Annotated in this window: 100 protein-coding genes and 1 pseudogene (2 of these 101 cut by a window edge); 48 read left to right on the top strand and 53 right to left on the bottom strand. The window is 70.0% G+C overall.

All coding sequences use genetic code 11. From position 1 onward, the window contains the following. From OMP39_RS12210 to OMP39_RS12185, 6 genes are all read right to left on the bottom strand, one after another. Window positions 1-454, bottom strand: the 5' portion of a protein-coding gene (locus OMP39_RS12210) for a hypothetical protein (RefSeq protein WP_264891989.1). 152 nt of this gene lie to the left of the window's left edge; 454 of the gene's 606 nt are visible here — the first part of the coding sequence; it begins with the start codon at window positions 452-454; its stop codon lies off the left edge, out of view. A gap of 206 nt (window positions 455-660) precedes the next feature. Continuing rightward, window positions 661-1419: a transglycosylase domain-containing protein gene (locus OMP39_RS12205; RefSeq protein ID WP_264891988.1), complete on the bottom strand. Its 759-nt coding sequence runs from the start codon at window positions 1417-1419 to the stop codon at window positions 661-663. Beyond that, on the bottom strand, window positions 1416-2243 hold the full coding sequence (aroE, locus tag OMP39_RS12200) for a shikimate dehydrogenase (RefSeq protein ID WP_264891987.1): 828 nt from the start codon (window positions 2241-2243) through the stop codon (window positions 1416-1418). Before aroE ends, OMP39_RS12205 begins: the two co-directional genes overlap by 4 nt. A 2-nt stretch (window positions 2244-2245) precedes the next feature. Continuing rightward, complete coding sequence (locus tag OMP39_RS12195) at window positions 2246-3097, bottom strand: energy transducer TonB (RefSeq protein WP_264891986.1); 852 nt, start codon at window positions 3095-3097, stop codon at window positions 2246-2248. A 12-nt stretch (window positions 3098-3109) separates the two neighbouring features. After that, window positions 3110-5164: a ribonuclease catalytic domain-containing protein gene (locus OMP39_RS12190; RefSeq protein ID WP_264891985.1), complete on the bottom strand. Its 2055-nt coding sequence runs from the start codon at window positions 5162-5164 to the stop codon at window positions 3110-3112. Between the two features lie 32 nt (window positions 5165-5196). Then, window positions 5197-5790: a YqiA/YcfP family alpha/beta fold hydrolase gene (locus OMP39_RS12185; RefSeq protein WP_264891984.1), complete on the bottom strand. Its 594-nt coding sequence runs from the start codon at window positions 5788-5790 to the stop codon at window positions 5197-5199. Between the two features lie 245 nt (window positions 5791-6035). On the opposite strand from OMP39_RS12185, the gene OMP39_RS12180 reads away from it, so the two are divergent. Next, window positions 6036-8777: a zinc-dependent metalloprotease gene (locus tag OMP39_RS12180; protein WP_264891983.1), complete on the top strand. Its 2742-nt coding sequence runs from the start codon at window positions 6036-6038 to the stop codon at window positions 8775-8777. A gap of 53 nt (window positions 8778-8830) precedes the next feature. Here OMP39_RS12180 and mpl read toward each other — a convergent pair whose 3' ends face one another. Then, window positions 8831-10177 carry a UDP-N-acetylmuramate:L-alanyl-gamma-D-glutamyl-meso-diaminopimelate ligase gene (gene mpl / locus OMP39_RS12175; RefSeq protein ID WP_264891982.1) on the bottom strand — a complete coding sequence of 449 codons (1347 nt, stop codon included), beginning with the start codon at window positions 10175-10177 and terminating at the stop codon, window positions 8831-8833. An 87-nt stretch (window positions 10178-10264) separates the two neighbouring features. On the opposite strand from mpl, the gene OMP39_RS12170 reads away from it, so the two are divergent. Further along, window positions 10265-11326, top strand: a complete 1062-nt coding sequence (locus tag OMP39_RS12170; protein ID WP_264891981.1) for a 6-phosphofructokinase — start codon at window positions 10265-10267, stop codon at window positions 11324-11326. Window positions 11327-11338: 12 nt separating this feature from the next. Here the strand turns inward: OMP39_RS12170 and hemL are convergent, their stop codons facing one another. Continuing rightward, the gene (hemL, locus tag OMP39_RS12165) at window positions 11339-12631 is read right to left on the bottom strand and encodes a glutamate-1-semialdehyde 2,1-aminomutase (protein ID WP_264891980.1); all 1293 of its coding nucleotides are present in this window, start codon (window positions 12629-12631) and stop codon (window positions 11339-11341) included. Next, window positions 12621-13550 (bottom strand): bifunctional hydroxymethylpyrimidine kinase/phosphomethylpyrimidine kinase, encoded by a 930-nt coding sequence (gene thiD, locus OMP39_RS12160; RefSeq protein ID WP_425340635.1) that lies wholly within the window; start codon window positions 13548-13550, stop codon window positions 12621-12623. Before thiD ends, hemL begins: the two co-directional genes overlap by 11 nt. Window positions 13551-13709: 159 nt before the next feature. Between thiD and OMP39_RS12155 the strand changes: the two genes are divergently transcribed. The 7 genes from OMP39_RS12155 to OMP39_RS12125 all read left to right on the top strand — a co-directional run bounded on the left by OMP39_RS12155 (window position 13710) and on the right by OMP39_RS12125 (window position 25709). Beyond that, window positions 13710-13862, top strand: coding sequence for a rubredoxin (locus OMP39_RS12155; protein WP_264894563.1), 153 nt, complete (start codon window positions 13710-13712; stop codon window positions 13860-13862). A 235-nt stretch (window positions 13863-14097) separates the two neighbouring features. Continuing rightward, window positions 14098-14499 carry a response regulator gene (locus tag OMP39_RS12150; RefSeq protein ID WP_264891979.1) on the top strand — a complete coding sequence of 134 codons (402 nt, stop codon included), beginning with the start codon at window positions 14098-14100 and terminating at the stop codon, window positions 14497-14499. Between the two features lie 83 nt (window positions 14500-14582). Next, window positions 14583-14948 (top strand): response regulator transcription factor, encoded by a 366-nt coding sequence (locus OMP39_RS12145; RefSeq protein ID WP_264891978.1) that lies wholly within the window; start codon window positions 14583-14585, stop codon window positions 14946-14948. 55 nt (window positions 14949-15003) lie between these two features. After that, window positions 15004-15531, top strand: a complete 528-nt coding sequence (locus tag OMP39_RS12140; protein ID WP_264891977.1) for a chemotaxis protein CheW — start codon at window positions 15004-15006, stop codon at window positions 15529-15531. Window positions 15532-15628: 97 nt separating this feature from the next. Next, the gene (locus OMP39_RS12135; protein WP_264891976.1) at window positions 15629-17941 is read left to right on the top strand and encodes a methyl-accepting chemotaxis protein; all 2313 of its coding nucleotides are present in this window, start codon (window positions 15629-15631) and stop codon (window positions 17939-17941) included. A gap of 209 nt (window positions 17942-18150) precedes the next feature. Then, window positions 18151-24543 carry a FimL-related protein gene (locus OMP39_RS12130; RefSeq protein ID WP_264891975.1) on the top strand — a complete coding sequence of 2131 codons (6393 nt, stop codon included), beginning with the start codon at window positions 18151-18153 and terminating at the stop codon, window positions 24541-24543. A gap of 98 nt (window positions 24544-24641) precedes the next feature. Further along, the gene (locus tag OMP39_RS12125) at window positions 24642-25709 is read left to right on the top strand and encodes a GGDEF domain-containing protein (protein ID WP_264891974.1); all 1068 of its coding nucleotides are present in this window, start codon (window positions 24642-24644) and stop codon (window positions 25707-25709) included. Window positions 25710-25721: 12 nt separating this feature from the next. Here OMP39_RS12125 and OMP39_RS12120 read toward each other — a convergent pair whose 3' ends face one another. Next, on the bottom strand, window positions 25722-27254 hold the full coding sequence (locus tag OMP39_RS12120) for a cryptochrome/photolyase family protein (protein WP_264891973.1): 1533 nt from the start codon (window positions 27252-27254) through the stop codon (window positions 25722-25724). Between the two features lie 118 nt (window positions 27255-27372). Here OMP39_RS12120 and OMP39_RS12115 point away from each other — a divergent pair, with 118 nt between their 5' ends. From OMP39_RS12115 to OMP39_RS12090, 6 genes are all read left to right on the top strand, one after another. Next, window positions 27373-28302 carry a LysR substrate-binding domain-containing protein gene (locus OMP39_RS12115; RefSeq protein WP_264891972.1) on the top strand — a complete coding sequence of 310 codons (930 nt, stop codon included), beginning with the start codon at window positions 27373-27375 and terminating at the stop codon, window positions 28300-28302. Window positions 28303-28594: 292 nt separating this feature from the next. Beyond that, window positions 28595-29497 (top strand): amino acid ABC transporter substrate-binding protein, encoded by a 903-nt coding sequence (locus OMP39_RS12110; protein WP_395138739.1) that lies wholly within the window; start codon window positions 28595-28597, stop codon window positions 29495-29497. A gap of 132 nt (window positions 29498-29629) precedes the next feature. Further along, window positions 29630-30523, top strand: coding sequence for an amino acid ABC transporter substrate-binding protein (locus OMP39_RS12105; RefSeq protein WP_264891971.1), 894 nt, complete (start codon window positions 29630-29632; stop codon window positions 30521-30523). A gap of 89 nt (window positions 30524-30612) precedes the next feature. Continuing rightward, window positions 30613-31323 (top strand): amino acid ABC transporter permease, encoded by a 711-nt coding sequence (locus OMP39_RS12100; RefSeq protein WP_264891970.1) that lies wholly within the window; start codon window positions 30613-30615, stop codon window positions 31321-31323. After that, entirely contained in the window at window positions 31324-31992 is a 669-nt protein-coding gene (locus OMP39_RS12095) for an amino acid ABC transporter permease (protein WP_264891969.1), read from the top strand. It abuts the gene before it with no gap. A gap of 43 nt (window positions 31993-32035) precedes the next feature. Beyond that, window positions 32036-32770 (top strand): amino acid ABC transporter ATP-binding protein, encoded by a 735-nt coding sequence (locus tag OMP39_RS12090; protein WP_264894560.1) that lies wholly within the window; start codon window positions 32036-32038, stop codon window positions 32768-32770. Between the two features lie 82 nt (window positions 32771-32852). Here OMP39_RS12090 and OMP39_RS12085 read toward each other — a convergent pair whose 3' ends face one another. From OMP39_RS12085 to OMP39_RS12060, 6 genes are read right to left on the bottom strand one after another with little or no spacing between them, the layout of a single operon-like run. After that, the gene (locus OMP39_RS12085; protein ID WP_264891968.1) at window positions 32853-34304 is read right to left on the bottom strand and encodes an aldehyde dehydrogenase; all 1452 of its coding nucleotides are present in this window, start codon (window positions 34302-34304) and stop codon (window positions 32853-32855) included. A gap of 45 nt (window positions 34305-34349) precedes the next feature. After that, the gene (locus OMP39_RS12080; protein WP_264891967.1) at window positions 34350-35063 is read right to left on the bottom strand and encodes an ABC transporter ATP-binding protein; all 714 of its coding nucleotides are present in this window, start codon (window positions 35061-35063) and stop codon (window positions 34350-34352) included. Continuing rightward, window positions 35056-35811: an ABC transporter ATP-binding protein gene (locus OMP39_RS12075; protein ID WP_264891966.1), complete on the bottom strand. Its 756-nt coding sequence runs from the start codon at window positions 35809-35811 to the stop codon at window positions 35056-35058. Before OMP39_RS12075 ends, OMP39_RS12080 begins: the two co-directional genes overlap by 8 nt. Beyond that, a complete protein-coding gene (locus OMP39_RS12070; RefSeq protein WP_264891965.1) occupies window positions 35808-36806 on the bottom strand; it encodes a branched-chain amino acid ABC transporter permease in 999 nt (332 codons plus the stop codon). Before OMP39_RS12070 ends, OMP39_RS12075 begins: the two co-directional genes overlap by 4 nt. Then, window positions 36803-37678, bottom strand: coding sequence for a branched-chain amino acid ABC transporter permease (locus tag OMP39_RS12065; RefSeq protein WP_264891964.1), 876 nt, complete (start codon window positions 37676-37678; stop codon window positions 36803-36805). The genes OMP39_RS12070 and OMP39_RS12065 overlap by 4 nt, the downstream gene beginning before the upstream one ends. Before the next feature lie 27 nt (window positions 37679-37705). Further along, window positions 37706-38911 carry an amino acid ABC transporter substrate-binding protein gene (locus OMP39_RS12060; protein ID WP_264891963.1) on the bottom strand — a complete coding sequence of 402 codons (1206 nt, stop codon included), beginning with the start codon at window positions 38909-38911 and terminating at the stop codon, window positions 37706-37708. Window positions 38912-38932: 21 nt separating this feature from the next. Here OMP39_RS12060 and OMP39_RS12055 point away from each other — a divergent pair. Then, window positions 38933-39904: pseudogene (locus OMP39_RS12055) on the top strand (AraC-like ligand-binding domain-containing protein); the annotation flags it as partial. Between the two features lie 158 nt (window positions 39905-40062). Here OMP39_RS12055 and OMP39_RS12050 read toward each other — a convergent pair. Then, window positions 40063-40845, bottom strand: a complete 783-nt coding sequence (locus tag OMP39_RS12050; RefSeq protein WP_264891962.1) for an IclR family transcriptional regulator domain-containing protein — start codon at window positions 40843-40845, stop codon at window positions 40063-40065. Window positions 40846-41016: 171 nt separating this feature from the next. Here OMP39_RS12050 and pcaB point away from each other — a divergent pair, with 171 nt between their 5' ends. The 3 genes from pcaB to ftsH all read left to right on the top strand — a co-directional run bounded on the left by pcaB (window position 41017) and on the right by ftsH (window position 45662). Next, window positions 41017-42384 (top strand): 3-carboxy-cis,cis-muconate cycloisomerase, encoded by a 1368-nt coding sequence (gene pcaB, locus OMP39_RS12045; RefSeq protein WP_264891961.1) that lies wholly within the window; start codon window positions 41017-41019, stop codon window positions 42382-42384. A gap of 19 nt (window positions 42385-42403) precedes the next feature. Beyond that, entirely contained in the window at window positions 42404-43621 is a 1218-nt protein-coding gene (gene pcaCD, locus OMP39_RS12040) for a bifunctional 4-carboxymuconolactone decarboxylase/3-oxoadipate enol-lactonase PcaCD (protein WP_264891960.1), read from the top strand. A 142-nt stretch (window positions 43622-43763) separates the two neighbouring features. After that, window positions 43764-45662, top strand: coding sequence for an ATP-dependent zinc metalloprotease FtsH (ftsH, locus tag OMP39_RS12035; protein ID WP_264891959.1), 1899 nt, complete (start codon window positions 43764-43766; stop codon window positions 45660-45662). A gap of 133 nt (window positions 45663-45795) precedes the next feature. Here ftsH and pcaF read toward each other — a convergent pair whose 3' ends face one another. From pcaF to OMP39_RS12020, 3 genes are read right to left on the bottom strand one after another with little or no spacing between them, the layout of a single operon-like run. Continuing rightward, window positions 45796-47001, bottom strand: coding sequence for a 3-oxoadipyl-CoA thiolase (pcaF, locus tag OMP39_RS12030; protein ID WP_264891958.1), 1206 nt, complete (start codon window positions 46999-47001; stop codon window positions 45796-45798). A gap of 54 nt (window positions 47002-47055) precedes the next feature. Beyond that, window positions 47056-47700, bottom strand: coding sequence for a 3-oxoacid CoA-transferase subunit B (locus tag OMP39_RS12025; RefSeq protein WP_264891957.1), 645 nt, complete (start codon window positions 47698-47700; stop codon window positions 47056-47058). Then, window positions 47700-48404: a 3-oxoacid CoA-transferase subunit A gene (locus OMP39_RS12020; RefSeq protein WP_264891956.1), complete on the bottom strand. Its 705-nt coding sequence runs from the start codon at window positions 48402-48404 to the stop codon at window positions 47700-47702. Before OMP39_RS12020 ends, OMP39_RS12025 begins: the two co-directional genes overlap by 1 nt. 97 nt (window positions 48405-48501) lie before the next feature. Between OMP39_RS12020 and OMP39_RS12015 the strand changes: the two genes are divergently transcribed. Next, window positions 48502-49398 carry an IclR family transcriptional regulator gene (locus OMP39_RS12015; protein WP_425340634.1) on the top strand — a complete coding sequence of 299 codons (897 nt, stop codon included), beginning with the start codon at window positions 48502-48504 and terminating at the stop codon, window positions 49396-49398. 156 nt (window positions 49399-49554) lie between these two features. On the opposite strand, the gene OMP39_RS12010 is transcribed toward OMP39_RS12015, so the two are convergent. After that, window positions 49555-50388 (bottom strand): IclR family transcriptional regulator, encoded by an 834-nt coding sequence (locus OMP39_RS12010; RefSeq protein ID WP_264891954.1) that lies wholly within the window; start codon window positions 50386-50388, stop codon window positions 49555-49557. Between the two features lie 225 nt (window positions 50389-50613). Here OMP39_RS12010 and OMP39_RS12005 point away from each other — a divergent pair, with 225 nt between their 5' ends. The 9 genes from OMP39_RS12005 (at window position 50614) to OMP39_RS11965 (ending at window position 60640) form a co-directional block, all read left to right on the top strand. After that, window positions 50614-51567, top strand: coding sequence for an MBL fold metallo-hydrolase (locus tag OMP39_RS12005; protein WP_264891953.1), 954 nt, complete (start codon window positions 50614-50616; stop codon window positions 51565-51567). Window positions 51568-51595: 28 nt separating this feature from the next. Then, window positions 51596-52138 carry a VOC family protein gene (locus tag OMP39_RS12000; RefSeq protein WP_143968369.1) on the top strand — a complete coding sequence of 181 codons (543 nt, stop codon included), beginning with the start codon at window positions 51596-51598 and terminating at the stop codon, window positions 52136-52138. 82 nt (window positions 52139-52220) lie between these two features. Continuing rightward, on the top strand, window positions 52221-53831 hold the full coding sequence (locus OMP39_RS11995; RefSeq protein WP_264894558.1) for an FAD-dependent oxidoreductase: 1611 nt from the start codon (window positions 52221-52223) through the stop codon (window positions 53829-53831). 40 nt (window positions 53832-53871) lie between these two features. Then, window positions 53872-54078, top strand: coding sequence for a DUF2783 domain-containing protein (locus OMP39_RS11990; protein WP_264891952.1), 207 nt, complete (start codon window positions 53872-53874; stop codon window positions 54076-54078). A gap of 43 nt (window positions 54079-54121) precedes the next feature. Continuing rightward, a complete protein-coding gene (fahA, locus tag OMP39_RS11985; RefSeq protein ID WP_264891951.1) occupies window positions 54122-55447 on the top strand; it encodes a fumarylacetoacetase in 1326 nt (441 codons plus the stop codon). 99 nt (window positions 55448-55546) lie between these two features. Continuing rightward, window positions 55547-56581, top strand: coding sequence for a TRAP transporter substrate-binding protein (locus tag OMP39_RS11980; RefSeq protein ID WP_264891950.1), 1035 nt, complete (start codon window positions 55547-55549; stop codon window positions 56579-56581). Window positions 56582-56781: 200 nt separating this feature from the next. After that, on the top strand, window positions 56782-57270 hold the full coding sequence (locus OMP39_RS11975; protein WP_264891949.1) for a TRAP transporter small permease: 489 nt from the start codon (window positions 56782-56784) through the stop codon (window positions 57268-57270). Beyond that, the gene (locus OMP39_RS11970; RefSeq protein WP_264891948.1) at window positions 57267-58592 is read left to right on the top strand and encodes a TRAP transporter large permease; all 1326 of its coding nucleotides are present in this window, start codon (window positions 57267-57269) and stop codon (window positions 58590-58592) included. Before OMP39_RS11975 ends, OMP39_RS11970 begins: the two co-directional genes overlap by 4 nt. 308 nt (window positions 58593-58900) lie before the next feature. Continuing rightward, window positions 58901-60640, top strand: coding sequence for a putative bifunctional diguanylate cyclase/phosphodiesterase (locus tag OMP39_RS11965; RefSeq protein WP_264891947.1), 1740 nt, complete (start codon window positions 58901-58903; stop codon window positions 60638-60640). A 1-nt stretch (window position 60641) separates the two neighbouring features. Here OMP39_RS11965 and OMP39_RS11960 read toward each other — a convergent pair whose 3' ends face one another. The 4 genes from OMP39_RS11960 to OMP39_RS11945 all read right to left on the bottom strand — a co-directional run bounded on the left by OMP39_RS11960 (window position 60642) and on the right by OMP39_RS11945 (window position 65692). Next, complete coding sequence (locus OMP39_RS11960) at window positions 60642-60851, bottom strand: heavy-metal-associated domain-containing protein (RefSeq protein WP_264891946.1); 210 nt, start codon at window positions 60849-60851, stop codon at window positions 60642-60644. Then, window positions 60835-62799 (bottom strand): SulP family inorganic anion transporter, encoded by a 1965-nt coding sequence (locus tag OMP39_RS11955; protein WP_264891945.1) that lies wholly within the window; start codon window positions 62797-62799, stop codon window positions 60835-60837. The genes OMP39_RS11960 and OMP39_RS11955 overlap by 17 nt, the downstream gene beginning before the upstream one ends. A 111-nt stretch (window positions 62800-62910) precedes the next feature. Beyond that, window positions 62911-63897 (bottom strand): zinc-dependent alcohol dehydrogenase family protein, encoded by a 987-nt coding sequence (locus OMP39_RS11950; protein ID WP_264891944.1) that lies wholly within the window; start codon window positions 63895-63897, stop codon window positions 62911-62913. A gap of 109 nt (window positions 63898-64006) precedes the next feature. Further along, on the bottom strand, window positions 64007-65692 hold the full coding sequence (locus OMP39_RS11945) for a phosphoethanolamine transferase (RefSeq protein ID WP_264891943.1): 1686 nt from the start codon (window positions 65690-65692) through the stop codon (window positions 64007-64009). 191 nt (window positions 65693-65883) lie between these two features. Between OMP39_RS11945 and OMP39_RS11940 the strand changes: the two genes are divergently transcribed. The 7 genes from OMP39_RS11940 (at window position 65884) to OMP39_RS11910 (ending at window position 73029) form a co-directional block, all read left to right on the top strand. Next, window positions 65884-66543: a response regulator transcription factor gene (locus OMP39_RS11940; RefSeq protein WP_264891942.1), complete on the top strand. Its 660-nt coding sequence runs from the start codon at window positions 65884-65886 to the stop codon at window positions 66541-66543. Window positions 66544-66662: 119 nt separating this feature from the next. Next, window positions 66663-67970, top strand: coding sequence for a sensor histidine kinase (locus OMP39_RS11935; RefSeq protein WP_264891941.1), 1308 nt, complete (start codon window positions 66663-66665; stop codon window positions 67968-67970). 218 nt (window positions 67971-68188) lie between these two features. After that, a complete protein-coding gene (locus OMP39_RS11930; protein ID WP_264891940.1) occupies window positions 68189-69859 on the top strand; it encodes an MFS transporter in 1671 nt (556 codons plus the stop codon). Window positions 69860-69940: 81 nt separating this feature from the next. Then, window positions 69941-70087: a hypothetical protein gene (locus OMP39_RS11925; RefSeq protein WP_264891939.1), complete on the top strand. Its 147-nt coding sequence runs from the start codon at window positions 69941-69943 to the stop codon at window positions 70085-70087. Between the two features lie 224 nt (window positions 70088-70311). Further along, window positions 70312-71892, top strand: coding sequence for an OpgD/OpgG family glucan biosynthesis protein (locus OMP39_RS11920; RefSeq protein WP_425340633.1), 1581 nt, complete (start codon window positions 70312-70314; stop codon window positions 71890-71892). A gap of 174 nt (window positions 71893-72066) precedes the next feature. Continuing rightward, window positions 72067-72306 (top strand): hypothetical protein, encoded by a 240-nt coding sequence (locus OMP39_RS11915; RefSeq protein WP_264891937.1) that lies wholly within the window; start codon window positions 72067-72069, stop codon window positions 72304-72306. Between the two features lie 126 nt (window positions 72307-72432). Beyond that, window positions 72433-73029: an OmpW/AlkL family protein gene (locus OMP39_RS11910; protein WP_264891936.1), complete on the top strand. Its 597-nt coding sequence runs from the start codon at window positions 72433-72435 to the stop codon at window positions 73027-73029. A 54-nt stretch (window positions 73030-73083) separates the two neighbouring features. Here OMP39_RS11910 and OMP39_RS11905 read toward each other — a convergent pair whose 3' ends face one another. Then, a complete protein-coding gene (locus OMP39_RS11905) occupies window positions 73084-73905 on the bottom strand; it encodes a GNAT family N-acetyltransferase (RefSeq protein WP_264891935.1) in 822 nt (273 codons plus the stop codon). Between the two features lie 233 nt (window positions 73906-74138). On the opposite strand from OMP39_RS11905, the gene OMP39_RS11900 reads away from it, so the two are divergent. Beyond that, window positions 74139-78323, top strand: coding sequence for a PAS domain-containing protein (locus tag OMP39_RS11900; RefSeq protein WP_264891934.1), 4185 nt, complete (start codon window positions 74139-74141; stop codon window positions 78321-78323). 19 nt (window positions 78324-78342) lie between these two features. Here OMP39_RS11900 and OMP39_RS11895 read toward each other — a convergent pair whose 3' ends face one another. The 3 genes from OMP39_RS11895 to OMP39_RS11885 are packed head-to-tail and all read right to left on the bottom strand — an operon-like array spanning window position 78343 to window position 79613. Continuing rightward, window positions 78343-78612, bottom strand: coding sequence for an HPr family phosphocarrier protein (locus OMP39_RS11895; RefSeq protein ID WP_264891933.1), 270 nt, complete (start codon window positions 78610-78612; stop codon window positions 78343-78345). Further along, window positions 78609-79031 (bottom strand): PTS sugar transporter subunit IIA, encoded by a 423-nt coding sequence (locus tag OMP39_RS11890; protein ID WP_342454858.1) that lies wholly within the window; start codon window positions 79029-79031, stop codon window positions 78609-78611. Before OMP39_RS11890 ends, OMP39_RS11895 begins: the two co-directional genes overlap by 4 nt. 21 nt (window positions 79032-79052) lie before the next feature. Beyond that, window positions 79053-79613: a hypothetical protein gene (locus OMP39_RS11885; RefSeq protein WP_264891932.1), complete on the bottom strand. Its 561-nt coding sequence runs from the start codon at window positions 79611-79613 to the stop codon at window positions 79053-79055. 46 nt (window positions 79614-79659) lie between these two features. On the opposite strand from OMP39_RS11885, the gene OMP39_RS11880 reads away from it, so the two are divergent. The 4 genes from OMP39_RS11880 to OMP39_RS11865 all read left to right on the top strand — a co-directional run bounded on the left by OMP39_RS11880 (window position 79660) and on the right by OMP39_RS11865 (window position 82843). Continuing rightward, on the top strand, window positions 79660-80361 hold the full coding sequence (locus OMP39_RS11880) for an alpha/beta fold hydrolase (RefSeq protein WP_264891931.1): 702 nt from the start codon (window positions 79660-79662) through the stop codon (window positions 80359-80361). Continuing rightward, complete coding sequence (locus OMP39_RS11875) at window positions 80358-80930, top strand: thioredoxin fold domain-containing protein (protein WP_264891930.1); 573 nt, start codon at window positions 80358-80360, stop codon at window positions 80928-80930. Before OMP39_RS11880 ends, OMP39_RS11875 begins: the two co-directional genes overlap by 4 nt. A 191-nt stretch (window positions 80931-81121) precedes the next feature. Continuing rightward, window positions 81122-82228 carry a hypothetical protein gene (locus OMP39_RS11870; RefSeq protein WP_264891929.1) on the top strand — a complete coding sequence of 369 codons (1107 nt, stop codon included), beginning with the start codon at window positions 81122-81124 and terminating at the stop codon, window positions 82226-82228. A 117-nt stretch (window positions 82229-82345) separates the two neighbouring features. Further along, entirely contained in the window at window positions 82346-82843 is a 498-nt protein-coding gene (locus OMP39_RS11865; protein ID WP_264891928.1) for a TlpA family protein disulfide reductase, read from the top strand. 33 nt (window positions 82844-82876) lie between these two features. Here the strand turns inward: OMP39_RS11865 and OMP39_RS11860 are convergent, their stop codons facing one another. The 3 genes from OMP39_RS11860 to OMP39_RS11850 form a co-directional block, all read right to left on the bottom strand. After that, window positions 82877-83716: a DMT family transporter gene (locus tag OMP39_RS11860; protein WP_264891927.1), complete on the bottom strand. Its 840-nt coding sequence runs from the start codon at window positions 83714-83716 to the stop codon at window positions 82877-82879. 152 nt (window positions 83717-83868) lie between these two features. After that, a complete protein-coding gene (locus OMP39_RS11855; protein WP_264891926.1) occupies window positions 83869-84906 on the bottom strand; it encodes an AI-2E family transporter in 1038 nt (345 codons plus the stop codon). A 55-nt stretch (window positions 84907-84961) separates the two neighbouring features. Then, window positions 84962-86014: a hypothetical protein gene (locus OMP39_RS11850; protein ID WP_264891925.1), complete on the bottom strand. Its 1053-nt coding sequence runs from the start codon at window positions 86012-86014 to the stop codon at window positions 84962-84964. Window positions 86015-86225: 211 nt separating this feature from the next. Between OMP39_RS11850 and OMP39_RS11845 the strand changes: the two genes are divergently transcribed. Continuing rightward, window positions 86226-86882: a response regulator gene (locus OMP39_RS11845; protein ID WP_264891924.1), complete on the top strand. Its 657-nt coding sequence runs from the start codon at window positions 86226-86228 to the stop codon at window positions 86880-86882. Here OMP39_RS11845 and OMP39_RS11840 read toward each other — a convergent pair. The 3 genes from OMP39_RS11840 to lipB form a co-directional block, all read right to left on the bottom strand. Next, window positions 86841-88715, bottom strand: a complete 1875-nt coding sequence (locus OMP39_RS11840) for an ATP-binding response regulator (RefSeq protein WP_264891923.1) — start codon at window positions 88713-88715, stop codon at window positions 86841-86843. The two genes, OMP39_RS11845 and OMP39_RS11840, sit on opposite strands and share 42 nt — an antisense overlap. A gap of 85 nt (window positions 88716-88800) precedes the next feature. Then, window positions 88801-89790, bottom strand: coding sequence for a lipoyl synthase (gene lipA, locus OMP39_RS11835; protein WP_264891922.1), 990 nt, complete (start codon window positions 89788-89790; stop codon window positions 88801-88803). Window positions 89791-89824: 34 nt separating this feature from the next. Then, window positions 89825-90487 carry a lipoyl(octanoyl) transferase LipB gene (gene lipB, locus OMP39_RS11830; protein WP_264891921.1) on the bottom strand — a complete coding sequence of 221 codons (663 nt, stop codon included), beginning with the start codon at window positions 90485-90487 and terminating at the stop codon, window positions 89825-89827. 335 nt (window positions 90488-90822) lie between these two features. Between lipB and OMP39_RS11825 the strand changes: the two genes are divergently transcribed. Then, the gene (locus OMP39_RS11825; RefSeq protein WP_264891920.1) at window positions 90823-91512 is read left to right on the top strand and encodes a tetratricopeptide repeat protein; all 690 of its coding nucleotides are present in this window, start codon (window positions 90823-90825) and stop codon (window positions 91510-91512) included. A gap of 103 nt (window positions 91513-91615) precedes the next feature. Here the strand turns inward: OMP39_RS11825 and OMP39_RS11820 are convergent, their stop codons facing one another. Genes OMP39_RS11820 through OMP39_RS11790 form a run of 7 tightly spaced genes read right to left on the bottom strand, consistent with a single transcriptional unit; the run spans window position 91616 to window position 96516 of the window. Then, the gene (locus tag OMP39_RS11820; RefSeq protein WP_264891919.1) at window positions 91616-91891 is read right to left on the bottom strand and encodes a DUF493 family protein; all 276 of its coding nucleotides are present in this window, start codon (window positions 91889-91891) and stop codon (window positions 91616-91618) included. Further along, window positions 91888-92775, bottom strand: coding sequence for a D-amino acid aminotransferase (locus OMP39_RS11815; protein ID WP_264891918.1), 888 nt, complete (start codon window positions 92773-92775; stop codon window positions 91888-91890). Before OMP39_RS11815 ends, OMP39_RS11820 begins: the two co-directional genes overlap by 4 nt. A gap of 55 nt (window positions 92776-92830) precedes the next feature. Beyond that, window positions 92831-93985 carry a D-alanyl-D-alanine carboxypeptidase family protein gene (locus OMP39_RS11810; RefSeq protein ID WP_264891917.1) on the bottom strand — a complete coding sequence of 385 codons (1155 nt, stop codon included), beginning with the start codon at window positions 93983-93985 and terminating at the stop codon, window positions 92831-92833. 30 nt (window positions 93986-94015) lie between these two features. Then, window positions 94016-94624, bottom strand: coding sequence for an alpha/beta hydrolase (locus OMP39_RS11805; protein WP_264891916.1), 609 nt, complete (start codon window positions 94622-94624; stop codon window positions 94016-94018). 4 nt (window positions 94625-94628) lie between these two features. Further along, window positions 94629-94955: a (2Fe-2S) ferredoxin domain-containing protein gene (locus OMP39_RS11800; RefSeq protein WP_264891915.1), complete on the bottom strand. Its 327-nt coding sequence runs from the start codon at window positions 94953-94955 to the stop codon at window positions 94629-94631. After that, window positions 94952-96073, bottom strand: a complete 1122-nt coding sequence (locus OMP39_RS11795; RefSeq protein ID WP_264891914.1) for a VanZ family protein — start codon at window positions 96071-96073, stop codon at window positions 94952-94954. The genes OMP39_RS11800 and OMP39_RS11795 overlap by 4 nt, the downstream gene beginning before the upstream one ends. A 14-nt stretch (window positions 96074-96087) precedes the next feature. Then, window positions 96088-96516 carry a CopD family protein gene (locus tag OMP39_RS11790; protein ID WP_264891913.1) on the bottom strand — a complete coding sequence of 143 codons (429 nt, stop codon included), beginning with the start codon at window positions 96514-96516 and terminating at the stop codon, window positions 96088-96090. A gap of 275 nt (window positions 96517-96791) precedes the next feature. On the opposite strand from OMP39_RS11790, the gene hemB reads away from it, so the two are divergent. Continuing rightward, window positions 96792-97799 (top strand): porphobilinogen synthase, encoded by a 1008-nt coding sequence (gene hemB / locus OMP39_RS11785; RefSeq protein WP_264891912.1) that lies wholly within the window; start codon window positions 96792-96794, stop codon window positions 97797-97799. Further along, complete coding sequence (locus tag OMP39_RS11780; protein ID WP_264891911.1) at window positions 97799-98911, top strand: magnesium transporter CorA family protein; 1113 nt, start codon at window positions 97799-97801, stop codon at window positions 98909-98911. Before hemB ends, OMP39_RS11780 begins: the two co-directional genes overlap by 1 nt. A gap of 49 nt (window positions 98912-98960) precedes the next feature. Here OMP39_RS11780 and OMP39_RS11775 read toward each other — a convergent pair whose 3' ends face one another. The 3 genes from OMP39_RS11775 to tsaB are packed head-to-tail and all read right to left on the bottom strand — an operon-like array spanning window position 98961 to window position 100983. Then, on the bottom strand, window positions 98961-99773 hold the full coding sequence (locus tag OMP39_RS11775; RefSeq protein WP_264891910.1) for a uracil-DNA glycosylase: 813 nt from the start codon (window positions 99771-99773) through the stop codon (window positions 98961-98963). Beyond that, window positions 99770-100279: a ribosomal protein S18-alanine N-acetyltransferase gene (gene rimI / locus OMP39_RS11770; RefSeq protein WP_425340632.1), complete on the bottom strand. Its 510-nt coding sequence runs from the start codon at window positions 100277-100279 to the stop codon at window positions 99770-99772. Before rimI ends, OMP39_RS11775 begins: the two co-directional genes overlap by 4 nt. Continuing rightward, window positions 100276-100983, bottom strand: a complete 708-nt coding sequence (gene tsaB, locus OMP39_RS11765; RefSeq protein WP_264891909.1) for a tRNA (adenosine(37)-N6)-threonylcarbamoyltransferase complex dimerization subunit type 1 TsaB — start codon at window positions 100981-100983, stop codon at window positions 100276-100278. Before tsaB ends, rimI begins: the two co-directional genes overlap by 4 nt. Window positions 100984-101070: 87 nt before the next feature. Between tsaB and dacB the strand changes: the two genes are divergently transcribed. Continuing rightward, window positions 101071-102501: a D-alanyl-D-alanine carboxypeptidase/D-alanyl-D-alanine endopeptidase gene (gene dacB, locus OMP39_RS11760; RefSeq protein WP_264891908.1), complete on the top strand. Its 1431-nt coding sequence runs from the start codon at window positions 101071-101073 to the stop codon at window positions 102499-102501. Further along, the gene (locus OMP39_RS11755) at window positions 102498-102782 is read left to right on the top strand and encodes a SemiSWEET transporter (RefSeq protein ID WP_264891907.1); all 285 of its coding nucleotides are present in this window, start codon (window positions 102498-102500) and stop codon (window positions 102780-102782) included. Before dacB ends, OMP39_RS11755 begins: the two co-directional genes overlap by 4 nt. 39 nt (window positions 102783-102821) lie before the next feature. Here the strand turns inward: OMP39_RS11755 and OMP39_RS11750 are convergent, their stop codons facing one another. Genes OMP39_RS11750 through purE form a run of 4 tightly spaced genes read right to left on the bottom strand, consistent with a single transcriptional unit; the run spans window position 102822 to window position 106484 of the window. Beyond that, on the bottom strand, window positions 102822-103826 hold the full coding sequence (locus OMP39_RS11750; RefSeq protein ID WP_264891906.1) for a hypothetical protein: 1005 nt from the start codon (window positions 103824-103826) through the stop codon (window positions 102822-102824). A gap of 35 nt (window positions 103827-103861) precedes the next feature. Beyond that, complete coding sequence (locus tag OMP39_RS11745; RefSeq protein WP_264891905.1) at window positions 103862-104842, bottom strand: L-threonylcarbamoyladenylate synthase; 981 nt, start codon at window positions 104840-104842, stop codon at window positions 103862-103864. 5 nt (window positions 104843-104847) lie between these two features. Then, window positions 104848-106014: a 5-(carboxyamino)imidazole ribonucleotide synthase gene (locus OMP39_RS11740; RefSeq protein ID WP_264891904.1), complete on the bottom strand. Its 1167-nt coding sequence runs from the start codon at window positions 106012-106014 to the stop codon at window positions 104848-104850. Continuing rightward, the gene (gene purE, locus OMP39_RS11735; protein ID WP_264894554.1) at window positions 106011-106484 is read right to left on the bottom strand and encodes a 5-(carboxyamino)imidazole ribonucleotide mutase; all 474 of its coding nucleotides are present in this window, start codon (window positions 106482-106484) and stop codon (window positions 106011-106013) included. Before purE ends, OMP39_RS11740 begins: the two co-directional genes overlap by 4 nt. Window positions 106485-106609: 125 nt before the next feature. Between purE and OMP39_RS11730 the strand changes: the two genes are divergently transcribed. Next, window positions 106610-107554: a thioredoxin family protein gene (locus tag OMP39_RS11730; RefSeq protein ID WP_264891903.1), complete on the top strand. Its 945-nt coding sequence runs from the start codon at window positions 106610-106612 to the stop codon at window positions 107552-107554. A gap of 94 nt (window positions 107555-107648) precedes the next feature. Here OMP39_RS11730 and OMP39_RS11725 read toward each other — a convergent pair whose 3' ends face one another. The 4 genes from OMP39_RS11725 to OMP39_RS11710 all read right to left on the bottom strand — a co-directional run. Next, window positions 107649-108548 (bottom strand): phosphoribosylaminoimidazolesuccinocarboxamide synthase, encoded by a 900-nt coding sequence (locus tag OMP39_RS11725; protein ID WP_264891902.1) that lies wholly within the window; start codon window positions 108546-108548, stop codon window positions 107649-107651. Between the two features lie 104 nt (window positions 108549-108652). Next, entirely contained in the window at window positions 108653-109717 is a 1065-nt protein-coding gene (gene fba, locus OMP39_RS11720) for a class II fructose-bisphosphate aldolase (protein WP_264891901.1), read from the bottom strand. Window positions 109718-109884: 167 nt separating this feature from the next. Next, window positions 109885-111315, bottom strand: a complete 1431-nt coding sequence (gene pyk, locus OMP39_RS11715; protein WP_264891900.1) for a pyruvate kinase — start codon at window positions 111313-111315, stop codon at window positions 109885-109887. Window positions 111316-111410: 95 nt separating this feature from the next. Beyond that, window positions 111411-112356, bottom strand: the 3' portion of a protein-coding gene (locus OMP39_RS11710; protein ID WP_264894552.1) for a phosphoglycerate kinase. The gene runs 248 nt beyond the window's last position; the window shows 946 of its 1194 coding nt (coding positions 249-1194); the start codon falls outside the window, past its right edge — the gene reads right to left on this strand; its stop codon occupies window positions 111411-111413.

The raw sequence follows: 112356 nt of genomic DNA, 5'->3' as shown, positions 1-112356 counted from the left end.
CGGTCAATGTCAGGACGTCGACCGGCTCGCCTCGAAAGCCGATGACGCTGCGGACGTCGTAGTCCACGCCCTTGTCGATCAGCAGGATCTCGGCCGACTTGGGGTCGTCGCAGAAGAGATTGATCCACACGTCGTTGAGCCGTGTGGCGGTTCCGTTCCAGACGGCGCCGGTCAGGTGCGGGTCGAACTCGGCGAGCCGCTCCATCCAGCGCAGAGCGACGGCACGCAATGCGGCCAGTTCGCCGGGCTGGGTCTCGGCGCAGAAGATACTGATATAGGCGCGTACTTCATCTTCGATGAGATCGTTGCCCGGCAATTCGGAGGCGGCCAGGCCCTTCTTGGCCACGAGCTTGGCGGCTTTGCGCTTGGCGGGGCCGTACTCCATGCCCTCCTCGACGATGAGGCGGGCCGCGGCGGACGCGATCTCGACGGTGAGCTGGGTGGGGGCGGCCATGTCGGTCGGATTCTAGGAGCACGGCGTCACCGGCATCCGGACGTGCGGCATCTTGCATGCCCGCAACAGGGGCACCTCGCGCCAGGAGTGCGGGCGGGGGGCGGGGGGGCGCGCAGGCGCAGGACATCAAGGAGGAGGCGGCGGCCACCGGCCGGCGCCGGGGGACAGTCCGGGGCCTGCGCGCCCCCCGCCCCCCGCCCGCACTCCTAGGGGAGCTGCACCGCTCCCATGCGGGCCACGATGGTCGACGCACGGCCGGCCAGGTAGCTCGAGCCGAGCCGCTTCTCGTAGCGCTTGGGGGCCGGCAGCATCACGGCCAGCCGGGCCGCCTGGTGGGGCGACAGCCGCGCGGCGCTGGTGCGGAAGTAGTGCTGGGCGGCGGCTTCGGCGCCGAACACGCCCTCGCCCCATTCGACGCTGTTGAGGTAGATCTCCAGGATGCGCCGCTTGGACAGGAGGGCCTCCAGCATCATCGTGATGACGAACTCCTGCGCCTTGCGCGCGAGCTGCCGTTCGCCCGAGAGGAAGAGGTTCTTCGCGAGCTGCTGGGTGATGGTGGAGCCGCCGACGATGCGCAGGGGGACGCTGGGCGGCGCGGCGCGCTTGCGCTCGGCGAGCTGCTGCAGGCGCTCCAGTCGCTCCTGCGCGCGCTGGTTGCGCTCCCACGCCTTCTCGATGGCGTCCCAATCGACGCCTTCGTGCTCGGTGAATGCCGCATCCTCCGCGGCGATCACGGCCCGCTTGAGGTGGTCTGAGATCTCCCGGGCGTCGCGCCATTCCTGTCGCCACGGCAACCGGTGCTGCTCGCGCAGCAAGCGCACGGCCTCGGAGCGCTGGAAGCTCGTCGATTGCGGATCGACGACGTTCATGAGGGCCACCCGCGCGAGGAAGTAGAGCTGCAGACTCAGGCCCGCGATCAGGAGCAAGCCGGCCAGCCGGCCCAGCGCGGCGAGCGCGGGCTTCATGCCGTCTGGGCCCGCAGGGCCGCGAGCACCGGAGCGGTCGAAGGCCTGACGCCGCGCCACAGCCAGAACGACTCGGCAGCCTGCTCCACGAGCATGCCGAGTCCGTCGAGGCCGAGCGCCCCGCGATCTGCGGCCCATTGCAGGAAGGGCTGTGCGGCCGGCCCGTACATGAGGTCGTAGGCGAGCGCCCCGGGCCCGAGCACGGTGCCCGGCACTGGCACGGTGGCGCCTTGCAGGCTGCTGGCCGTGGCGTTGATCACGACATCGAAGCCGCTGCCGGGCGCTTCCAGCGGCACGACATGCAGCTCGGCGCCGTGCTGGGCGCCCCAGGCTTGATGGCGCGCGACGAGCTCCTGCGCCCGTGCCGGCGTGCGGTTGGCCACCGCGACGACCGCCGGCTTCGCCTCGAGCAACGGGCCCAGCACGCCGGCCGCGGCGCCGCCCGCGCCCAGCAGCAGGACGCGTCTGCCGGCCAGGTCGATGCCGGCGCGCGCTTGGATGTCGCGCACCAGGCCGATGCCGTCGGTGTTGTCGGCGAACCAGCCCTGCGGGTCGAAGCGCAAGGTGTTGGCTGCCTGCGCCAGCCGCGCGCGCTGCGTGCGGAGGTGGGCCAGCCGGAAGGCCTCGAACTTGAACGGCACCGTCACATTGCAGCCCTTGGCTCCCGAGGCGGCGAACGCCTGCAGCGTGATCTCGAAAGCATCCAGAGGCACGAGCAGGCGCCCGTACTCCATGGCCTGCCCGCACTCGGCGGCGAACATCGCGTGGATCTGGGGCGACTTGCTGTGGGCGACCGGGTTGCCGGCCACGGCGTAACGGTCCATCGTCAGTTGGAGGTGAGGGTGGTTTCCAGCGCTTCCTCGCGTGTGAAGCGGAAGCGCGAGACGACGACGATCTGGTCGGCCTTGGCCCGCATTTCGGGCGTGAACGGTCCGAAGGGCGCGGCGGCCTTCACGATCGCCACTGCGCGCCGGTCGAGGACGGGCGAATCGGACGGTTGCACCACTTCGGTCTCGACCACGCGGCCCAAGGCGTCGACGGTCACGATCATCGTGAGTTCGCCGTAGAGCTTCTTGCCCTGGTGCTCGGGGAAGTTGCGCGTGCCGCGGTCCTCGATCTTGCGGCGCAGCTGGTCGTAGTAGAGCGCATAGACCTCCTCGCGGGTGCTCGGGCTGATGTAGCGCCGCTTGGGCCGCGAGTTCTCCTCGTTGATGCGCTTTTCGATCTCGGCGAGCATGCGCAGCAGCTGGCGCCGCCGCTCCTCCTGCGCGCGCGCCTCGGGCGAGCCCTGGTCGCGCCGGGGGTCGGGCGCGGGCAGCGCCGCGAGCTCGCGCCGCACGGTGGCGAGCAGCCGCGCCTGCTGCTCCTGCATCTGCTCGATCTGCTTGTGCAGGTCTTCCGGGGCGTCGCCCGTGGCGATCAGCGCCGAGGGGGGCAGCGGCGAGGTCGCCCGTCCGCGCTCGGCTTCGCCGCCGCCGGCGAGGTTGGCCTGGGCGATGGCTTGCGCCTTGACCGGGGCCTCGTTCGACCGCGCATTGACGAGCACGACTTCCAGCGGGGTGTCCTCGAAGATGCGGTTGAAGCCCTCCGGGTCGACGAAGCGCACCGTGAACAGCGCGGCGTGCGCTGCCACGGAGATGGCGAGGGCGATCTGCAGGGTCGAGAACTGCTTCAGCATGGCAGCGGCGTCTCAGCCCGCCGGCGCGGCGGGCGGCGCGCTATTGTCGCCTTCCGAGGCGCCTTCCTCGCCCACGTCGATCGCGAGTTCGAGCGGCCCGGCCTGCAATTCTTCACTGTCTTCTTCCAGTTCTTCCGGCGCCTGGGCCGCGGCGGTCTCGTCCGGCAGGCGCTCGACGACGCTGGCGTGCACGTCCAGCGTGAGTTCGTCCATCCCCGTGAGGCGCACCCGCACCCGCACTCCGCGCGGCAGGGCCTCGGCCCCCAACGCGCGGAAGACGAGCGGCAGGGACTCGGCGCGCACCAGGCCGTCCTTCATCACCGTGGCCGCCAGTTCGCTCCAACCCTCCTGCGCGAGGTAGCGCAGCGTCCAGTACCGCTCGATGGTGTGCTGGAAGTCGTTGTAGGCGGTATAGGCTGCATCGAAGGCCGAGATGATCGAGAACAGATCGGCGTCCTTGGGCTTGAACGGCGCTGCGAGGGCGGCCGTGCGGCCGTGGCGGGCGCAGGCGATGATCTGCCATTGGTTGACCAGGTCGACATAGCGACGCAAGGGCGAGGTGGCCCAGGTGTACTGCTTCACGCCCATACCGGCATGCGGCAGCGGCTTGGTGCTCATGCGCACCTTGATGCCGGGGGCGAGGCTCGGCTGGCTGCGGTAGATGCCGGGCACGCTCAGTTCGGCCAGCCAGCCGCCCCAGGTGCTGTTCGCCAGGATCATCGCCTCGGCCACGATGAGGTCCAGCGGCTCGCCGCGGCGGCGCACGTCGATCTGCACCCGTTCGCTGCCGTCGGGTTCGCGACCGTCGTTGCCGAGGAGCTTGAAGCTGTAATCGGGGCGCGTGAAGGTCTCGGGCTTGCCGCGCACGATCTCACGCTGGGCCTTGAGGTGCTGCGCCAGCCGGAAGGCGAAGGCGAGCTCCGCGGCGAAGGGGTAGTCGGCGACGGCTCGCCCGGCGAGGCTGTCTTGCGTGATGACCTCGCCCAACTGGTCGTGCCTCAGGTTGGACGCGATGCGCACCCGCTCCAGCCGGGTCTCGCTGCCGCGGATCTCGAGCGTCGACTCGTCGACCGTGAAGTAGATCGACACCGCCGGGCAGTCTCGGCCTTCCAGCAGGGTGTAGGCCTGCACCACCTCGTCGGGCAGCATCGTGATCTTGTAGCCCGGCATGTAGACGGTCGAGTAGCGCGTGCGGGCGATGGCATCGAGCGCCGAACCGGGGGAGATGGCGAGGCCAGGGGCCGCGATGTGCACGCCGAAGACGACCGTGCCGCTGCCCAGGCCCTGCACGGAGAGCGCGTCGTCGATCTCGGTGGTGCTGGAGTCGTCGATGCTGAAGGCGCTCTGCGGGGCGAGCGGCAACTCGTCCTTCACCGGCGGAGTCTCGACCGGCGCGAAGGCATACCCCTTGGGGAAGTGCTCGAACAGGAAGCGCCGCCAGTGGAACTGGTAGGCGTTCTCGATCGCTCCGGCGCGCTTGAGCAGCTCCAGCGGTGCCTGGTGCGAGCGCCGCGCGGCCTCCACGACCGCCTTGTACTCCAGCGCGTTCTTGTCCGGCTTGAACAGGATGCGATAGAGCTGCTCCTTGATGGGCGTGGGGCAGCGGCCCTCGATGAGCTCCTGCGCCCACTGCTCGATCTGGGCCTGCTGCTGGCGTTTGCGTTCGATCGCGGCGAGAGCCGCCTTGACGGTCTCGGCAGGGGCCTTGCGAAAGCGTCCCTTGCCGGTGCGCCGGAAGTAGTGCGGCGCTTCGAACAGGCGCAGCAGGGCGGCCGTCTGCTCCACGGGCCCGGCCTTCGCGTCGAAGTACTCGCGGGCCAGATCGGCGAAGCCGAACTCGTCGTCCGGGGCGAACTCCCAGGCCAGGTCGAGGTCGATCTCCGTGGCCAGCGGCTGGGCCGCGGCGAACAGCTGCGAGGGCTGGGGCTGCTCGAACCGGAGCAGCACGTGGGCTTGCTTGACTTTGACGCGCTTGCCCGAGTCCAGCTCGATCTGCACGGAGCTGTCGGCCTCGGACATCACGCGACCGGCGAGGAATTTGCCGGCATCTTCGAACAGGGCGAACATCCCCTCATTGTCGCCGCAGCGGGGACCGGCGCTCAGACCAGCCCGAGGAAGGCGAACACCGCATCGAGGTGGGCGTGGAAGTCCGACAGCGCGTGATCGCCGCCTTCGAGCAGGCGGATGTGGGCGCCCTGGTAGCGCGCGTGCATCTCGCGCCAGTCCAGCAACTCGTCGCCTTTGGCGATGACCGCCATGTAGCGCGAGGGCTCGGCGATGGCCTGCGGAGCGAGCGCGCGCAGTTCTTCGACGTACTCGGCGCGAAAGTAGAAGCGGTCCTCGGTGTGCCAGAAGCGCTGCTCGCCGATGTAGGCCGCCAGATCGCGGGCCGGATTCACCGCGGGGTTGAGCACCACCGCCCGGCAGGCGCGGCGCTCGGCGAGCACGGTGGCGTAGAAGCCGCCGAGCGAACTGCCGATCACCGCCATCGCGTCGGCCGGCCACGACGACGTGCCGGCCTCGATCAGCGCCAGCGCTTCGCGCGGCGAGGGCGGCAGCTGGGGGCACCACCACTGCAGCGGCATGCCCTGCCGCCGCAGCGATTCGACGCGCTCGGCCACCTGGCGTGCCTTGGCGGACAGGGGAGACGAGCGAAAACCGTGAAGATAGAGCAGGTGGGTGGTTCGAGCCATGGGGAGCGGCGTGACGAGTCGGGCTGCACGTGCGCCCGGCGCCCGGACCGCCGGGCGCGGCTGCCAGTCTAGCGGCCGGGGCCCGGCCGTGTGGAAGCGCACGGCAACGGCTCCTGCGTGCAAGCCCGGTGCCCCTGCACCTGCCGCACGGCGGCCCGTCTTCCTATACTGGCTGCGGCCGGCGCGAAGGAAGCCGCCGCCGCGGCGGGCAGCCGCAGCCGAATTGCGCGCCCAAAGGAAGTCGAGTGAAGTTGCATCTTTCTGGCCGACGCCCCCGCAACCGGCGGCCGACGGCTTTGTCCTCGCCCGCGGGTCGCCGCTGGGGGTCGGGGGCGGCCGCCCTGCTGCTGGCCGGCTGCGCCACGCTGTCCCCTCAGTCGCCCCCCCAGCCCGAGTCCCGGCCCGTCCATCCGGTCTCGCCGGGCGAGACTCCGGCGTCCAAGGCGTCGGCAGACGCGCCGTCCCCTTCGCGCGTGGAGCCGGGCGGGCTCAAGCCTTTCGCCGAGGTCGTGCGAGGGGCCACGCAGACGCCCGGGTACTTCCCCCTGTGGCGCAAGGACGAGAAGCTGTGGATCGAGGTGCCCGTCGCACGGCTCGAACAGCCCTTCTTGCTGACGGTGAACATCGACAGTTCCGTGGGCGAGCGCGGCCTCTATGCCAGCCAGATGGGCAACAGCTGGGTGGCCAGCTTCCGGCGCGTCGGAACCCAGATGCAACTGGTGGCGCGCAACCTCGGCTGGCGCGCCGAGGGGCAGCTCGCCCTGCAGCGCGCCATCGCCCAAGGGTTCTCCGAGAGCCTGCTCGGGGCCGGACCCGTCGCGAGTCAGGAGCACCCGGAGCGCAAGTCCGTGCTCCTCGACGCAGGCTTCCTGCTCGGCGACGTGGCCGGCTACTCGGGTGCGATCGAGGCGGCGTTCCGCATCCCTTACGGTTTCGATCGCACCAACTCCTTCTTCGAGCAGGTGTGGGCTCAGCCTTCGGCCAGCTCGGTGAAGGTGCGCACCCATTTCGCGGTGCCCCGCCTGCCGCAGGCTTCCTCGGGCGCGCGAGTACCGCAGTCGCCTCCCGACGCCCGCAGCTTCTTCGTCGGCTTCGTCTACAACTTCGTGCGGCTGCCCGAGCAGCCGATGCGCCCGCGCAAGGCCGATCCGCGCCTGGGGCACTTCACCGACGCCTTCGTCGACCTCGCCAACGAGGCCCGCACCCCGGGGCGTGTGCACTTCGTCAATCGGTGGCGCCTGGAGAAGGCCGATCCGCAGGCGCCGCTGTCCCCCCCGAAAGAGCCGATCGTCTTCTGGCTGGACAAGAACATCCCGCCCCGCTATCGCGACGCGGTGCGGGCCGGCGTGCTCGAGTGGAACAAGGCGTTCGAGCGCATCGGGTTCCGCGACGCGCTGGTCGTGAAGCAGCAAAGCGACGATGCCGACTGGAACACGCTGGACGCGCGGCACGCGTCGATTCGTTGGTACGTGGGCGCCGACGCCGGTACGGCGCGCGGGCCTCATCACTCCGATCCGCGTACCGGCGAGATCCTGGACGCCGACATCGCCATGGCGGACGTCTTCACGCGCAGCGCGCGCCGCTTCTTCGTGGAGCAGGGAACCCGATCGGCCGCCGCGGCCGAGACCGGCCGCCCGGGCGCCGCGGACGAGCATGCGCACGAGCCGGCAGCCGACGACTGCCACTACGCGATGGAGGCCGCCGCAGAGCTCGACTTCGCGCTGGAGGTGCTGGCCGCCCGGGGCGACATCGACCCGGACGGCCCGGAGGCCGAGGCCTTCGTGCAGGCGGTGGTCAAGGACACCATCATGCATGAGGTGGGCCACACGCTGGGCCTCAAGCACAACTTCAAAGCCTCCACCACCGTGCAGCGCGAGGCGCTGCTGGACCGTACGCGTACGCAGCGCGACGGCACCTCCGGATCGGTGATGGACTACAACCCCTTCAACCTCGCCTTGCCGGGCGAGCCGCAGGGCGCGTACATCAACACCACGCTCGGCCCCTACGACTACTGGGCGATCGAGTACGCCTACCGGCCGCTGCCTGCCGAACGGGAAGAGGAGGAACTCCTGCGCATCGCGTCGCGCAGCACCGAGCCGGCGCTCGCCTTCGGCGACGACTACGACGCCGGAGGCTTCGGCGGGTTCGAGGGGATCGATCCGACCGCGAACCGCTTCGACCTCGGCGACGATCCGCTCGCCTATGCCCAGAAGCGGCTGCGGCTCACGCAGGAGCTGTGGCAGCGCGTGCAGAGCCGGCCCCCCTCCGGGCGGGACCCGGTGCGCGAGCGGCGCATCCTGCTCGGCGGCTTCCGGCAGCTCGATCGCACCATCGAGCTCGCCGGCAAGTACGTCGGCGGCATGGTGCAGGTGCGCGACCTGCCCGGCACGGCGCGGCGCACCTACACGCCGGTGGAGCCGGCGCGCCAGCGGGAGGCCTTGCGGCTGCTCACGAGCCACCTCTTCGCGACCGACAGCTTCCGGTTCCGGCCGGAGTTTCTGCGCAGCTTGCCGCCGGACTACCTGGACCGCGATGCCGAAGGGCCGGTGAGCATTCCGGACGCCGTGCTGCGCGTGCAGTCCATGGCGCTCGACCGGCTGTACTCCGCCGGCACCGCGAACCGCCTGCTCGACCTGCCGCATTACCTCGGGCAGGCCCAGGCGGCGCAGGCCTTGTCGCTGGCGGAGGTGTATCGCACTTTGCAGGATGCGGTGTGGGCCGAACTCGCCTCCGCAGGCCCGATCGACCGGCTGCGGCGCAACCTCCAGCGCGAGCATCTGCGCCGCGTGGTGCAGGCGATCACGCGCCCGGCCGCCGGCATGCCGCCGGACGCCGTGAGCCTGCTGCGATGGCACGCCCGCGCCCTGGAGGCCCGGCTGCAGCAGGCGCTGCGACGCCCCGGCGCGACGCTCGAGACGCGGGCGCATCTGGAAGACAGCCTGGCCCTGCTGCGCCAGGCCCTGCGCGCCGGCATGCAGCGCGGCTGAAGCTGCGCGCGCCTGACCGCCCGGCGTCCGTCGGGGCGCGGGCGGCGTGGCGGTCAGCGCGTCTGCGCGAGCGCGCGCAGCAGCTTGGTGTGGATGCCGCCGAAGCCCCCGTTGCTCATGCACAGCACGTGGTCGCCCGGGCGGGCGACGGCCACCACGCGATCCACCAGGCGGTCGATGTCGTCTTCGACCGTCGCGCGCTCGCCCATCGGAGCGAGGGCTTGCGCGGCGTCCCAGCCCAGGCCTCCCGCGTGGCAGAAAGCGAGGTCGGCCTGCTCCAGCGACCACGGCAGCTGCGCCTTCATCGTGCCGAGCTTCATGGTGTTGGAACGGGGCTCGAACACCGCCAGGATCCGTTCGCTGCCCACCCGGCGGCGCAGCCCGTCGATCGTGGTGCGGATCGCCGTCGGATGGTGTGCGAAGTCGTCATACACCTTCACGCCCTGCGACTCGCCGCGCAGCTCGAGCCGGCGTTTGACGTTGCGGAACTCGCCGAGCGCGCGCGCCGTGGCCTCGGGGCCGACACCGACGTGGTCGGCCGCCGCGAAGACCGCCAGCGCGTTCATCTGGTTGTGTTCGCCCAGCAGGTCCCACTCCACGCGCGCCACGCGCGTGCCGTCGCGCAGCACGTCGAAGGCGTGCGGCTCTCCCACCGCGCTCCAGCCTGCCGGGACGCCGAAACGCTCGATGCCGCTCCAGCAACCGCGCGCCAGCACCCGCGACAGGCTCGCTTCGCGGCCGTTGACGACGAGCCGGCCGCTGCCCGGCACCGTGCGCACCAGGTGGTGGAACTGCTTCTCGATCGCGGCCAGATCCTCGAAGATGTCCGCGTGATCGAACTCCAGGTTGTTGAGCACGGCGGTGCGCGGCCGGTAGTGCACGAACTTGCTGCGCTTGTCGAAGAAGGCCGTGTCGTACTCGTCGGCTTCGATGACGAAGCAGCGCCCCGAACCGAGCCGGGCGGAGACGCCGAAGTTCTGAGGCACGCCGCCCACGAGGAAGCCGGGTGCCAGCCCCGCGTGCTCCAGCACCCAGGCGAGCATGGAGGTGGTGGTGGTCTTGCCGTGCGTGCCGGCCACCGCCAGCACGTGGCGGCCCTGCAGCACTTCCTCGGCGAGCCACTGCGGCCCGCTCGTGTAGCGCAGCCCTTGCTCCAGGATGGCCTCCATCAGCGGGTTGCCGCGGCTCACCACGTTGCCCACCACCCATACGTCGGGCTCGAGTTCGAGCTGGTCCGTGTCGTAGCCTTCGATCAGCTCGATGCCGAGCTGGCGCAGCTGGTCGCTCATCGGCGGATAGACGCCCGCGTCGCAGCCGGTCACGCGGTGGCCCGCTTCACGCGCGAGCGCTGCCACGCCGCCCATGAAGGTGCCGCAGATGCCGAGGATGTGAATGTGCATGGACGGCCATTCTAGGGACTGTTCACCCTGCGGAGGCCGCCGCGATGGCCCTACACTGCCTGCTCCATGTGACGCAGGGAACAGACGATGCGTGTGGGCGTGTTGACCGGAGGGGGGGACTGCGCCGGTCTCAATGCGGTGATCCGCGCAGTCACCAAGTCCTTGATCCACCACGGCCCGGCCGAGGTCTGGGGCATCGAGGACGGCTTCGAGGGGCTGATCGAGGGGCGCGGGCGGCCGTTGGGCTGGGAGGCCGTGAGCGGCATCATCGCCACCGGCGGCACCATCCTGGGCACGAGCAACCGCGGCAGCCCGCTGGCGAGCGAGCAGGCGATGAGCCGCGCGCTCGAGCACGCCAGGACGTGGCGGCTGGACGCGATCGTCGCCATCGGCGGCGACGGCACCATGAGCATCGCTCACGCCATGGCGGCCCACGGCCTGGCCTTCGTCGGGGTGCCCAAGACCATCGACAACGACATCGAAGGCTGCGAGCGCAGCTTCGGGTTCGACACGGCCGTGAGCATCGTGACCGAGGCGCTGGAGCGCGTACAGACCACCGGCCAGAGCCACGGGCGCGTGATGATCGTCGAGACGATGGGCCGCTATGCAGGCTGGATCGCACTCGAGGCGGGCGTGGCGGCCGCGGCCGACGTGATCCTGCTGCCCGAGATCGAGTACGACGTGGAGGCGGTGGCCGAGGTGTGCCGGCAGCGCGAAGGTCGGCAGCGCTACACCGTCATCTGCGTCGCCGAGGGGGCCCGGGCCCGCGGCGCGGGCTACACGGTCGAGCGCCGCGTGGCCGGCGCAGACGACCCCATCCGGCTGGGCGGCATCGCCCACGTGCTGCGCGAGCAGCTCCAACCCCTGCTCGACAGCGAAGTGCGCTCCACGGTGCTGGGGCATGTGCAGCGGGGCGGCAGCCCCACGCCCTTCGACCGCGTGCTCGCGACGCAGTACGGCCACCATGCGGCGCAGCTGGTGCTGCAAGGCGCGTTCGGTCGCATGGTCACGCTGCAGCAAGGGCGCATCGCCAGCATCCCGATCGAGGACGTGGCCGGGCGCAACCGGCGCGTGCCGGCCGACCACCCCCTGCTCGTGTGCGCGAGGGAGATCGGCGTGTGCTTGGGCGAGGGGGCCGGCCCGGGCTGAACCGGCGCGTGCTCAGCGCGCCCGCAGCGCCTCGCGCGCGGCCTCCAGCGTGGCCTGGATGTCCGCCTCGGTATGCGCAGCACTGACGAAACCGGCTTCGTACAGCGCGGGCGCGAGATACACCCCGCGATCGAGCATCGCGTGGAAGAACCGGCTGAAGCGCTCCTTGTCGGTGGCCATGACCTCGCCGTAGTGGCGCGGCAGTCGCCCCGTAAAGAAGAAGCCGAACATGCCGCCCTCGCTGTCACCGCTCATCGGCACGCCTGCCTCGCGCGCGACGTCGAGCAGGCCGTCCACCAGGCTGCGTGTGCGCGCGCCCAGCGACTCGAAGAAGCCCGGCCGCTGGATCTCCTTGAGCGTGGCCAGGCCGCAGGCGGTGGCCACCGGGTTGCCCGAGAGCGTGCCGGCCTGGTACACCGGCCCCACCGGGGCGAGCTTTTCCATCACCTCGCGCGGTCCGCCGAAGGCCGCCAGCGGCATGCCCCCGCCGATGACCTTGCCGAAGACGCTCAGGTCCGGCCGGAAGCCGGGCAACAGGCGCGCGTACAAGCCCTGCGCGCTCTCCAGCCCGACGCGAAAGCCGGTCATCACCTCGTCGAAGACGAGCAGCGCCCCGTGCTCGGTGCACAGCTCGCGCAGGCGGCGCACGAACGCCGGCTCGGCACGCACGAAGTTCATGTTGCCCGCGATCGGCTCGATCATCACGCAGGCGATGTCCTGTCCGTGCCGCGCGAACGCTTCCTCCAGCTGCTCGAGGTTGTTGTATTCGAGCACCAGCGTGTGCTGGACGACCTCCGGCGGCACCCCGGCGCTGGTCGGGTTGCCGAAGGTCGCCAGCCCCGAGCCCGCCTTGACCAGCAGGGCATCGGCGTGACCGTGGTAGCAGCCCTCGAACTTGACGAGCTTGGCGCGGCCCGTGTGGCCGCGTGCCAGCCGGATCGCGCTCATCGCCGCCTCGGTGCCCGAGCTCACCAGTCGCACCTGCTCCATCGACGGCACGAGCTTGAGGATCTCCTCGGCCAGTTCGATCTCGCGCTCGGTCGGCGCGCCGAACGACAGGCCCTGGCGCACCGCGCGCTCGACCGCATCGAGCACGGCCGGATGCCCGTGGCCGAGGATCATGGGGCCCCACGAGCCGATGTAGTCGATGTAGCGCCGGCCCTCGGCGTCGAACAGGTAGGCACCCTCGGCGCGGGCGATGAAACGCGGCGTGCCGCCCACCGCGCGAAAGGCGCGCACGGGCGAGTTCACGCCGCCCGGGATCACGCGTTGCGCGCGATCGAACAGGCTGGCATTAGTGGACATGTCGGGGGTCCTGGGGTTCGATGTCGTCTTCGCCGCCTTCCTGGGCTGCGCCTTCCTCGGCCGGTGGCTGGGCCCAGAAGAACCGGTCGGGCACGACCGATCCCATGCCCGGGCGGAAGCCGGCATCGAGCGATTGGTCGAGGAAGGTCAGGGCTTCGGAGACGGCCAGGTGCAACTCGGCGCCGTTGGCGATCATGGCCGCCAGTGCGGCCGACAGCGTGTCGCCTGCGCCGACGAAGCTGGTGTCGAAGCGCTCGAACTTCTCGCCGGTGATGGCACCCTCGGCCGAGGCCAGGACGTTGTCCACGTAGTGGTCGGGCAACTGGACGCCGGTGATCAGCACGAAGCGCGTGCCGTGCTCGGCCGCCGCCGCGGCCAGCTCGCGCGGCGAGGCCGGGCGGTCGGCGTCCCATTCGGGCAGCAGGAAGTCGGTGAGCGTCTTGTGATTGCCCACCAGCACCTCCGTCTGCGGCAGCACCAGCTCGCGGAAGGCGCCGTGGTAGGCCTCGGAGGTGGCCTCGTCCATCCAGCTCAAGTTGGGCAGATAGGCCACCAGCGGAACGTCCGGGTAGTCGGAAAGCACCTCGGCCACCGCGCTCACGCCCTCGGCGCTGCCGAGGAAGCCGACCTTCCAGGCGGAGATCGCCGCGTCCTCCAGGATCGTGCGGGCCTGCTCGACGATCACTTCGTCGTCGATCGCATGGTGGTCGAAGACCTCGGCGGTGTCGCGCAGCAGCACGCCAGTGACCACCGGCAGGGCGTGCGCCCCCATGGCGGCCAGCGTGGCGACGTCGCCGCCCAGGCCGCCCGCCCCGCTGGCGTCGTTCACGTTGAAGGTCATCACACACGGGGGGCCGCTCAGGTCCTCGGGGGTCTCGGCGGTGGCGGCGTGGTCTTGGGCGTTGGGATTCGAGGTCATGGGCAGCCGGGTCGGCGGGTTGGAGTGCCGTTACAAGGGCACGTGAAGAACCGCGTGTAAGTTCGCACGAAAGCTCGCGGTTTCAGGCCCTTCGTAGGGCTACAATGACTCCCACCATTCTAGTGAAACTGATACAAAGTGAGCGAGTCTCGAACCTGGATGTGCCTGATCTGCGGATGGATCTACGACGAATCGGCAGGCGATCCGGAGCATGGCATCCCGCCGGGAACTGCCTGGGCCGACGTTCCGATGAACTGGACGTGCCCGGAGTGCGGCGCCCGCAAGGAGGATTTCGAGATGGTTCAGCTCTGAGAGCCCAGGCGGGTGCCCGTGCAAGGCGGGGCATCGCGCGGGCTCTCGGAACGTGTGCGCAAGCCGCCGTCGGCGCCCTGCGCGCGTTGCTCTTGCGCTGCCCGCGCGCGACGTCGCGCGCGGGCGCATGGGCGGTGGTGAGGGGGTGCTCGGCGGTTGGTTCCACACGCGAGTGCAGGGCAATTTCGGAGCCTGGCGCGCGGCGGGCGGCGCCGGTGGGAGAGGAGAGGGCTCAGTGAGCGACAACGCGAAGCCAGGCGAGGCGGCAGCGAAGGTGTTGGTCATCGACGACAGCAACACCATCCGGCGCAGCGCCGAGATCTTCCTGAAGCAGGGTGGCTACGAGGTCGTGCTCGCGGAGGACGGATTCGACGCGCTGGCCAAGGTCAACGACCACGAACCCGACCTCATCTTCTGCGACATCCTGATGCCGCGGCTGGACGGCTACCAGACCTGCGCCATCATCAAGCGCAACCCCAAGTTCGCGCACACCCCGGTCATCATGCTCTCGTCGAAGGACGGCCTGTTCGACAAAGCGCGGGGCCGTATGGTCGGCTCCGAGGACTACCTGACCAAGCCGTTCACCAAAGACCAGTTGCTGCAGGCCGTCGAGCAGTACCGCCGCGCAGTGGCCTGAAGACGGCCGGCCCGGGGTTCCGCCACGTCCCCTGTTGCTACCCAAGACCGCTCAGACGGAGGGCGGCGAGTGAGGAAACAGCCATGCCTATCAAGAAGATCCTGTTGGTTGACGATTCCAAGACCGAACTGCATTTCTTGTCCGAGCTGCTGACCAAGAAGGGTTACAGCGTGCGCACGGCCGAGAACGCCGACGAGGCGATGCGCCGCTTGGCCGAGGAGAAGCCGGATCTCATCCTCATGGATGTGGTGATGCCGGGGCAAAACGGTTTCCAGCTCACCCGCTCGCTCACGCGCGATCCGAACTACGCCGATGTGCCGGTGATCATGTGCACCAGCAAGAACCAGGAGACTGACAAGGTCTGGGGCATGCGCCAGGGCGCGCGCGACTACATCGTCAAGCCCGTCGACGCCGACGAGCTGATCACCAAGATCCGCGCTTTCGATTGAGCGCCGTCGTCCACCTCCCGGCCCCTCGAGACTAGCACCCGATCAGGCAGGACGCATGGCAAAGAAAGAAGCGCTGCGAGAGCTGCAAAGCCGCCTGGCCGAGCGCCTGCAGGCTGCGCGCACGGAGGCCCGAACCGCCAACTGGCTGGCCGTCGAGTCCGGTGGACAGGGCTTCCTGCTGCCGCTGGCCGAAGCCGGCGAGATCTTCCCCGTCGGCGCTTTCGTGCCGGTGCCCCACACCGTCGACTGGTTCCTCGGCGTGGCCAACCTGCGCGGCGGGCTGCACGGGGTGGTCGATCTCGCGGCTTTCCTCGGGATCAGGTCGCCCGGGGCGGGCGATGCCGGCCGCGAGCAAGCCCGGCTCATCGCATTCAATCCCGGTCTCGAGGTCAACTGTGCTTTGCTGGTCGAACGGCTGGCGGGCCTGCGGGCCAAGGAGCAATTGCGCGCCGAACCGGGCGACGGCCGGCCACGCCCGGCGTTCGCCGGCGCGCGTTATCTCGACGGGCAGGGGCGTCGTTGGCAAGAGCTGAGTCTGGCCGCGCTTGCGGGGGACGAGGCCTTCTTGAAGATCGTGGGCTAGAAGATCGTGGGCTAGAGGTGGTGAGCAAGACGGTGTCGTGCTCGCCGCCTGACCGGACGCAGGTCCGGGGTTCGACAGCAAAGAGCTAGAGGGATCTATGGGTTTGATCGACAAGTTCAAAGGGTTGGGCAAGAAGCCGTCCAAGGGCGCCTTGCCGGACATGCCGACGGAAGGGTCCTCTCAGGGGCTCGACGAGCTGCCGTTGCCCAGCGCGGACGGCACGCTGACGCTGGAGCGGGCGCCGGGCGCGGATTCGTCCATCATCTCGGAGGCGGCGCCCTCGGAACTGCCGGGCGACTTCGCCGGCACCCGGCTGGAAGGCACGACGGCCGAGACGGCCGGGCCGCAATCCAAGGTGCCGCTGATCGGCCACATGCCCGTGGCCCAGCAGCAGCGGGTGCTGGGCGGCCTCACGATCGGCGGTCTGGTCGGTCTGGTGCTCATCACGATCATCTCGCAAAACGCTGCGAACCAGGTCGCGACCCAGGTGAGCGTGTCCGGCCAGGCGCTGATGCAGTCGCAGCGGCTCGCCAAGTCGGTGTCGCAGGCGCTGATCGGCAGCCCGCAGGCCTTCCCCGAGGTGAAGGAAAGCGCCACGGTGCTGGCGCGCGACGTGCGGGCGCTGGCGCGCGGCGACGACGGGCTCGAGGTGCAGCCGGCCGCGGCGGCCGTCCAGCCGGCCATCGAGCCGTTGCTGCCGCTGGTCGATCGTGCCGAGAAGAACGCGGCCACCGTGCTGGCGCAGCAGCAGATCCTGACCCAGGTCGGCCAGGCGCTGCGGACGATCAACCGCCAGTCCTCCGACCTGCTCGAGATTGCCGAGACCATCGCGTCCTTGAAGCTGCAGCAGAACGCGAGCCCCGCCGAGATCTCCGCCGCCGGGCAGCTCGTGATGCTGACCCAGCGCATCGGCAAGTCCGCCAACGAGTTCCTGACGATGGAAGGCGTGAGCCCGGAGGCGGTGTTCCTGCTCGGCAAGGACTTGAACTCCTTCCGCGAGATCGCCCAAGGCCTGCTGGAGGGCAACCCCGAACTGCGTCTGCCCGGCTCGAAGGACGAGCAGACCAAAGAGAGATTGCAGGCGCTGATGAGCCTGTATGAGCAGACCCGCACGCAGGCCGGCGCCATCCTCGGCAACCTGCAGGGCCTGGTGTCGGCCCGCGAGGCGCAGGCGGCGATCGTTGCCGACAGCGAGCCGCTGCGCAAGGGCCTGGAGTCCGTGCAGGAGCAGCTGTCGGGCCGCGCCGGCTTCGGTCCGCTCAACGTTGCGCTGCTGCTCATCACCGTCGCGATGGCGCTGCTGGGTATCGGCGGCCTCATCTACGTGTACCTGCAGGACCAGCGCCAGCGCGCCTGGGTCGCCGAACAGCAGCGTCTGGAGGCCGAGCGCCAGGAGCAGGAGGCCAAGCGGGTCAACGACGCCACCCAGGCGGCCATTCTGCGGCTCATGAACGAACTGCAGACGGTGGCCGAGGGCGACCTGACCCAGCAGGCGACCGTGACCGAGGACATCACCGGCGCGATCGCCGACTCGGTGAACTACACCGTGGAGGAGCTGCGCAACCTGGTGGCCCAGGTGCAAGGCACGGTGACCCGGGTGGCCGAGACCACGCAGCAGGTGGAAGCGACCTCGACCGAGCTGCTGGCCGCCTCGACCGAGCAGCTGCGCGAGATCCGTGACACCGGCGAGTCGGTGCTGCAGATGGCCAGCCGAATCAACGAGGTGTCGGCGCAGGCGCAGCAGTCGGCCCAGGTGGCGCGCCAGTCGCTGCAGGCCGCCGAGCAGGGCCTGCAGGCGGTGCAGAACGCCATCGGCGGTATGAACGCGATCCGCGAGCAGATCCAGGAAACGTCCAAGCGGATCAAGCGACTGGGCGAGTCTTCGCAGGAGATCGGCGAGATCACCGAGCTGATTTCCGACATTACCGAGCAGACGAACGTGCTGGCCCTGAACGCCGCCATTCAAGCAGCGTCGGCCGGTGAAGCGGGCCGGGGCTTTTCGGTGGTGGCCGAGGAAGTGCAGCGGCTGGCCGAACGCTCGGCGGATGCGACGCGGCAGATCGCGGCGCTGGTGAAGACCATTCAGACCGACACGCAGGACGCGGTGGCCGCCATGGAGCGCTCGACCCAGGGTGTGGTCGAGGGGGCCAAGCTGTCCGACGCGGCCGGCACGGCGCTGGTCGAGATCGACAGCGTGTCGCGGCGCCTGGCCGAGCTGATCGAACAGATCTCGGAGCAGGCGTCTCGCGAGGCGGAGTCGGCGAACGTGGTGGCGGGCAACATCCAGCACATCTTCGCGGTGACCGAGCAGACGGGTGAGGGCACGCGCTCGACGGCGCAACTCGTGCGCGAACTCTCCAAGACCGCCGAGGAACTGCGCCAGTCGGTGGCGCGATTCAAGATCGACTGAACACGCGGGCAAGGGGGCGGCGCTGCCGCCCTCGCTCGTCATGGGACGCACGTTCTTCCCGACCACGGCCGGCACGAGACCGGTGGATCGCCGGGTGCTGCTGAAGGACGGAGGGCGCACGCCAGCAGCGCGGCCGGGTAGCCGCGGCTCGAGGGGTGACGCCAGGGGGGCGGCCGGACCGCGCATGACTGATTGATGGGCAAGACAGCATGGACAGCAACCGCAGCACGATGGGCGATGACCTGAGCTCACTGGCTTGGGTGCAGGAGGAACTGCGCAAGTCGCTCGAGTCGGCACACAAGGCCTTGCGTCGGTTCCTGAAGGAATCCGAGGGCGTTGCCGGCTCGGACGTGGACGGCGTCGACCCCGCGGTGCTGCGCACCGCTCGGCAGCAACTGCACCAAGGCGTGGGCGCGCTCGAACTCGTCGGCCTGCCGGCCGCGGCCACCCTGCTCAGGGCCTCGGAGGCGGCGGTTCAACGCTTCATCCAGAAGCCGCAGCGCGTCACGCCGGCAGCGGTCGAGGCGATCGAGAAGGCCTCGTTCGGCCTGCTGGACTTCCTTGCCCGGGTCCTCGCGGGCAAGGCAGTCTCGCCGGTGTCGCTGTTTCCGCAGTACCGGGCGGTGCAGGAGCTGGCCGGGGCGGACCGCGTCCACCCGGCCGACCTCTGGAACGCCGACTGGCGCTGGGCCGAAGTGCCCAGCGACGAGCGCGCGACGCCGCGCCGGGCCGACGACGCGGCGCGTACCGAGCTGGAGTCGCTGCTGCTGGCCCTGATGCGCAACGTGTCGCCGTCGGCCACCGCGCAGCGCATGAGCGACCTGTGCGCCGGGCTGGGAGCCGGCGCAGTCAACCTGCAGGCCCGCACCTTCTGGAAGCTGGCGGCCGCGTTCTTCGAGGCGCAGGCGCAGGGACTCCTGCGCAACGATGTCTACAGCAAGCGGGTGGCTGCGCGCATCCTGGCGCAGTTCGGCATGCTCGAGCGCGGTGAGTCGGCCGTCTCGGACCGGCTGGCACTGGACCTGCTGTTCTTCTGCGCCCAGTGCGCCGTGCCCTCGGGCGTGGCGGCACCTCGGCTGCAGGCCGTGCGCGAGGCCTACGGCCTGGTGGACGAGCAGCCGGTCGACTACGAGCACTCGTCGCTCGGCCGGTTCGATCCTGCCCTCCTGGCCCAGGCGCGCAAGCGCGTCGCGGCGGCCAAGGACTCCTGGTCGGCGGTGGCCGGCGGCGAGATGCACCGCTTGGCGAGCCTGCCCGAGCAGTTCGCGCTCGTCGGCGACTCGCTCCAGAAGATCTACCCGGCCGGCGACGAGCTGGCGCAAGCCCTGCAGCGCGCCGTGCAGCAGACCGTGCAGTCCAAGGCGAGCCCGCCGGCGGCGCTGGCGATGGAGGTGGCGACCAGCGTGCTCTACCTGGAGGCGTCGCTGGAGGACGTCGACTTCGATCACCCGGAGCAGGCCCAGCGTACCGCGCGGCTGGCGCAGCGCCTCGAGTCGGTGCGCCAGGGGCAGCCGGCCGAGCCTCTCGAGCCGTGGATGGAGGACCTGTACCGCCGCGTGTCGGACCGCCAGACCATGGGCAGCGTGGTGCAGGAGCTGCGCAGCTCGCTGATGGAAGCGGAAAAGCTGATCGACCAGTTCTTCCGCAATCCCGCCGACCGCAGCGTACTGGTGCCGGTGCCGCACCAGCTCAACGCGATGCGGGGTGTGCTCTCGGTGCTCGGCATGGATCAGGCCTCGCAAGCGGTGCTGCGCATGCGCGAGGTCGTCGACGGCCTGATCGCCAGCGACGTGGACCCCCAGCGCGCCTCGGCCGGTGGCACCTTCGAGCGTCTGGCCGGCAATCTCGGCGGGCTCGGCTTCCTGATCGATATGCTGAGCTATCAGCCGCAGATGGCCAAGTCGCTGTTCGTCTTCGACAGCGACACCGGCGAGCTGCGCCCGGTGATGGGGCGGGCCACCCCGTCGGCGTCGACGGTGCCAGCGGTGGAAGCCCCGGCGGTCGCGCTGGTCGAGCCGCGCCTCATCGAGCAGGCGCAGACGCTCGCCGAGGCGGCGGCCCGCGAGGACGTGCCGCTGGAGGATGTCTCGGCCGAATTGCAGAAACTGGCCGAGGAAGCGGTGGTGGCTGACCAGCCGGCGCTCGCGGCCACCCTCTCGCAGGCGCGTGCGGCCGTCGAGCAGGTGGAGCAGGGCCAGGCGGACCCGCTGGAGGCGCGCGAGCAGGTGGCTCAGGCGATGGCCGACTTCGTGGCGACGGCCTCCGAGGCGGTGGCGCTCGAGCCCGAGCCGCAGCCGCCCGCCGTCGCCCCGGCGCCCGCGCCGGGCGGCGTCACGGAGGAGGACGACGAGATGCTCGCCGTCTTCCTCGAGGAGGCGCAGGAGGTCATGGCCGCCGCGACCGAGGCGCTCGATGCGCTCGGCAGCGGGCCCGACGACCTGGAGCAGATCACCGTCGTGCGCCGGTCGTTCCATACGCTCAAGGGCAGCTCCCGCATGGTCGGGTTGCACGACTTCGGCGAGGCGGCGTGGGCCTGCGAGCAGCTCTACAACATGTGGCTGGCCGACCAGCGGCCGGCCAGCGAGGAGTTGCGCACCCTGACCGGCGACGCGCTGGAATACCTCGCCGCGTGGATCGGGGAGATCGCCTCGGGCGGCCCCGTCGCGCATGCGAGCGCGCCCGTGCGCGCCGCCGCGGACGCGATGCGGCTGCGCGGCGAGTTGCAGCCGATCGAGCGGCCGATCGAGCGGCCGCAGGCGCAGACGCCGCCCGTCGACACCCTCCCTGCCAGCGAACTGGAGCCGGCCAGCGTCGAGGTGGTCGAGGACTTCGAGCTGCAGTGGCCGGCGTCCACGGGGTCCCAGCCGTCTGGCGCCGGGGCCGAGCCGGTGCCATCGCTCGAGCTGGATCTGAGCGGCTTCGAAGGGGCCGCAGCGCCGCTGGCGGCGGCAGGCTCCTTCGAAGATCTCGACCTCGGTGCGCCCCCTGCCGGCGAGGAACTCCAGGCCGAGGCCGCCGTGGCAGCCGACGAAGGGCTCGCGCAGGCGCCGCAGTCCCTGGCGTCGTTGCCCGCGGACCTGCCGGGCGAGGGTGCCATGCCCCGACTGGAAGTGGATTTCGACCTCGAACTGCCACCGCTCGAGCCCTCGCCGGCCCCTTCGGTGCAGCCCGACGAGGCCGCCGTCCCGCTGGCAGTGCCGGGCGCCGAGCCGCTCACCCCAGGCGCCGAGGCGAGCCCCCAGGAGCTCGAGGCCGTGGCGGCTGCTGCCGAGCCCGAGCCCCCGGCGCCCGCCTCCACGGGCGGCGAAGCAGAGGGCGAGCCGAGCGGCGCGCCGGCGACGGGCGCGGACGCCTCGAGCGAGCAGGTCAAGGTCGTCGGCCCGCTGCGCATCAGCATCCCGCTGTTCAACATCTACCTCACCGAGGCGGACGAGCTGTCGCGCCGCCTCACCACCGAACTGGCCGAGTGGGGGATGGAGCTGCACCGGCCCGTGGGGGAGACCGCGATCGCGCTGGCCCACTCGCTGGCCGGCAGCTCGGCGACCGTCGGCTTCGCCGATCTGTCCAATCTCGCGCGCCAGCTCGAGCACGCCCTGATGCGCTCGCAGGCGATCGGACGCGGCACCGAAGACGAGGCCCGGCTGTTCGTGGACGTGGCCGAGGAGATCCGGCGACTGCTGCATCAATTTGCCGCGGGCTTCCTGAAGGAGCCCGCGCCGGCCCTGCTGGAGCGCCTGGCGGCGCACGAGATCGAGTCGGCGCAACGGCTCGAGCAGGCCCATGCGCGGCTGGCGCAGGACCGCGCCGCGAGCACCGGCGGCCTGGACCGGCCGGAGGAAACGCTGGGTGTCGACGAGATCGATCTGTCGGCCCTCGGCGACGTCGGGGAGCCCGCATCGCAGCCCGGCCCGCTGGCGGCCGTGGAAGCCGCAGTGACCGCAGCCGCCCAGCTCGCGGCCCCCTCGTCGATGATGCCGCTGGAACTCGGCCGCGCGGAGTTCAAGCAGTTGGGCGCGATCGAGGCCCGCGCGCCGGCCCGCTCCGCGGTCGCGGTCCTGCCGGCCGACGTGCAGATCGACGAGGACATCGACGCGGTCGACGCGGTGGACCCCGACCTCTTCCCGATCTTCGAGGAGGAGGGGCTGGAGCTGCTGCCGCAACTGTCGGCCCAGATGCGCGAATGGGCGGGCCGCCCGGACCATGCCGCCTCGGCTCACGCCTGCATGCGCACGTTGCACACCTTCAAGGGCGGGGCACGACTGGCCGCAGCCATGCGCCTGGGCGAGATGGCGCACCGGCTGGAAAGCCAGATCGAGCGCCTGCTGGCCCGCGGCGACGTACGAGGAGCCGACGTCGAGCCGCTGCTCGGCCAGGTCGATGCGCTGAACGCGGTGTTCGAACTGCTGCGCCAGCAAGACGCCCAGAGCTACGCCGAGGCGGCGGCCGCGGTGGAGCCGCTGGCCGCCGTGCCGCAGAGCGCCTCGACCGTGGTGGCCGAGCGTCTGCCCGAGCCTGAAGCCGCCCCGGCGCCGGCCCAGGCGCCGACGGATGCGGCGGCCGAGGCAGCGGTCGAGCCCGTCTTCGAGGCCGAGCCGCCGGCGACGGACGACGACCGCGGGACCGCGCAGGGCGAGAACGCACCGGGCGCCGCGGTCGAGCCGGTCGAGATCGATTGGTCTCGCTTCATCAACACGGGTGCCTCAGGCGCGGCCCCGGTCGCAGCGCGGGCCGTGTCGCTCTCGGGACAGGCGTCGGTGCGCGTGCGTGCGCAGCTGCTCGACCGCCTCGTCAACCAGGCCGGCGAAGTGAGCATCACCCGCGCCCGGCTGGAGGCCGAGGTGGGGCAGATCAAGCAATCGCTGGGGGACCTCAACGACAACCTGGAACGCCTGCGGCTGCAGCTGCGCGACATCGAGCTGCAGGCGGAAACGCAGATGGCCTCGCGCATGGAGCAGGCCAAAGCGGAAGGCCATGCGTTCGACCCGCTCGAGTTCGACCGTTTCACCCGCTTCCAGGAGCTCACGCGCATGATGGCCGAGTCGGTGAACGACGTGGCCACGGTGCAGCGCTCGCTCCAGCGCACGTTGGAGACGGCCGAGGACGAGCTGGCTGCACAGGCGCGCCTGACGCGCGAGTTGCAGGACGACCTGTTGCGCACCCGCATGGTGGAGTTCGAGGGGCTGTCCGACCGCCTGTACCGGGTGGTGCGGCTCGCAGCGAAGGAAACGGGCAAGCAGGTGCGCCTGGACATCGTCGGCGGGTCCATCGAAGTGGACCGCGGCGTGCTGGACCGAATGACGGCCGCGTTCGAGCACCTGCTGCGCAACTCCGTGACGCACGGCATCGAGTTGCCCGAGGAGCGCGCGGCGCGCGGCAAGGACCCGGTGGGCACCATCGTCGTCGCGCTGCACCAGGAGGGCAACGAAGTCTCCATCGAGTTCCGCGATGATGGAGCGGGCCTGAACCTGCCGAAGATCCGGGACCGTGCGGTGGCGCTGGGCCTCCTCTCGCGGGACGCTCACCCGAGCGATGCCGAGCTCGCGAACCTGATCTTCACCCCGGGCTTCTCGACGGCCGAAACGGTGACCGAGCTGGCCGGCCGCGGCGTCGGCATGGACGTGGTCCGCGCCGACGTGAACGCGATGGGCGGGCGCATCGAGACGGCGACGGCCGCAGGCCAAGGCACCAGCTTCAAGCTCGTGCTGCCGCTGACCACCGCCGTGACGCAGGTGGTGATGTTGCGTTGCGGTCAGGTGGTGGTGGGGGTGCCCGCCAACCTCGTGGAGATCGTGCGGCGCGCATCGCCCGAGGAGGTGGAGGCCTGCTACGAGTCGGGCAGCTACTCGATGGGCGACCAGCGCATGCCGTTCTTCTGGCTGGGCGCCTTGCTGCAGTCCAGCCCGCGAGGAACCGAAGGCGGCCGCAGCCAGCCGGTGGTCGTGATCCGAAGCGCGCAGCAGCGCATTGCCCTGCACGTGGACGAGGTGCTCGGCAACCAGGAAGTCGTGGTCAAGAACCTCGGCCCGCAGCTGTCGCGCCTGCCAGGTCTGGCCGGCATGACGCTGCTGGCTTCCGGCGCGGTGGCGTTGATCTACAACCCGGTGGCGCTCGCCACGGTCTACGGCGAGGCCGCGCGTGCCATGACGGCCGCCTCCCTGCAGGCCACCGCCGCGGCCCCCGCGGCGGTGGAGGTGCCGCAGCCCGAGGCGCCCGCCACGCCGCTGGTGCTGGTGGTCGACGACTCGCTCACCGTGCGTCGCGTCACCCAGCGCCTGCTGGTGCGCGAGGGCTACCGGGTGGCGCTCGCCAAGGACGGCCTGGAGGCCCTGGAGCGTCTGGCCGAGGAGCGGCCGGCGGTGGTCCTCAGCGACATCGAGATGCCCCGGATGGACGGTTTCGACCTGGTCCGCAACATCCGAGGCGACTCGAAGCTGGCGCACCTGCCGGTGATCATGATCACCTCGCGCATTGCGCAGAAGCATCGCGACTATGCGGCGGAGCTGGGGGTCAATCACTACCTGGGCAAGCCCTATAGCGAAGAAGAGCTTCTGGCGCTGATCGCCCGGTACACTGAGAGCAGCGAAGCCCAGGTATCGGCCTGAGCCCCCGCGCCCCCGGCCGTCCCGGCCGCTCGATGCCTGCGCCCCTCGGGGCGGCGGGCAGCGGCCCCCCGGGCCCGGGATGGGGCGGTTCCAGGCCGGTGCTGTCCACGACCGCCGCTCACCACGCCATGCCGAACGCGATCGACCACCTCGCCGCACTCACGGGTTACCGCGACCGCGACCTGCTGGACGTCACGCTCGCCCATGCACTGATGGATCTGCTGCGGCCTCGCCAGGTCGTCGTCTACAAGCTCGTGGGCGAAGGCGACGACCAGCGCTGGTTGCTGCGCGCCCGTCTGACGGCGGGTCAGACCACCGCCGTTTCGGACCCGCCGTGGGTGGCGTTCGAGGCGTTGGCGCCCAAGGCCAGCGTGCGCGAGCGGTGCGAGTGCGTCGAGAGCGAGTCCGTCGTGGCCTCCAACACACCCGAGGGCGAGGCGGTGACGTGGTTTCCGCTCCTCACCGATGCCGAGGCGCTGGGCGTGATCGAGGTGCGCACGGCACGGCCGATGCCGGGCGCCACCCGCCGCATGGTCGGCAGCATCCTGCGCATCTACCGCAACTTCCATGGCCTGCTCGACTACAGCGAACGGGACACCCTGACCGGGCTGCTGAACCGCAAGACCTTCGACGAGGCCTTTCTCAAGACGGCGCATGCGGCTCCCGGACCGGCCGGGCCCGCCGCGCAGGAGGACCGCCGCCAGGAGCCGGCAGCGCAACGGCACTGGCTGGGCGTGGTGGACATCGACCACTTCAAATCGGTCAACGACCGCTTCGGCCATCTGATCGGCGACGAGGTGCTCCTGCTCGTCGCACGCATCCTGCGCAGCACCTTCCGCTTTCAGGACCGGCTCTACCGGTTCGGGGGCGAGGAGTTCGTCGTGCTGCTGCGCTGCGGCAGCGAGGACGATGCCGCTCAGGCTTTCGAGCGGCTGCGGCACAACGTCGAGCGGTACGCCTTCCCGCAGGTCGGCCGCGTCACTGCAAGCATCGGCTTTACCGAGGTGAAGCCGGGCGACACGCCGACCGCGGCGTTCGAGCGGGCCGACCGGGCGGTGTACGTGGCCAAGCAGCGGGGCCGCAACCAGGTGTGCAGCCATGCCGAACTGGTGCGCCAGGGGGTGCTGCAGGAAGCGGCCAAGGTCGGCGACATCGAACTCTTCTGACCCCCGGCTGGGTCAGTCCTCGACGCCCGGCGACCGGGGAGTCGCATGCTCCTGGCGCCGCTGGCCGCGCTGGCCGTCGCGGGCAGCACCGTAGCGCGCGAGCGTCCGCGAGCGCGCCTCCTCGTGTGAGACGATGGGCTGCGGGTAGTCGTGCCCCAGCGCGACGCCGGCTGCCTGGAGTTCGACCGGTCGGGCTTGCCACGGGGCGTGGATCGCCTCGGACGACAGGCGTGCGAGCTGGGGCAGGTAGCGGCGGATGAAGCGCCCCTGCGGATCGAACTTCCGGCTTTGGCTCACGGGGTTGAAGATGCGGAAGTAGGGCTGCGCGTCGCAGCCGGTCGAGGCCGCCCACTGCCAGCCGCCGTTGTTGGCGGCGAGGTCGTAGTCGTTGAGCTTTTCGGCGAAGTAGCGCTCGCCCCAGCGCCAGTCGATGCCGAGGTCCTTGGTGAGGAAGCTGGCGGCGATCATGCGCAGGCGGTTGTGCATGTAGCCGGTCTGGTTGAGCTGCTGCATCGCCGCATCCACGATCGGGTAGCCGGTGCGTCCTTCGCACCAGGCCGCGAAGAGCTGTTCGGCATGCTTGCCGTGCTCCCACTTGATGCGGTCGTACTCGGGGCGGAAGGCATGGTCCACGACGTGCGGGTGGTGGTGCAGGACCTGGAAGTAGAAGTCGCGCCAGATGAGCTCGGACAGCCAGGTTTGCGCCCCCAGGGAGCCCGCCTGCGTGCGCTCCCATGCCAGCCGCGCGAGCCGGCGAATCGAGACAGTGCCGAAGCGCAGGTGGGTGGAGAGGTAGCTCGGTCCCTTGAGGGCCGGGAAGTCGCGCGTTTCGTGATAGCGGTCCATGCGCTCGAGGAAGTCGACCAGCAGCTCGGCCGCGCCGTGCATGCCGGGCGGCAGGCGCAACTCGTGAAGGTTGGTGCGCTCGAAGCCGAGCGCCTCCAGGCTGGGGGGTGCGGCCCGCCAGGCGTCCGGCACGCTGGCCAGCGCCGCTGCATGGCGCTCCACCGGGTAGGCCCGCAGGTAGAAGGGCGCGAGCTTCTTGAGCCAAGCCGTCTTGTAGGGCGTGAACACGCTGTAGGGCGAGCCCGCGCCGGTCAGCACCTCGTCGGCCTCGAAGACGACCTGGTCCTTCGAGGTGTGGAGGACGATGCCGGCATCGGCCAGCCGGCCGCGCACCCGGGCGTCGCGCTGCCGCGCCGCAGGCTCGTAATCGTGGTTGGCGTACACCGCCTGCACGTGCAGGGCCTGCGCCAGACGGGGGATCTCTTCCGTCGCGCGCCCGTGCAGCACGACGAGCCCCGCATGCGGGACACCGTGGCGCGCGCCCAGCGCCCGCAGCTCCTCGTCGAGCTCGCGCACACTGGCGTGGATGAACTCGACCCGCCGGTCCCGGCGTGGCAGCGTTTGCAGGATGTCGGTGTCGAACACGAAGACGCACCACACCCGCCGCGCGGCGCGCAGGGCGTGGTAGAGCGCGGCGTGGTCGTCCGCCCGCAGATCGCGGCGGAACCACACCAAGGCGCTGTCGAGTTCCTTGTCCATTGCCGCGCATCTTGACAGAGGAGACGCCCGACGTGCGAGACGGGCAGGAGCGGGGCAGGAATGGGCGATGGCACCGGGCGCGCGTGCGGGCGGCGGCGCAGCGCCTACACTTCGGGCCGTGGAAACCAAGTGGCTCGAAGACTTCGTCAGCCTCGCCGAGACGCGCAGCTTCTCGCGCTCGGCCCAGCTGCGGCACGTCACCCAGCCCGCCTTCTCGCGCCGCATCCAGGCGCTCGAAGCCTGGGTGGGTGTCGATCTGGTGGACCGCTCGTCCTACCCGACCCGCCTCACCCCGGCGGGCGAGACGTTCCTCGCGCAGGCGCTGGAGATCCTCGGCTCCTTGCAGGCCACGCGCAACATGATGCGCGGCCACCGCGCCAGCGCGCAGGACATGATCGAGTTCGCGGTGCCGCACACGCTGGCGTTCACCTTCTTCCCCCAGTGGGTGACGGACCTGCGCAAGAGCTTCGGCGCGGTCAAGAGCCGGCTGATCGCGCTCAACGTGCACGATGCGGTGATGCGGCTGGTCGAAGGCAGTTGCGACCTGCTCATCGCCTACCACCACGCCTCCCAGCCGCTGCAGCTCAACCCCGATCGCTACGAGATGCTCAGCCTCGGCCAGGAGACGCTCGCGCCCTACGCCAAGGCAGGCCCCGACGGGCAGCCGCTGTTTCGCCTGCCCACGCGGCCGCACGAACGTGTGCCCTTCCTGGGCTACGCATCGGGGGCCTACCTCGGCCGCCTGGTGGACCTCATCATCAAGCGCTCGCCCACCCCGCTCAACCTCGACCCGATCTACGAGACCGACATGGCCGAGGGCCTGAAGGCGATGGCGCTGGAAGGGCACGGCTTGGCGTTCCTGCCGGTGAGTTCGGTGCGCAAGGAGCTCAAGGCCCGCCGGCTCGTGCCTGCGGCGCCGGCAGGCCCGTTCGAGGTGACGATGGACGTGCGGATCTACCGCGAGCGCCCCGAGGTGGCCAAGCACGTGCGGGCCAGCGCCCAGGCACTGTGGGAGTACCTGCGGCAGGGTGGTGCCCGTCGCGGGTGAGGCATCGGCCCGCCGTCCTCCCCGACGCTCCCCCCGCGGGCTCGTGGAAACCCTGATGCATCATGCGCTTTGTGCATGCGGCCGGGAGCAAACGGCATTGGCGCGACAGCGCCGGCCGGCCCTACAGTCGCGCCCACGACGCGGGCGCCGCGGTGTGCAGCCTTCCACGTCCCTGCTGTTGCTGCGACGCACCGGGTCGAACGAGCGCCCGCCGGATCGGCGACACTTGCGGCCTTTTGGCCGGGCGGGCGACTGGACGCCGCCGGGCCCATGCCGCAGTGGAGTGACAACGATGAAGAAGACAGCCAAGCACTGGGGTCGGGTCGCGATGATGACGGCCTTGCTGGGAGCGTTGGCGGGCGGTGCCTGTGCCGGGACGGTGCTGGAGCGCATCCGCGCCACCGGCAAGATCGTCGTCGCGCACCGGGAGTCCTCGGTCCCGTTCTCGTATCTAGACGCCGACAAGAAGCCGGTGGGCTACGCCGTGGAGCTGTGCCAGCGGATCGCCGACGCGGTGCGCCGCAAGCTGGAGATGAGGAGCCTGTCGGTCGAGTACCTGCTCGTCACGCCGGCGAACCGCCTGCAGGCCATCGCCGAGGGCAAAGCCGACCTCGAATGCGGCTCCACCACCAACAACGCCGAGCGTCGCAAGACCGTCGCCTTCACCGTGCCGCACTACATCACCGGTGCGCGCTACCTGGTGCGCTCTGACAGCACGATCGACGACTTGCCGCAGTTCGAAGGCAAGAAGCTCGTGTCCACCAAGGGCACGACGCCGCTCAAGGCGATCGAGCAGGCCAACCGGGAGCGGCTCTTGCGCATCCAGGTGCTGGAGGCGCCCGACCATGCGCGGGCGGTGGAGATGGTCGAGAAGGGCGAGGCCGACGGCTTCGCGATGGACGACGTGCTGCTCTACGGCTTGATCGCCGGGCGCCCCGACCCCTCCAAGTTCAAGGTGGTGGGCAAGTTCCTGACGATCGAGCCGTTGGCGATCATGCTGCCCAAGGACGACCCGGAGTTCAAACGGGTGGTGGACGACGAGATGAAGCGGCTGATCCAGAGCCGGGAGATCTACCCCATCTACGATCGCTGGTTCCTGAAACCCATCCCGCCGCGCAATACCCCGTTGAACCTGCCGATGAGCTATTTGCTCAAGGATTTCTGGAAGTACCCCACCGACCAGGTGCCGTTCTGAAGGCAGAAGGGCACCCCTCTACGGGTTCACGCGCCCGCGGCGACTACGTAATGACGCGGGCGGCGGGGTGCCTAGAATCCGAACTTCCTCCCGACCCACGAGGTCTTGCTCAACCGCGATAGGAGCTCTTGTATGAAGAAGTCCCTGCTCATCCTGGCCGCCGCCCTGATGGCTGCCGGCGTGGCTCAAGCCGATACGCTGAAGAAGATCAAGGAGACCGGCAAGGTCGTGATGGGCGTGCGCGAGTCCTCGCAGCCGCTGTCGTACACCCTGGGCAGCGGCAAGTACGTCGGCTACCACGTGGAGATCTGCGAACGTGTGCTCGCCGACATCCGCAAGCAGCTCGGCCTGTCGCAGCTGACGGTCGAGTACGTCCCGGTGACCTCGCAGAACCGCATTCCGCTGGTGCAAAACGGCACGGTGGACATCGAGTGCGGCTCGACGACCAACAACCAGGCACGCCAGCAGCAGGTCGCCTTCGCGCTGACCACCTACGTCACCGAGGTGCGCATGGCGGTCAACGCCAAGTCCGGCATCACCTCGATCAACCAGCTCAACGGCAAGACGGTGGTCACGACCACCGGTACCACGTCGGTGCAGCACCTGCGCAAGCACGAGCGCGCCGGCGGCATCGACTTCAAGGAGATCTACGGCAAGGACCACGCCGACTCCTTCCTGATCCTCGAGTCGGGCCGCGCCGACGCCTTCGTGATGGACGACAACCTGCTGGCCGGCCTGATCGCCACGTCCAAGTCGCCGAGCGACTTCAAGATCGTCGGCGAGGTGCTCTCGGTCGAGCCGATCGCGATCATGATGCGCAAGGACGATCCGGCCTTCAAGAAGGCTGTGGATGACTCCATCCGCAACATGATGAAGAGCGGCGAGATCAACAAGCTGTACGACAAGTGGTTCATGCAGCCGATCCCGCCGAAGAACGTGAGCGTGAGCTTGCCGATGGGCGGCACGCTCAAGGCGGCCATCGCCAACCCGAACGACAACCCGATGGAAGCCTACGCGAAGAAGTAAGGCTCCTTTGCCCGGGACCCACCTGCCCCGCGGGTGGGTCTTTTTTTGTCCGCCGGGGCCTTGTTTCAGCCCGGCGGCGGAGAACGATCATGGCTTACCAATGGGACTGGCAAGTCTTCCTGCAGGACACCGGCGCCGGTGAGACCTATCTCGACTGGATGATGTCGGCCTGGGGCTGGACGCTGGCGGTGGCCGGCAGCGGCTGGGTGATTGCCCTCGTCGCCGGTGCGCTCATCGGCACGCTGCGCACCGTGCCCAGCAAGGCACTGCAGGCTTTCGCGACGGCCTGGGTGGAATTGTTCCGCAACATCCCGCTGCTGGTGCAAATCTTCATGTGGTACCACGTGTTGCCGGCGATCTTCACGCCGTTGCGCTCGTTGTCACCGTTCGTGCTGGTGGTCTTCGCGCTGGGTTTCTTCACCTCGTCGCGGGTGGCCGAGCAGGTACGCGCCGGCATCCAGTCGCTGCCTCGCGGGCAGATGATGGCGGGCTCGGCGCTCGGCCTCACGCTGCCGCAGACGTACCGCCACGTCATCTTGCCGATGGCGTTTCGCATCATCGTGCCGCCGCTCACGTCGGAGGCGATGAACATCATTAAGAACTCCTCGGTCGCGTTCGCGGTCTCGATCGCCGAGCTGACGCTCTATGCGATGCAGGTGCAGGAGGAAACCTCGCGCGGCATCGAGGTGTACCTGGCCGTCACCTCGCTCTACATCGTCTCGGCCTTCGTCGTCAACCGCGTGATGGCCTTCATCGAGGCGCGGGTGCGGGTGCCGGGCTACGTGGGAGGGGGCAAGTAAATGGGTACTCTGGACTTCTCCTTCTATAGCTGGAGCCTCCTCCAGAGCTACGTGCTCAAGGGCTTCCTCTTCAGCATCCAGCTGACGCTGATCGCGATGATCGGAGGCATCCTGCTCGGCACGGTGCTCGCGCTCATGCGGCTGTCGGGCATCAAGATCCTCGCGATCCCGGCGACGATCTACGTCAACGGCATGCGCTCGATCCCGCTGGTGATGGTGATCCTTTGGTTCTTCCTGCTGGTGCCGTTCGTGCTCGGCCGGCCCATCGGGGCGGAGATGTCGGCCGTCATCACCTTCACGCTGTTCGAGGCGGCGTACTACTCGGAGATCATGCGCGCCGGCATCCAGTCGATCCCGCGCGGGCAGGTGTACGCCGGGCAGGCGGTGGGGCTCACCTACGGGCAGAACATGCGCTACGTGATCCTGCCGCAGGCCTTCCGCAACATGCTTCCGGTGCTGCTCACCCAGACGATCATCCTGTTCCAGGACACGTCGCTGGTGTATGCGATCGGCGCCTACGACCTGCTCAAGGGCTTCGAGGTCGCAGGCAAGAACATGGGCCGCCCCGTCGAGGCCTACCTGCTGGCGGCCGTGGTCTACTTCGTCATCTGTTTTGCGCTGTCGCGCCTGGTCAAGCGCCTGCAGCAGAAAATCGCCATCGTGCGCTGAAGGCGCCGGGCACTGACTCCTAGGAGACGACAACATGTCGGCAATGATCGAAATCAAGAACGTCAGCAAGTGGTACGGCTCGTTCCAGGTGCTGACCGACTGCACGACCAGCGTCCAGAAGGGCGAGGTGGTGGTGGTGTGCGGGCCGTCGGGCTCGGGCAAGTCCACGCTGATCAAGACGGTCAACGCGCTCGAGCCCTTCCAGAAGGGTGAGATCCTGGTGGACGGCATCTCGGTGTCCGACCCGAAGACCAACCTGCCGAAGCTGCGCTCGCGCGTGGGCATGGTGTTCCAGCACTTCGAGCTGTTCCCGCATCTGAGCGTCACGGAGAACCTGACGCTCGCGCAGATGAAAGTGCTCGGCCGCAGCAAGGACGAGGCGATCAAGCGGGGTCTGAAGTACCTGGATCGCGTGGGTCTGTCGGCGCACAAGGACAAGTTCCCCGGGCAGCTCTCGGGCGGTCAGCAGCAGCGGGTGGCGATCGCGCGCGCGCTGTCGATGGACCCCATCGTGATGCTGTTCGACGAGCCGACCTCGGCGCTGGACCCTGAGATGGTGGGCGAGGTGCTGGACGTGATGGTGCAGCTCGCGCAGGAGGGCATGACGATGATGTGCGTGACGCACGAGATGGGCTTTGCCCGCAAAGTGAGCCACCGCGTGATCTTCATGGACCAGGGGCGCATCATCGAGGACTGCAAGAAGGAAGAATTCTTCGGCAATCCGGACGCCCGTTCGCCCCGGGCGAAGGACTTCCTTTCGAAGATCCTGCAGCACTGATCCTGCGTTGGTGCGATGTCGATGAGAGGCCCTTCGGGGCCTCTCGTCGTTTCTGGGGCTCGGCGCGCGAAGGCTCGGGGCGCTAGAAGGGGTAGTGCCGCTCACCCGACTGCACCGTGATCCAGCGCAGTTCGGTGAACTCGTCGATCGCTGCCTTGCCGCCGAAGCGGCCCCAGCCGGAGGCCTTCACGCCGCCGAAGGGCATCTGCGCCTCGTCGTGCACGGTGGGGCCGTTGACGTGGCAGATGCCCGAGTCGATGCGGCGCGCCACCTCGAGCGCCCGAGTGACGTCGCGGCCGAACACCGCGGCCGAGAGGCCATACTCGGTGTCGTTGGCCACCCGCACCGCCTCGTCGACGCCGCGCACGCGCACGACGGTGACGACCGGCCCGAAGGACTCCTCGCCGTAGATCCGCATCGCGGGCGTCACATGGTCGAGCACGTGCGCGCTCATCAGCGTGCCTTGGGTGGTGCCGCCCGCCACGAGCTTGGCGCCCTGGCCGATGGCGTCGTGGATCAGCGCCTGCACTCGCTCGACCGCCGCCGGGTCGACGACCGAGCCCAGCACCGCCTTGCCTTCGCGCGGGTCGCCCACCGTGAGGCTCTCGGCCTTGGCGGCCAGGCGTCGCACGAACTCGTCAGCGACGCCCTCGTCGACGACGATGCGCTCGGTGGACATGCAGATCTGCCCCTGGTTCATGAAGGCGCCGAAGGCAGCCGCTGCGACGGCGGCGTCCAGATCGGCGTCGTCCAGCACCACCAGCGGCGCCTTGCCGCCCAGTTCGAGCAGCACGCGCTTGAAGTGTTCGGCCGCCTTGATGGCGACGAGGCGCCCGACGCGCGAGCTGCCGGTGAAGTTGATGCGGCGCACGGCGGGGTGCGCGATCAGCGCCTCGACGATCTGGGGCGCGTCTTCGGGCGCGTTGGTGATCACGTTGACGACGCCGGGCGGCAGGCCCGCCTCGCGCAGCGCCTCGCCGATCAGGCGGTGCGTGCCGGGACACAGCTCGCTGGCCTTGAGCACCACGGTGTTGCCGCAGGCCAGGGGCATCGCGAGTGCCCGGGTGCCAAGGATGACGGGCGCGTTCCACGGCGCGATGCCCAGCACCACGCCGACCGGCTGGCGATGAGCCATCGCGAGCAGGCCCGGCACGTCGGAGGGAATGATCTCGCCGGTGATCTGCGTCGTCATGGAGGCCGCCTCGCGCAGCATGTGGGCGGCCAGCATGCAGTTGAAGCCGATCCAGCCCGCGGTGGCGCCGGTTTCCGACGCGGCGCGGGCGATGAACTCGGGCGTGCGCGCCTCGAGCGCGTCGGCCGCCTGGAGCAGCATCGCGCGACGGGCGCCCGGGCCGAGCTGGGACCAGGCCGGGAAGGCGCGCGCCGCCGCATCGGCCGCAGCGCGCGCGTCCGCGACGGTGGCCGCCGCGGCGCGGGTGGCGACCTCGCCGGTCATCGGATTGCGCCGCACGAAGGTGGCGCCGCCGCTGGCGGGGCGGTCGTCATGGTCGATCAACAGGTCGATCTGGAACATGGGGTCCTCCACATCAAGTCGGGACAGGGCGGGTCTGCAGGCGGCTCAATGCGCTGCGCCCAGGTAGGCGCGGCGCACGGCCGGGTCCTGGCGCAATTCGCGCGCACTGCCGCCGCCGGTGATCCGGCCGTTTTCGATCAGCAATCCACGGTCGGCGATGGCCAGGCTCAAGGCCGCGTTCTGTTCGACCAGCAAGATGCCGATGCCCAGCTCGCGCACGCGGGCGAGCGCCGCGAACAGCTCCTTGGTGGTCTTGGGGGCCAGGCCGAGCGACGGCTCGTCCAGCAGCAGGATGTCGGGGGCGGACATGAGCGCGCGGCCGATCGCCACCATCTGCTGCTCGCCGCCGCTCATCGTGCGCACCGGTTGCGACAGCCGCTCGGCCAGCCGCGGAAAGAGCCGCAGCACCTGCTCGAAGGTAGCCGATTCGCCCTTCCTCGCGCGCTGGGGCAGGGCGCCGAGCCGCAGGTTCTCGCGCACCGTCAGATCGCCGAAGAGGCCGCGGCCCTCGGGCACCAGGGCCAGACCCGCCTCGACCACGCGGTGCGCCGGCATGCGCGCGAGGTCGTGCGTCCCGAGCCGCACGCGCGCTCCGGGCTGCGGGGCGACCATCCCGCCGATGGCCTTGAGCAGCGAACTCTTGCCCGCGCCGTTGGCGCCCAGCATCACCACGAGCTCGCCGCGACGCACTTGCAGCGCCACGTCGCGCAGCGCGACGTGGCGGGCGTAGTGCACGGACAGGCGTTCGACTTCAAGCATGGTCCGCCTTCGCCTCCAGGCTCTGCGCGTCCTCGCCGAGATAGGCCTCGACGACCTTCGGGTCCGCGAGCACTCGTGCCGTCGGTCCCGCCGCCAGCCACCGCCCCGCGCTCATCACGACGCAGCGGTCGCACAACGCGTGCACCGCGTCCATCACGTGCTCGACCAGCACGATGGCCAGTCCCTGTTCGCGCAGCGAGCGCACCAGCGCGATGCCTTCCTGCAGCTCGGTCGGGTTCAGGCCCGCGAGCCATTCGTCCAGCAGCAGCACGCGCGGCGCGAGCGCGAGCGCGCGTGCCAGTTCGAGGCGCTTCTGATCGATGTAGGTCAGATCGCCCGCGTGCGCGTGGGCGGCATGCGCAAGGCCGACCCTTTCGAGCAGCTCGATCGCGAGCGAGCGCGCCCGCGCACCGAAGACGCCTTGAGGACGGAAGGCCATCCCGGCGGCGACGTTCTCGAGGCAGCTCATCGACGGGAGCACGCGCACCAGCTGGAAGGTGCGGGCCACGCCCAGGCGCGCGATGCGATGGGCCGGCAGCCCCGCCAACTCGACGCCGTCCAACCGCACCGAGCCCGCGTCCGGCTCGAGGGCGCCCGAGATCAGATTCAACGCGGTCGTCTTGCCTGACCCGTTGGGCCCGAGCAAGCCGAGGATGTCGCCCGCGGCGACCTCGAAGCCCAATCCGTCCACCGCGACCAGGCCGCCGAACGCCTTGCGCAGGCCCTGGACGTGCAGCAGCGCGCTCACGAGGGCGACTCCGTGCGGCGCGGACGCCCGGCGCGCTGGACGGCCTCGAGCACGCCGTTGGGCACCAGGTACACGATGCCGAGGAACACCAGGCCCAGCAGGATCGGGAAGTGGTTCGGGAAACGGGCGGACAGCACCTCGAACAGGAGCACCAGCGGGATCACGCCGGCCAGCGGCCCGAACAGCCGGCCCGCCCCGCCGAGCAGGGCCATGATGAGCACCTGGAAGCTCACCGTGGGGTTGAACGCGATCGCAGGGTCCAGATACGTCCAGCGCGGCGCCATCACCGCGCCGGTCAGCGTGATGAAGCCGGCACTGATCGCAAAGAGCAGGATCTTCGTGCGTGCGGTGTCGATGCCCAGGTGCGAGGCGACCTGCTCGTCGTCGCCGATCACGCGCAGCGCCAAGCCCAGGCGGGACCGGCGGATCCAGGCGCCCAGGGCCAGGACGGCCACCAGCAGGGCGAGCAGTTGCCAGTAGATCTCGCGCTGCGTGATGTCGACGAACACATAGCGTCCCACCGACTTGGTGACATTGACCTCCCACCAGGTGACGAGCTGGCGCACCAGTTCGGCCAGGCCGAAGGTGAAGATCACGAAGTGGACGCCCGACAGGCGCAGTGTCGCCAGGCCGGTCAGCACCGCCAGCACCACGCCGAGGCCAAGCGCCGTGAGCAGCACCACGGGCTGAGGCCAGGTTTCGCCGAGCACCGCGAAGGTGTAGGCGCCGATGCCGAAGAAGGCCACGGTGGCGAGCGACACGTAGCGCGTCGGTCCCGAGAACAAGGCCCAGGCCGTGGCCATCACGGCGTACTGCAGCAGGTTGATACCGAGCGACAGCCAGTAGTCGCTGGCGGTCGCCGCCGGCGCGGCGGCGAGGGCGGCGAGGGCGGCGAGGGCGACCGCCCCCGCCAGCCACCCCCACGCCGGGTGACGAGGTACCCCTTGCGTCGGTGCCGCGCGGGCGGGCACGGCGTCGAGTCGGCCCGAGCTCATCGTGCGGCCCTCCCGAACAGGCCCGCGGGGCGCAGCAGCAGCACCCCGAGGAACAGCACATAGGTAGCCGCCAGCGTGAGGCCGGGGTCGACGAGCCGCGCGACGATCGACTCCACCAGGCCCAGCAGCAACCCGGCGGCGAGGCAACCGGCCAGATGACCGACGCCTCCCATGATGACGACGACCAGCGCCTTCATCGTGAAGACCACGCCCATCGAGGCGGAGAAGGGCAGGAACATGCTGACCAGCACGCCGCAGGCCGCAACGAGCGCGCCGCCCAGGCCGAAGGCCAGCGCCGAGAGGGCGCGCACGTCGATGCCCACCAGCGGGGCGAAGCGCGGCGCGACCGCCACCACCCGCACCGCGGTGCCCAGGCGGGTCTTGATCAGCGCGACGTACAACGCGCCGCCGATCAGCACCGCGAGCGCGAGCACCAGCAGCCGGTTCGCGGCCACTGTGCTGCCCAGGATCGAGACGGGCACCGACAGATAGCTGTAGCTGTAGTAGTTGCCGCCGAAGATCACCAGCACGATGCCCTGCACGATGAACAGCAGGCCGAAGGTGGCCAGGATGCTGTCCGCCTCCAGCGCGGGGCCGGCCTGCGTGCGCCTGACGAGCGGCGTGAGCAGCACGCGGTACACCGCCCATTGCAGCGCGAAGCCGAGCGGCAGTGCGAGAACCAGCGCCAGCAGCGGGTGCAGCCGCCACTGGCTCACGAGCACGAAGGCCGCGAAGCTCGCCAGGATCAGGAACTCGCCGTGGGCGAGGTTCATGATGCGGGCGACGCCGTACTGCAGCGTCAGCCCCATCGCCACGAGGGCATAGAGGCCGCCCAGCGTGAGGCCGCCGAGCAGGATGTCGATCAGGACCATCGAGGCGGGACTCCGGCGCTTTTCGGCTCAGTGTTTCCAGGCCGGCTTCGGCACGATGGCGTTGCGCGCGCCCGCACGTTGGGCCGGAGCGATCGCGTAGAACTCGCCGTCCTGCCACTGGCCCACTTCCCATTGGCCGGTGTAGACCTGCTGGTCGAGCTTCATCGGGCCGACGATGGTGTCGAAGCTGCCCTTCTTCAGTTCGGCGGACACCGCGGCGCGGTCGATGCGGCCGACGCGCTCGAGGGCCTGCTGGAAGGCCTGCAGGCCGGCATACGTGATCGCGCTGGCCCAGCGGTCCGGCTCGCGGCCGGTCGCTGCCTGGTGGCGCTTGAAGTAGTCCTTGATCGCCGGGCTGTCGAAGTTCACGCCGCCGATGCCCATCACGCCTTCGGTGTTGGCGGCAAAGCGCTGCTTGTAGACCGGAAAGGCCGTGCCCACGCCGGTGTAGAAGACCTTGGGATTGAAGCCGGCGACGCGTGCCTGGTCGGTGATCGTCAGCGTGTCGGGCGGGTACGAGAAGGCGATGAAGACGTCCGGGTCGAGCGCCTTGATCTCCTGGAGCATGGGTGCCATGTCCTGTGTGCCGAGCGGATAGGTCTTGTCGTAGACCAGCTTGAAGCCGTGCTTCTCGACCACCTTGCGCGCCGCGCCCGACAGGTCGATGCCGAAGCCGTCGGCCACGCTCACCATCGCCACCGTGGGGCCGATGCGACCCTCTCGGCGCAGGCTTTCCAGGTGAGCCATGAGGCCTTCGGCGTACTGCGCGCTCGTGCCCAGGAAGAAGAAGGCGTTGGGCCATCGCTTGGCCAACTCGGGGGCGCGGTCGGTGACCGCGGTGAAGGCCAGGTGCGGGTAGCCATGCTTGTGCAAGGTGGGGCCCACCGCGAGGTTGAGCGCGGTGCCCCAGGGCGGCAGCACGAAGTCCACCTTGTCCTGCGTGATGAGCCGCTCGACCGCACGCACCGCTTCCTCGGAGCTGGAACGGTCGTCGTACTCGACCACCTCGATCGGCACGCGCTTGCCCGTGGACTTGAGCAGCAAGCCGCCGGCGGCGTTGACTTCCTGCACCCACAGCTGGTAGTTGGGCGCCTGCGTGGTCGCGACGCCGCCCGCGTTCGGGCCCGTCTTGGACAGCGCCCAACCGATGCGGATCTTGTCCTGCGCGCAGGCGGGGCCCGCGCAGGCGAGGAGGGCGGCCAGGGTCAGCAGCGCACGGCGTGTCTCAAGCATGTCGTCTCCTTGCGTCGAGTCATGCGCGGCATCGTAGGAAGGGCGCCGCCGCGGCGCTTGCCTGCCAGTGCGCGCGGCCTTGCTCGACAGCGCAGATCGCTGAGGGAAATCCCTAGTGCAGTTGCCGCCAGGGCTTTGGCGCAGGCCGCAGGCCCAGGTCCATACTCTGCGGCCATGTCCGGCCTGCATTCCATCTCCACCGACGAAGTGCCCGCCGGCGAACGCCTGGCCTGGTGGGGCGATCGCATCTGGGGGCTGATCGGACGCCTGCATTCCGACGCCTATGGCGACCCGATGTTCACCGGGCGCATCGAGCATGGCGACGTCGGCTACATGACGGTGTGTCGCTTGCAGGTCAGCCGCCACCGCGTGGTGCGCACGCCCACCCTCATCCGCCACAGCGACCGGCCCTTCCTGAAGGTCGTCGCTCAGCTCAAGGGCCACGCTTGCTTCGAGCAGCACGGGCGCCAGGTCTGGCTCGCGCCGGGCGACTGGAGCGTGTACGACACCACCGAGGCCTACACGGTGTCCAACCCCGACGCGGTCGAGCAGCTGGTGCTGCTGCTGCCCAAGGACCAGCTGATGGACCCGCGCGTGTCCTTGCCCGAGGTCATGGTGCGGCGCTTCCCGGGTTCGGTCGGTGTGGCGCGGCTGGCCTACGAGATGATGAACGGCGTGTTCCACGAGCTGCCGCAGCTGCCCCCGCACGCCGGGGTCGGGGTGGCCGACGCGTTGAGTCGGCTGCTGCAACTGGCGATGCTGGAAAAGGCCGGCAAGCCCACGGCCGTGACGCAGCGCGAGCTGCTGCGCGACCGCATCAAGCAGTACGTGCAAGCCCATTTGCGCGATCCCGAGCTCACGATCGACCGAATCGCCCAGGCCCTGAGCTGCAGCAAGCGGTCGCTGCACGCGGTGTTCGAGCAGGAAGAGACGACGCTGGCGGACTACATCCAAACGCAGCGTCTGCAGGCGTGCCGCCGCGATCTGTTGTCGCACGAGTTCGCCGGCTCCTCGATCACCGAGATCGCGCTCTCGTGGGGCTACAACAGCCCTCGCATTTCAGCCGCGTCTTCAAGCAGCACTTCGGGGCGAGCCCGAGCGAGCTGCGCGCCGCGGCGCGGCGCTGAGGCGCCGGCCACCCCGCTCGGGGGTCAGAGCAAGCTGCGCAGCTGGCCTTGCACCTGCAGCAGAGCCGGCAGGCAGCGCTCTTGCAGATCGCTCATCGACATACGCGCGGCATGGACGCTGACGTTGAGCGCCGCCACCGTGTCGCCGCGCAGATTGCGGATCGGCACGGCCAGCGTGCGCAGGCCGAGCTCGAGTTCCTGATCGACCATGGCGTAGCCCTGCGCTCGGGCGCGGGCGATCTCGATGCGCAGGCGCTCACGGTGCGTGATGGTGTGGGGTGTGAGCGGCTCGAGCTGTTGCTGCTCCAACCATTGGTCCACCTGCTCCTGGGGCAAGGCGGCCAGGAGCACCCGTCCGTTGGACGTGCAGTAGGCCGGCACGCGCGTGCCCGGGGCCAGTGTGGCCGAGACGATGCGGCCTGCGGTGGTGGCGGCGATGCACAGCACGTCGTTGCCGTCCAGCACGCCGGCGGAGGAGGCCTCCTGGAGCACGTGTGCCAGCTTGTGCAACTGCGGATGCACCACGCGCGGCAAGCGCCCGGAGTGCAGATAGGACTGGCCGAGCCGCAGCACCTTGGCGGTGAGGGAGAACATGCGCCCGTCGTAGTGCACGTAGCCCAGCTGCGTGAGCGTGAGCAGGTAGCGGCGCGCTGCGGCGCGCGTGAGGCCGGTGCGCTGCGCGACCTCCGTCATCGACAGGCGCGAGCGTTCCTGGTCGAACGCCTCGATCACCGCCAAACCCTTCTCCAGCCCGGCGATGAAGTCGCGCTTCTGAATTGTGAAGGGTTGCTGCAACAACGCCGACATGACCCCACCTCTTGATGCGGGCCGGTAGGCTCCGGCCTCGACGCGCGCGATGACCGCGCAACCGACCCTCGCACGGGCCTCCAGGTGCTTGTGAGCGCGAGCAATATAGCCTAGATTGCCGGGATTGTTCGAACTCCACACTTTCGTGCGATTGGCGCACGAAGGATCTGCATGGCCTCCTTTCCTTTCGAAGGTTTTCTTTCCACACCTGAGGCACTTTCACTGTTTGGCGAGTCCTCCGTCGTGCAGGCGATGATGGACTTCGAAGCGGCGCTGGCGCGGGCATGCGCGGCCGAAGGGCTGATTCCTGCCTCCGCGGCCCAGGCCATCGCCAACGTCTGCAAGGCCGATCTGTACGACATCTCCGCCCTGGTGGCCGAAAGCGGGCGTGCCGGCAGCCTCGCCATCCCGCTCGTCAAGAAGCTCACCGAGACGGTCGCGCTCTTTGACAAGCAAGCGGCGGGCTACGTGCACTGGGGCAGCACGAGCCAGGACGTGATCGACACCGCGATGGCGCTGCTCACGCGCCGGGCGTGGGCGATGATCGACCGCGACCTGGGCGAGCTCATCCGCGCGCTGCTGGAGCTCGCGCAGGTGCACGCCGACACGCCGGTGCTCGCGCGCACGCTGATGCAGCCTGCCCAGGTGGTGAGCTTCGGATTCAAGTGCGTCGGCTGGGCGACGCCGCTGGTGCGCCGGCGCGAGTCCTTGCGCCGACGGGCGCACGAGGCGCTTGCGCTGCAGTTCGGCGGTGCGGTCGGCACGCTCTCGTCGCTCGGCGCGCGGGGCTCTGCGGTGGCGGCGCGGATCGCCCAGGAGCTGGGGCTGCACTGGCCGGGGCAGGCCTGGCACACGCAGCGCGACGAGTGGGTGGCCTTCGGCGCCGAGGTGGGTGTGTTGTGCGGTGCGCTCGGCAAGATCGCGCGGGACTGGTCGCTGCTGGCCCAGTCCGAGGTGGGCGAACTGGCCGAGCCCTCGGGAACCGGGCGGGGCGGCTCGTCGGCCATGCCGCACAAGCGCAATCCGGTGGCGTCGATGGTGGCGCTGGCCGCGGCCGCTCGCGCGCCGCATCGGGTCGCAGCCATCTTGGCGGCCATGCCTCAGGAACACGAGCGCGGCCTGGGCAACTGGCAGGCCGAACTGGCGGAGTGGGCGGGGCTCTTCATCACGGCGCACGGCGCGGTCCGCGCGCTGGCACAGGCAGCGGGCGGCCTCGAGGTCGATGCACCGCGCATGCGCCGCAACATCGACGCCCTGCACGGGCTCGTGTCGACCGAGGTGGTCGCCCTGTGTCTGGCCGAGCGCATCGGCAAGTCGGCGGCGCACACGCTGGTCGAGTCGCTGGCCAGGCGTGCGGTGCAAGAGCACCGGCCGCTGAAGGAGCTGGTCGCTGCGGCGGTGCAGGCCGACCCGGCGTTGTCGGGCACGCTCGATGCCGCCGAGCTCGAGCGGCTCTTCGATCCGGTGCAGGCGGCGCAACCCGCGGCCCGGTGGGTGCGGGAGTGGCTGCCGCGGCTGCGCGCGCAAGCCGCCCAGTGAACGACGGTCAGGACAGGCAATGACTCACGATCTTCAAGACGATTTCGACCGCGGCCTCCAGCAGCGGCGCGCGGTGCTCGGCGACGCCTGGGTGGAGCGGTCGCTCCATTCGGCCAACCGCTTCAATGCGGATTTTCAGTCGCTCATCACGCGCTATGCCTGGAACGACATCTGGGGCCGCCCGGGGCTGGACCATCGCACGCGCCGTCTGCTCGTGCTCGGCATGACGGTCGCGCAGGGGCGCTGGGAGGAGTTCGAGCTGCACTTCCGCGCCGCGGTCGAAGGCGGCGTGCCGCTGCAGGAGCTGCAGGAGACGCTGCTGCAATCAGCCATCTATTGCGGGGTGCCTGCGGCCAACACGGCCTTCAAACTTGCGATGCAGGTGCTGCAGGAACACGGGATCGCGCCGCCGCCGCAGCCGCTCACGCCCGAGCGGCGCGTGCGCGAGCAGCACACCTTCAGCACTCCGCAACTGCACGTGTTGCTGCAGGGGCAGGGGCGGCCCGTGGTGCTGAGCCACGCGCTCGGCATGGATGCTCACTTGTGGGATCGGTTGGCGGAGTCGCTCGCCGCGCACGGTTGCGAGGTGCTGCGTTACGACCACCGCGGCCACGGCCGCTCGAGTGCGCCGGGCGGGCCGTACGCCATGGACGATCTGGTCGAAGATGCGGCGCGGCTCGTGCGGGAATGGGGTCGCGGGCCGGTGGTGTGGGTGGGCCTGTCGTTGGGGGGCATGGTGGGGCAGGGGCTGGCGATCCGGCATCCCGAACTGGTGCAGGCCCTGGTGGCGGCCAACACCACGTCGCACTACCCGGAGGCGGGCCGCGCGCTGTGGCGGCAGCGCATCGACGCGGTGCGCCAAGGGGGGTTGCCCGCCATTGCCGACATGGTGATGGGCCGCTACTTCCACGAGGCCTTCCGCGCGCAGCATCCCGAGGTGGAGGCGCGCTCGCGCGCGACGCTGCTGCGCTGCGATCCGTCGGCCTACATGGCGTGCTGCGAGGCGATCGCGGCGCTCGACTGGCGCGACGGGCTCGCCCGCATCGCCTGCCCGACGCTGGTGATCGCCGGTGCGAAGGACCAAGGCACGCCGGTGGAGATGGCCGAGGCGCTGGCGCAGGCGGTGCCCGGGGCGCGGCTCGCGGTCATCGGCGATGCGTCGCACATCAGCGTGCTCGAACAGCCGGCCGAGTTCGAGCGGCTGGTGCGCGAGTTCATCGACGCGCTACCGGGCTGAGCGGCCCCTCCTTGTGGGGGGGGGCAGCCCTGCGGCCAGCAGTGGCACGGCAGAATGGGGCGGCTGGACAGCGAGCCGCGTCGTGGGAACTCCCGAGCGATCACCGCTGTCTCCCTTCTGTGCTTTCCTGGACGCTGCGCGTATGAAACCGACGATGTTGCCCGATCCCAAGACCCGCTGGTCCATCGGCTACTGGCTGCTGGCGCTCCTCGCGCTGATGTGGATCCAGTCGATCTGGCAGACGGCCCGCACCGTGGAGCCGGTGCCGTACAGCGAGTTCGAGAAGGCCCTGGCCGACGGGCGCGTGGCCGAGGTCGTGGTGGGCGAGACCACCGTGACCGGCAAGCTCAAGTCGCCGGACCCCGGCGGCAAGACGGTCATCGTCGCGACCCGCGTGGAGCCGGCGCTCGCCGAGCGGCTCGAGCGCTACCAGGTGCCCTACAGCCGCGTGATCGAGAGCACGTGGCTGCGCGACATTCTCTCGTGGGTGGTGCCGGCGGCGGTGTTCTTCGCGCTGTGGTTCTTCCTGTTGCGCAAAGTCGCCGAGAAGCAGGGCATGGGCGGCTTCATGAGCATCGGCAAGAGCCGCGCGAAGGTGTACGTCGAGAAGAACACCGGCGTGACCTTCGCCGACGTGGCCGGTGTGGACGAGGCCAAAGCCGAACTGCAGGAGATCGTGGCCTTCCTGAAGGACCCGGGGGGCTACGGGCGGCTGGGGGCGCGCATGCCCAAGGGCGTGTTGCTGGTCGGCCCCCCGGGCACCGGCAAGACGCTGATCGCCAAGGCCGTGGCGGGCGAGGCCGGGGTGCCCTTCTTCAGCATCAGCGGCAGCGAGTTCGTCGAGATGTTCGTCGGCGTGGGCGCGGCCCGCGTGCGAGACCTCTTCGAGCAGGCGCGTGCCAAGGCGCCGGCCATCATCTTCATCGACGAACTCGACGCCCTGGGGCGTGCCCGCGGCGCAGCAGGCCTGGTGGGCGGGCACGACGAGCGCGAGCAGACGCTCAACCAGCTCCTGGTGGAGCTCGATGGCTTCGACAGTTCGTCGGGCCTGGTGCTGCTGGCCGCGACCAACCGGCCCGAGATCCTCGACCCCGCGCTGCTGCGCGCCGGGCGCTTCGACCGGCAGGTGCTGGTGGACCGGCCGGACAAGCAGGGTCGCGTGCAGATCCTCAAGGTGCACACGCGCAAGATCCGGCTCGCCCCAGGGGTGGACCTCGAACAAGTGGCGGCGCTCACGCCGGGCTTCTCGGGCGCGGACCTGGCGAACCTGTGCAACGAGGCCGCGCTCGCCGCCACGCGCCGGGGGGCGAGCGAGGTGGCGCTGGTGGACTTCACCACGGCGATCGAGCGCATCGTCGCCGGCTTGGAAAAGCGCAACCGCCTGCTCAATCCCAAGGAGCGCGAGGTGGTCGCCTACCACGAGATGGGCCATGCGTTGGTGGCGCTAGCGCTGCCGGGCAGCGGGGCCGTGCACAAGGTGTCGATCATCCCGCGCGGCATCGGTGCGCTGGGCTACACGATCCAGCGGCCGACCGAAGACCGCTTCCTGATGACGCGCGACGAGCTGGAGCACAAGATCATGGTGCTGCTGGGCGGGCGCGCCGCCGAGAAGCTCGTGTTCGGCCACCTGTCGACCGGGGCGGCCGACGATCTGGCCAAGGTGACCGACATCGCGCGCGACATGGTCACACGCTACGGCATGGAGGAGTCGCTGGGCTACGTGGCCTACGAGGCGCCACGGCAGCGCTTCATCGACGTGCCGGGCCTGGCCGGCAACGAGGTGCGCGCCAGTGCCGCCACGCAAGAGAAGATCGACGAGGCGGTGCGCGGCATCGTGATGGGCGCCTTCGAGCGCACTTGCGAGATCCTGCGCCGCAACCGCGCCATCCTGGAGCGCTGCGCGCGCGAGCTGCTGCAGCGCGAGACGCTGGACGAAGAACGGCTGAAGGCACTGACCGAAGGGCTCCAGGCAGCGCACGGCGAGCAGGCGACATCGCCGGTGCCCCCCGCCGACTTGGCGCCGGGCGGCGAACGGATGTGACCTGAGCCCCGGGGCCAAGATACAAAGCCGCGCCGGTCGGCCCTGCACGGCGCGGCCCTGCGTACCGCGGCCGGCACGGCCGGGCCTGCGTGCCCGGGCGGGGCGATGCACCGCCCGGGCAGCAACGTGGAGCTCAGACCCGCTCGAGGATCACTGCGATGCCTTGGCCCACGCCGATGCACATGGTGCACAGCGCATAGCGGCCCTGGATGCGGTGCAGCTGGTTCACCGCGGTGGTGGCCAGCCGCGCACCCGAGGCGCCGAGCGGATGGCCCAGCGCGATCGCGCCGCCGTTGGGGTTGACGCGCGGGTCGTCGTCGGCCAGGCCCAGTTGGCGCAGCACGGCCAGGCCTTGCGCGGCGAACGCCTCGTTCAGCTCGATCACGTCCATCTGGTCGAGCGTGAGGCCGGTGAGCTCCAGCACCTTGCGCGTGGCCGGTGCCGGGCCGATGCCCATGATGCGCGGCGGCACGCCGGCCACCGCCATGCCCACCACGCGTGCGCGCGGCGTGAGGCCGTGGCGCGCGGCGGCCGCTTCGCTGGCCAGGATGAGCGCACACGCGCCGTCGTTGACGCCCGAGGCGTTGCCGGCGGTGACGGTGCCGTCCGGGCGCACCACGCCTTTGAGCTTGGCCAGGGCCTCCAGCGACGTCTCGCGCGGGTGCTCGTCGCGGTCCACGACGACGGGCTCACCCTTCTTCTGCGGGATGGTCACCGGCACGATCTCGCGGTCGAAGAAGCCGGCCTTCTGCGCTGCGACGGCCTTGAGCTGAGAGGCCAGCGCCATCTTGTCCTGGTCCTCGCGGCTGATGTGGAAGTCGGCCGCGACGTTCTCGGCCGTCTCGGGCATCGAGTCGATGCCGTACCTGGCTTTCATCAGCGGGTTGACGAAGCGCCAGCCGATGGTGGTGTCGTACACCGCGTTGTTGCGCGAGAAGGCCGTCTCGGCCTTGGGCATGACGAAGGGCGCGCGGCTCATGCTCTCGACCCCGCCGGCGATCATCAACTCGGCCTCGCCAGCCTTGATCGCGCGCGCGGCGCTGCCCACCGCGTCCAGGCCCGAGCCGCACAGGCGGTTGACCGTCGCGCCCGGCACGTCCTGTGGCAGGCCGGCCAGGAGCGCCGCCATGCGCGCGACGTTGCGGTTGTCCTCGCCGGCCTGGTTCGCGCAGCCGTAGATCACGTCGGCCACGGCGGCCCAGTCCACCTTGGGATTGCGGGCCATCAACGCCGCGATCGGCACGGCGGCGAGGTCGTCGGTGCGCACCGACGAGAGGGCGCCGCCGTAGCGGCCGAAGGGGGTGCGAACCGCGTCGCAGATGTAGGCGTGTGCAGTCATGGCTGTTCTTGCGGGTCGTGGAAGAAAGGGGGGATCGAGGGCCGGCCGGTCGTCCTAGGTGCGCGCGTCCACCAGCGGGACGGCCGTCACGCGCTGCAGTTCGTCGAACGACAGGCCCTCGGCGATGTCGATGACCCGCGCGGTACCGCCGACCAGGTCGATGACCGCGAGGTCGGTGTAGACGCGGCTCACGCAGGCCAGGCCGGTGAGCGGGTAGGTGCACCGGGGCACCAGCTTGCTCTCGCCGGCCTTGGTGAGGTGTTCCATCATCACGTAGGTCCTTTTCGCGCCGATGGCCAGGTCCATCGCGCCGCCGACGGCCGGGATCGCGTCCGGTGCGCCGGTGTGCCAGTTGGCGAGATCGCCACTCGCGGCCACCTGGAAGGCCCCCAGCACGCACACATCGAGGTGGCCCCCGCGCATCATCGCGAAGCTGTCGGCATGATGGAAGAAGCACCCGCCGGGGCGCAACGTGACCGGCTGCTTGCCGGCGTTGATGAGGTCGTAGTCCTCCTCGCCGGGCGCGGGGGCGGGGCCCATGCCCAGCACGCCGTTCTCGCTGTGCAAGATCACCTCGCGGTCGGCGGGGATGTGGTTGGCCACCAGCGTCGGCAGGCCGATGCCCAGGTTGACGTAGGCGCCCTCGGGGATGTCGCGCGCCACCCGCGCGGCCATCTGGTCACGGCTCCATTTCGCCATCACGCGGCCTCCTTCTTGAAGCCGCCCGCCTGCGTGACGGTGCGTTCGACCTGCACTACGCGGTGCACGAAGATGCCCGGGGTCACGACGGCCTCGGGGTCGAGCGCGCCGAGTTCGACGATCTCGGGCACCTCGACGACGGTGCATCGCGCGGCGGTGGCCATGATGGGGCCGAAATTCCGTGCGGTCATGCGGTAGGTGAGGTTGCCCCAGCGGTCGGCGCGCTCGGCCTTGATGAGCGCGAGGTCGGCGTGGATCGGGTACTCGAGCACGTAGGGTTTGCCGTGGATTTCGCGCGTCTCCTTGCCTTCGGCCAGCCGCGTGCCGTAGCCCGTGGGCGTGTAGAAGGCCCCGATGCCCGCGCCCGCGGCCCGGATGCGCTCGGCCAGGTTGCCCTGGGGCACCAACTCCAGCTCGATCCTGCCGCTGCGGTAGAGCTCGTCGAAGACCCACGAGTCGGCCTGGCGGGGGAACGAGCAGATGATCTTGCGCACCCGGCCGGTCTTGAGCAGCGCCGCCAGGCCCGTGTCGCCGTTGCCGGCGTTGTTGTTGACGATCGTGAGGTCCTTCGCGCCTTGCGCGATGAGTCCATCGATCAGCCGGGTCGGAATGCCGGCGGTGCCGAAGCCGCCGATCATCACCGTGGAGCCGTCCCGCACGTCGGCCAGGGCGGCCTCGACAGAGGGATAGATTTTGTTGATCATGTGCGCTTGCCGAACAGGCAGAGGAAAAATACCTCCGCGTGTTCGATATTCGAACTTGCGTTCAGTATAAGAACTTCAAAGTCTACTCTACTTCACCATGCCCCCTCGCTCAACCACAGTTCGGCCCGGGCGCGAGCCCGCCGGGCCGGCTCGCTCCGCCGCCGAGCGCCTCGCCTCCGTCTCGCGCCCGCCCGCTCCCCCTGCCGAGGGGGAGGGGCCCGCCCCCGGCGACAGCTACGTGCAGTCCTTCGCCCGCGGCTTGGCCGTGGTGCGCACTTTCAGCGCCGAAGCCCCCGCGCAGACCATCGCCGAGGTGGCCGAGCGCGCCGGCCTCACGCGCGCCGGGGCCCGGCGCATCCTGCACACCTTGCAGCATCTGGGCTACGTGGAGGCCGAGGGCCGGCTTTTCCGGCTGACGCCCAAGATCCTGGACTTGGGCTTCGCCTATCTCAGTTCGCTGCCGCTGTGGAACCTGGCCGAGCCGGTGATGGAGGATCTGGTGCAGGACGTCAAGGAGTCCTGCTCGGCCGCCGTGCTGGACGGCACCGACATCGTGTACGTGCTGCGGGTGCCCACCCACAAGATCATGGCGATCAACCTCGGCGTGGGCAGCCGGCTGCCCGCCTACTGCACCTCCATGGGCCGCGTGCTGCTCGCCGGCCTGCCGCCGGCAGCGCTGGAGGCCCGCCTGGCGCAGATGCGCCTGGAACCGCGCACGCCCAAGACCGTGACCGACCCGGCGCGCCTGCGGGAGCTGATCGAGCAGGTGCGCATGCAGGGCTGGGCTCTCGTGGCCGAGGAACTGGAAGAAGGCCTGGTGTCGCTCGCGGCGCCCATCCGCGGGCGTCAGGGCGAGGTGGTGGCCGCCATCAACGTGAGCGGCCAGCAGCACCGCACGCCGCCCGTGGTGATGCTCGAGCGCTTCCTGCCCAAGCTGCTGAAGGCCGCGCACGAGATCAGCGCGATGATCGGGGGCAAGGGGCAGGGCGGCTGAGGCCCGGCGCTCGGCCGCCCGGAGCCGGGCCGACACCCCCGTGGGGGGTGGGGCGCAAGCCCCGGGGGCCAACACATACGGCCCGGCGCTCGGCCGCCCGGAGCCGGGTCGACACCCCCGTGAGGGTGGGGCGCCGCAGGGCCCGCGCTGCAAGCCCTACGGGGCCACCGGCTTGCGCCCGCCGATGCGTTGCGAGACGTGGTCGGCGCACTCGCGCAGTGCCCGCGCGATGGCGCCATCCCAGCGCGTGTCGAAGGTGCCCGACGGGCCGATGGCGGTGACCGCCATCACCATCGCGCCGGTGTGGTCGAACACCGGGGCGGACATCGCGCTCACGCCCTCGATGACCGAGCCTTCGCTGCGGCTCATCCCGTGGGCGCGCACGTCCGCCAGTTGCCGCTCGAACTCCTTCCACGTGGGCAGGGGTGGCGCCGCCGGCATGCCGGGGGCGGGGCGCGCGCGTTCGAGCTTCTCGCGCCGGCGCTCGTCTTCCAGCAGGGCGCGCACCTCCGCGGCGGGCCGGTACGCCGCGAAGAGCCGGCCCGAGGCGGTGTCGGTGATCGACACCACCGTGCCGTGCCGCATGTTCACGTGCACGGCGGCAGGCGATTCCTCCAGCCGCACGAAGGTGGGCCCGCGCGTGCCCCACACGGCGATGCCCACGGTATGGCCCAGACGCTGGGCGAGATCGGCGATCAGCGGGGTGGCGATGCGCACCGGATCGGCCTGCTGCAGGCTGATGAGCCCGAGCTGCAAGGCCAGCGGCCCCAGGCCGTAGTGCCCGGAGGCGCTGTCCTGCTCGATCAGCCCGAGCTTGCCGAAGCTCACGAGGTACGGGTGCGCCTTGGCGGGCGACATGCCGGCCTCGCGCGCCAAGTCCTTGAGCGGCATGGCGCGCCCATGGTGGGCCAGCGCCAGTAGCAGCTGCCCGCCCACTTCGACGCTCTGGATACCGCGTCGGTCGCGTTCTATGGTCTTGTCGTCGTCCACGGAAATCGTCGATGTGCCGCCCGGCGGCCACCGCAGGGCAGGCGGGATTGTGGCCGCGCTCCGAGTAGGTGTTTACCCTGAGAACGACCGTGCAAAGGGGTCAAGCATTAGACATTATCAAACGAGTTAACTAACATCAACACCCATTCGGTATAGACGAACGATTTCGCTTTCATTGAATCCCGCTCAACCTCGCCGGGCGGGCCGCCAAGAGCAGGAGCCACGATGACCAAAGCCTTCGCCTCTCAAGCTGACCTTCAGGAGAAGAAGGTCAGCTTCACCAAGCTGTCCGACAACGCGTACGCCTACACCGCCGAAGGCGACCCGAACACCGGGGTGATCGTCGGCGACGACGCGGTGATGGTGATCGACACCCAGGCCACCCCGGTGATGGCGCAGGACGTGATCCGCCGCATCCGTGAAGTTACCGACAAGCCGATCAAGTACGTGGTGCTGTCGCACTACCACGCGGTGCGCGTGCTGGGCGCCTCGGCCTACCAACCGGAGCACATCATCGCCAGCCAGGACACCTACGATCTCATCGTCGAGCGCGGCGAGGCCGACAAGGCCAGCGAGATCGGGCGCTTTCCGCGTCTGTTCCGTGCCGTCGAGTCGGTGCCGCCGGGCCTGACGTGGCCCACCATCACTTTCACCGGCAAGATGACGATCTGGCTGGGCAAGCTGGAGGTGCAATTGCTGCAACTGGGCCGCGGCCACACCAAGGGCGACACGGTGGCCTGGCTGCCCCAGCAGAAGATCCTGTTCTCCGGCGACCTGGTCGAGTTCGACGCCACGCCCTATGCCGGGGATGCCTACTTCAAGGACTGGCCGCAGACGCTGGACAACATCGCCGCGCTGCGGCCCGAGAAGCTCGTGCCCGGCCGCGGTGCAGCGCTGCAAACCCCCGAGGAAGTGCAGGCGGGCCTGGCCGGCACCAAGGCGTTCATCTCCGACGTGTACGCCTGCGTCCAGGAAGGGGTGAAGGCCGGCAAGGACCTCAAGACGGTCTACAAGGACACCTACGCGCGGCTGCAGCCGAAGTACGGCCACTGGGTCATCTTCGACCACTGCATGCCGTTCGACGTGACGCGCTGCTACGACGAGGCCACGCAATACCCCGACCCGCGGGTGTGGACCGCCGAGCGCGACCGGCAAATGTGGGAAACCCTGGAAGGCTGATCCAGCACCACCTCAGAGGAGACAGATCATGAAGATCGAACGCATCCATCACGTCGCCTACCGCTGCAAGGACGCCAAGGAAACCGTCGAGTGGTACGTGAAGCACCTGAACATGAACTTCGTCCTGGCGATCGCCGAGGACCAAGTGCCCTCGACCAAGGCGCCCGATCCCTACATGCACGTGTTCCTGGACGCCGGGCAGGGCAACGTGCTTGCCTTCTTCGAGCTGCCCAACTCGCCGGCCATGGGCCGTGACGAGAACACGCCCGAATGGGTCCAGCACATCGCGTTCAAGGTGGACAGCGTGGAGACGCTCGAGGCCACGAAGGCGCGCCTGGAGGCGGCCGGCATCCCCGTCGTTGGCGTGACGGACCACACCATCTTCAAGAGCATCTACTTCTTCGACCCGAACGGCCACCGCGTGGAACTGGCGGCCGATGTCGGCACGCCCGACATGTACGAGAAGCTCGATGCGGTCAAGTGGGACATGCTCAACGAGTGGGCCCAGACCAAGCGCGCGCCGAAGCACGCCGCCTGGATGCACGAGAAGGAATTCCACGCGCTCGACTGAGCCGCCCGATTTCCGCGTGACAGTGACCCGTCGGCCGCTTCGCCAGCGGCCTGGGCTGTTTCGCCCTGAGGAACCCTTGACCATGTTGCATACCTACACCTATCCCCAGTACGAGTATCGGCAGAGCGACGAACAGCGCAGCGGCGAGCGTGTCCGCCACCCCGTGGTGGTGATCGGCGCCGGCCCCGTGGGCATGACCCAGGCGCTGGACTGCGCGGCCCGTGGCATTCCCACGGTGGTGCTGGACGACAACAACACCGTGAGCATCGGCTCGCGAGCCGTCTGCTACGCCAAGCGCCCGCTGGAGATCTGGGATCGCCTGGGCCTCGGTGACGATCTGGTGGCCCAGGGTGTGCAATGGAAGGTGGGCAAGGTGTTCTTCCGCGACGAGCTGGTCTACCAGTTCGACCTGCTGCCCGAAGACCACCACAAGATGCCGGCGATGATCAACCTCCAGCAGTACTACCTGGAGGAGCGGCTGGTGCGTGCGTGCGACGAGTCGCCGCGGGTGGACCTGCGCTGGAAGCACAAGGTGCTGGCGATCGAGACGCACGACGACCACGTGGTGCTGACGATCGAGACGCCCGACGGCATCTTCAAGACCGAGGCGTCGTGGCTGATCGCCTGCGACGGCGCCAGCAGCGACACGCGCCGCATGATCGGCGCGGACTTCACCGGCCAGTTCTTCCAGGACCGCTTCCTCATCGCCGACGTGGTGATGAAGGCCGACTTCCCGACCGAGCGCTGGTTCTGGTTCGACCCGCCCTTCCATCGCAACCAGAGCGTGCTGCTGCACAAGCAGTGCGACAACGTCTGGCGCATCGACTTCCAGCTCGGCTGGGATGCCGACCCGAACGAGGAGAAGAAGCCCGAGAAGGTCATCCCCCGCATCCAGGCGATGCTGGGGCCGGACGTGCCGTTCGAGCTGGAGTGGGTGTCGGTGTACCAGTTCGCCTGCCGGCGCATCGACCGCTTCCGCCACGGCCGCGTGATCTTCGCCGGCGATGCGGCGCACCAGGTCTCGCCCTTCGGCGCGCGCGGCGCCAACAGCGGCGTGCAGGACTGCGACAACCTGAGCTGGAAGCTCAAGGCCGTGCTGGACGGCGACGCGCCCGAGGCCCTGCTGGACACCTACCACGACGAGCGCGCGTTCGCCGCCGACGACAACCTGCTCAACTCCACGCGCTCGACCGACTTCATCACGCCCAAGAGCCGCACCTCGCTGCGCCTGCGCAATGCGGTGCTGGAGCTGGCGCGCACCGAGCCGTTCGCGCGCCCGCTGGTCAACAGCGGGCGGCTGTCGACGCCGACGCCCTACGTGCACTCGCCGCTCAACACCCCGGATGCCGAGCCGTTTGCCGGGCGCATGACGCCGGGCACCAACTGCGCCGATGCGCCCATCGAGGTGGCCGGCCAGCCCGGCTGGCTGCTCAACCAGTTGGGCGATGGTTTCGTGCTGCTGAGCTTCGGGCCCGCCGAGCCGGTGCGCGTCGGCAACGTCGAAGCCGCGGTTTTGCAGGTCGGCCGCGACATCGTCGACCGCGCCGGCGTGCTCACCCAGCGCTACGATGGTCAGCCGGGCACGGTCTACCTGATCCGTCCTGACCAGTACGTCGCAGCCCGCTGGCGCCGCTTCGACCGCGCCGCGGCCGAGGCCGCCCTCGCTCGGGCGCTCGGCCGCAGCCTGGCCTGATCGTCGCCTGACCTCCCGACTGCCAACGCACCGTGAAGCCATGTCTGTGAACCGTCAACCCAACATCGCCGAGCACGACGCTTTCTACGAGGAGCTGATCAACGCCCAGCGCGACCTGAGCGACGAGCAGGCGGAGATGTTCCTCGCCAAGCTCGTGATCATCCTGGCCAACCATGTCGGCGATCGCGCCGTGCTGTCCGAGGCCATTGCGCTGGCCCGCAGCAACACGCTGGCCGCGGCCGGCTGACGCGGCCGCCCCCCGCTCGCCGAGCGACCACCGGAAGGAACCCATGTCCCCGATCAACGAGACCCACGATCCCGCCCTGCGCAGCTGGGTGGATAGCGCCAACCGTCCGGATCACGATTTCCCGATCCAGAACCTGCCCTTCGCCAGCTTTCGCCGCCGCGGCCGCGACGAGCCCTGGCGCGGCGGCGTGGCGATCGGCGATGCGATCGTCGACCTTGCAGCGCTGCACCGTGTGCAGCCCTTCGAGGGTGTCGCCGCGCAAGCGCTGGCAGCCGCCGCGCAGCCTCAGCTCAACGAGCTGATGGCGCTGGGCCCTGCTCACTGGAGCGCGCTGCGCCTGGCGCTGTCGCGCGCGTTGCGCGAAGGCAGCGCGCAGCGCGCCGTGGTGGAGCCTTGCCTGGTCGATCAAGCCGAGGCCGAGTACGGGCTGCCCGCGCGCATCGGCGACTACACCGACTTCTACACCGGCATCCATCACGCCACGGCCGTCGGCAAGCTGTTCCGGCCCGACAACCCGCTGCTGCCCAACTACAAGTGGGTGCCCATCGGCTACCACGGCCGCAGCTCCTCGATCGGCGTGAGCGGCCAGACCTTCCGTCGTCCCCTGGGGCAAACGAAGGGTCCGCAGGATGCGGCGCCGCGCTTCGGGCCCTGCCAGCGGCTCGACTACGAGCTGGAGCTCGGGGTGTTCGTCGGCCCCGGCAATGCGCTGGGCGAGCCGATCCCCATGGCCGAGGCGGAGGATCACGTCTTCGGGGTGGTGCTGCTGAACGACTGGTCGGCACGGGACATCCAGGCCTGGGAGTACCAGCCCCTGGGGCCCTTCCTGGCAAAGAACTTCGCGACCACCATCTCGCCGTGGATCGTCACCCTCGAGGCGCTCGCGCCCTTCCGCGTGCCGTTCGCCCACCCCGAGGGCGACCCCCAGCCCCTGCCGTACCTCGACTCGCCGGACAACCGCGCGCGCGGCGGCATCGACCTCACGCTCGAAGTGTGGTTGCAGACCGAGGCCATGCGGCGTGCGGGCGAGCCGCCGCACCGGTTGATGGCGTCCAACTTCGCGGATGCCTACTGGACGGTGGCGCAAATGGTGGCGCACCACACCGTCAATGGGTGCAACCTCCAGGCGGGCGACCTGCTCGGGACGGGCACCCAGTCCGGCCCCGGGGAGGATCAGGGTGGTTCGCTACTCGAACTTACGTGCGGTGGGCAGAAGCCAGTGCGATTACCGAACGGCGAGACTCGCACTTTCCTGCAGGATGGCGATACTGTGCTGCTGCGCGCGTACGCCGCTGGAGCCGGTCGAGCCCGCATCGGTTTCGGTGAGTGCGCGGGGACGGTGCTGCCGGCGCCGGCCCTGGTCGTCTGAAGGGGCGCGGGCCGTCGGCCCGTCGCGTTCCACGCGCTGCTGAGCCGGGCCCCGTGCCAAGGGGCCCGGAAGACACACCCATAGAAGGAGACATCCGTCATGAAACGCATCCTCAAGCTCGGCGCAGTCGCCCTGGCCGCCGCCTTCACCGGGCTCGCCGCTCAGGCACAGGAAGTGACCCTCAAGGTCCATCACTTCTGGCCGCCGCAGGCGATGCCGCCCACCAAGATCTTGCAGCCCTGGTGCGACAAGATCGCGGCCGAATCCAACAACAAGATGAAGTGCCAGATCTTCCCGGCGATGCAGCTGGGCGGCACGCCGGCGCAACTGATCGACCAGGCCAAGGACGGCGTGGTGGACATCGTCTTCACGCTGCCGGGCTACACGGCGGGGCGTTTCCCGGTGATGGAGGTGTTCGAACTGCCGTTCCTCGTGCCCTCCGCCGAGGCCGGTGCGAAGGCCGCGTGGGACTTCTACCAGAAGTATGGCCAGAAGGAATTCGCCAACGTCAAGCCGCTCATGTTCGCCGTGCATGACGAGGGCTACGTGCACACGCGCGACAAGCAGATCAAGACGCTGGCCGACCTCAAGGGTCTCAAGATGCGTGCGCCCACGCGCATGACGAACAAGCTGCTGGCCTCGCTCGGCGCCACGCCGGTGGCCATGCCGCTGCCTGCCGTCTCGGAGGCCGTGAGCAAGGGCGTCATCGACGGCTTTTTGCTGCCGTGGGAGGTGATTCCCTCGGTCAAGCTGCACGAGATGGTCAAGTACCACTCCGAGACGGATCCCTCCAAGCCGGGGCTGTACACGGCCGTGTTCATCATCGCGATGAACAAGGCCAAGTACGACGGTCTGCCGGCCGACCTGAAGGCCGTGATCGACCGCAACAGCGGTGCGGGGCTGTCGGCGCAGGCGGGCAAGATCTGGGATGAGAGCCAGGCGGTGGGCCGCAAGCCGGCGGTGGACCGGGGCAACACCTTCTACACCATCCCGGCCGCCGAGGTGGACAACTGGATCAAGGCGTCCGCGCCCTTGTATGACGAGTGGGTCGCCTCGATGGACAAGCTCGGCATGCCGGGCAAGCAAATGCTCCAGGACGCGCGCGACCTGCTCTCGAAGTACGGCAAGAAGTGAGCGTGATCGGCGCCGCGGTCTAGCGCCCGGCGCCATCGAAGAGGACGACCGCCCCGCTCGTGGGGCGGGCTTGGGCCCCGCGGTCGCGTGCGCGGGCTTGCGGGCCTCACCTTGCGCGCACCCCTCCTATCACGAAGACGGGGCCGTCCGGTGACGGGCGGCCCTGCGTCGATTCCGCCCGTCACCGCGGAGTGTCTTGCATGCTAGTCGTATTGCGATTTTTCGCGCTGCTATTCGCCTTGCTCGGAGGCCTGGCCGCCAGTGCCGTCGGTGTCCTCACCGCGTCGAGCATCATCGGCCGTGCATTGTGGTCCTCTCCGATCCCAGGAGATGTTGAGCTGACACAATTCGGCATCGCTTTGGCCATCTCGCTGTGCCTGCCGTGGTGCCAGCTGCATGGCGCCAACATCATCGTGGACTTCTTCACCGCGCGGGCGGCCGCGCGCACGCAGCGGCTGCTGGACGGCATCGGCGCGGTGCTGCTGGCTGCGATGACGGCCCTGCTGGCGTGGCGTACGGCCGTGGGGGCGACCTCGGTGCAGGACGCGGGCGAGACCTCCATGATCCTCGGCTTGCCGATGTGGATCGTGTATGCGGTGCTGGCCCCGGGCTTCGCGCTGACCATGGCGATCGCGATCTATCAGGCTTGGTGCCACTTCACCGGCCGCAGCGTGGAGGTGCCCGTATGAGCCCCACTGGCATCGGCCTGACCATGTTCGCGGCGATGCTCGCGCTGATGGCGCTGCGCGTTCCCATCGCCGCGGCGATGTTCATCCCCGGAGCCGTGGGCTACTGGGCGATGACGAACGACATCGCGCTGCTCAACACCCTCAAGGGCTCTGCCGTCGCGCGCCTGACCGTCTATGACCTGTCGGTGATCCCGCTGTTCCTGCTGATGGGGCAGTTCGCCACGCAAGGCGGCCTGTCGCGCGCACTGTTCAAGGCCGCCGCGGCCTTCATCGGCCACATCCGGGGCGGCCTGGGCATGGCAGCGATCCTGGCCGCGGCGGCTTTCGGTGCCGTGTGCGGCTCCTCCGTCGCCACCTCGGCCACCATCGCGCAGGTGGCGTATCCCGAGATGAAGGTGCACGGCTACCACGGCCGGCTGTCCACCGGCGTGTTGGCCACGGGCGGCACGTTGGGCATCCTGATCCCGCCGTCGGTGCCGCTCGTGGTCTATGCGATCCTGACCGAGCAGAACATCGCCAAGCTGTTCGCCGCGGCCTTCGTGCCGGGGCTTCTCGCAGCGCTCGGCTACATCGCCGTCGTCGCCATCTACTGCCGCGTGCGTCCCGAACTCGCCCAACCCTCTCAGCCGCTGCCGTGGAACGAGCGTTGGAAGGCACTGCTCGGCGTGTGGCCGATCGCGACGATCTTCCTCATCGTGTTCGGCGGCATCTACACGGGCCTGTTCACACCGACCGAGGGTGCGGCCGTCGGCGCGATCGGCACCTTCCTCGCCGGGTTGGCCAAGCGGGAGCTCACACTCTCCGGGATCAAGCGCTCTTTTCTCGGCACGGCGGAAACGTCGGCGATGGTCTTCATGATCTTCCTCGGCGCGGACATGATGAACGCGGCGCTTGCGCTCACGCAGATGCCCGCCAACCTCGCGGCTTGGGTGTCGGGCCTGGAGATCTCGCCGCTCGTGATCGTGGGCTGCGTGCTGATCTTCTACGTCATCCTCGGTTGCGTGATGGATGAGCTGTCGATGATCCTGCTCACCATCCCCGTGCTGTTCCCCGCGATCATGAGCCTCGATCTTTGGGGCCTGGGCGCGCAGGACAAAGCGATCTGGTTCGGCATTCTGGTGCTGATGGTGGTGGAGATCGGCCTCATCGCGCCGCCGGTGGGCTTGAACGTGTACGTCGTCAACAGCGTGTGCAAGGACGTGCCGATGGGCGAAACCTACAAGGGTGTGCTGCCGTTCCTGGCGAGCGACGTGCTGCGCGTGCTGCTGCTGCTGTTCGTGCCCGCCGTCAGTCTGGGCGCGGTGTGGTGGCTGTTCAGCTAGCGGCGCCGAGGCCCTGGGCCTCGGCGTTGCGCCAGGGAGGAAGTCCCTCGCGTGGCACCTTTTGCGAAGTGCGAAAGGGCGCCGCGGGGGCGCACTTCTTGCTCGCCTTGAGCGCACTCGAAGATTGAGTCAGATCAAGTTCGACTCGAATGGCTGGGCGGCTGTGCGCGGCGAGGACGAGAACGCTGGGACAATCTTCCTTCCGCGCGCCGGCCGGGCCAGCGCGCCACGCCAAAGCACCGAACTTCTTTCGAGCAAGAACCGTGGCCGACCCTGCCTCCATGCCCCCTTCGGCGCCGCCGCACGCGGTGAAACCATCGCTAGACAGGGATCAAGGCGGGCGGGAACGCCACGATCCGCTGCTGGCCTTGCATGAGCGGGTGCACTTGCTGCTGCAGGTGTTCAACGGCACGCGGGAAGGGGTGCTCATCACCGATTCGCACTCGCGCGTGCTGGAGGTCAACGACGCGTTCGTCGAGATCACCGGCTATGCGCGCGACGCAGTGCTCGGCCAAACGCCCTCGTTGCTGTCTTCCGGGCGGCACGACCCGTCGTTCTATTCGCAGATGTGGAAGAGCCTGAAGGAGACGGGGCGCTGGCAGGGCGAGATTTGGAACCGCCGTGCCAGCGGTGAGGTGTATGCCGAGTGGCTGCGCATTCTGTCGGTGGCCGGCGACGACGGACAGCCGACGCACTACATCGGCATCTTCAGCGACATCACGGCGCAAAAGCGCGACCAGGAGCTGCTGGACCGGCTCGCCCACTACGATGCGCTCACCGGGCTGCCGAACCGGCGGCTGATGGGCGAGCGGCTGGCCACCGTGATGGAGCGCGCGCGCCGCCACGGCCAGAAGGTGGCCGTGTGCGTGTTCGACCTCGACGGCTTCCACGAGATCAACGGACGCTTCGGGCACGAGGCGGGCGACCGCTGCCTGGTGCAGCTGGCCGACCGCATGCAAGGCGTGCTGCGCACCGGCGACACCCTCGCGCGCATCGGGGGCGACGAGTTCGCGTTGCTGCTGGGCGAGGTGAAGGGTCGCGCCGACGTGGATACGGTCCTGCGCCGGGTGGTGTCCACGCTCGCGCCGCCCTATCCGCTGCCCGAACCCCTGGCTTTGTCGGTCAGCATCGGCGTGTCCCTCTACCCCGACGACACCAGCAGTCCCGACCATCTCTTCGTGCTCGCCAACGAGGCGATGCATCGGGCCAGGCAGCGCGGTGGCAGCCGCACCGCCTATGCGGCCGACGCCGACGAGCTCGTCGTGCACGACGACCAGACGGCGGCCCTGCAAGCGGCGCTCGTGGGTGGCCAGTTGCGGCTGTACTTCCAGCCCAAAGTGCGCGCGGCCGACGGCCGGCTGGATGGCGCCGAGGTGCTGCTGCGTTGGCATCACCCCGAGCACGGGGTACTGTTGCCCGGCCAGTTCCTGCCAGCGGTGGAGGGCACGCCGCTGCAGGTGGACCTCGACCTGTGGGTGCTGCGCACCGCGGCCCGCCAGCTGGCGGCCTGGGAGTCGGCCGGGGTGGACCTCACGGTGTGCGTGAACGTGAGCGCGGCCACGCTGGGGCGCACCGGCTTTCCCGCGGTGCTCTCGCAGGCGCTCGCCGAGGCGGGGGTGCAGTGCGCCTCGCGGCTGGAGCTCGAAGTGCTGGAGAGCGAGGCCCTGGCCGATCTGGCCACCTCGGCGGATGTGATGCAGGCCTGTGTGCGGCTGGGCATCGGCTTCGCGCTCGACGATTTCGGGACGGGGTATTCCTCGCTGCTGTACCTGCGGCGCCTGCCGGTGCGCACGCTCAAGATCGATCGCAGCTTCGTGCGGCGCATGCTCGATGACGACGGCGACCGGCACATCGTGCGCGCCGTCGTGGCCTTGGCCCACGCCTTCGGCGTCACGACCGTGGCCGAGGGAGTGGAGACCGAGGCGATCGGCAGTGCGTTGCGGGAGCTCGGCTGTGACCTGCTGCAAGGCTACGCGATTGCCCGGCCGATGCCGGCCGAGGACTTCGAGCGCTGGATCGCCTGCCGCAACCGCGCCGGCTCGGCCTGACTCACTGGGGGCTGGCGGGCCGTACCCGGTAGCCCTCCGACTCGATCGCCTGCACCACCGCTTCGCGGGCCGCGCCGGTGTCCACCGTCACCCGGCCGCGGGCGAGGTCCACCTCCACGCGCGCCTGGCCATCGAGCTTCTGTACCGCCTGCGTCACGGCGCGCACGCAGTGACCGCAGCTCATGCCTTGCACTTCAAACACCTGGTTCATTCGCTACTCCTTGGGTCCGCTGGGGTGAGGGACCGTCGGCCTCGCCGACGGGCTTCAGCGCTACTGTGGTGCCTCCCATCGTGTCAAAGTCAAGTGCCGTGCCCGCCTGCGCGGCTGGCGGCGCGGCAGCTGCGGCGGTTGCGCCGAGCCCTTGCTCATCGGGCGACAAATCGAGCGGCGCGGTGCGGCACTCCCAGAACACACGGGCCCGGCAGGCCGCGCAGATGCGCGGGTCGAGCCGGCCGAAGATGGTGGCGAGGGCGCGGCGCTTGTCGGGAAAGACATGATCGCGGCCCAGCCGGTCCAGAAAGCCGCTGCGCTCCCAGAACTCCAGCACGGGCGGGCGCGGGCGATGGAAGTACAAGTCGCCGCCCATCGCACGCCGCAGCCGCAACTCGTCCTCCCAGACCTGCGCGCCGGCCAGATCGATGAAGTTCATGCTCTTGGCCATCACCAGCAGGTGCTTGGGCGCGTGAGGGGCGGCTCGCAGCGCATCGAGCCGGTCGGCCACATGCTGCGCGGCGCCGAAGTACACGGCGCCTTCCATGCGCAGCAGCTTGAGCTGCGGGCATTCGGGCAGGGCCCGGGGGGCTGCGTCCACGACCACGAAGTGACGCTCCTCGTCCATCGTGTCGAAGCCCATCGTGCGCATCGCCGGGTGCGAGGTGCGGTGCAAGTAGGCGAGCAGCGAGAGGATGGTGCCCGCCAGGATCGCCACCTCCAGGCGCAGCGTCACCGTGGCCACGAGGGTCGCCAGCGCGATTGCGAACTCCACGCGGTCGAGCTTCCACGTCTGGCGCCAGCGGGGCAGGTCCAGCAGGTTCCAGGCTACCAAGAGCAGCAGCCCCGCCACGGCCGCCATCGGGATCGCGGCCAGCCACTGCGCGCTCAGCATCACCAGGGCCAAGAGCCACACCGCGGACAGCACGCTCGCCATCGGCGTTCGGGCCCCGGCCTCGTAGTTGGGCAGCGAGCGATTGAGCGAGCCGCACGACACGTACGACGAGAAGAAGCCGCCGACCGCGTTGGACAGGCCCTGACCCACGAACTCGCGGTTGGCGTCCAGCCGGTCGCCCGCACGCGAAGCCAGGACCTTGGCGATGGAGATCGACTGACCCAGCGCGACGATGGTCAACGCGAAGGCGAGGCCGAGCAGCTCGGGCAGACGAGTCCAGTCGACCTGGGGGACATGGAACGCCGGCCAAGCGGAGGGAATCGCGCCGACTACCGCGGTGTGCCACGGGCCGCCGAGCCGGTTGAGTGCCGCCGCGAGCAGCGTGCCCGCGGCGAGCCCGATCAGCGCGTGCGGCCAACGCCGCTTCCAACGGCGCGCCGCGAGCGCCACACCGAGGGTGAAGAGGCCCACCACGACGCTACCTTCCTGCCAGGACGCGGGCTGGTGCGGAAGAAGGCCGAGCCCGGCGGCCAGGTGCCGGAGCACCGCGCTGCTGCCGCGCTCGGTGCCCGGCGCGGCGACGCCCAGCACGTCCTCCAGGGCGTGCAGGGCGATCAGCGCGGCCGCCCCGCCGGTGAAGCCGAGCAGCGCGGCCGGTGAGATGAAATGCGCGAGGCTGCCGAGCCGCAGCAGTCCGATCGCCAGTTGCAGCAAGCCGACCAGCACGGTGACCGTGAGAGCGAGCTCGATGTAGGCCGGCGACCCGGGAGCGGCCAGCGGGGACAGCATCGCGAAGAGCGCCAGCGACAACGCGTTGGTCGGGCCGGACATCACGTACCGGCTGGAGCCGAACAGTGCGGCGATCACACAGGGGACGAGGGCCGTGTACAGGCCGTATTGGGGCGCAAGCCCTGCGAGCGTGGCGAAGGCGATCGCCTGCGGCAGCACCAGCACGGCACCCAGCAGCCCGGCCAGAGCATCTGCCCGCCACGTCTCGCGGCTCAGCTCGTCGAGCCACTGCGGCCGCCACGCGCGGCGAGTGCCGGAGGTCATCGGGGAAGCCATGGCGCGATCATAGAGGGCCATCGAGGGCCGGCCCAGCGCCGACTCGCCTCCAGCCCCCGGCGGCTCGCGCCCCGTGCTCCGGCGCCCCGAATGCCGCCACTACGGCTTGAGCACCGCCGCCCCTCGCACACGGCCGGCCCGCAGATCGTCGAGGGCGCGGTTCGCGTCTTCGAGCGGGTAGAGCTGCACGTCGGCCTGCACGGGGATGCGGCGTATCAGCGCGAGGAATTCGTGCCCGTCCTGCCGCGTGAGGTTGGCCACCGACATCAGCTGCCGCTCGCCCCACAGCAGCCGGTAGGGGAAGCCGGGGATGTCGCTCATGTGGATGCCCCCGCACACGACGCGCCCGCCCTTGCGCACCGCGGCGAGCGCCGTGGGCACGAGCGAGCCGACCGGCGCGAACAGGATCGCGGCATCGAGCGGCTGCGGCGGCGCTTCGTCGGAGCCGCCAGCCCAGCAGGCACCCAGCTCGCGCGCATGCGCCTGCGAGGCCTCGTCGCCGGGGCGTGTGAAGGCATAGACCTCCCGGCCTTGCGCGCGAGCGACCTGGATCAAGAGGTGCGCCGCGGCCCCGAAGCCGTAGAGCCCGAGCCGGCGCGCAGGACCGGCGAACTTGTAGGCCCGCCAGCCGATCAGCCCGGCGCACATCAGCGGCGCGATGCGCTCGGGCGGCCAGGCCAGATGATCGAGCGGGTAGCAATGACGGGCCTCGGCCACGATGTGCGTGGCGTAGCCGCCGTCGCGCGTGTAGCCGGTGAAGCCCGCTTGGTCGCACAAGTTCTCGCGGCCGCTGCAGCAGCTCTCGCACATGCCGCAGTTGTGGCCCAGCCACGCGACGCCGACCCGCTGCCCCAGCCGCAGGCCCTCGGCGCCGGGCCCGAGCATGTCGATGCAGCCGACGATCTCGTGCCCCGGAATGCGGGGCAGTCCCCCGGGTGGCAGTTCGCCGTCGACGAGATGCAGGTCCGTGCGGCACACGGCGCAAGCGAGCACGCGGATGCGCACCTCGCCTGGCCCGGGCGTCGGGTCGGGCCTCTCCTCGGCCACCAGGGGCTGCCCCGGCTGGTGCAGAACCATCGCGCGCATGGATCACCTCCTGGACCCATCATCGCCTTGGGTATAGCGGCGGCAGTGATGCAGATCAAGCCAGCCCGACGCGGGCGGGCGCAGGTCGGGGCGCTCCGCGAGGAGCGCTTCAACCCCCGGCCATCGCCACGCTGCTGCGGCGGCAGCCGTGCAGCAGGTCCCAGGCCGGCTCGTACACGCGGGTGCGCACGTCGAGCACGCCGAGCAGCGTGTGTGCCAGGTGGTCATGGCTGGCCGGCTGCGAGGCCCGCTGCCGCAGGCACTGCTCGTCCACGCCGAGCGTGGCGCGGGCGCCCTCCGACAGCCACATCACCATGGGCACGCGGGTCTGTACCCGCGGCGCGATGGCGAACGGAATGCCGTGCAGGAACAGGTTGTTCTCTCCGAGCGACTCGCCGTGGTCCGAGACGTACAGCAGCACCGAATCCGTGCGGGAGGAGGCCGCCCGTAGCTTCGCGATCACGCTGGCCAGCAGATGGTCCGTGTACAGCAGGGCGTTGTCGTAGGCGTTGACGATCTCCAGCGGGGTGCAGTGGCGCAGGTCGTCGCTCGCACACGCGGGCTGGAAGCGCGCGAAAGCCGGCGGGTAGCGCCGGAAGTACGACGGCCCGTGGTTGCCCAACTGGTGCAGCACCAGCAGTTGCGTGCCGTGTGCGCGTCGCAACCGCTCGTCCAGACCGACGAGCAGCCCTTCGTCGAGGCACCGGCCGTCTTCGCACAGGCCCGCAGGGTGCAGCGCAGCGACGGTCTCGCTGGGCAGGCCGTCGCACACCCCCTTGCAGCCGGACTGGTTGTCGCGCCACAGGACGTCCACGCCGGCGCGCGCGAGGGTGTGCAGGATCGACTCGCTGTTGCGGATGCGCGATTCGTCGTAGTCCCGCCGGCCCACGGGAGCGAACATGCACGGCAGCGACACCTCGGTGGAGGTGCCGCAGGCGGTCACCTCCCGGAAGTTCACCACGTCGAGCGCCGCGAGCTCGGGTGTGGTCTGCCGCGCGTAGCCATTGAGGCCCCAGTTGGCCGCACGCGCCGTCTCGCCCACCACGAGCACCACCACCAGAGGGCGGGTGCGCTGACGCGCAAGCGGCCCGAGCGCTGCGTCCGACCCCACCACCTGCCTGGGGCCCGCGGCACCGCGTGCGTCCTGGGCCGTGACCGCGGCGAGCGACCACAGGTAGTTGGCCGGTGTGATGAGGTAGCGGACCTCCTTCTGCGTGCGCATGAGCGAGGCCAGCGGCTGGAACACGAGCAATCCGCAACCCACCAGCACCGCCAGCGCAGCCGCCATCGAGGCGGCCCGCACACCGAGTGCCGTGCGCCACGAGCGCCGCACGACCCGCACCCGCGACAGCAGCAGCAGCGGCAGTGCGCCATACAGCACCAGGTCAGGCACCAGCGTCCATCCGAGCAGTTCGCCGGCTTCCGCCACGTCGGTGCGCAAGACGTTGCGCAGCATCGACGGGTCGAGGTAGATGCCGTAGCGCTGCATGTAGTGGATGGCGAAGACCGTCGCCACGGTCAGCACGCCCAGCAGCGGCTTCAGCGTCCAGCGGTTCGCAAGCAGTGCGAGCAGCACGAAATGCAGGGCCACCAGCATCGCGACCAGCGCCAGCCCGAAGCCCCACGTGTGCCAATCGTTCAGCGGCCGGTCGTGCAGCGCCGCTTGCAGGAAGCGCCGGTTCGCCGCCAGCACCCAGAACATGCTCGCCACGAGCACCACCTGTTCGGTGGTGGCCCAGATCGTGAAGCGCGAGGACGCGCCCTTCCTCTGCTCGACCTGCTCTCCGGTGCCCATCGGGGCCGGCGGAAGCCGGAGATCGCATCCTTCGGCCTCGTCCTTCCCACGGCGCGGTCCCCAGCGCAACGACAACCGTTTCATGCGCGGCATTGCAGCACCCCTCGCTGAAGCCAGGCTGAAGCGCGGCCGGCGCTCGGCCGGGGCAGTGGTACCGTAATGCACGATCGCGACCTCCTCCCCTCTTGCGCATGCGACTGCTGCTGATCGAAGACGACGACATCCTCGGTGAAGGCCTGCGGGACTTCCTCCAGGCCGAAGGGCACCGCGTGCAGTGGTGCCGCAGGCTTTCCGAGGCGGTCGCGCATGAGCGTGAGCCTTGCGATGCCTGGCTCATCGACTGGGAGCTGCCGGATGGGTCCGGCCTGGAGTGGCTGCGCCGGCAACGCGCCCGTGGCGACGCGACGCCCGCCGTCATGCTCACGGCACGCGACTTGTTGAAACACCGGGTGCAAGGACTCGACGCGGGGGCGGACGACTACCTCGTCAAGCCCTTCGAACCCGAGGAGCTGGCGGCTCGGTTGCGCGCGGTGTGCCGGCGGCAAGCCGGGGCCGGCACCTCCCTGCTGCGTGCGGGTGAGGCCGAGGTCGACCTGTCAGCGCGAGCGGCCCGCCGTGCGGGCCTGCCGGTGGGACTCACCTCGCGGGAGTGGGCCGTGCTGGAGGCCCTGGCACTGCGCGCCGGCCGCATCGTGCCCAAGCACGATCTGGAGACCCTCGTCCACGGCGAACCGGGCGCGCTGGCCAGCAACGCGCTGGAGGTGCACGTCTCGAGCCTGCGCCGCAAGTTGGGCAAGGATGTGATCGAGACCGTGCGCGGGCTGGGCTACCGTTTCGGGGCCCTGCGATGAAGCCGGCAGCGCAAGGCGGCGCGGCGGGCAACAGGGCCCCCTCCTTCGAAGCCCGCGCAACTCGGCGTGACGATGGTGCGGCTCGCCCGTCCATCCGAGCCCGGCTCGGGCGGGCGCTCTTGGCGTGGTCGCTGCTGTGGAGTCTGGCCGTCGCTGGTGCGGCGGCGCTCGCCACCCGCCACGAGGTCGACGAACTGCTGGACGACGCGCTTCAGGCGGCAGCCGAGGTGCTGGCCGCGGCCCTTGCCGCCGATTTGCGGACTGCGGGGGTGGTGGCAACGCCCGTGCTCCCGCCCAGCGGGCGCTTTGCGTGGCAGATCGTGGCCCACCGGGGCGGCGAGGGCGCGCTCGCCTCGCGCTCGTCCACCGCACCCCAGACGCCGTGGACCTCGACGCCCACCGCAGGCTTCAGCGATGCGCCCGGCTGGCGGGTCTTCGGAGCCCCGCTCGGCCACGAGGGCCACATGCTCTACGTGGCTCAGACGCACGACGAGCGCCGCGAAGCGCGAACCGACATGGTGCTGAGCGCCGCGCTGGCCGCGCTGGCGATCGCCCTGCTGACGCAGGTGTGGCTGCGCGGGCGCGTGCGCCACGAACTCGAGCCGCTGGATCGCTTGGCTGAGCACCTGCGCACGCACGACCCGCTGGCGCCCGATGCCACGCTGCCCGCGGCCGAGCGCAGCGAACTCGTTCCCGTGCACGATGCCCTGGAGCAGTTGAGCGAGCGGCTCCAGCGCCGCCTGGCCCACGAACGGGCCTTCAGCGCCCACGCGGCGCACGCCTTGCGCACGCCGCTGGCCGGCCTGGACGCCCAACTGGCCACGGCACTGAAGGAATGCCCGCCCACGCTGCAGCCACGCCTCACCCGTGCCCGCGCCGCGGTGTCGCGCCTGCGCCGGGTGGTGGCCGCGCTGCTCGCGCTGTTCCGCAGCGATGTGGAGGTGCGCCCCGAGCCGGTCGATCTGGTCTCACTCGTCGAGCGGCTGCCCACCGAGGAGTTGCAGGTGGACGTGCGCGGGGCTGCCGTTTTGCGCGCAGACCCCGACCTGCTCGCTGCGGCGCTGGTCAACCTGTTGGACAACGCGGTGCGCCACGGCGCGCGCCGGGTGACGCTGACGGCCGAGCAGGGGCAGGGCCTTGGATCCTCGCCCCCGGGGCTCACGCCCACCCCCCGAGGGGGTGTCGGCCCGGCTTCGGGCGGCCGGGCGCCGGGCCTCACGGTGGAGGACGACGGGCCGGGGGTGGACGAGGCACGGCGTGCCGAGTTGCAGGCCGCGCTCGATGCCCAGGCCTACGAGGGCCGCACCGGCTTGGGCCTCATGTTGGCCGACATGGTGGCCCGCGCGCATGGCGGGCGCCTGCAACTGCTGCCCGCCGCGCACGGCTTCGCGGTGCGGCTCGTGCTCGGCGCCTCGGACGAGGCGTGAGGCGGGCCCCCGGGGCGCGAGATGCGCCTCGCGGGTCACCATTCCTTCCATCAGAAGCGCGGCGCCCGCACCGGCCCCGTCAGTTTCGAGTCAGCGCGACGTCAGGTGCTGTTGGCTGCGCGTCAGCGGTGGGTCAGAGCGGGCAACGATAGTCCACCTCACATGCCGCCGTCGCGGCGTGATGCGCATTGACGAGACATTCCTAAAGGAGACAAGTGATGGCAGCCGCACTACCGGCCGCGAAAGCGCCGATGACTGCCGAGGAGAAGAAGGTCATCTTCGCCTCCTCGCTGGGGACCGTGTTCGAGTGGTACGACTTCTACCTGTACGGCTCGCTCGCGGCGATCATCGCCAAGCAGTTCTTTGCCGGGCTCGACCCGACCTCGGCGTTCATCTTCGCGCTGCTGGCTTTCGCCGCAGGCTTCCTGGTCCGTCCGTTCGGCGCGCTGGTGTTCGGCCGCCTGGGCGACATGATCGGGCGCAAGTACACCTTCCTGGTCACCATCCTCCTCATGGGCCTGTCGACCTTCATCGTCGGCATCCTTCCCACGTATGCCGCGATCGGTGTGGCCGCGCCCATCATCCTCATCATCCTGCGCCTGCTGCAAGGCCTGGCGCTGGGCGGCGAGTACGGCGGTGCGGCGACCTACGTGGCCGAGCATGCGCCGCACGGCAAGCGCGGCGCCTACACCTCGTGGATCCAGACCACCGCGACGCTGGGCCTGTTCCTGTCGCTCATGGTGATCCTGGGCACCCGCACCGCGATGGGCGAGGAGGACTTCGCGGCCTGGGGCTGGCGTGTGCCCTTCCTCGTGTCCATCATCCTGCTCGGGATCTCGGTGTGGATCCGCATGAGCATGAACGAGTCGCCGGCCTTCAAGAAGATGAAGGCCGAGGGCAAGACGTCGAAGGCGCCGCTGTCCGAGTCGTTCGGTCAGTGGAAGAACCTCAAGATCGTGATCCTGGCGCTCGTGGGCCTGACCGCCGGCCAGGCGGTCGTGTGGTACACGGGCCAGTTCTACGCGCTGTTCTTCCTGACCCAGGCGCTCAAGGTGGACGCGGCCACGGCCAACGTGCTGGTGGCGGTCGCGCTGCTGATCGGCACGCCGTTCTTCGTCGTGTTCGGCACGCTGTCCGACAAGATCGGCCGCAAGCCCATCATCATGGCCGGCTGCCTGATCGCCGCGCTCACCTACTTCCCGCTGTTCAAGGCCCTGACGCAGGCCGCCAACCCGGACCTGGCCGCCGCCCAGGCACGCACCCAGGTGATCGTGACCGCCGATCCCAAGGAGTGCTCGTTCCAGGGCAGCCCGATCGCCCGCGAGATCGACTTCCGCACCTCCTGCGACATCGCCAAGCGCTACCTGGCGCAAAGCTCGGTGAGCTACGAGAACGCCGCGGGCAGCGGCCCGGCGTCGGTCAAGGTCGGCGACAAGGTCATCACCGCGCCGGCAGCCACCGTCTCGGGCGGCAAGTTCGATGAGGCCAGCACCAAGGCGATCGCCGCCTTCAAGAAGGACGTGAGCGATGCGCTCAAGGCCGCGGGCTATCCGGCCAAGGCCGACCCGGCCAAGGTCGACAAGGTCAAGGTGGTGGCGATCCTCACGCTGCTGGTCATCTACGTGACCATGGTGTACGGCCCGATCGCCGCGATGCTGGTCGAGCTGTTCCCGACCCGCATCCGCTACACCTCCATGAGCCTGCCCTACCACATCGGTAACGGCTGGTTCGGCGGTCTGTTGCCCACCACGTCCTTCGCCATCGTGGCCGCCACGGGCAACATGTACAACGGCTTGTGGTACCCGATCATCATCGCGGCCGCCACGTTCGTGATCGGGATGCTGTTCCTGCGCGAGACGAAGGACCGCGACATCTTCGCCAACGACTGACGTCTTTCGTTGGCTCCCACGAGCGGCCGGGCGGGCGCCAAGCCCGGCCCGACCGGTTTCAAGCAATAGGAGTCGAGAACCATGTGGAAACTGCTCGCCGGCTTCGCCGTGTTCGCGGCGCTGGCAATCTTCATGCTGTCCAAGGGCGGCGATATCGACATGAGTGGCGAGAAGCACGGCACCGAGGCGACCCACGCGCCGGCCGCCGCGCCGGCGGCGAGCAAGTAAGCAAAGCGCTCCACCACCAGCCCGCCCCGGCCCTGCACTGCGCAGGCCGGGGCGGGCCCCTTTTCGGGGGCGCCCATCGTGCCCCCGATGTCACGGATGGTTGCCAAGCTGCGCCCCGCGAGGCGCGGCGCCGCCGCCCGCTCCCACTACCATCGCCGGCGAGGTGCCGGCGCGGGCGTGGCCGCCCGCGCGCGGCGTGTGTGCATCTTCGACATCGGGACGACGTGCAAAGACGACACTTCCTTTCCTGCCTTGCCACCTTCTGCTCGACCGGTTCTCTGCTGAACTCGCCCGCCCGGGCGGTGCCCTTGGTGCCTCTGGGCAAGGCCCATCCCTTCGACTACGCCTGGCTCAAAGGCCAGGCCCGGGCGCTCGCAGGCCGCGCTCATCAACCTGCGCGCAACTCGGTGCCCAAGGCGATCGAGGCGCTCGACTGGGACCAGTACCAGTCGATCCGCTTTCGGCAGGACCACGCCTTGTGGCGCGACGAGAAGCTGCGCTTCCAGGCGCAGTTCTTCCACCTCGGCCTCTTCTACAAGACGCCGGTGCGCATGTTCGAGGTGGCGGGGGGCCAGGCGCAGGAGCTGGCCTACGACCCGGAGATGTTCGACCACCGCAAGAGCGGGCTCGACACGAAGGCCCTGCCCAAGGACCTCGGCTTTGCGGGCTTTCGCCTCAATTTCCACACCGACTGGACGCGGGACGTCGCAGCCTTCCTCGGCGCGAGCTACTTCCGCGCCGTGGGCGGGGAGTGGCAGTACGGCCTGTCGGCCCGCGGCCTGGCGATCGACACCGGCATGAGCCGGCCCGAGGAGTTCCCGAACTTCGTCGCGTTCTGGCTCGAGCGGCCGGCGCCGCAATCGAGCACGGTGACGGTCTATGCGCTGCTCGATTCGCCGAGCGTGGCCGGCGCCTACCGCTTCCTCATCACGCCGGGCGAGACGCTGGTGATGGACGTGGACGCCGCGCTCTATCCGCGCAAGCCGATCGAGCGGCTCGGCATCGCGCCGTGCACCAGCATGTTCCAGTTCGGCGAGAACGACAAGCGCATGGCCAACGACTGGCGCCCCGAGATCCACGACAGCGACGGCCTGCAGATGTGGACCGGCCGCGGCGAGTGGATCTGGCGGCCGCTGGCCAATCCCGAGCGTCTGCGCTTCAATGCCTACCTCGACGAGAACCCCCGGGGCTTCGGCCTGATGCAGCGCGACCGCGACTTCGACCACTACCAGGACGACGGCGTGTTCTACGAACGGCGTCCGAGCCTGTGGGTCGAGCCCAAGGCAGGCTGGGGCAAGGGCTCGGTGCAACTCGTCGAGATCCCGACGATCGACGAGACGTTCGACAACATCGTCGCCTTCTGGAACCCGCAGGACAAGCCGCAGCCGGGGCAGGAACTGCTGTTCGGCTACCGCCTGCATTGGGGCGCCGACAGCCCCGTCAAGCCGGGCGTCGCCCGCTGCGTCGCCACCCGCACGGGCATCGGAGGCATCGTCGGGCAACCGCGCAAGTACTTCTCGTGGCGCTTCGCGGTGGACTTCGCAGGCGGCGACCTCGCGTTGCTGGGCAAGGACGCGGTGGTCGAGCCGGTCATCACGGCCTCGCGCGGCAAGATCGAAATCACCTCGGCCCGGCCACTGCACTCCATCCGCGGCTACCGCGCGATGTTCGACCTGCGTCCGACGGACGAGAGCACGCAGCCCATCGACCTGCGCCTGTACCTGCGCTGCAACGGCCAGGCGCTCACCGAAACCTGGCTCTACCAGTGGGACCCGCCTGCCCCGTCGCAGCGCAAGTTCGCGTGAGCGGGACCTCCCCCCCGCGTGGAAACCGCTCGTAAGCAAGGCGCGCCTGCCGACGCAATTGCTCACGTGTGAGAGGCGCGTACACCCCCGCGTTCGGGTCGGCCGCTAGCCTTGCCCGTTTTCAAGACGCGCCGGCGAAGTCGCACCGGCGCCGAGGCCGAACGGGAAGAACAGATGCGGTCGTTGGGATACGTGGTGGTGGGGGCGCTGGCGGGCAGCCTGCTCCTGGGGTTGGGGCTCTACCTTGGCGCCGTGGCGGTGGAGGCCTTGGGGCTCGGCTGGTTCGAGCCGAGCCGTGAGGCGACGCTCAACCGGCTGGTGCTGTGGGCCTGGGCGGTGTTTGCGGCGGGCGGCGCGGTGTGGGGCCTCGCGCGCGCGCTGCGCGCCCGCCGCGCCTCGTCGGTGTGGCGTTGACCCAGCTCAAAGCTTCGGATCCGGGTAAACCCAGGGGTCGCGGGCGTTGATGCACCGCAACGAATTCCCCCTACGGGTGTCATGGAATAGGGGCGGGAATGTTCCCTGGACCTCGATACCCAAGACATGAAAGCCAAGTACAGCCTCCTCGCTCTCGTGGCCGCGGCCAGCTTCGCCTCTCTCGGTGCACAGGCCGCCGAGCCCTCGCCCTGGCTGGTGCGCGTGCGCGCCGTCAATCTGGACAGCGCCAACAAGGACTCCACGGGCTTGGACCTGAGCGTGAACGACAAGGTCATTCCGGAAGTCGACGTCTCCTACTTCTTCACGCCCAACCTCGCCGCCGAGCTCATCCTCACCTACCCGCAGAAGCACGACGTGCGCGCGGGCGGCACCGAGATCGGCTCGCTCAAGCACCTGCCGCCCACGCTCACGGTGCAGTACCACTTCGACGGCATGGGCGCGTTCAAGCCCTACGTCGGCGCGGGCCTCAACTACACGCGCTTCTCCAACGTGGACCTGCCCGCCGGCGTCACCATCGACAAGGACAGCTTCGGCCTGGCGCTGCAAGTCGGTGCCGATTACGAGATCAGCAAGAACGTCTACCTGAACCTGGACGTGAAGAAGGTGCAGATCCGCACAGACGTCAAGGCGGGCGGCGCCAAGCTCGGCACCTTCAAGGTCGACCCGCTGCTGGTCGGCGTGGGGGTGGGCTTCCGGTTCTGATGGCGCAGCGGGCCGGGCGACCGGCCCGTGTCCGCGCCGCCGCCTCGAAGGGCTTCAGGCCCCCAGAAAGTGCCGGCGGTACTTCACCGGCAGATCGCCGATGCGCATCATCATCGGCAAATCGGCCGTGTTGAAGTCCGGGTCCCAGGCCGGCGCCCCGAGGATGCGGGCGCCGCACCGCAGGTAGCCCTTGATCAACGCCGGTGGCTCCACCGCGAGGTCGCGTCGCAGTTCCTCCACCGGCAGGCACAGCCGCGGCTGCACGCGGTACTCGATCGGCGCAAGGTGCGAGTGCCGCAGTTGCTCCCACAGGCTCGCGGCCACGTGTCCGCCGTCGCGCATGCTGACACTGGCGCAGCCGATCATCGTGTCCAGGTGGTTGTGCACCATGAACTGGGCGAGCGCGCCCCACAGGGCGAGGATCACCGCGCCCGAGCGGTGTTCGGGGTGCACGCAGGAGCGGCCGAGTTCGACCATGCGAGGGCGCAGGCCGCGCAGGCGAGTGAGGTCGAACTCCGTCTCGCTGTACAGGCCGCCGATGCGGCGGGCCGCGGCGGGCGTGAGCACCCGGTAAGTCCCGACCACCGGGGCGGCCCCTTGCGCATCGACGGCACGCACCAGCAGATGCTCGCAGTAGGCATCGAAGACGTCCACGTCGTGTCCGGGCGGCGTGCCTTTCGGGCACGTCAGGCGGGCCCCCATTTCCTCGCCGAAGACCAGGTACCTCAGCCTCTGGGCTTCCAGAACTTCGTCGGCATGGCGCGCCCAAGCCACCACCAGTTTGGCAGTGTCCACCGGCGTCGAGCCGCGGTGAAGGGACCTCCGCGGGGCCCGGATCTCGGAAATCGGCAGCGTCGGCAGCGGCAGGTCCCTCATGCAGTGCTCCTCGTTCTAGGACCTCCAGGCTAGGCGGGGGCCGTGACGCGGCCGTGAACGCCCCGTGACGGCGGCGTGACGACCCTGCCCGGGCTGCACGGCACGCCGAACGTCCGGAAAGTGAATGGGATTGCGGCCATTGAGGGGTTTTCCGGCCTCTGGCCTCGTGCCCGCGTGGTAACTTCCTCGCGCTGCCCGCCGATCGCGGCCCCCGCCCGAGCCGCTCACAGCCCATGCCCGCTCCTGCCGACTCCTCACACCGCGCGCCCGCCGCACCGTGGCGGGGGTTGCTGGAGTTGGTGCGGGAGCGGCGCGCGTCCTTGCCCGCCGATCAGGTGCAGGAACTCGCGGTGGACACGCTGGGCGTGATCGCCGTGGTCGCGGCAGGGGCCGTCGTTCTGACGATCCTGTTGATGCCGGCGGCCTCGTCGGCCTCGCTCACGGTGTCGGTGGGGTTGGCCGTCGTGGCCGTGACCTTGCGGTACTGGGCGCGGCGCCGGTATTCACCGGCCGTCCCCTGGGTGGCACTGGGGCTCGCGCTCGTCGGCAGTCTCGCGTGGATCGTCGTGCTCGGCACGGTTCAGGCGGTGCAATCGCTGGTGCTGCTGCTGCCCATCGTCTTCTCGACCTTCCTGTTCGGCGCGCGCGCAGGGCTGGGCGTGGCGGCGATGGCCTCGGCGGCGATGTTCCTGCTCGCCTATCTTCAATCGCACGGCGCAGCCCTCGGACCGCGCGCGATCTCGCCGTGGAACCAGGCCTGGGTGTTCACCGAGTTCGCGGTGATGCTGTGCCTGGTGTTGCTGGTGTTGCGGCGGCACATGGCACGGTGGCAGCACGCCGAGCAGGAACAACGCCTGATACGAGAACGCGAGGCGGAGCTGCGCGAAGTGCACCAGCGCCTGGCGACCGCCGTGCAGGCCGGGCAGTTCGGCTCTTGGGACTACGACGTGCAGCAGCGCCGCTTCAGCTACGACGCGCAGGAAGCACGTATCTACGGGCTGGCCGGTCAGGCCGGAGAACGGCCGGTGGACGACTGGTACCGCGTGCTGCACCCCGACGACCGCAAGCGTCACGAGGCCGCCTTCTGGCATGCGGTCCAGGGGACGGACCGTCAGGAGCAGGTGGTTCGCGTCCTCCGGCCCGATGGCGCCGTGCGGTGGGTCCACACCTGCTTCTACGTCGAGCGCGACGAGACGGGACAGGCGAGACGACTGGTGGGCCTCGATCGCGACGTGACGCAGGAAATGCAGTCGCGGCAGCGACAGGAGGCCGCGCTGCAGCGGCGCAACCTGGCGGTGCGCGCCGTTCGCGGCTCCTTGTGGGAGTACGACGGCACGACCGGCTTCGTGGTGCGTGACAAGGACCTGCCGTCGCTTCTCGGCTGGCCCGACGACCGGCTGGTCCATCGCTTCGAGGACGTGCTGCCGCTCGTCGAGCCGGCCCAGCAGGAGGAGTACCGCCGCTTCGTCGAGCGCATCGTGCACGGCGACGAAGACAGCCTCGAAGCGGTCTTCTCGTTGCGCCTGCCCGGTGGGCAGTCACGACACCTGCGCACCCTCGTGCAAGTCGAGCGCGATGCGCAGGGGCGCGCACGGCGGGCGGTGGGCATGGATGTGGATGTGACCGGCGACGTGCGCGCGCGGCACGCGCTGCAGGAGACGAACGAACGGCTGACGGTGGCGCTGTCTGCGGTCCAGGCTTCGGTGTGGGAGCTCGACGCCGCGACGGGCCGCCTGCAGTGGGACGAGCGGGGCGCTGAGCTCTACGGTCTCGACCTGAACGCCGACCCCTCGGCGTGGGAGCGGCTGATCGTGCCCGCGGACCGCGAGACCACCCTCGAGCGGTGGCACGCCTGCCTGCGCGACCCGCGATGCTCCACGTATGCCCTGGAGTACACCATCGAGCGGCCGGACGGTGTGCGCCGGCACATCCGCTGTACCGGGCGCAACGAGCGCGACGAGCAGGGCCGCCTGCTGCGCTCGGTCGGGCTGGACTTGGACGTGACCGAGCAACGCGAGACGGCTCGCCGCATGGAGGAGCTCGCCGCGCGGCTCACGCTGGCCCTGTCGGTCTCCGGCATGGGCGTGTGGATGGTGGATCTGCGCGACGGCCGACGCGAGTGGAACGACGAGCTGTACCGCATCTACGGCCTTGCTCCTCGACCCGAGGGCCTGAGCGATGCGCAGTGGGAGGCCATGATCCACCTCGACGATCGCGAGCGCGTCATGCGCGACACCGCGCGCACGCGCCGGGGCGAGCTGCAGGGCGTGGGCGAGTTCCGCATCGTCCGGCCCGACGGCGAGGTTCGACACCTGCGCAGCGCCGCGCGCCAGGTGCGCGACGAGATCGGCCGCATCGAACGCATCGTCGGGGTCACCTTCGATGTGACCGACCAGCACCGCGCCACCGAGGCGATCGAACGGGCGCGTCTCGCGGCCGTGGAAGCCAGCCGCCTCAAGAGCGAGTTCCTCGCCAACGTGAGCCACGAGATCCGCACGCCGATGAACGGCATCATCGGCATGACGGAGCTGGCGCTGCAAGGGCGGCTCGAGGCGCGCGAGCAGGCGTACGTCGCCAAGGCCCATCAGGCGGCGCGGCAGTTGCTGGGCGTCCTCAACGACCTGCTCGACTTCTCCAAGATCGAAGCGGGCAAGCTGCAGATCGAGCACACCGAGTTCGCGCTCGAGGATCTGCTGGAGCGCTCGCTGGACCTCGTCGCCCCTCAAGCCGCCGCCAAGGGTCTCGAGCTCGTCGTCGACGTGCCGGCGAGCCTGCCCGCGCACCATGTGGGCGATCCCACCCGGTTGGGGCAGGTGCTGTCGAACCTGCTGTCCAATGCGGTCAAGTTCACGGAGCAGGGCAGCATCGTGCTGCGCGTGCGCGAGGCCGACCGGCCGCAGAGCACCGGCACACGGCTGCGTTTCGAAGTGTGCGACACCGGCATCGGGCTGGACGCCGACCAGCAATCGCGGCTCTTCGAGCCCTTCACCCAAGCCGATGCCTCCACCACGCGGCGGTTCGGCGGCACCGGCCTCGGCCTGGTCATCTCCCGGCGGCTGGTGGAGTTCATGGGGGGCGCGATGGGTCTGCATTCCCAGCCGGGCCACGGGTCCACCTTCTGGTTCGAACTCGCGCTCGGCGTGCCCACGCACGCGCCCGTCTCGTGGGTGCATGCTGCCTGCGGGTGTGCGGTGCCTCACACCGTGGTGGTCTTCGATGCGTGCGGGACCCGCCGGGCCGCGGTGGAGCAATGGCTCCAAGCGTGGGGTCACCGCGTCGTGGCCCCGGCCGAGCCGCAGCCCGCGGCTCTCGGGCTCGCTGCCGCCGACGATCTACCGGGCGAGGCCGCCTCTGCACCCGTCGTCGTCCTGCTCGATGCGGCGCTGTTCCAGGCGTCGCGCTCATCGTGGCTCGGGTGGTGGAGCGCACATGCGTCGCGGCCCGGGCCCAGGCCGCGCGTGCACCTCGTCTGCGGCCTGCTGGAGCAAGACGAGCTGCGGCCCGACATCGAGCGTCTGGGGTGGCAAGGCTGTCTGCTGAAACCGGTGCTGCCGGGGCGCTTGTGCGCGGCGCTGCACGGCCAGGCGCCGCAGCCGCTGGCGCCTGCCGTGGCGCGCGACAGCGCCCCTCTGGCCGGTGTGCGCGTGCTGCTGGCCGAGGACAACCCTCTGAACCAGGAACTGGCGTGCGAGATCCTCGAGCGCGCCGGCGTCGAAGTGACCACGGTCGGCACCGGGGCCCAGGCCGTGCGCGAGGTGCAGCGCCAGCACTTCGACCTGGTGCTGATGGATGTCCAGATGCCCGAGATGGACGGCCTCGAGGCCACCGAGGCGATCCGGGCCCTCGGCGGCCGCTTCGCCGAGCTGCCCATCGTGGCGATGACCGCGCATGCCATGGCCGGCGACCGCGAGCTCTCGCTGCGCGCCGGGATGAACGAGCATCTGACCAAGCCCATCGACTCCGGCCTGCTGGTGCGCACCTTGGCGCGCTGGACCAAGCCGGGCGCCGGCCCGAACGGCCTGCGCGGCTCGACGCACGATCTGCCGGCGTCCAGGCCGGAGGCCGGTTCCGAGGGCCGCGCCGCGTCCGTGCTGGACCCCGCCCAGGGGCTGCGCGTGTGTGGGGGCATGCCTTCGCTGTACCGGCGGGCGCTGGAGCGCTTCGCCGAGATGTACCGGGAGCCGGCGGTCTCCGGGCGCGAGCCGGCGGCCGAGCAGCGGCGCCAGGTGCACAGCCTGAAGGGGGTCGCGGCCAGTCTGGGGCTGCGTGCGCTGGAGGCGGTGTCGCGCCGGATCGAGCCGCGGTTCGTCGGCGGAGGCCGGCTGTCCGCGGACGACGTCGACGCCCTCGAGCGAGCCCTTGCGCAGGCGCGCCGCGCGGTGGCGGATTACCTTGCCAGCGACAGCACCGACGGGTGAGGCCGGCACCGGGCCGACTTCACTCGCCTTCGCCGAACCTGTCGTTGATCAGCGCGACGATGGCGTCCATCGCCTCGCGTTCGTCCTCGCCTTGCGTCTCGATCTCGACCTCGCAGCCGAGGCCGGCGGCCAGCATCATCACGCCCATGATGCTCTTGGCATTGACGCGCCGGCCGTTACGGCTCATGAACACCTCGCTCTTGTAGGAGGCGGCCAGCTTCGTGAGCTTGGCCGAGGCCCGCGCATGGAGGCCGAGCTTATTGCTGATGGTGATGGTCGTCTTGATCATTGAGCCGGGGATGGATTCTGCTGGCTCTGCGGCAGCGGGTCGCCCAACTGCATCACGCCTTGCGCGGCCCCTGCGACGGCGCGCGCGGCCAGCGTCTCGATCGGTTCGTGGCGGTAGCACAGGCTGCGCCAGAGCATCGGCACATTGGCGCCGGCCACCACCTTCACGTGCACGCCGTCGGCCAGACGTTGCGCGACGTTGCACGGCGTGGCCCCGAACACGTCGGTGATGATGAGCGCGTCGGGCCGCTGCACCCGTGCCAGCAGCACGCGCGCCTGGGCTTCGGTCTCCTCGACGGGCTGGTCCGGCGGGACGTCCAGCGCCTCGACCGAGGCGGCGCAGTCCGGAAAGGTGTGCGTGGCGCACGCCTTGAGGGCGCTCGCCAGCGGGGCGTGGGCGATGATCAGAATGCCGGACATAGCAGGACGAGCATTATCCGCCTATCGGAGCGCGAGGCCCGCAAAGAACGTCTGCGCCGGTTCCTCGGGCAGTCGCTCGCCCACGACATTGGCCTGATACACCCGCGTGCCCCGCGCGAAGAAGGCGGCCTCCTGCACGAGCGGCCGGCCGTCGGGCCGGCGCGCCTCCAGGCGCAGGTGGGCGGCGTCCGGCTGCGGCGTCATGCCGGGCACTTGCAGGGGCGGCAGCATGTGGGCCACCCCGGGCAGGTGCGTGCTGGCCGCATCGCGCAGCTCGCGCAGGGCCGGCCCCACCTGGGCGGGCGAGGGCAGATCGGCATAGGTGATGCCGAAGGTCAGATCCCCCGCCTGGCAGGCGTACATCCGCATGCGGACTTCGTTGCCCGCCAAGCGCACCGTGCGCTCGTGGCTGCGGGGCTTGCACGGGTACAGGGCCTGCACGCCTGCGTCCTCGGGCTGGACCTGCCGCCAGTCCAGCGCCGGGGCGCAGCCGACCAGCGCCAGCGCGAGGACCACGGCCGCCGAGCGGGCTTGTCGAGCGCGGGCCACGCCGCGGGCAGGCTGCAGGACAATCGGGCGCATCGCTGCATTATGCGCATGCAGCCCCTCGTCTTCGGAGCGTGTAGAGATGACGGATTTCGTCCTGGTCCACGGCGCCTGGCACGGCGCTTGGTGCTGGAAGCGGGTCTTGCCGCCGCTGTGGCGCGCCGGCCATCGTGCATTCGCCGTGTCCCTGAGCGGGGTGGGCGAAAGGCGCCACCTGCTGGGCGCGATGCCGATCACGCTCGCGACGCACGTGGCCGACGTGGTCGAGGTGATCGAAGCCGAGGAGTCGAGCGACTTCGTGCTGGTGGGGCACAGCTACGCCGGCATGGTGATCACCGGCGTCGCCGACCGGCTTGCCGAGCGCATCCGCCATCTGGTGTACCTCGACGCGGTGGTCCCGCAGCCGGGCGAATGCTGGTCCAGCCGGCACAGCGAAGAAACCCGGCAGGCGCGCCGCGAGGCGATCGCGCGGCTGGGGGTCCTGCCGCCGGCCGACCCGGCGGTCTTCGGCCTCGCGCCCGAGGACCACGCCTGGGTCGCACGCCGGCAGACGCCCCAGCCCGGCGGCGTGTACGACGATCCCTTGCACTTCGATCCGGCCCGCGTGTTCGGCCGGCCCAAGACGTTCATCGACTGCCGGGACCCGGCCTTGCCCACCATCGACGTCGCACGCCGCCGCGTGCGCGAAGAGCCCGGCTGGCGCGTGGTCACGCTCGACACCGGCCACGACGCGATGATCAGCGCGCCGGACGACCTGGTGCACGCCCTGCTGGAGGTCGCGTGAAGCTGCGGGCGGCGTGGCCGCCCCCTGGGCGGGAAGCGGGCACGACGAACCGCTCGCGTCGCGCCGTCTGGCAGGCGCTGTGCGGCGGTGCGCTGCTCGGCGCCGTCGCGCTCGCCCGCAGCGGGCCGGCCGCGCTGCCGCCGGCCCGGGCCGAAGGGGCGCAGCAGGGGCGCCTGCCCGAGCCGGCCTCGCTGCCGGCCCTGGCGCAGGCCGCCGCGGCGCGGGGCGAACCGGTGCTGCTGCTGGTCAGCCTGCCCGGCTGCCCCTACTGCGAGACCGCACGCCGCGCCTACCTCCAGCCCCTGGCCCGCGAGCAGGGCGCGGTCGTGGCCGAGATCGACATGGACTCGGCGAAGGCCCTCGAGGACTACGGAGGTCGCGCGTCCACCCAATCGGCCGTGGCCCGGCGCTTGCGGATCAGGGTGGCGCCCACGGTGCTGTTCCTCGACCCTTCGGGGCGCGAGCTGGCGCCCCGGCTGGAAGGCCTCGTGGTGCCCGACTTCTACGGCGCCTACCTTGAGGAGCGCTGGCGGCAGGCGCGCGGGAGCCTGCGCGCCGCCAAGCGCTGAACCGGGGTCGCCCGCCCGGCGGGCGCGTGTGCGCGCCGTGAAAGGGCTCACGGATCGGCGGTGGGCGGCCCCCGTTCGCGGGGTGGTGCAGGTCGAGGGGGCGGCGAAATACTCGGTCTCGTTTGTAACAAGACAAGACGGTCGCGCCCGGGGCCTTGCCAGCCGCGGCGGTGGCCCTTCGAGTCCCGCCCATGCCCGAGACGTCCGACCACCACGATGCCGGCCGCTGGCGCGATCTGGTGATGCAGATCGGCGAGGAGATCGCCGCGCCCCTGACGAGTGCGTTGGAGCGCGTGTACGCACTCGCGTCCACCGGACGCATCGACCGCAAGAGCCTGCGCCAGCTGCGCGAAGAGCTCGAGCGCAGCCGCCAGGTCGGCCTGGCCAGCCAGCAGATCGCACGCTTCGCCTCCGGGCGGGTCCGTCAGTCGCACGAGCGGCTCAACCTCACCCAGACGGTCCAGAACGTCCTGGTCCACCGCCACCGCGAGACGTCGGCGCGGGGCATCGAGGTGCGTCAGGTGCTCAAGCCGGTGGACGTGATCGTCGACCCCACGCTGCTGTTCAGCCTGCTCAACACCCTGCTCGACTGGGCGATGCGGCACGCGCGCTCGACCATCGAGCTCAAGGTCGATGTCAAGAGCTGGCCGGCGCACGCGCGCCTGGCGTGCCGCTTCCGACAGACCTTGCCCGACGAAGCGGCCACCGGTTTCAGCGACACGGTGACGGACTTTCACCTGGACGACATGTCGTGGCGGCTGCTGGAGCACACGGCCGCCGTCACCGGCGTGGTGCTCGGCCGGCACGACGAGGACGGCCGCATCGTCACGGTGGTGGAGTTCCCTCGCACGGTGGACGAGACGCTCGCGGGGCTGCAACTGGTCGAGCTCGACGACGGCTTTCCATCGTCGCTCAACTCCCGCCCCCTCGCCGGCTGCCACGTGCTCGTCGTCGCTTCTCGGCGCGACGTGCGGGTGCAAGTGCGCGAGGCCGTGCGGCACATGGGCCTCGTGCTCGATTTCGTCACCTCGATCGACGAGGCCGCGGCCTTCTGCGCCTCCAGCATCCCCCACGCCGTGGTGTACGAAGCCATCCTGCGCACAGAGCGGTTCAACCATCTGCGCGCCGACATCCTGCGCGACGCCCCCGACGTGGCGTTCATCGAGATCGTCGAGGAAGGGTCGATGTTCGAGATGTCGAGCTTCGGCGGCGCACGCAGCGCGGCCAAGGTCGGGCGCGACGCCCTTCTGGGCAGTCTGCCGTCGGCGCTGGTCTTCGAACTCACCAAGACCCTGTGACGGGGCCGCAGGGCCGTCCGCCAGCGCTCGGGCCGCGCGATTGCGATGGCAGTACCGCCACGCCGGCCAGGGGCGGCCGCTCGCGCGTACACTGCCGGGCGTCTTCGGAGTAGCGAGATGAAGAAACGGGCCTTTCTGGCCGGCGCGGTCCTCGCAGCCGTGGCCGGCACAGGGTATCTGGCGCTGGGCACCCGCGACGCCGCCCCGGCGGTGGAGTACGTGTTGCTGGACGGCACCCGCCAGAACTTCGCCGATCTGCGCGGCAAAGTGGTGCTGGTCAACTTCTGGGCCACCAGCTGCGTCACCTGCGTCAAGGAGATGCCGGAGATGGTGGCCACCTACCAGAAGTACCGTGACCGTGGCCTCGACTTCGTCGCCGTGGCCATGAGCTACGACCCGCCGGCCTACGTCGCCAACTTCACCGAGTCGCGCAAGCTGCCGTTCAAAGTCGCGATCGACAACACCGGCCAGGTGGCGCGCGAGTTCGGCGACGTCAAGCTCACGCCCACCACCTTCGTGCTCGACAAGCGCGGCCAGATCGTCAAGCGCTACGTGGGCGAGCCCGACTTCGCCCAACTGCACCAGTTGGTCGAGAAGCTGCTGGCCGAGGGGTGACGCGGCCGCAGGGCCGGCCGTTGCCGGCGCGCGTCAGCCGCGCGCGCGCATGCCCACCACCGCCGCGCCGACGATCAGCGCCGCGGCACCCGCCACCCAGGGGCTGAACGCGCGGCCGGTGAACAGCATCAGCATCAGCGTGGAGCCCAGCGGCGTCACGTAGCTCAGGATGCCGATGGTGCGCGGGTCCCCGTCCTTCAGGGCCCGGTCCCACAGGAAGAAGGCGGCGCCCAACGGGCCCAGGCCCATCACGGTGACGAGCACCCAGTCGCGCGCCGTCAGCGCGACCGGCTCTTCGAGCAGGGCGTGACACAGGAGCGACAGCAGCCCCGACACCAGGCCGAAGAGCCCGATGGCCGCCGTGGGAAAGCGCGGCACGCGCTTGGTGAGCAGCGAGTAGCTCGCCCAGATGATGGCGGAGCCGAGGGCGGCCAGGTACCCCCACGAGAGCTCGCCAGAGAGCTGCCGACCGCCCGCGATCGCCAACGCCGCGCCGGCGAAGCCCACCAGCGCTGCGCCCAGGTGGGCGGCGTGCAGCTTCAGGCCGGGCAGCAGCACCGGCGAAAGCACCACGATGAGCAGCGGCCACAGGTAGTTCACCAGGTTGGCTTCGACCGGCGGCGCATCGCGCAGTGCAATGAACAGCAGGAAGTGGTAGCCGAACAGGCCGTACAGCCCGAGCGCGACCGTGGGCCCGGGGATGCGCCACTCGCGCCAGCGGGGCCAGGCAGGCAGGCTGCCGATGAGCAGCGACAGGCCCGTGAGCAGGAAGGGCGGCAGGTGCGACAACGCGACGCCCAGCGTCGCCAGCGAGGCCCACAGCGCGATCGCGCCCAGGGCGTAGAGATGGGGAGCAGAGAGATAGCGGGACATGGGCCGCGAGCATACGCGTTTGCGCGACGGGCTGCCGCGCGCGGCCCCGGCTCGGGACGGCGGGGCCCGTATCCGCCACCCGCAAAGCCGCATCCCCGGCGCTCGTGCGAGCGGAAGAAGTCGTGGCGCTTGCCCGCGGCGCACCACGCCCGCTACGCCGACTCCAGCACTGCTTCGACGTACAGCCGCTGCACCAGCACCATCGCCACCACCATCAACGGCGTGGCGAACAGCACGCCCGGCAGGCCGAACAGCAAACCGAACACGAGCGCGGCCACCAGTCCGAGCACCGGTGGCAGCTCGACCGCCCAGCGCTGCACGAAGGGCATCAGCACGTTCTCCTCGATCTGCTGGATGGCGAGAAAGGCGAGGGCCGCGTAGAGCGCTGTGCGAGGCCCCTCGGCGAAAGCCAGCAGCACCGACAGCACCCCGGCCGCGATGGCGCCGAAGAAGGGCACGAAGGCCATGAGACCGGCCAGCAGGCCCACCGCCGCGGCGAGCGGCACTCCCAGCACCGCCAGGGTGAGGGCGGTCGAGACGCCGACGAACAGCATCGACAGCGCCTGCCCCAGCAGCCAGCGGCGCAGGGCGTCGCCGCAGGCCTGCAGGGCCGCACGCACGCGGGCGCGATGCGCCACCGGCACCAGTCGCACCATGCCGTTCTGATAGGGCTCGGGCGACGCCGCCAGGAAGATCGCCATCAGCACCATCAGCAGCAGCGAGCCCAAGGCGTTGAGCGTGAGGCCGGCCACGCTCACCAGGCGGGCCCATGGCGCACCGTCGGCGGCCCCGCGTGCCAGCTCGTTCCACCACTCGAGGACCCGCAAGCCCAGCGGCCGCCCGGCGAGCCACTGCCGCAGCGCCTCCAGCGCCGTCGGCACCTGCTGGCGCAGGTGAGCCAACTGCTGGGCCAATGGCGCGCCGATCGCCCAACCGGCGGCCACCAGCACGCCCGCGACCAGCGCCACCGCGGCCGGCACGCTCAAGCGGGGCGGCACGCGCAGGTGCCGTTGCAGGCGCCCGGCCAGCGCCCGCAGCGCGACGGCCAGCACCGTCGCCCCGAACACGAGCATCACCACGTCCGCCAGGCGCCACAGCAGCAGCGTCAGCGCGATCATCGCGGCGACGATGCCGGCCTTCTGCAGGAACGAGAGCTCTTGCGCGGGGTGACGGGCGGCGGGGTCGGACATGAATGGCCTCCGCCCCGATGAAAGCACCCCGAGTGCCCGCTCCCGCGGGCACCGCTCAGGGGTACACAGGCCCCGACAGGGGATGCGCCAGCACGCGCTGGCGTGCGGCCACCCGGACCCTGGCGGGGCCTTCTATCGCCAGATCCATCAGGTGGAAGAGCCCGGCGGCGGCGCGGGCGTTGAGCCAGCGCTGCAATTCCTGCAGGCTCTCGTCGTCCGGCACAGCCTCGACGACGTACTCGATCGGTGAGCGGTCGTCGCTGCGCTGCTCGAACAGGGCGACGAATTCGCTGCCGACCGTATAGGTGCCGAGATAGCGGCCTGCCTGCCGGCCTTCGCGCCGCAGCAGATCCTCCAGGGCCGCGCGGCTTCCCGCTAGCGGCGCCACTGTCTCGGCCCGATAGGCGTAACGCACACCGTCGCTGCGCTTCTCGTAGAGGCTCGCACCGTCTCGCCCCGTGCGGTCGACCCACCCGCCGCGAAAGGCGTAGCCGCGCTCGCCTTGCGCGTTGAGCTCGGCCAGGAACGCCGCCACCGTGGCCTGCGGGGTGCGCGCCTCGTAGTGGTAGGCCAGGCCCCCAGCGGCGGCCCGCACGAACACTGCCTCCGGCTGCACCGGCAAAGCCCGAGGGTCGGCCACGACGGACCCCTTGAAGCGCCACCCTTGCGCGCCCCGGGCATTGAGGGCGTTCGTCAGCTCGGTGCGGTCGGCCGGGTTCCATGCCTGCCGGTCGTACTCCAGCGCGGCCCGTGCGACGTTCGTCTTGAGGTAGAGGTGCCCGCTCTCGCCGCCTCGTGTGCCCACGGTCCCCAGCCAGGCATAGCCTTGTGCGGCCCGCTGTTGCCATTGCGCCAGGTCGCCGGCAGCCGTGCCGGTGGGCGCTTCGACGGCGTAATGCCCCTCGCTGGGGTGGCCACCGGCTGGTTCGCCGGGGCCCGCCCCGCCGCTGGAGGTATCGACGTCCTCCCCGCTGCCCCCTCCGCCGCCGCACGCGGCCAACGCCACCGAGGCCAGTACCGCGCCCACGAGACGCCGCCGCTCCAGACCCGCGGCCCTCGCCGGCGCGGCTGCCTCGGGCGCCCGCACCCATCCCTCACCTTCGATCATCTGTGCTTCTCCATGTACGTTTCGCGCCGGGCACCCCTCGTGCTCCGGCCAGGCGGCATGGTCGAGGCGACGAGGGCGGGCGGCAACCCGACCTCCGGAGGGTCGATGTAACCAGCTGATTCACCGGGCCATGCAGACTCGACCAGGTGTGGGGCCGGGCCATCCGTGCCAGACTCTCGCCTGTCGTGTTCGGCCCCCCCGCTGCTTGCGCATGTCCGGCTATCTGCTCGTCATCGACGACCACCCCTTGGCCCGTGCGGGCCTGGCCGAGTTCCTCCGCGGACTCGAGAACCTGGAGGTGCGTGTGGCCAGTGGCGAATGGGGCCTGCTGGAGCGCTTGTTCGCGCAGCACGGAGCGCCCCGCCTGGCGGTGATCGACGTGTGGCTGGGCGCGCATCCAAGCGGTTTGGACATGCTGGCGTCGCTGCGGCGGCGCGCGCCCGGCCTGCCGGTGCTGGTCATCAGCGGCGACGAGCGGCCCGAGCTGCAGGCCAGGGCGCGGGCCGCCGGGGCGGCCGGCTTCCTCGGTAAACGCGAAGACCCGGCGATCTTTCGCGCGGCGATCGAGTGCCTGCTGCGGGGCGGCGCCTGGTTCCCTGCGGTCGGTGCGCGGACGGCGGGCGCTGCGCCGCAGGAGTTGCCGGTCACGCCGGCCGAGTTGGGCCTCACCCCTCGCCAGGGCGACGTGCTGGCGCTGATGCTCGACGGCCTGCCGAACAAGCGCATCGCCTGCGCGTTGGGCCTGTCCGAGGCCACGGTGAAAGAGCACGTCGCGGCCATCCTGGACAGGCTGAACGCGACCAGCCGGGTCGAGGTGCTCACCCGCCTACGCGGCCGGCGGCTCGTGCATCGCGGTGTCCCGGTCTGAGGCGGCGTCCCGCGCAGCCTGCCCGCCCACCCGGGTCCGAGCGGGCGGCGGGCCGGCGGCCGGGTTCCCTCGCGAGGCGAGGGAGCCGCCCTCGATCCCGACCGCCCCGCCGGCCAGCCAGTGGCCCAGCACTGCCTCGAGCGTGACCGGGTCCACCGGCTTGCGCAGCACCAGGTAACCCTCTTCCTCGGCGCTGCGCAGTTCGCTCGCTTCCAGCTCGCCGCTCATCATGGCGCCGCGCGCCCCGGGCAGCCGGGCCAACAGGGCCTCGAGCAACTCGAACCCGCTCTCGCCCGAGCGCAGCCGCTGGTCGCACAGGACCACCTCCGGCTCGAAGCCTTGCGCCACGGCGGCGAACGCCTGGGTCCCGTCGGCGACGAGGCGCGCGTCTATGCCGCGGGTTTCCATCCACGCGGCGAGCGCCCGCCGCACCATCGGGTCGTCATCGATCACCAGGCAGCGCCCGCTCAGGCGCCGCGCGGGCGCCGGGGTCCCGGGCGGCCCCTGATCGGGCAGCAACTGCGCCTGCGCTTCGGGCAGCGCCATCCAGAAGCACGAGCCGCGCCCCAGCCGTGAGGCGAGGCCCGAGCGCGCCCGCAGCAGCCGCACGCATTCGGCGAACACCGCCAGTCCGAGACCATGCCCCGCGCTGTCGATCGTCCACGCATGGGTCGATCGGTAGAAGGGCGCATACAGCGCCGACTGCGCGTCGTCTGCCACGCCCACCCCGGTGTCCCACACCTCGATGCGCCATTCGCTGCCGCGCCGACGCAGCGCGAGCAACACGGCCCCCTCGGGCGTGTACCGCAGCGCGTTGTGGATCAGGTTGGAGACGGCGCGCCGCAGCAGCAGGGGGTCGGCCTGCACCACCGCGGCCCGGGCCGGCAGGCGCAGCCGCCACTGCAGTCCGCGCGCCTCGGCATCCGGCCGGAACTGCGCGTGCAGCTCCTCCAGCAGGGGGCCCAGCGCGCACGGGCGTATCGACGGCACGAGGGCGGCCGCTTCGAGCCGCGAGAGGTCCATCAGCGACTCGAACATCAGATCGATGGTCCGCGCGCAGGCCCGCAAGTCGCGCAGCGCCGGTTCCAAGGCCGGATCGCGGTTGCGGCTGGCCAGGGCGTCGGTCAGCAGGCCGAGCGCATAGACGGGTTGTCGCAGGTCGTGGCTCGCAGTGGCCAGGAACCGGCTCTTGTCCTGCAGGGCCCGCTCGGCCCGCTCGCTCGCCTCCCGGTGTTGGCGGGCCAGTTCGGCCGCGCGTTCTTCCAACACCACTTGCTCCACCAGGAAGCGGTGCGTCGAGCGGCCGTGGCGCACGAGCAGGGCCGCGTACAGCACGCACACCGGCAGCATCCACGGCCACTGCGCCGGAAACGCCCACGGCACGGCCAGCGTGGCCACGCCCCACGAAGAGGCCAGGAAGCGAAGAAAGATCGGCCACACCGCGGCGGTGAAGGCCACGGCAGACGCGTTGGCCGCCGCCAAGATGCCGTAGACGAGGATGTCGAACTCGAACGCAGGGCTGCGCCACGCGGCCAGCACGACACAGCTCCACGCGAGCCCGTAGCCGATGGAGGCGCGGCGGAATCGAGGCATCCAACGCGCGACGACGTCCTCGGCCGCTCGGGCGCTCATCTCCGCCCGAAAGCGCCGCCGCAGCCGGAAGACGATGGCCGACACGCTCCAGTAGGCCGCAGCCCATGCCAAGAGCGGCACCAGCGCCGGGCCCTGGCCGTAGACGAGCAGCAGGACCGGAGGCACGACCAGCCCGGCGATCTCCGCCGACACCCGCGTGCCGACGATGCCCAACAGGCGCAAGCGCCCCTCGGGCGACACGGCATCGCCGCCGCCCGGTGCTCGCGTCTCGCAGCCGGCTGCGCCGGCGGGCGGTGCGGCTTCCGAAGGGGCGTCGGCCCCGGCCTCAGCCGATCGCCAACCCCGCAGCATGGGCCTGTTGGTCCGCGTGGTAGCTGGAGCGCACCAGCGCGCCCACCGCCGCATGCGTGAAGCCCATCTCGTAAGCCTTGGCCTCGAACATCTTGAAGGTGTCCGGGTGCACGTAGCGGCGCACCGGCAGGTGGTGGCCGCTGGGCGCGAGGTATTGGCCGATGGTGATCATGTCGATGTCGTGCGCGCGCATGTCGCGCATCACCTCGAGGATCTCCTCGTCGGTCTCGCCCAGCCCCACCATCAGGCCGCTCTTGGTCGGCACGCCGGGCACCTCCTGCTTGAAGCGCTTGAGCAGCGTGAGCGAGAACTGGTAGTCGGAGCCGGGGCGCGCCTCCTTGTACAGGCGCGGGACCGTCTCCAGGTTGTGGTTCATCACGTCGGGCGGCGCGGCCTTGAGGATGTCCAGCGCGCGGTCCATGCGGCCGCGGAAGTCGGGCGTGAGGATCTCGATGCGCGTGCCGGGCGAGAGTTCGCGCGTCTTGCGGATGCACTCGACGAAGTGCCCGGCGCCGCCGTCGCGCAGGTCGTCGCGGTCCACGCTCGTGATGACGACGTACTTGAGCTTCAGCGCCGCGATCGTCTTGGCGAGGTTCTCCGGCTCGTTCGGGTCCAGCGGGTCGGGGCGGCCATGGCCCACGTCGCAGAACGGGCAGCGCCGCGTGCACTTGTCGCCCATGATCATGAAGGTGGCCTGCCCCGAGCCGAAGCATTCGCCGATGTTCGGGCAGCTCGCTTCCTCGCACACCGTGTGCAGCTTGTGCTCGCGCAGGATCTGCTTGATCTCGTAGAAGCGGGTGGTGGGCGAGCCCGCCTTCACGCGGATCCACTCAGGCTTCTTCAGCACCTCGGCCGGCACCACCTTGATGGGGATTCGCGCGGTCTTGGCCTGTGCCTTCTGCTTGGCCGTGGGGTCGTAGGCCGACGACGGTTGCGCCTCGTGGACGACGGGGGTGCTGGACATGCGCTGCTCCGGTTCGCGCGGGCCGCAGGGCCCTTCAGGGACTCAAATGCTCGGCCAGGCGAGCCGCCAGCCGCCGGGCGGCCGTGTCCCACTCCGTGGAAACCCCAAGTGTAGCCAAGTCCACCGTGCGCAACCCGGCATGACCGCAAGGATTGATCCCGTCGAAGGGACGCAAGTCCATCGCCACGTTGAGCGCGACGCCGTGGTACGTGCAGTGGCGGCTCACCTTGATCCCCAGCGCCGCGATCTTGCCCAGCCCTGCGAACGGGTCCGGCCGCGGCCACACGAGGGCGGCATGGCCGTGGGGGTCGGCGAGGTTCACGTAGATGCCCGGCGCCCCCGGGACCCGGTGGCCGGTGAGGCCGTAGCTCTCCAGCGTCTTGAGCACGCAGTGCTCCAGCCGATAGACGTACTCCTTGACGTACAGGCCCAGTCGCCGCAAATCGACCAGGGGGTAAGCGACCACTTGGCCCGGGCCGTGGTAGGTGACCTGTCCGCCGCGGTTGGTCTGCACGACGGGGATCTGGCCGGGCGAGAGCACGTGTTGCGGCTCGCCCGCCTGGCCCAACGTGTACACCGGGGGGTGCTCGCACAGCCACAGTTCGTCAGGGGTGTCGGCTCCTCGCGCCTCGGTGAAGGCGCGCATCGCGTCGTACGTGGGCGCGTACTCCACGCGCCCGAGCCAGCGGATTTCCATGCTTGGGGTCGTCGGGCCCCGGGGCGCCCGGGGTGAGGGTCGTGGCAGTCTATCGTGAAGCGGCGCACCGGGGGCGCGCCGCCGTGTTGCCCCCACTTGGCAGCCCACGGCGAAGGCGCCGCCAGGACCGCGCGGCCCCCCAGGCACCGGGGATGACCTCGTCGCCAGAAGGCGCTTCGGTCGTCGAGCCGAAAGCGGGCACACTCGAAGAAGGAGGGCGCCGCCGGCGGCGCCTGCAGCGGCCCGGCGCTTCCCAGCGCGCAGGGTGGGAGCGGTGGATGGTGCGATCTCGAGTCTTTCTTCGGCCTGCCGGCCTGTGGGGGTGCGGGGTCCTCATGCTGGTGAGCTTGTGGCCCGCAGCGGCGCCTGCAGCGGCACCTGCGCCGGCGGGCCCCGCCGTCACCGAGACGCCCGCGCCAGCCCAGCTCGCGCGCGACCGACGGGACATCGAGGCCGCCCTCGCCGAATACGAGGCCGGGCGGCTGCGCGAGGCGGAAAGGCGTTTCCTGGAGCTCGCCCGCCGCGGCAACCCGGTGGGCCGCTACAACCTGGCGATGATGCACGTGCTCGACGAGGTGGCGCGCCCGGACAAGCGGGAGGCGGTACGCTTGCTGGAGGCCAGCGCGGCCCAAGGGTTCGTGCGGGCCGAGTTCGCGCTGGCGCAGATCTACGAGCTGGGCGTGGTGGGGCCACCGGACATCGGCCGTTCCATCGAGTGGTACCGACGCGCGGCCGAGCACGGCCACGTCGATGCGCAGGTGTCGATGGGCACCGCCTACTACCTCGGCCGGGGCGTGCCCGCAGACCCCGCCGCCGCCGCCCAGTGGTACCGGCTGGCGGCCAACGGCGGCGACGTCGGGGCGCAGTACCTGCTCGGCTCCATGTACGAAGCCGGCCTCGGCGTCGAGCGCGACCTGCGCATCGCCCGCTACTGGTACGACGTGGCCGCCCGCAACGGCGACGAGGCCGCACCGCACAAGGTGCGCGAACTGGACGAGCGGCTCAAGGCGGGCGAAGGGCGCTGAGGCCCGGCGCCCGGCCGCCCGAAGCCGGGCCGTGACCCCCTCCGGCGGTGGGCGTCAGGCCGGGGGTGCAGAGGCCAGGCCCCGCGCCCGGCCGCCCTGCGCCTCAGATCACGATCTTGACCATCGGGTGCGCGGTGAGCGCGCGGTACAGGTCGTCGAGCTGCTCGCGGCTCGTCGCGGTGACGGTGATCGTCAGGCCCAGGTAATTCGCGCTCTTGCTCGGGCGCATCTCGATGGTCGCCGGGTCGAAGGCGGGGTCGAAACGCATCGCCACCTCGGCGATCGCCTGCGCGAAGCCGTCCACATTGGCACCCATCACCTTGATGGGGAAGCGGCTCGGGTACTCGATCAGCGACTGTTCGGGGGGAATCTCTCTCATATCGATTGCTCCGTCTTGGCCCGCTGGTAGGCCTCGTACAGACGGGCATACACTGGGCCCGGCTTGCCTTTGCCGGCGCCGTGGCCCACCGGCTCGCCGTCGAGCCGGGTGACGGGGAGCACTTCCTTGGTCGCCGAGGACAGCAGGATCTCGTCGGCGGCGTAGACCTCCGCCTCGCTGATGGGCCGCAGGTTGAACCCGAGGCCCAACTCCTCGCACAACTCCGCCAGCAGCTCGTAGCGGATGCCCTCCAGGAGATGCTCGCTCTTGGGCGGGCCCAGCACGGCGTCCTCGTGGACGATCCACACGTTGCTGGCCGAGCCCTCCGTCAAGAAGCCGTCGCGGAACAGGATCGTCTCGGCCGCCCCCTGGTCGGCCGAGATCTGGCGCGCCAGCACGTTGCCGAGCAGCGAGATCGACTTGATGTCGCCGCGCTCCCAGCGGAAGTCGCGCGCCGTCACGCAGGCCACCCCGTGATGGCGTTGCTCGGCGGTGGCGGGCTTCATGGTGCTCGTCATGATGAAGACGGTCGGCGTGAGGCCGACCGGCATCACGTGGTCGCGTGGGGCCACGCCGCGCGTGACCTGCACGTACACGAGCTGATCCTCGGCGTCGTGCCGATCGGCATGATCGGCGACCAGGTGGCGGATGCGATCCAGCCAGCCCATCTCGTCGTAGGGATTGGGGATGCGCACCTTCTGCAGCGAGCGCTCCAGCCGGGCCATGTGCTCCTGGAAACGGAACAGCCGCCGACCGTACACCGGCACGACCTCGTAGACGCCGTCACCGAAGATGAAGCCTCGGTCGAGGACCGAGACCTTCGCCTCGGACAGGCGCAGAAACTCGCCGTTCAGGTAGCAGGGGGTGTCGGGCAGGGCGTCCATGGTGTCCGGCAAAGACTGCCTCGTGCCGAGGGCTCGGTCAAGGCGTCTGCGCAGATTACTTGATCCACAGCCGGATGGCATCCCAGGCGCGGCCGAAGACCCCGCTCTGTTCCACACCTTCGAGCACGACCAGGGGCCGCTCGGCGATCACCTGCTCGCCCACGGTGATCTTGAGCTTGCCCACTTGCTGCCCCTTCGTCAGCGGCGCCACCAGCGGGTCCACGCGCTCGATCTGGGTCTTCACGTTGTTGCCTTCACCCTTGGGCACGGTGATGTACACGGCGCTCGGGCTGCCCAGCTTGGCCTGGCTGGCCTTGCCTTTCCACACCTGCGGCGTGGCGATGGGCTGGTTGGCGTCGAAGAGCTTGATCGCATCGAACGCCTGGAAGCCCCAGTTCAGCAGCTTCTGGCTCTCGTTCGCACGCGCTTCCATCGACGTGGTGTTGAGCACCACCGACAGCAGGCGCCGCTTGCCGTTCGGGAAGTCGCGCTGCGCCGAGGAGATCAGGCAGTAGCCCGCGGCCGAGGTGTAGCCGGTCTTCATGCCGTCCACGCTCGGGTCGCGGCGCAGCAGGAGGTTGCGGTTGGGCTGCGTGATGTTGTTGAAGCGGTACTCCTTGATGGAGTAGAACGAGTAGAAGTCCGGGAAGTCGCGGATGATGTGCGAGGCAATCACCGCGAGGTCGCGCGCCGTGCTGTAGTGGCCGGGCTCGGTGATGCCCGTGACGTTCTTGAACTGCGTGTTCTTCAGCCCCATGCGCTGGGCTTCACGGTTCATCAGCTCGACGAAGCCTTCGACGCTGCCCGCGACCCCTTCGGCCAACGCGACCGAGGCGTCGTTGCCGGAGACGACGATCATGCCCTTGAGCAGGTCCTCGACGGTGACTTGCATGCGGGGCTCGATGAACATCACCGAAGCGCCGCCTTTGCGCTCGTCCCAGGCGCGCACGGACACGGGCAACTGCTGGTTCAGGGCGATCTTCTTGTCGCGGAGGGCCCCGAACACCACGTAGGCCGTCATCAGCTTGGTCAGCGAGGCCGGGTCGGCCCGCGCGTCCGGGTCGCGCGCGGCCAGGATCTGGTTGCTGTTCATGTCCAGCAACAAGTACGACTTGGCGGCGATCTCCGGAGGTTGCGGCACTTGCGCCTTCGCGAGCGAGACATGCAGGCCGAGGAGGACGGCGAGACAGGCAAGAAAGAGACGTTTCATCGTTGTACGGAAGTGCGGCGGTGAGAGTCCTCAAGCGAGGGCACGCACCACCAGGTTCTTGAGTAGTGTGAGCTGTCCGTGGAAGAAGTGGCCGACACCCGGCACGACGACCACCGGCAGGTGCTGCGGTCGCGCCCAGTCGAGCGTGGCCGCCAGCGGCACGACCTCGTCGCTCTCGCCGTGGATCACCAGCGTGTGCTCGGGCACCGGCGCGACCTGGAAGTTGGAGGTCGCCGGGCCCACCAGGACGAGACGCTCGACCTGATCGTGACCCACGCGTGCGGCGACGTGCGAGGCGACGAAGGCTCCGAAGGAGAACCCGGCGAGAGCCAAAGGTTCCCCACTGTCGCGGTGATGCGCCACGACGGCCAGCATGTCCTCGACCTCGCCGCGCCCGGCATCCCAGGCTCCGGCCGACCCACCCACCCCGCGGAAGTTGAAGCGCACGCTGCGCCAACCCCGCTGCACGAACGCGCGGGCCAACGTCTGCGCGACCTTGTTGTCCATTGTGCCACCGTGCAGCGGATGGGGATGCGCGATGACGACGAGGCCCCGTGCGACGCCTTCGGGCCGGTCGATCGCGCATTCGAGGGCACCGCTCGGCCCGGGGATGGTGAGGCGCTCGGTGTGCGCGTTCATGCGCTCAACGGCCGACGTGCGGCGGCACGAGGAGGCGTTCGACCACTTCGCCGTGCTTGAGGTGGCGCTCGACGATCTCGTCGATGTCGTGCTCGTCCACGTAGGTATACCAAACGCCTTCGGGGTACACCACCGCGACCGGCCCGGCTGCGCATCGGTCCAGGCAGCCGGCCTTGTTGACGCGCACTTTGCCCGGCCCGGCGAGGCCCTCGGCCTTCACGCGCGACTTGCAGTGGTCGAAGGCCCGCTGTGCGCCGCGGTCGGCGCAACAGGCTTCGCCGTTCGGCCGCTGATTGAGGCAGAAGAAGATGTGCCGCTGGTAGTAGCTCATCCGGCGATTTTAGGCGCCGCCTCCCGCCCGAGCAGTCTTGCCAGCAGGTACAGCAGCGCCGCGTAAGGCCAGAGCCAGCCGAGCCATTGCGCCAGGCCGTGGAAACGGATGAAGCGCCCTTGTTCCCACGCTTGCAGACTCGACGCGTAGTAGGGGTCCGTCGGCGCTGCGTTCACGAGCACCAGGAGCCCGAGCAACATCGCGAGCCCCGCCGCTGCGGCCGCCCTCGGCGGCAGGAAGACGAGCACCCAGGCGGCGGTCAGACCGAGTCCCCAGCCGAGCGGCGTCGCGTCGGTGATCCAGCCGAGCGCGCTGTGCGGACCGAAGTTGAGCGCGGTGGACAAGGTGGTGGCGCCGAAGCCGGCGATCGCCAGCAGCACCACGATCACTCCCCGTCGCCACGTGGGCGGCGTGAGGCTGTAGGCCAGCATGGCCGGTGCGAGCAGACCGAGCGTCACGGCCACCAGTTCCCAGGCCGGCGCCAGAGGCGGGAACGCGGCCGGATCGACCGGCAGCACCACCAAGTCCTGCAAAGGGGTGTCTTGCACGGCATCGAGCCAGGCGTGGTAGGCGCGATCCAGCACTTGCCCCACGCCCAGGGGCAGCGGGACGGGAAAGAGCAGGGCGGCCGGCCACGCGAAGAGCAGCGCGAGCCCGCCGGGCGCCTGGGGAAGAAACCAGCGATCGCGCAGCGACTGCCAGCGGGCCATCCACCCGAGCGCCTGCAGCGACACCGCCACGGCGGCGCCCAGCGCGGCGCCGGCGATGTTGAGCGCGAGGTCCACGTTGGAGGGCACCCGCCCGGGCAGGAAGTTCTGGAGCGACTCCAGCGTGAACGACAGCAACGCCGCCGCCGCACAGGCCGTCAACGCCGACCGCGCGCCCCCGTGGCCGGCTCGCAAGGCCGCGCCCGCGGCCAACAGCCCCAGTGGCAGGTAGCCGAGCAGGTTCGAGACGAGGTCGAAGGCCGTCCACCAGCGAGGCCACTCCCCGGTCAGGAAGCGCCACCACGTCGTGCGCGGTGCTTGCCATTCGCCGAACGGATAGAGGCTCGCGTAGACGATCAGCGCGGCATACAGCAGCGCCAGCGGGGCCAGCGAGCTGCGACGTCGTGCCATATGTGGAGGCGGCGTCAGAACGGCTTGACGACGACGAGGATCGCCACCAGCAGCAGCACGACCACCGGCGCCTCGTTGAACCAACGGTACCACACGTCGCTGTGGCGGTTGGTGCGTTGCTCGAAGCCGCGCAGCAATCGCCGGCAGTAGTGGTGGTAGCCGAGCAGGGCGACCACGAGCGCGAGCTTGGCATGCATCCAGCCATTGCCCGGGCCCCGGCCGATGCCATAGCCCAGCCACAGCCACAGCCCGAACCCGAGTGCCGGCACCATCAGCATCGTCATGAAGCGGTACAGCCGATGTGCCATCAGCAACAAGCGCTCACGCTCGGCCTGGCTGTCTGCGGGCACCATGGCAAGATTGACGAAGATGCGCGGCAAATAGAAAAGACCGGCGAACCAACTCGTCACGAAGACGATATGCAGTGCTTTGATCCAGAGCATCGCGGCATGATAGCGATGCCGTCGTCGCGGCCCGAGCGCGCGCTGCGGGAAGAAAAAAAGCCCCAGTCGAAGACTGGGGCTGCAAAGCCTTAACGCTGTCATCACGGTAAGGCACCTGCTCAGGGAGGAAAAGCAGGGAATGAACGTCTTGCGACGTATCATTCAGATGTAACTTTAGCAGAACATTGCTGTCAGTTTGCTGACGGCTGCTTGTAAGCACCAGGGAAAACGCCAGTTTTTCCGCTTTTTCCCCGGTCTCGTCACAGGAACGCGCCTTGCACAGCCCCGCCCCTTTTCCCGCCGCCCGTCCCCGCCGTCTTCGCCGCGACGACTTCACTCGCCGGCTCGTGCGCGAGCATCGGCTCACGGTCGATGACCTCATCTACCCGGTGTTCGTGCTCGAGGGCCAGAACCGGGTGCAGGACGTCGCATCGATGCCCGGCGTTCAGCGCCTGAGCCTCGACCGCCTGTTGCCGGTGGCCGAGCAGTGCGTCGCGCTCGGGGTGCCGGTGATGGCGCTCTTCCCGGTGATCGAGCCCTCGCGCAAGACGCCGGACGGCCGCGAGGCCTGCAATCCCGAGGGGCTCGTGCCGACCGTAGTGCGCGAACTCAAGCAGCGTTTCCCGCAACTGGGCGTGCTCACCGATGTCGCGCTCGACCCCTACACCACGCACGGCCAGGACGGCCTGATCGACGACACCGGCTACATCCTCAACGACGAGACGGTGCAGGTGCTGGTACAGCAGGCGCTGGTGCAGGCGCAGGCGGGCGTGGACATCGTCGCGCCCAGCGACATGATGGACGGCCGCATCGGCGCGATCCGCCAGGCGCTGGAGGGCGCGGGGCAGGTTCACACCCGCATCATGGCCTACAGCGCCAAGTACGCGAGCGCTTTCTACGGCCCCTTCCGCGACGCAGTCGGCTCCAAGGCCAACCTGGGCAAGAGCGACAAGAAGGTCTATCAGATGGACCCGGGCAACACCGACGAGGCCTTGCGCGAGGTGGCGATGGATCTGGCCGAAGGCGCCGACATGGTCATGGTCAAGCCCGGCATGCCATACCTGGACGTGGTACGCCGCGTGAAGGACGAGTTCCGCGTGCCGACTTTCGCCTACCAGGTCAGTGGCGAATACGCGATGCTCAAGGCGGCGGCCGCACAAGGGTGGCTCGACCACGACGCGGTGATGATGGAGTCGCTGTTGGCCTTCAAACGTGCCGGGGCCGACGGCGTGCTCACCTATTTCGCCCTCGAAGCGGCCAGGCTGCTGAAGACTCCCGGCTGATGCGCATCTTCCACGTCGGCGAACGACTGCTGGAGCTGCCCGAGCGGCCCGCGACGCTGCCGGAGCAGGGGTACCTGTGGATCGGCACCACGCGCGAGGAGTTCGAGGCGGAGGTGCCGCAGATCCAGGCTTCGCTGCAGCGTTGGACCGGCGCGCCGCTGGTGGACCTGCACATCTCCGACCTGCTGAACCGTCAGCTGCCCTCGCACTTCGACTACACGTCCACCTACGACGTGCTGGTGTTCCGGCGGCTGGCGGCCGGGGTGGGCAGCGCAGAGCTCTTCACCGACGAGGCCGCGGGAACCCTCGCGGTGGCCCGGCAGGTGCTGGATGCGATCGACACCAGCCCCGTCGGTTTCGTGCGGTTCGACCGCGTCTTGCTCACGGTGCATCCGGCCGAGTGCCAGGTGCGCGAGTTCTTCATTGCGCGGCTCGCGCAAACGGCGCGTGCCGCGCCCGATGCGAGGGTCGAAGGGCGGGGCGCGTCCTCGCGTCTGCCCACGAGCCCGGCCGACCAGATGCTGCGCATGGTCAACCACATGGTCGACGGCTACCTCGAGCTGCGGCGCCTGCTCACACGCCAGCTGGGCTACTTGCAGCACGAGCTGCTGCGCCCCCACGGGCAGTTCAGGGGCTGGCGCGTGCTGCTGGACTCGCGCAACGCGCTTCATCTGCTGGAGGACATCTGCGAGGACCAGCGCAGCGCGGTCCAGGAATGGATCGACGCGTTGGAGGAATGGCCCGCACCGGCCGACGAGCAGTCGTTTCGCGAGCGCGAGCTGCTGAGCGTGCGCTCGCGCGACGTGCTGGAACACATCGAGCGCGTGCTCAGCCACGTGCGCAGGCTGGAGTCCTCGGCCGAGACGGCGGTGCAGATGCACTTCTCGGTGCAGAGCAACCGGGCCAACAACATCATGCGCACGCTGACCGTGCTGACGGCGATCTTCCTGCCGCTCAACCTGATCACCGGCTTCTTCGGAATGAATTTCGACGCGCTGCCGCTCATCCACAGCACCACCGGCGTGTGGATCGCGCTCGGCGTCATGGCTGTGATCGGTCTGGGCCTCGCGCTCTTCTTTTGGCGCAAGCGCTACCTCGAGTCGAGCCACTGAAGAGCCGGCTCAGGCGGGCGCCCCCGGCTCTTGCAGCCCGCGGGCCGTCTCAAACTTCGGTCGCCCGGCGCTCCTGCCGGAGCTGGTGCACGGCCAGGCACAGGTCCTCCCAGGCCTTGGCTTTGTCAGGCAGGTTGCGCAGCAGATAGGCGGGGTGGTACGTCACGACCACCGGGATGCCCTGATACCGGTGCACGCGTCCGCGCAGCCGTCCGATCGCCTCCTGCGATTGCAGCAGTGTCTGCACGGCGAAGCGCCCCATCGCCAGGATGATGCGCGGCTGCACCAGTTCGATCTGGCGCCTGAGGAAGGGTTCGCACTGGGCGATCTCCTCCGGCTCCGGATTGCGGTTGTGCGGCGGACGGCACTTGAGCACGTTGGCGATGTAGACCTGGCCGCGGGGGGCGCCGGGCTCGCGCGCGAGGCCGATGGCGTGCAGCATCTGGTCGAGCAGTTTGCCCGCGGGCCCGACGAAAGGCTCGCCTTTGAGGTCCTCTTGTTCGCCGGGGGCTTCGCCGACGATCATCCACTCGGCCCGCTCGGCCCCGACGCCGAACACCGTCTGCCGCCGGCCCTGGCACAGCTTGCAGGCCGTGCATGAGGCGACCGCCTCGCGCAGCGCCGCCCAGTCCATCGAGGCGACGCCTCCTGCGCGCCGGCCCTGCACACCCACCGCCGCAGCAGGCGAGGGCTCGGGCAGCCAGGGGGCATCGGGTGCGGCAACGGCCTCGTCCTGCGCGGGCGCCGGGGCGGACCGCACTTGCACGTCCGCTTCTTCCGCCGTGGGCGCGCCGTCGCGCCGCACCCAGGCCGTCAAGCCCATTTCGCGCAGCAGGGCGAGCTTGTAGGCGTCCCAGCTCATAGGGCCAGGCTCATCACGATCGCGTCCTCGCGCGTGCCGCCGGCGGCCGGGTAGTAGCGCCGGCGCACCCCCACGTTCTCGAAGCCGTAGCGCTCGTACACCTGCCGCGCGCGGCGGTTGCCTTGCCGCACTTCGAGCCACAACTGCAGCGCGCCTTCGGCTCGCGCGGCGTCGACCAGGGCGTCGAGCATGTACCAGGCATGGCCCTGGCCCTGGTGTGCCGGTGCGACCGTGATGTTGAGCAGATGCATCTCCGCGGGGCCCGACATCGCCACGAAATATCCGAGCAGCGCGTCGCGTTCGCCGAGGAGCACCCGCGCGAGATAGCCCGCGTGCAGCGAGTCGATGAAATTGCCGCGCGTCCAGGGGAACTCGTAGGCCGTGGTCTCCACCGCCAGGATGCGATCGAGCTGGGCGACCGTCATCGGCAGGAGGCGTCTGACGGCGGCATGTTCCGTCCGCAGCGCCATCACCGGAAGGCGGCCGGGGGTGTCGTTGCGGTTCATGGGCCGGCCCCCCGCATTGCCTCGCGCTCGGCGGTGGTGAGGGCGACCTTGTCGCGCAGGTAGAGAGGCAAGGCGGCGGCGGCGTCGACCGTCTCCCTGCGCTGCCAGGCGCCCAGCGCGAGCCGCAGCAGCGCCGGGGCAGCGGGCCGTGCGCCGGGGTGGGCCTGGGGGCACGCGCTCGCGAGCCCGGGGTGCAGGGCGAGCGCGCTACCCCCGACCGCGTCGGCCGGTTCTTCGCGCATCCGCACCTGGAGCGCTTGCGGGTCGTACAGCGCCGGGGGCACGCGTGTCACCCAGCGCTCGCCGCTCCAGCGGTAGCACGCGGCATAAACCTCGCCCATTCGGGCATCCTGCGCCACCCAAACGTCGCGCACCGCGCACTGCTCGCGCACCGATTCGGCCACCACCGCCAGTGTGTCCACGGGCACGAGCGGCGCGCCGGTGCCCAGTGCCAGGCCTTGTGCGACCGAGCAGGCGGTACGCAACCCGGTGAAGGCCCCGGGCCCGCGTCCGAACCCGATCGCCTCGAGGTCACGCACGGACAACCCGGCTTCGTCGAGCATGGCGAGCACGCGCGGCAGCAGCGCGGCCGACGCGAGCGCGCCACCGGCTTGCTCGTACGTCCAGTGGCGATCGCCGGCCGCAAGGCCCAGGCACAGCAAGTCGGAGGAGGTGTCGATGGCGAGCAGGCAGGGGGAGGACATCGGCGACGCGCGTTGAGATGGCAAGTGTACCGGCGCCCTTCGGGGCCTCGCGCCGCGGTGCGTCGGCCCGCAGGGATAATCGCCGGCATGGGATGGAAGGGCAGCAGGTGGCTGGGGCAAGCGCTCGTGCCATGGGTCGTGGGCCTGTGGCTGCTCGGCGCGTCCGCCGCTCGCGCCGCGCTGCCTGCCGAGGTCGAGGCGCATCTGGCGCGGGCCGGCCTCGGGCGCGATTCCATCGCCGTGGTCGTGGCCGAGGCCGGTGCCGGCGGGTTCCGGTGGGCCCACCGCGAGCACGAGCCGGTGAACCCCGCGTCGCTGATCAAACTCGTGACGACGCAGGCCGCCTTCGAGCTGTTGGGTCCGACCTACACCTGGACCACCCCGGTTCACGTGGACGGGCCGGTGCGCGACGGCGTGCTGCAGGGCTCGCTCTACCTGCGCGGCACGGGCGACCCGAAGCTCGTGGTCGAGCGCCTGTGGCTGCTGTTGCGGCGGGTGCGGCAGCTCGGCATCGAGGAGATCGCAGGCGACATCGTGCTCGACCGCAGCGCGTTCCAGGTGCCGCAGATCGATCCGGCGAGCTTCGACGGCGAGCCGTACCGTCCCTACAACGTGCAGCCCGATGCCTTGCTCGTCAACTTCAAGTCGGTGGCGCTCACCTTCGTGCCCGACCCGGAGCGAGGCATGGCACGGGTGGTGGGGGAGCCGCCGCTGGCCGGTGTCGCGACCGACGCGGTCGTCCCGCTCGATCACGGGGCGCCCTGCACCGACTGGCGCGCCGCGCTCAAGGCAGAACTCGCCGACGCCTCGCGCATCCGCTTCCGCGGGGCGTATCCGCTGGCCTGCGGCGAGCGCACCTGGCACCTCGCCGCGGCCGAGCCCGACCGCTACAACGCGCGCGCCGTGGAGGGGCTGTGGCGGTTGCTGGGGGGGCGTCTGGCCGGCACGGTGCGCGAGGGCATCGTGCCGCCGGGGGCGGCGCAGATCGCGGCGAGCGAGTCGCCCCCGCTGGCCGAGATCGCCCGCGACATCAACAAGCACAGCAACAACACGATGGCCGCACAGGTGTTCCTCACGCTCGGCCTCGTGCGGTTCGGCGTGGGTTCGCCCGACGAGGCCCGCCGGGCGGTGATGGAGTGGGCCGCATCGCGCTGGCCCGAGGCGGCGCTGCAACTGCAGGTGGACAACGGCACGGGTCTCTCGCGCCGCTCGCGCCTCACGGCGGCCTTGCTGGCGCGGATGCTCCAGGCCGCCTGGGCAGCGCCTTACATGCCCGAGTTCGTGAGTTCGCTGCCCGTCAGCGGCCTGGATGGAACGCGTCGGCGTGCCCGAGGGGCTTCCGGCGTGTCGCATCTCAAGACCGGCTCGCTGCGCGACGTGGCAGCGATCGCCGGCTACGTGCTGTCCTCGAGCGGTCGGCGCTACGTCCTCGTCGCCATCGTCAACCACCCCCAGGCCGGCGCCGCGCGCCCTGCGTTGGAGGCCTTGGCCGACTGGGTCGCCCGGGATCTTCCATGACTGCCTTCGCCATGACCGATTTGCTCGGCTTTGCCGCCGCCACGCTCACCACGGCGTCCTTCCTGCCCCAGGCGTGGCTGACCTTCCGCACCCGCGACGTGAGCGGCATCTCGCTCGGGATGTACAGCGTGTTCACGCTCGGCATCGCGCTGTGGCTGGCCTACGGCATCGCGATCGGCGACGCGCCCATCATCGTCGCCAACCTGGTCACGCTGACGCTCGCGGCCTCGATCCTCGCGATGAAGGTCGCCTACTCGGCGCGCGACCGGCGCCGCGGCTGACGGGCGCGAACCGCGGCTCGCGCCCGCGCGCCCTCCTCGTCAGAAGGGCTGGTTGCGCGCGCGGTCGGCGGCCAGATCGCCGATCAGCCGGTTCATCGTGGGCGAGAGGTAGCGTTCGGCCGCGAACACGTATTCGTAGCCGTTGCTGCTGGCATCCGCGATCTTGACGGTGGCCGTCGTGCAGTCCTTGGCTGAGACGGTGGTGCACACGGCCTCGGTGCGGTTGCGGAAGGGATACGGGCTGTTCTCGGTCTTCTGCGCAAGCTCCACCCGATTGTTCGCCTGCACCAAGGCGATGTAGCGGCTGTTGTCGGGCAAGTTGAACCGCAACCCCTTGTTGAAGGCTTCCGTCAGGCTGTTGAGCCGGGCACGGTCCTCGGATGCCGCTTGCGGCGTCGTCCCCTGGTAGGGCAGATCGAGCACGACGACGCGAGCTCCCACCTTGGTCCACGCAAGAAGCTGTTCCGCCAAGGCCTGACCGCGCGCGCAAGCGGCCTGCTGCTCGGGAACCGTCGGCCCCTTGTTGTCGCCTTCGCCCTCGCCCGCGCAGTATCCCTTGAGGTCCGGGGGCGGCACTTGGGCCGACGGATCGCCATAGATGTCCCACACGTCGTTGGCACCGACGAAGACGAGCAGGAGGTCCTTGTCCTTGACGCCGCCCACCGCGTCGAGCTGCGAGGCCAGCATGTTCACGGTGGTCCTTTCGCGTGCCAGCGCGCGCGTGGAGCCGTCGCTGAGATAACCGGGGACGGGGCATTCCGCGAACGCCCGGCCATAGCGGGCAGCCACGCGTTGGTTCCACAGCCAGTAGCGATCATGCGCGCAATTGCGCGAGCCGTCGCTGTTGAGCGCGTCCACCGTATAGCGTGCGCCAGGGTCGTCGTCGGGGCCGGTGCCGATGTAGCTGTATTCGTCCCCGAGGGACAAGATGCGCTGCGGCTCGAAACGCTGATAGACGTCACCGCCGCAGCCGGCCGCAAGGAGTGCGCCCGCCGCGGCGAGCAAGGGGGCGAGGCGGAACGGGCGGAAGGAAACCAAGGGCATGAAATCTCCGTCAGGATGGGATGGGCATGGTCGCTTCAGGCAGCGGCCGCCCGCACGAGACGGTCGCGCACCCCGTCCCATTCGGGAGCGTCGGGCGGGGTTTCGACCCAGATCAGCGAGACGCCTTGCGCGTCGAGTTCGCGCAGCACGGCGAAGAGTTCGTGGGCGGCCCGTTCGGCGTCGTCCGGCATGCGCCGATGGACGAGCCCGCGCGGCACTCGCACGGTACGCGAATATACCGCCACCGGCGGGCGCGCATCGCCGAGCACATCGAGCGCCGATTGCAGCGTGCGCGCGTCCATCAGCCTCAGCTTGGCGCGCGGCGCGTAGTGCGCGGCCAGAGTGCCCGAAGCCCGCGGAGCGGCCTCGTCGCGCTCGCGCAGCGGCTCCCCGAGCACCGCCTCCAGCCGGGCGCGCGGCAGCGTGCCGGGGCGCAGCAGCACCGGGTGCTCTCGCGAGCAGTCGATGATGGTGGACTCGATGCCGACCTGGCAGGGCCCGCCGTCGAGCACCAGCACGTCGTCGCCGAACTCATGGGCCACGTGCTGGGCCGTCGTCGGGCTGATACGGCCGAAGAGGTTGGCGCTCGGCGCCGCGAGGCCGACGAGGCCCCGGCGCGCGCAGGCCTCCAGCAGTTGGTGCGCGACCGGGTGCGCCGGGCAGCGCAGCCCGATGGTGGCCTGCCCGCCCGCGGCGGCCGTGGCCAGGCCCTCCCGCCGTGGCACGATCACCGTGACCGGCCCGGGCCAGAAGGCGTCCATCAGCTTGCGCGCCATCGGCGGCAAGGCGCTCACCAGCGCCAGGGCGGCCGCGGCGTTCGGCACGTGCACGATGAGCGGGTGGTCGGCCGGCCGCCCCTTGGCGGCGTAGATGCCGGCCACTGCCGCATCGTTGCCCGCGTCGGCCCCCAGCCCGTACACCGTCTCGGTCGGGAAGGCGACCAGCCGGCCGGCCGCCAGCGCGTCCACCGCTTCGGCCAGATGCGAGGGGTTCGAGGGGTCCAGCAGGCGCGCCACGGCTGTCAGAACGGCGCGAGGCCGAGCAGTTCCGCGCAGCGCAGCGCCACCGCGCGGGCGTCCTCGGGGGTGGCGGCGGTGACGTTGAGGTGGCCCATCTTGCGCCCGGGGCGAGCCTCGGTCTTGCCGTAAAGATGCAAATGCGTGCCCGCCAGGGCCAGCACCGCATCCCATGCCGGTGTCCGCGGGCCTGCCGGCGTCTGCCACAGATCGCCGAGCAGGTTGAGCATGATCGCCGGCGAATGCTGGCGCGGTGTCACCAGCGGCAAGCCCGTCATCGCGCGCACCTGGAGGTCGAACTGGGAGAGGTCGCAAGCGTCGATCGTGTAGTGGCCGGAGTTGTGTGGGCGGGGCGCCATCTCGTTGGCAACGAGCGAGCCGTCGGCCAGCACGAAGAACTCCACGCACAGCACCCCCACATACCCCAGCGAGGCGGCGATCGCCTCGGCCGCCTGCACCGCCTGCATTTGCTGCGCGGGCGATGCTTGCGGGGCCGGCACGGTCGTGACGGCGAGGATGCCGCCGCGATGCAGGTTCTGCTGCACGGGGAAGTGCACCACCTCGCCATGGGCGTTGCGCGCGACGATGACGCTGATCTCGAACGCCAGATCGAGCCGTCGCTCCAGCACGCAGGGCACGCGCCCCAGGCGCTCCCACGCCGCGCGCAGTTCCTCGGGAGTGGCCACCGGCACCTGGCCCTTGCCGTCGTAGCCCAGGCGCGCGGTCTTCAGGATGCCCGGCAACAGGGACGCCTCGACGGCGAGGTCCTGCTCCTGCGTGATCTCGGCATAGGGCGCGCAGGGGACCCCGCTGGCGCGGAAATGGGCCTTCTCCAGGCGGCGGTCCTGGCAGACGGCGACGGCCGAGGCGCCTGGCGCCACCGGACGCTGCGCAGCCAGCGTCGCCAACGCATCGGCCGGCACGTTCTCGAACTCGGTCGTGAGGGCGTCGCAACGCTCGGCCAGGCGGGCGAGGGCGGCGGCATCGAGGTAATCGGCCCGCACATGCTCGTGCGCCACCTGACCGGCCGGGCTGGCCTCGTCCGGGTCCAGCACGACGGTGGTGTAGCCGAGCCGCTGGGCGGCGTGCACGAACATGCGGCCGAGTTGGCCGCCACCGAGCACGCCGAGCGTGGCCTCGCCAGGCAGGAGGGGACGCGCCGTTGCGCTCATGGGGCCCCCACGGCAGGCAAGGTCATCGCGCGGGCGGCCTCGGTCTGGCGTGCGCGGAACTCCTCCAGCCGGGCGCGCAGGCCGGCATCCGTCGTGGCGAGCTGGGCGACCGCGAAGAGCGCGGCGTTCGCGGCTCCGGCGGTGCCGATGGCGAAAGTCGCGACCGGCACACCCTTGGGCATCTGCACGATGGAGTGCAGCGAATCGACGCCTTGGAGGTGCCGGCTCGGCACCGGCACGCCGAGCACCGGCACGGTCGTCTTGGCCGCCAGCATGCCGGGCAGATGGGCCGCGCCGCCCGCGCCTGCGATGATGGCGCGCAGGCCCCGTGCGGCCGCCTCCTCGGCATAGCGGAACATGTCGTCCGGCATCCGGTGAGCCGAGACGACGCGAGCCTCGTGGGGCACGCCGAACTCGGCGAGAATCTGCACGGCGTGTTGCATGACGTCCCAGTCGCTGCTGGACCCCATGACCACGCCGACGAGGGGCGACTGACTCACGTGGCGCTCCGGTGCGGAAAAATTGCGATTTTAGGCGGCCCTTGGGCTGTCAGCAGTCGCCCCCATCTGGGGAGCGGGCCAGGGAAGAACGCAGCATGATCGACATCACCATTCAGAACTTCGAAGCCGAGGTGCTTCAGGCCTCGATGCAGCAGCCGGTGCTGCTCGACATCTGGGCGCCGTGGTGCGGCCCGTGCCGCACGTTGGGGCCGATGCTGGAGAAGCTCGAGGCCGAGTACGGCGGGCGTTTCGTGCTGGCCAAGCTCAACTCGGACGAGCAGCCCGAGATCGCCGGCCAGCTCTCGGCGATGTTCGGGGTGCGCAGCATTCCGTTTTGCGTGATGTTCCGCGACGGCCAGCCGGTGGACGGCTTCGTCGGGGCGTTGCCGCAGGCGCAGATCAAGCAGTTCCTCGACAAGCACGTGCCCGCCGAGGCGCAGCTGCAGGCCGACGCGGCCGCCGGCGAAGCCGGGCGGCTGGCCGATGCGGGCGACATGGAGGCCGCGCTCGAGCGGCTCCAGCAGGCCATCGCCATCGACCCGGCCAACGACGCCGCGCGCCTCGACTACGTGAAGCTCCTGCTGCAAGCAGGGCGCCTTGCCGATGCGCGCCTGGCGTACGAGCCCGTGGCGAGCAAGGCCGCCACCGACGTGCGCATCGCGGCCCTGGGCCACTGGATCGAGGCCTGCGAGGCCGCCGCCTCGGCGCGGCCGGTGGAGCAGCTGCAAGCGGCCATCGCCGCCAACAAGCGCGACTTCGACGCGCGCTTCGAACTCGCGCAGACGCACTTCGCCGCGCAGCGATGGACCGAGGCGATGGATGAGCTCCTGGAGATCATCATGCGCGACAAGGGCTGGCGCGACCAGCTCGCGCGCAAGACCTACGTCTCGATCCTGGAGCTGATGAGCAAGCCCTCGCCCGCGGCCGGCCCCGAGTCGGGCGCCAAAGGCGCTCTGGAGATCGCCGGCAAGGCGCAGGCACCGGCAGGCGACCCGGTGGTGGACCAGTACCGCCGCAAGCTCAGCATGGCCTTGTTCTGAGCCCGCGCCGCGCGGGCGGGCCGCTCACGCGGCGCGCCCGGGGGCGCTGCGGTGCGCGTCCTCCGGCGCTCGGCGGCGGACGCGCGCGGCACGGTCACTGCGCGGTGAGCCGCTCCAGCGCCTCGCGGTACTTGGCCGCCGTCTTCTCGATCACCTCGGGCGGGAGCGCCGGCGCAGGGGCCTTCTTGTTCCAGGGCTTGCCGTCCACCTGCGCCTGCTCCAGCCAGTCGCGCACGAACTGCTTGTCGAAGCTCGGCGGATTCGTGCCTTCCCGATAGCTTTCCAGCGGCCAGAAGCGCGACGAGTCGGGCGTGAGGATCTCGTCCATCAGCACGACGCGCCCCTCGGCGTCGAGGCCGAACTCGAACTTGGTGTCGGCGATGATGATGCCCTTGCCGAGCGCATAGTCGGCCGCGGCGCTGTACAGGCGGATCGAGATGTCCCGGATCTGTTCGGCCAAGTCCGGGCCGATCAGTTCGACGACGCGCTCGAACGTGATGTTTTCGTCGTGCTCCCCCACGGCGGCCTTGGTGGCCGGCGTGAAGATCGGCTGCGGGAGCTTGCTCGCATTGCGCAGCCCCGCGGGCAGCGCCACGCCGCACACGCGTCCTGTTTCCTGGTACTCCTTCCAGCCGCTGCCGGCGAGATACCCCCGCACGACAGCCTCCACGGGCAGGGGCTTCAGGCGCTTGACCAGCATCGACCGTCCACGCACCTGCTCGACCTCGTCGGGCGCCACCACGCTCTCCGGCGCCTCGCCCGTCAGATGGTTGGGCACGATGCCCTGCAGCTTGTCGAACCAGAACAACGCCATGCGTGTGAGCAACTCGCCCTTGCCGGGGATGGGCTCGCCCATCACGACGTCGAAGGCGGACAAGCGGTCGGTGGCGACCATGAGCAGCCGGTCGTTGCCCACGGCGTAGTTGTCGCGCACCTTGCCGCGCGCCAGCAGGGGCAGGGAGCGAATCGAGGAAACGAGCAAAGGGGCGGTCACGGGCGCGATCTCCGGGGTAGGGCCAAAACGAAAACGCCCGCTGCGCAAGCGGGCGTCGAACCGTGCAGCAGGCCGCGTATACCGATCGGCCGGCCTTCGGCTGCTTACTGGACGACCTGGGCCAGCTCGCCCGCGGCGTAGCGACGGGCCATTTCGGTCAGCGGGATGGGCTTGATTTTAGCGCCCTGGCCCTCGCAGCCGAACTCGAGGTAGCGCTGCTTGCAGATGGCCTTGGCCGCTTCGCGCGCAGGCTTGAGGTACTCGCGCGGGTCGAACTTCGAGGGGTGCTCGACGAAGAAGCGGCGGATCGCGGCCGTCATCGCGAGGCGGATGTCGGTGTCGATGTTGATCTTGCGCACGCCGTGCTTGATGGCCTCCTGGATTTCCTCGACGGGCACACCGTAGGTCTCCTTCATGTCGCCACCGTACTTGCGGATCTCCTCCAGCAGTTCCTGCGGCACGGAAGACGAGCCGTGCATCACGAGGTGGGTGTTGGGGATGCGCGCGTGGATCTCCTTGACGCGGTCGATCGCCAGGATGTCGCCCGTGGGCTTGCGGCTGAACTTGTAGGCGCCGTGGCTCGTGCCGATGGCAATGGCCAGCGCGTCAAGCTGCGTCTTCTTGACGAAGTCGGCCGCCTGCTCGGGGTCGGTGAGCAGCTGGTCGCGCGTCATCGTGCCCTCGGCGCCGTGGCCGTCTTCCTTGTCGCCCTTCATCGTCTCGAGCGAGCCCAGGCAGCCGAGTTCACCCTCGACGGTGACGCCGAGCGCGTGGGCCATGTCGACCACCTTCTTGGTGACCTCCACGTTGTACTCGTAGGTCGCGATGGTCTTGCCGTCGGCTTGCAAAGAGCCGTCCATCATCACCGACGAGAAGCCCAGCTCGATCGCGCCCTTGCAGACGTCGGGGCTCTGCCCGTGGTCCTGGTGCATGACGACAGGGATGTGCGGATAGGCCTCGACGGCGGCCTGGATGAGGTGCTTGAGGAACGACTCGCCGGCGTACTTGCGGGCACCGGCCGAGGCTTGCATGATCACCGGCGCGCCGACTTCGTCGGCCGCGCTCATGATCGCCTGGACCTGCTCCAGGTTGTTGACGTTGAACGCCGGAATGCCGTAGCCGTGCTCGGCGGCATGGTCCAGCAGTTGGCGCATCGAAACGAGTGGCATGGTAGGCCCCTAGAGTTGACAGAACCGGTAACGCGCCTCCGCCCGTCGCGCCTCTTGGGCTGCGACGGCCGTGAAACCGCTTTGTAATCGGCCCAGATTCTAGCCCTGGGGAGGGGGCCAACCGTGACTGTTCGCATCCGGCCGAGGCCCCGCCCGGCGCTCGGCGATCAGCCCACGCGGCAGACCTTGAGCATGTTGGTGCCGCCCGGGTACCCCATCGGCTCGCCGCAGGTGATGGCATAGGTGTCGCCGGGGCGCAGAACGCCTCGCTCGACCAGCAGGGCCTCGGCACGGTGCAAGGCCTCGTCGCGGTCGTGACAACTCTCCATCAGCATCGGCTGAACGTTGCGGTACAGCGCCATCTTGCGCTGGGACGTGATCTGCGAGGTCAGCCCGTAGATCGGCACGTGGATCTTGTAGCGGCTCATCCACAGGGCGGTGGAGCCGGACTCGGTGAGCGCGATGATCGCTTTGCAGCCCAGGTGGTGGGCCGTGAAGAGGGCGCCCATGGCGATGGACTGGTCGATCCGGCCGAAGCGCTTGTTGGTGAAATCGGCGTCGAGCGAGACCTCCTCGGCGCGCTCGACCTCCTCGGCGATGGTGGCCATCTGCTCGATCGTCTCGACGGGGTACTTGCCCGCGGCCGTTTCGGCCGAGAGCATCACCGCATCGGTGCCGTCGAGCACCGCGTTGGCGACGTCGCTCACCTCGGCGCGCGTGGGGACCGGGTTGACGATCATCGACTCCATCATCTGGGTGGCCGTGATGACCACCTTGTCCATCTCGCGTGCGAGGCGGATCATGCGCTTTTGCAGCGCCGGCACCGCGGCGTTGCCCACTTCCACGGCGAGGTCGCCGCGCGCGACCATGATGCCGTCGCTCGCCTTGAGGATCGCGTCGAGCTGGGAGATGGCCTCGCTGCGCTCGATCTTGGCGATCAGCCCGGGCTTGTGCCGCCAGGGCTCGCCCGCGACATTGGCCAGTTGGCGCGCCATTTCCATGTCGGTGGCGCTCTTGGGGAAGCTCACGGCCAGGTAGTCGCACTGGAAGCTCATCGCGGTGCGGATGTCCTCCATGTCCTTGGCCGTCAGGGCCGGCGCGGTGAGCCCGCCGCCCAGCTTATTGATGCCCTTGTTGTTGGACAGCTCGCCGCCGACCTTGACGTAGGTGTGCACCTCCTCGCCGACGATGCGATCTACCGTGAGGACGATGAGGCCGTCGTTGAGCAGCAGCGTGTCGCCCGGCTTCACGTCGCGCGGCAGCTGCTTGTAGTCCAGCCCCACCCGTTCCTGGTTGCCGGGGCCCGCGAGGGCGGCGTCGAGGATGAACGGCTGGCCGGCCTCGAGCTGGACCTTGCCGCCCTCGAACTTGCCCACCCGGATCTTCGGGCCCTGCAGGTCGGCCATGATGGCCACCTCCTTGCCCACCCGCTGCGCCACCTCGCGCACGAGCGCCGCGCGGTCGATGTGGTCCTGCGCGGTGCCGTGCGAGAAGTTGAGCCGCACCACGTCCACCCCGGCGCGGATCATCCGCTCCAGGACGTCGGGCGAGGACGAGGCGGGGCCGAGGGTGGCGACGATCTTGGTGGCTCGCGGCATGGTGGTCGGGGGTTCGGGTCCGTAACTTTGTTTCCTATTATGGGCCCGAAAAGTGGATCGGGGTTACATGCGGGGCCCGTGCGGGCCCCGGCGCGTCAGCCTGCGGCGCGCTTTTGCAGGATCTCGAAGGCAGGCAAGGTCTTGCCTTCCAGCACTTCCAGGAAGGCGCCCCCACCGGTGGAGATGTAGCCGATGTCCTTCTCGATGCCGTACTTGGCGATCGCGGCCAGCGTGTCGCCGCCGCCCGCGATGGAGAAGGCGCTCGACTGCGCGATCGCGCGCGCCACGGTCTCGGTGCCCGCCGCGAAGGCGTCGAACTCGAACACGCCCACCGGGCCGTTCCAGACGATGGTGCCCGCCGCCTTGAGCTTGTCCGCGAGCATCGCGGCGGTCTTGGGTCCGATGTCGAGGATCATCTCGTCGGCCGCGACCTCGGTGGCTGCTTTGATGGTGGCAGGGGCGTCGGCCTTGAACTCCTTGGCCACCACGACGTCCACCGGGATGGGTACTTCCGCGCCCCGCGCCTTCATAGCGTCCATCACGGCCTTGGCTTCGCCCACGAGGTCGGGCTCGGCGAGGCTCTTGCCGATGGGCAGGCCCGCGGCCAGCATGAAGGTGTTGGCGATGCCGCCGCCGACGACGAGCTGGTCCACGTTCTTGGCCAGCGACTGCAGGATCGTGAGCTTGGTGGAGACCTTCGAGCCCGCGACGATGGCCACGAGCGGGCGCTTGGGGTCGTGGAGAGCCTTGGTGATGGCGTCGATCTCGGCGGCCAGCAGCGGGCCGGCGCACGCCACCTTCGCGAACTGCGCAATGCCGTAGGTCGATGCTTCGGCGCGGTGGGCCGTACCGAAAGCGTCGTGCACGAAGATGTCGCACAGGGCTGCCATCTTGCGGGCCAGCTCTTCGTTGTTCTTCTTCTCGCCCTTGTTGAGGCGGCAGTTCTCCAGCAGCACCACCTGACCCGGCTCGACCTGCACGCCGTCCACCCAGTTCGAGACGAGCGGCACCTCGCGGCCGAGCAGCTCGGACAAGCGCTGC

The sequence above is a fragment of the Schlegelella aquatica genome (assembly GCF_026013905.1).
Lineage (GTDB): Bacteria > Pseudomonadota > Gammaproteobacteria > Burkholderiales > Burkholderiaceae_C > Caldimonas > Caldimonas aquatica.
The sequence above is the reverse complement of the archived record's forward strand: the minus strand, read 5'-3'. Positions and strand labels throughout refer to the sequence as shown.

Coding starts and splice junctions, on each gene's coding strand:
- OMP39_RS11885 (WP_264891932.1), bottom strand. CDS start 79,613: ATGCGCCCGATTGTCCTGCAGCCTGCCCGCGGCGTGGCCCGCGCTCGA.
- OMP39_RS11780 (WP_264891911.1), top strand. CDS start 97,799: ATGCGCATCTTCCACGTCGGCGAACGACTGCTGGAGCTGCCCGAGCGG.
- OMP39_RS11790 (WP_264891913.1), bottom strand. CDS start 96,516: ATGCTCTGGATCAAAGCACTGCATATCGTCTTCGTGACGAGTTGGTTC.
- OMP39_RS11940 (WP_264891942.1), top strand. CDS start 65,884: ATGCGACTGCTGCTGATCGAAGACGACGACATCCTCGGTGAAGGCCTG.
- OMP39_RS11850 (WP_264891925.1), bottom strand. CDS start 86,014: ATGATCGAAGGTGAGGGATGGGTGCGGGCGCCCGAGGCAGCCGCGCCG.
- OMP39_RS12120 (WP_264891973.1), bottom strand. CDS start 27,254: ATGGACAAGGAACTCGACAGCGCCTTGGTGTGGTTCCGCCGCGATCTG.
- OMP39_RS12065 (WP_264891964.1), bottom strand. CDS start 37,678: ATGGTCCTGATCGACATCCTGCTCGGCGGCCTCACGCTGGGCGGCCTC.
- OMP39_RS11750 (WP_264891906.1), bottom strand. CDS start 103,826: ATGCCCTTGGTTTCCTTCCGCCCGTTCCGCCTCGCCCCCTTGCTCGCC.
- pcaCD (WP_264891960.1), top strand. CDS start 42,404: ATGACTCACGATCTTCAAGACGATTTCGACCGCGGCCTCCAGCAGCGG.
- OMP39_RS12185 (WP_264891984.1), bottom strand. CDS start 5,790: ATGGCTCGAACCACCCACCTGCTCTATCTTCACGGTTTTCGCTCGTCT.
- OMP39_RS12005 (WP_264891953.1), top strand. CDS start 50,614: ATGACCAAAGCCTTCGCCTCTCAAGCTGACCTTCAGGAGAAGAAGGTC.
- lipB (WP_264891921.1), bottom strand. CDS start 90,487: ATGGAAATCCGCTGGCTCGGGCGCGTGGAGTACGCGCCCACGTACGAC.
- OMP39_RS12070 (WP_264891965.1), bottom strand. CDS start 36,806: ATGAGCTCGGGCCGACTCGACGCCGTGCCCGCCCGCGCGGCACCGACG.
- OMP39_RS12135 (WP_264891976.1), top strand. CDS start 15,629: ATGGGTTTGATCGACAAGTTCAAAGGGTTGGGCAAGAAGCCGTCCAAG.
- tsaB (WP_264891909.1), bottom strand. CDS start 100,983: ATGTCCTCCCCCTGCCTGCTCGCCATCGACACCTCCTCCGACTTGCTG.
- fba (WP_264891901.1), bottom strand. CDS start 109,717: ATGCCACTCGTTTCGATGCGCCAACTGCTGGACCATGCCGCCGAGCAC.
- OMP39_RS11925 (WP_264891939.1), top strand. CDS start 69,941: ATGTGGAAACTGCTCGCCGGCTTCGCCGTGTTCGCGGCGCTGGCAATC.
- OMP39_RS11805 (WP_264891916.1), bottom strand. CDS start 94,624: ATGAACGCGCACACCGAGCGCCTCACCATCCCCGGGCCGAGCGGTGCC.
- OMP39_RS11775 (WP_264891910.1), bottom strand. CDS start 99,773: ATGAGCTGGGACGCCTACAAGCTCGCCCTGCTGCGCGAAATGGGCTTG.
- OMP39_RS12105 (WP_264891971.1), top strand. CDS start 29,630: ATGAAGAAGTCCCTGCTCATCCTGGCCGCCGCCCTGATGGCTGCCGGC.
- OMP39_RS11930 (WP_264891940.1), top strand. CDS start 68,189: ATGGCAGCCGCACTACCGGCCGCGAAAGCGCCGATGACTGCCGAGGAG.
- OMP39_RS11955 (WP_264891945.1), bottom strand. CDS start 62,799: ATGACCTCCGGCACTCGCCGCGCGTGGCGGCCGCAGTGGCTCGACGAG.
- OMP39_RS11960 (WP_264891946.1), bottom strand. CDS start 60,851: ATGAACCAGGTGTTTGAAGTGCAAGGCATGAGCTGCGGTCACTGCGTG.
- OMP39_RS12110 (WP_395138739.1), top strand. CDS start 28,595: ATGAAGAAGACAGCCAAGCACTGGGGTCGGGTCGCGATGATGACGGCC.
- OMP39_RS11910 (WP_264891936.1), top strand. CDS start 72,433: ATGAAAGCCAAGTACAGCCTCCTCGCTCTCGTGGCCGCGGCCAGCTTC.
- OMP39_RS12015 (WP_425340634.1), top strand. CDS start 48,502: ATGCCCCCTCGCTCAACCACAGTTCGGCCCGGGCGCGAGCCCGCCGGG.
- OMP39_RS12080 (WP_264891967.1), bottom strand. CDS start 35,063: ATGCTTGAAGTCGAACGCCTGTCCGTGCACTACGCCCGCCACGTCGCG.
- OMP39_RS12130 (WP_264891975.1), top strand. CDS start 18,151: ATGGACAGCAACCGCAGCACGATGGGCGATGACCTGAGCTCACTGGCT.
- OMP39_RS12195 (WP_264891986.1), bottom strand. CDS start 3,097: ATGCTGAAGCAGTTCTCGACCCTGCAGATCGCCCTCGCCATCTCCGTG.
- OMP39_RS12050 (WP_264891962.1), bottom strand. CDS start 40,845: ATGTCGGCGTTGTTGCAGCAACCCTTCACAATTCAGAAGCGCGACTTC.
- purE (WP_264894554.1), bottom strand. CDS start 106,484: ATGGGGTCCAGCAGCGACTGGGACGTCATGCAACACGCCGTGCAGATT.
- OMP39_RS11800 (WP_264891915.1), bottom strand. CDS start 94,955: ATGAGCTACTACCAGCGGCACATCTTCTTCTGCCTCAATCAGCGGCCG.
- hemL (WP_264891980.1), bottom strand. CDS start 12,631: ATGTCCACTAATGCCAGCCTGTTCGATCGCGCGCAACGCGTGATCCCG.
- OMP39_RS11810 (WP_264891917.1), bottom strand. CDS start 93,985: ATGAAACGTCTCTTTCTTGCCTGTCTCGCCGTCCTCCTCGGCCTGCAT.
- pcaB (WP_264891961.1), top strand. CDS start 41,017: ATGGCCTCCTTTCCTTTCGAAGGTTTTCTTTCCACACCTGAGGCACTT.
- OMP39_RS12140 (WP_264891977.1), top strand. CDS start 15,004: ATGGCAAAGAAAGAAGCGCTGCGAGAGCTGCAAAGCCGCCTGGCCGAG.
- OMP39_RS11795 (WP_264891914.1), bottom strand. CDS start 96,073: ATGGCACGACGTCGCAGCTCGCTGGCCCCGCTGGCGCTGCTGTATGCC.
- OMP39_RS11975 (WP_264891949.1), top strand. CDS start 56,782: ATGCTAGTCGTATTGCGATTTTTCGCGCTGCTATTCGCCTTGCTCGGA.
- OMP39_RS11990 (WP_264891952.1), top strand. CDS start 53,872: ATGTCTGTGAACCGTCAACCCAACATCGCCGAGCACGACGCTTTCTAC.
- OMP39_RS11730 (WP_264891903.1), top strand. CDS start 106,610: ATGATCGACATCACCATTCAGAACTTCGAAGCCGAGGTGCTTCAGGCC.
- OMP39_RS11950 (WP_264891944.1), bottom strand. CDS start 63,897: ATGCGCGCGATGGTTCTGCACCAGCCGGGGCAGCCCCTGGTGGCCGAG.
- lipA (WP_264891922.1), bottom strand. CDS start 89,790: ATGTCCAGCACCCCCGTCGTCCACGAGGCGCAACCGTCGTCGGCCTAC.
- OMP39_RS12155 (WP_264894563.1), top strand. CDS start 13,710: ATGTGCCTGATCTGCGGATGGATCTACGACGAATCGGCAGGCGATCCG.
- OMP39_RS12190 (WP_264891985.1), bottom strand. CDS start 5,164: ATGTTCGCCCTGTTCGAAGATGCCGGCAAATTCCTCGCCGGTCGCGTG.
- thiD (WP_425340635.1), bottom strand. CDS start 13,550: ATGACCTCGAATCCCAACGCCCAAGACCACGCCGCCACCGCCGAGACC.
- OMP39_RS11880 (WP_264891931.1), top strand. CDS start 79,660: ATGACGGATTTCGTCCTGGTCCACGGCGCCTGGCACGGCGCTTGGTGC.
- OMP39_RS11865 (WP_264891928.1), top strand. CDS start 82,346: ATGAAGAAACGGGCCTTTCTGGCCGGCGCGGTCCTCGCAGCCGTGGCC.
- mpl (WP_264891982.1), bottom strand. CDS start 10,177: ATGCACATTCACATCCTCGGCATCTGCGGCACCTTCATGGGCGGCGTG.
- OMP39_RS11970 (WP_264891948.1), top strand. CDS start 57,267: ATGAGCCCCACTGGCATCGGCCTGACCATGTTCGCGGCGATGCTCGCG.
- pyk (WP_264891900.1), bottom strand. CDS start 111,315: ATGCCGCGAGCCACCAAGATCGTCGCCACCCTCGGCCCCGCCTCGTCC.
- OMP39_RS12170 (WP_264891981.1), top strand. CDS start 10,265: ATGCGTGTGGGCGTGTTGACCGGAGGGGGGGACTGCGCCGGTCTCAAT.
- OMP39_RS11900 (WP_264891934.1), top strand. CDS start 74,139: ATGCCCGCTCCTGCCGACTCCTCACACCGCGCGCCCGCCGCACCGTGG.
- OMP39_RS11870 (WP_264891929.1), top strand. CDS start 81,122: ATGCCCGAGACGTCCGACCACCACGATGCCGGCCGCTGGCGCGATCTG.
- OMP39_RS12205 (WP_264891988.1), bottom strand. CDS start 1,419: ATGAAGCCCGCGCTCGCCGCGCTGGGCCGGCTGGCCGGCTTGCTCCTG.
- dacB (WP_264891908.1), top strand. CDS start 101,071: ATGGGATGGAAGGGCAGCAGGTGGCTGGGGCAAGCGCTCGTGCCATGG.
- OMP39_RS11740 (WP_264891904.1), bottom strand. CDS start 106,014: ATGAGCGCAACGGCGCGTCCCCTCCTGCCTGGCGAGGCCACGCTCGGC.
- OMP39_RS12145 (WP_264891978.1), top strand. CDS start 14,583: ATGCCTATCAAGAAGATCCTGTTGGTTGACGATTCCAAGACCGAACTG.
- ftsH (WP_264891959.1), top strand. CDS start 43,764: ATGAAACCGACGATGTTGCCCGATCCCAAGACCCGCTGGTCCATCGGC.
- OMP39_RS12090 (WP_264894560.1), top strand. CDS start 32,036: ATGATCGAAATCAAGAACGTCAGCAAGTGGTACGGCTCGTTCCAGGTG.
- OMP39_RS11895 (WP_264891933.1), bottom strand. CDS start 78,612: ATGATCAAGACGACCATCACCATCAGCAATAAGCTCGGCCTCCATGCG.
- OMP39_RS12020 (WP_264891956.1), bottom strand. CDS start 48,404: ATGATCAACAAAATCTATCCCTCTGTCGAGGCCGCCCTGGCCGACGTG.
- OMP39_RS12085 (WP_264891968.1), bottom strand. CDS start 34,304: ATGTTCCAGATCGACCTGTTGATCGACCATGACGACCGCCCCGCCAGC.
- OMP39_RS11825 (WP_264891920.1), top strand. CDS start 90,823: ATGCTGGTGAGCTTGTGGCCCGCAGCGGCGCCTGCAGCGGCACCTGCG.
- pcaF (WP_264891958.1), bottom strand. CDS start 47,001: ATGACTGCACACGCCTACATCTGCGACGCGGTTCGCACCCCCTTCGGC.
- OMP39_RS11755 (WP_264891907.1), top strand. CDS start 102,498: ATGACTGCCTTCGCCATGACCGATTTGCTCGGCTTTGCCGCCGCCACG.
- fahA (WP_264891951.1), top strand. CDS start 54,122: ATGTCCCCGATCAACGAGACCCACGATCCCGCCCTGCGCAGCTGGGTG.
- OMP39_RS11915 (WP_264891937.1), top strand. CDS start 72,067: ATGCGGTCGTTGGGATACGTGGTGGTGGGGGCGCTGGCGGGCAGCCTG.
- OMP39_RS11945 (WP_264891943.1), bottom strand. CDS start 65,692: ATGGGCACCGGAGAGCAGGTCGAGCAGAGGAAGGGCGCGTCCTCGCGC.
- OMP39_RS12025 (WP_264891957.1), bottom strand. CDS start 47,700: ATGGCGAAATGGAGCCGTGACCAGATGGCCGCGCGGGTGGCGCGCGAC.
- OMP39_RS12000 (WP_143968369.1), top strand. CDS start 51,596: ATGAAGATCGAACGCATCCATCACGTCGCCTACCGCTGCAAGGACGCC.
- OMP39_RS11855 (WP_264891926.1), bottom strand. CDS start 84,906: ATGTCCGACCCCGCCGCCCGTCACCCCGCGCAAGAGCTCTCGTTCCTG.
- OMP39_RS11815 (WP_264891918.1), bottom strand. CDS start 92,775: ATGGACGCCCTGCCCGACACCCCCTGCTACCTGAACGGCGAGTTTCTG.
- OMP39_RS12100 (WP_264891970.1), top strand. CDS start 30,613: ATGGCTTACCAATGGGACTGGCAAGTCTTCCTGCAGGACACCGGCGCC.
- OMP39_RS11905 (WP_264891935.1), bottom strand. CDS start 73,905: ATGAGGGACCTGCCGCTGCCGACGCTGCCGATTTCCGAGATCCGGGCC.
- rimI (WP_425340632.1), bottom strand. CDS start 100,279: ATGAACCGCAACGACACCCCCGGCCGCCTTCCGGTGATGGCGCTGCGG.
- OMP39_RS11980 (WP_264891950.1), top strand. CDS start 55,547: ATGAAACGCATCCTCAAGCTCGGCGCAGTCGCCCTGGCCGCCGCCTTC.
- OMP39_RS12095 (WP_264891969.1), top strand. CDS start 31,324: ATGGGTACTCTGGACTTCTCCTTCTATAGCTGGAGCCTCCTCCAGAGC.
- OMP39_RS11820 (WP_264891919.1), bottom strand. CDS start 91,891: ATGAGAGAGATTCCCCCCGAACAGTCGCTGATCGAGTACCCGAGCCGC.
- OMP39_RS11845 (WP_264891924.1), top strand. CDS start 86,226: ATGTCCGGCTATCTGCTCGTCATCGACGACCACCCCTTGGCCCGTGCG.
- aroE (WP_264891987.1), bottom strand. CDS start 2,243: ATGGACCGTTACGCCGTGGCCGGCAACCCGGTCGCCCACAGCAAGTCG.
- OMP39_RS11890 (WP_342454858.1), bottom strand. CDS start 79,031: ATGTCCGGCATTCTGATCATCGCCCACGCCCCGCTGGCGAGCGCCCTC.
- OMP39_RS11995 (WP_264894558.1), top strand. CDS start 52,221: ATGTTGCATACCTACACCTATCCCCAGTACGAGTATCGGCAGAGCGAC.
- OMP39_RS12060 (WP_264891963.1), bottom strand. CDS start 38,911: ATGCTTGAGACACGCCGTGCGCTGCTGACCCTGGCCGCCCTCCTCGCC.
- OMP39_RS11860 (WP_264891927.1), bottom strand. CDS start 83,716: ATGTCCCGCTATCTCTCTGCTCCCCATCTCTACGCCCTGGGCGCGATC.